This is a genomic window from Vibrio sp. J1-1 (genome assembly GCF_021728395.1).
GTDB lineage: Bacteria > Pseudomonadota > Gammaproteobacteria > Enterobacterales > Vibrionaceae > Vibrio.
Map to the genome: position 1 here is coordinate 171,501 of NZ_JAKKCM010000004.1, position 115,343 is coordinate 286,843.

The following is a 115,343-nucleotide window of genomic DNA, read 5'->3' on the forward strand; positions in this document are numbered from 1 at the left end:
AACGTCACGCGTTCAAGCCAAAAGTTGAACACATGGACTTCATCCGTATCTAATTCCCTACCAAGGAATTACTCGGATTAAATCCAAACCTTTTGCATAAAAGATAACCGGACTTACCAACCGAATTATCTAAAAAATTTCAAAACCCCGGAGACTTACCACCTTCGGGGTTTTACTATTTTAGGCCCTTTAACCCTCACGCCTCAGAAAGAACCTTTACGCCTCAGAAAGCTGTCCACTGCCCTAACACGCACAAAGATCATGTACTATCTGCTTCTAAATTGAGACAGCAATAGAGAAATCTAAAATTTCAGTCTTTGTCTGCTTGATGCCTCAAAATATGCACCTGATTCCACACAAATAAAGTGCACTTCTATTAACCTCCTCACAAAAACAGCCTAAATAAAACACACATTTAACGCTAAAAACCGTTTCTGTTTATTTGTAGACCACGTTTGCAAGCTGAATAACTCACTGATTTGACACAAGTATAAATAAGAGCTTGATCACTAAACTTTCACATTAATTCCGTATATTGCACGCCGTAACAATAACAAAATCACAAACAAAGGTTCTACTTATGCAATTCTCCAAATCTCTATTGGTACTTTCAGTAGGCGCGGTTTTAGCAGGATGTGGGTCAGATAGCGATAGTATTTCTATCACTTGCGAAACCGCTGATTCATGCACAAAATTCACCGTTCTTCATACTAACGATAACCATGGTCGTTTTTGGCATAACAATGATGGCGAATACGGCATGGCTGCACGCCACACTTTAATCCAATCTATTCGTGCAGAGGTGGAAGCAAACGGTGGTGAATCCATTCTCCTCTCTGGTGGTGATATCAACACTGGTGTACCAGAGTCAGACATGCAAAATGCGAAGCCCGATTTTATCGGCATGAACCTGATTGGCTACGACGCAATGGCAGTCGGTAACCACGAATTTGATAACGCACTAGATATCTTGGACATGCAGGCTGAGCTGGCAGACTTCCCTATGCTAGCAGCGAACATCTACAAGAAAGATACTGACGGTAATGTAACCGATGAGCGTTACTTTGCTCCGTACAAAGTGTTCACGATTAACGGTCTAAATGTGGCGGTTGTTGGTCTAACCACAAAAGATACAGCAAAACTGGTTAACCCAGACAACGTGGCGGACATCCACTTCGCAGATCCTCAAGACGAAATTAAGAAAGTTCTTCAAGAAATAGAAGACAACGAAAATGTTGATCTTGTTTTCGCAACGACCCACATGGGCCACTATCACGATGGCAACCATGGCAGTGAAGCACCTGGCGATGTACTACTGGCTCGCTCTCTTGAAGAAGGTCAGTTAGATGCGATCATCGGTGGCCACTCGCAAAACCCTGTTTGTATGGAACCAGGCACCAACGAGTACGCGGACTTCAACCCTGGCGATGACTGTACTCCAGACCAACAGAATGGCACTTACATCATGCAAGCCCATGAGTGGGGTAAGTATGTAGGTCGCGCTGATTTTGAATACTTCGACGGCAAACTGCACCTCGCCAACTACGCATTGATTCCAGTTAACCTACTCGATGAAAACGATCAAGTGATTGGTGACTATTTCCAACCAGACGCGATTGTCCAAGAAACGCTCCGTACCTACCAAGAGCAAGGGCAAGAGCTACTTGATGTTGTTGTCTCTAGCACCGACGGAAAACTGGAAGGCGACCGCAGCGTTGTACGCTCTCAGCAAACTAACTTAGGTCACCTTCTGGGCGAAGCGTACCGCACATACAACCTGGTGAATGCCGATTTTGGCGTAATGAATTCTGGTGGTGTGCGTGACTCGATTCAGGCGGGTGATATTACGTATCGTGACGTCCTCACAGTACAGCCATTTGGTAACTTCGTAACTAAAGCGACCATGACAGGCCAGGAAGTACAAGATTACTTAGATGTTGTTGCGACAAAATCTGCAGGCTCTGGAGCTTACGCGCAACTGGATAACATTACACTGGATGTCGATTGTGATGCTGGCTCTGTATCAATCACTGATATTAATGGCAAAGGTTTCAACTTGGACGCAACTTATACCTTCTCAGTAATCAGCTTCAGTGCCGCTGGTGGTGACGACTACCCAGTCATTGACGTTGAATCGACTCAAATGACCGATGCTTCTGTGCTCAGAGAGTTCTTCGTTAATCACCCTCAAATCTCAGCAGCAAACTACGAGAAGAATTTAGGTAATATTCAGTACTTCAGCAATAGTCAGGCAGTGACAGGTTGTCCAGCAACCAGTAGCTAATGACTGAATTCATCATTTTTGTATAGGAGCTAAACGCTCTTACTAGCCGAAGTTTGTTTTAAAAAACCGGAACGTTTTTGTTCCGGTTTTTTATTTCCGTAAATTGCTGAAAATTCTCTACCTTCACAAACTGTTCAAAAAATGTTCATTTGTATTGTTGACGCCCCTGTGTTGGGCTTCTATGTTAGATAAGGTCTTTCGAAAATATAGGCTCGTCAATTAACTTTCCGGACATTTTGAACGGTAGTGAGAGCGAGTGTAAGAAAGATGGAAATGGCGTTGCAAACACTGCTCTCAAACAATTTGTCTTTGGACTCCAAACTACGGTGACTCGCCTCAACGCGTGCGCCAATGAGCAGCGATTCTGAACGTCAATATGTGTCAAATGCTGCCATCGAGTTCTGGAGGTCAAAAATGAAACGAGCCAGCAATAGCTACCGACTTCAAATGATTAAAGACGTGGTTACCCGTAGAGAACGAGAATCCTGTACGGATCCTATGGCGAGATACATCCATAGACTGATGGATGAAAATCCAACGAGCAAATTAGATGTTGAACTTAACCATCGATTTGCTGGAAACCACTTCGACGAACAAGCAGGAGGTTGGGTTAGCGATACTTGGTCTATGAAAATGAAGTAACGCCAGATGCCTGTATTACAGAGCATAATATGGATAGGATCTTCCCGGCTCACAAGACGTTAATGCGGGCTGGGAATAAACACTTTAAAACAAATCTTGTTGCGGTGAAATATCTTCTGCTGACTGTTCAACCTTTCCTTTCCCTGCTAACAGTTTTCTTCTGTAACGCTGACGACAAAGCTTAATCACATAAAGCTGCTGGGCAGGTGTGTACTTCTGCCAGTTAAATCGTTCTTCTCGCTTGCGCATACACCCTTTGCAATACCCCTTTTCATCAGCACTACAAATGCCAACGCAAGGACTAGGGACGCTAAAAAACTCCAATTGCTCCATGCTAAAACCGTTCTTTAATTGTGAATGTCAAAAACGACTCAAATACAACGATACATTGCTGTTACCCAGAGGTAAACTGCGTTATGTCAGGGCCATACGAAACTATTACCGTATGTTGACAAAAAACAGTGTTTTATTAATTACACTTATTCTCGTTTTTTATAACGGAGTCTATTAAATGAAGCTTAGTCTAAAAACGTTAGTTGCGGCAATCTCCCTTCCTGTCCTGATGACGGCATGTGCAAGCAACGGTGATAATGTGAAAAAAATAACGGCTCAAGACTTACAGCACCACAATTGGGAGCTGGTTAAGATAGATGGTAAAAACATTGAACTTACCGAACGTCAAAAAGCACCTCGCCTAGAAATTGGTGAAAACCTCACAGCTAACGGTAATGCTGGATGTAACAACTTCTTTGGCCAGGCTGAACTAAAAGACAACCAACTGCGCATCGAAAAGATGGGCATGACCATGAAAATGTGTATTGGTGACATCATGAACGTCGAACAAGCGATGTCATCGACACTATCTGACTGGAGTGACATCACGCTAACTAAAGGTGGTTTAGTTCTTAAAAACTCAGAGCATGAATTGACATTTACACTGCGTGACTGGATGAACTAATCAATACACCGAGTAAAGTGATTGGTATCAGAAAGCAGCCTACGATGGCTGCTTTCTTGCTTTTCGCCGCTCAGAAGCCTCTTGTCCCATCTTTAATATCAATCGATGTGCCACATTAATATATTCATCTGAAAGAATTTATTGCTCCGCACGGTCACTCTTATTCTTGAAATAGCACTTAAGTGCTCACGTTATATTTTCTCTAATTGACCTTTCATTGATGGCAATTCTATTAGTCGATGCGTTAATCCTACGGGTATTCACGTTGATAATAATAATAGATAGCTTACTATCCATGTAAAGGATTGAATTTTATAAGCCTTATCGCACTCATCGAAGTAAGAATAAATTAACGAAAGCGGATAATGTATGAATAAGCTATTTAGCGCCATCGGCATTTTAGCCACGGCTTTTACTACCAACGCATTTGCTGAAGATTGGCAAGCCATCGAGAAACAAGCTGATGGTCAATCAGTCTACTTTCATGCTTGGGGCGGCAGCCAAGAAATCAACCGCTATATCCAGTGGGCTGGCAAGGAGCTCAAGTCTCGCTACAATGTGACTCTCAATCATGTCAAAGTCACCGACATTTCCGAAACCACGACTCGATTGATTGCAGAAAAAGCCGCTGGCAAAAACACTGGGGGCAGTGTCGATATGGTTTGGATCAACGGTGAAAACTTCAAATCGATGAAGGACAACCAGCTACTATATGGTCCGTTTGTTGATGCTTTGCCAAACTGGCAATACGTAGACAGAACACTACCTGTCGATGTGGATTTCTCTGAGCCAACCGACGGACTAGAAGCGCCGTGGGGAGTGGGTCAGTTAGTATTCATCCATGATACGGAAAACCTGAATAATCCACCTCACTCTTTTGCAGAAATGCTCAGTTATGCAAATGCGTTTCCCAATCGTCTGACGTACCCACGCCCGCCGGAATTCCACGGTACCAGTTTCATTAAAGCGTTATTGATCGAGCTGACCAATAACGAACCAGCATTGCAGAAACCAGTAAACGCAGAGACATTTGAACCAGTCACGCAGCCGCTATGGCAATACTTAGATAAGTTTCACAAAGTGGCCTGGAGAGGTGGCCAACAGTTCCCGGCAGGCACAGCAGAAACACTGCAATTACTTGACGATGGTCAGATTGATTTAGCCATTACATTCAACCCAAATGCCGTTTTTTCTGCCCAGTCGAGCGGTACTCTTGCTGAAACAACTAAAGCTTATGCCATGGATACTGGCGCGCTATCCAATATCCATTTTCTGGCTATCCCATGGAATGCAAACGCCAATGCAGGTGCGCAAGTTGCGATAAACTTCTTACTAAGCCCTGAGGCACAGTCTCGTAAAGGCGATATTAATGTTTGGGGTGATCCTTCCGTACTAAGTAGTGAGTATTTAACGGGTACGGCAAAGAATACACAACAATTTAAATCGATTGATGAACCACACCCGAGCTGGCAAAACGCCCTAGAGCAAGAGTGGTTAAAACGTTACGGGAATTAGTACAAACAAATGTTAAGAGCGCTGTATCTAGTTATTATCGCGGTTTGTATTTTGCCCACCATCCCCGGCTTGCTAGGGGTGGTGGTTTCTGCGCTTGGCTATGTACCACCTATCGGTCTGACCCAGTTCTCGTTAAACGGCTTTGTTGCCGTATTTGACTGGGAAGGGGTATGGACCTCTATCGGACTCACTCTCTACTCTGCTATTTTCAGCAGTTATTTAGCGTGCATACTCACCTTTGCTATTTTGCAATCGGCTTGGAACAGCAGGTTTTGGCGAAAAATAGAGGTTATCCTGTCGCCACTACTTGCGATGCCGCATGTCGCTTTCGCTATCGGCTTTGCTTTTTTGTTTGCTCCGACAGGCCTAGGGGTTCGAGTTGCGACTCAATTCTTGGGTTTCGACCCAAACGAACAAACCGTTGATGACTTAGCTTTGTTGATTAAAGACCCGCATGCACTTGGTTTGATCATCATGCTGGCGATCAAAGAGACCCCTTTCCTGCTACTGATGAGTATTCCAATTTTACAGCAGCTCAATGTTGATAAAATTGAAAAAGTCAGCCACTCAATGGGCTACAGTACCGCTCAGACATGGTGGAAATGCATTTTTCCACAATGGTTAGCAAAACTGAGATTCCCTATGCTGGCCGTGATTGCTTATAGTTTATCGGTTGTCGATATCGCGCTCATTATCGGCCCTACTAATCCGCCAACTTTTGCTGTGTTGGTTTGGCAATGGTTTAATGATCCTGATCTGGCACTTTGGCCAAGAGCGGCTTCAGGCGCAGTGATTTTATTTGCTATTGCCACTGGGTTGATTGGCTTTACTCGTTTTGTCGAATGGTTAATCACAAAAGGCTTTAAGCGTTGGCAATATTCTGGACGATCGGGGCTTAGACTACCCGGAAAAGTGCTGTTTTCCCTGATCACATTGCTTACTTTTGTCATCGTACCTTTAATGGTGCTGTGGAGTTTTGCTCAACGTTGGCAATTTCCGGATCTCTTACCCAGTCGTTACACCCTGCGCTTTTGGCAATATGAATGGCATAGTATTTTAGGCACCATAGGGCAAAGTATCACAATCGCCTTGATCAGCGCCTCCGTTGCTCTAATTCTGGCGTTAATTGCCCACGAATATAAGCTTCGCTATCGCTGGCAGGTTCCGGGCTACGTCATTGCCATCCCTATGCTTATCCCACAATTGTCCGTACTTTTTGGAATACAGGTCGCGACTTTGTACTTTAACAGCAATGCCTACTTTTTCTGGGTTTGTTGGGCACACGTTTTCTTCGCTTTCCCATTTGTCTACTTATCACTGGACGGCCCTTGGCGCAGCTTCAATAACGGCTTAACTCGTGTTGCCCTTAGCTTGGGAAAAACACCGCTACAAACCTGGCTTAAAGTAAAACTACCAATTCTGTTGCCTGCCATTGTTTTCGCTTGGGCTGTAGGTATCAGCGTTAGCTTAGCGCAATACCTGCCGACGCTGGTGCTGGGTGCGGGTCGAATCAGCACAATCACAACGGAAGCGGTAGCGCTTTCTAGTGGTTTCGACCGCCGTGTTACGGCAATCTACGCGATTTGTCAGGCACTTTTGCCATTAATGTTCTTCTCTTTTGCAATTTTACTAAGCCGTTTAAACGGCAAATACCGCCGACTTTCAATGAAAGGTTTACTTAACCATGAGTCTTTGTCTCAAAAACCTCGCCATCCATAAAAACAATGGCGACACACTTTTCTCTGGATTTAATATCATTGTAGAGAAAGGCGAAATTGTTACCCTGATGGGACCAAGCGGCTGTGGTAAATCTACTCTGTTAGATGCCATTGCCGGACATCTCTCTAACGAGTTCCATTATTCGGGGTCCGTTACACTCAACGATGAAACTCTTGATCCACTTCCCGCGCACAAGCGTAAAGTAGGAATCCTATTTCAGGATGATATGCTGTTCCCTCACTTGACGATATGGGAAAACCTAGCCTTCGCACTGCCAAATACCATCAAAGCTAACGCAAGAAAAGAACACGCGATGCTAGCCTTGAGGAACATTTCCTTACTCAAAATTGCAAACTCTTTCCCCGACCAAGTTTCGGGTGGCCAACGAGCACGTATTGCACTGACACGTATGTTGCTTGCACAGCCCAAGGCAGCGCTTTTAGATGAGCCTTTTAGCAAGCTAGATAAAGACCTTAGAATCCAATTTCGTACTTGGGTAGTCGAGCAACTTCAACAAGCCAATATCCCAACTATAATGGTCACTCACGATGAAGATGACATTCCCGAAGGTAGTCGCTGTATAACTTGGCCATGGGAGACAGAGAATGCTTGATCGTTTCAGTATCAAAGTCATCAGGTGGCCCCTGACTCAAAGTGCGAAATTCGTCGATAAGTTTGGTATCACCGCTAACCAAACCACCCTATTTGGTTTTGCTGTTGGCTGCTTGGCAGTGCCAGCCCTGATCACAGAGCATTACTTGACAGCTCTTTTGTTTATCCTAGTCAATCGGTTTTGTGATGGGCTTGATGGCGCCTTAGCGAGAATTCAGGGGATTACCGACGCTGGTGGTTTTCTCGATATCAGCTTGGACTTTGTGTTTTATTCACTGATCCCTTTTGGATTTGTGCTCGCCAACCCCGAACAAAATGCCATTGCTGGTGCCTTTTTAATTTTCTCGTTTGTCGGAACGGGTAGTAGCTTTTTGGCATTTGCGATAATGGCCAGTAAACAGGGTATCGAGAATCCAGTTTATAAACACAAATCACTTTACTATATGAGTGGCTTGACTGAAGGCACGGAAACCATTGCTGCGTTTATTGCGTTTTGTATTTTTCCTCAAAATTTCGCCCTGATTGCTTACCTATTTGGTGCGGCATGCTGGTTCACTACCTTCACACGTATCTATTCCGGTTTTCATACGCTCAAAGACAGTTAAGACAGCTTGAAAATGTAAGTTTTTTGAGAAAAATTTCCCTTAAGTGACTGATTTGTAGAATATCTAAACACATATTAAAGTGGGGGTATATACTCTTTGTGTATAGAAACCATTTGGAGGTTATATGAAAAAATACGTCAAGGTAGGCATGTTGCTTACATTCTCCGTAATCGTACTAGGAGGCTGTACTTCTCCTAATCCTTACGGTGATGCATATGGCTCGGCAGACACTCGAAAAGTTCAGCAGGTTTACTACGGAACGGTGGAAAAAGTTGAACCAGTGACCATTGATGCCTCCACGCAATCCAACGCCATCGGCACAATCGCTGGTGCAGCAGTAGGTGGTATATTAGGCTCAAAAGTCGGTGGCGGTTCAGGCTCTGATATCGCCGCCATTGGTGGTGGTCTGTTGGGTGGTTATGCGGGTAGTAAAACCGCAGAGGCAACCGCGAAACGAAACGGTGTGAACCTAACAATCCGCTTGGAGGATGGGAAAATCATCTCTATCGTTCAAGAAGCGAACCCAAACATGATGTTCCAGCCTGGCCAGGCGGTACAAATTAACATGTATGGTAGTGACGCGAGGGTTGTTCCTCGCTAACCTGAGTACGCTTAATCGGCGTAATTGCTCTGGTCTTTTGGTTAAAATTCATAATCCGCGCAAGCATACATAAATAACACGTATGCTTGCGCGTTTCTTTTGAGTTCAAATTTGATCGTCGTCAATGGAACATCAAACTTCTGACATTTTCGATGTCTAAATGACATCAAGTTGTTAGCATAAGCCCTTTCCAGATAACTTTGGGCTTGTAATGACTCCTACTGTTGACCACGTACTCCTCAATATCGCATTAAACCTCAGTTCCAATCGCTCTCATGAACAGCAATATCAGAGTCTTATCGATGGTGTTGCACAAGTCTTTCCGTGCGATGCCACTTGCCTGTTTATTTTTGATGAAGACGGATTCCTCACCCCCGTTGCAGCGAAGGGACTGTCAAGCTCGGTATTAGGTCGTCGTTATTTTCCCAAAGCTCACCCAAGGCTCGATGCCATTATTCAAAGCCGGGAGCCTGTTCGGTTCGATGCTCACTGTACGTTGCCTGACCCCTTTGACGGCACATTGTTAACCGAAGACCAATGTATTGATGTGCATGACTGTATGGGATTTAGCTTGTATGTGGAAGGACAACTGGTTGGTGCCTTGACGATGGATGCTCTGGCAGTAGGCGCGTTTGATGATATCGACCCCGTTACGATCGAAACCTTTGCGGCTTTAACTGCAGCGACACTGCGTAACATCGCTCAATTAAAAGCGCTCAAAATTCAAAACCAAAAGCAGAAAAGCGTCACTCAAACACTTATCCAGCAAGCTCGTTCACAAAAAGGAGAGATGATTGGATTAAGTCCGCAAATCACTCAACTGCGTAATAACATCGCCACGGTTGCTCAATCCGACTACGCGGTTTTGATTACAGGTGAAACAGGGACGGGTAAAGAGTTGGTCGCGCATTCGGTTCATGCGCAATCTCATCGCAGCGATAAGCCAATGATCTACGTGAACTGTGCTGCCCTACCTGAAGGACTGGCTGAAAGCGAACTGTTTGGGCATGTCAAAGGCGCATTTACAGGTGCCAATAGCCACCGCGCCGGTAAATTTGAACTGGCTGATGGTGGAACGATATTCCTAGATGAAGTTGGCGAACTGCCTTTGATTTTGCAGGCAAAACTGCTGCGCGTTATCCAACAAGGTGAGCTTCAGCGTGTGGGTAGTGACCAGCATTTGATGGTTAACGTTCGCATCATCGCTGCGACTAATCGACAACTGGAAAAAGAGGTCGAAGCCGGTACATTTCGAGCTGACCTTTTCCACCGTTTAAATGTGTTCCCAATTCAAGTCCCGCCATTGCGTGCTCGTGACGGTGACATTCCTGTTTTAGCGGGGTATCTTCTTGAAAAAGTGCGCCAGCAATTCAATGCACCTAATATGCACGTTCATCCGAAAGTATTGACTCAACTTGAATCTTTACCTTGGTACGGAAACGTCCGCGAGCTTGAACACACCTTAACTCGAGCGGCTTTACACGCCATACAACAAGGTGCCGGAACTATCATGCTGAGTCACTTTGACACCTCACTGGCAATTGATGATGTAAAAAACACATCACATTATCTGCCAAAAGAAAGTCAGCCAATGCGAGTGTTAATAGAATACTATCAGCGAGATCTAATTGAACATGCTTTGAACCAAACAGGAGGCGTTTGGGCAAAAGCGGCAGAGTTTTTACAAATGGATCGCGGTAACTTATATCGAATGGGTAAAAAGCTTGGGTTCAATAAATAAACAGCCGTAAGAATATGATGTAATTAAGACATCAATCACGTTGTCTTAATTACATCGCCCGCCTCCTCACAAATACACAAAAAACTTAAAAATCAATAAGATAAATATTGGCACGCATTCTGCTATTCAGTGGTCAACATTACGACTATTAAAACAATCACTGGAGAACCCAATATGTTCTGTATTCAATGTGAACAGACAATTCAAACCCCTGCTGTTAAAGGTTGTTCTTTTACACAAGGTATGTGCGGTAAAACGTCTGAAGTATCTGACCTGCAAGACGTGTTGGTTTACACGCTACAAGGGGTTTCTTTTTGGGCATCAAAAGCACTTGAATTCAACATCATTAACGATGAAATCAACCAATGGGCACCGCGAGCGTTCTTCTCTACACTGACTAACGTAAACTTCGACCCTGAACGTATCCTTGAGCTAACATCTCAAGCCGCCGTTTACAAAGCACTGCTAAAAGAGCAAGTGATGTCTGCAGCCACTTTGGCAGACACCGAAGTTGCTAACATTCCTGCCGTTGCAAACTTTGAGCTTCCAAACAGCGCTGAAGCGATCCTAACATTTGCTCCTCAAGTCGCAGTTAACCGCGGTAAAGACCAAGTGCATGAAGATGTAATTGGTTTGCGTCTACTTTGCCTATACGGCCTAAAAGGTGCAGCAGCGTACATGGAGCACGCGCGTGTGCTTGAGCAAACTAACAACGACATCTACGCCGAATACCATGAAATTATGGCGTGGCTAGGTACGGACCCAGAAGATCTCGGTGAACTGCTTGATTGCTCAATGCGCATCGGTCTGATGAACTACAAAGTTATGGAAATGCTAGACCAAGGCGAAACGACGACCTTCGGTCACCCAGAGCCAACCACCGTTAACGTCAAACCAGTAAAAGGCAAATGTATTCTGGTATCTGGTCACGATCTTCATGACCTGGAAAAAATCCTGCAACAGACCGAAGGCAAAGGCATCAACGTTTACACCAACGGTGAAATGCTACCTGCACACGGCTACCCTGAACTGAAGAAATACCCTCACCTAGTCGGTAACTACGGCAGCGCTTGGCAAAACCAACAGAAAGAGTTCTCGAACTTCCCTGGCGCCATCGTGATGACATCTAACTGCTTATTGAACCCAGATGTAGGTCAATATGCAGATCGCTTATTCACACGCAGCATCGTTGGCTGGCCTGGTGTAGCTCACATCGAAGGTGATGACTTCAGCCAAGTAGTTGAATGTGCACTGGCGCAAGACGGTTTCCAACACGATGAAATCGAACACCACATCACGGTTGGCTTTGGCCGTAATGCACTAATGAACGCAGCGCCTGCGGTAATCGACCAAGTGAAACAAGGCAACATCAAACACTTCTTCCTAGTGGGCGGTTGTGACGGTGATAAAGCAGAGCGTAGCTACTACACCGACTTCACGGCAGAAGCACCAGAAGATACACTAATCCTGACGTTGGCGTGTGGTAAGTTCCGCTTTAACAAGAATACCTTTGGCGATATCAATGGTATCCCTCGCCTATTGGATGTGGGCCAATGTAACGACGCTTACTCTGCAATCCAACTTGCACTGGCACTGGCGAAAGAGTTTGACTGTGACATTAACGAGCTGCCACTGACACTCGTGCTTTCTTGGTTTGAACAAAAAGCTATCGTTATCTTACTAACGTTATTCGCATTGGGTGTGAAAGGCATTTACACCGGCCCTACGGCACCAGCATTCCTAACACCAAACCTAATTGCGATCATCCAAGAAAAGTTCGATATGCGCAGCATTGGCAATGTTCAGGATGATCTAAAAGCTATCCTAGCAGCCTAAGAGTCCTGCTCGTTATGCGCCTCCTAATCTGGGGGCGCTTTTATGCTCTAAGACCTTGAAGTGACTTGAGTATATCTATTTAGATTTTGAACTGGATCCAACCAAAGAGATTGTTATGTTTTTTGAATGGCAAGGCAACCAACCCGTCACGCTCCGTTGTATCGACAAATACTTCGAAACACACGATACCGTCAGCATCAAGTTGGCCGAATTAACCGAGTCGCTTCTATTTCAATTTAAACCCGGTCAGTTTATTAACGTGGGTGTCGAAATTGATGGAAAAATGGAATTTCGTGCCTATTCAATCAGCTCTGCAAGTGAAGACGACCACCTTCAGCTCACCATTAAGCGAGTAGATGGCGGTAAAGTCTCTAACTACATCATCGACTCATTACTACTTGGCGATACCGTCCAAGCATTGCCACCAACAGGCGAATTTAACTGCATTGACCACCCACCAGTTTTACACGACGGAAAAACAAAAGCGCTGCTCATTAGTGCGGGTTGCGGTGTCACGCCTGTGTTTTCGATGGCGAAACACTGGTTGAGTAATCATAATGAAAACGACAACGACGTGGATATCGAGTTTCTTCATATTGCACGTAGCCCAGCAGAGACGATTTACTATGATCAGCTAGAAACGTTCGATGCTGTGTATCCCAATTTTCATTTAAAGCTGTTGCTGAAGAGTCGCGAAGGAGCCTCCCACCCTCAAGGTCGTTTGAATGCAGACTGGCTACAAGAGCTCATTCCTGATTTCAAACAGCGCACGGTGTACCTCTGTGGACCAAGCCAGTTCATGCAAGATGTTCACGCTTATTTGAGTGAACTTGGGTTTGATATGGCAAACTTCTACCAAGAGAGTTTTACACCAGCAGCCAGTGAACCATCGGCTGTGTCCGATGAATCAGCCAGTGTCTTCGTCCCTGACTTTGGTCAAACCCTTGATGCACAAAAAGGTCAGGTACTGGCGGATGTGCTTGAAGGGGCGGGTTTACCGCTAATCGTAGCTTGTCGCAGCGGCATTTGTGGGTCTTGTAAATGCAAGGTTGGTAAAGGTAGCGTCTCTTCCACCAGCCAAGAAACATTGACACCAGAAGAGATAGAGCAAGGCTATGTGCTCGCCTGTTCATCAACTATTGAAGACGATCTAGAAGTGCAGATTGGTTAATACATTAATTGAATCACCAAATACTAAAAAAGCGCCACTTACAACTACATAGATGTAAGTGGCGCTTTTTGTTTCGTTGTGTTTTATTTCGAAATAATGTCTTAGCTAAACAACAAAACTTTCAGTGCCGCTTCGCTGTCCACATCCATAAACTCAGGCGGGTTATCCAAACGCTGGCGAAACGTAAGTCCTGGTGCCTCTTCTTTCATGCTTTCAATTAAGAATTCACTGGTCACGGATGGTGAGTTCACACACGCCATGACTTGACCACCTTCAGCCAACAAATCAGGCAATCGACGCAGAATCTTTTTATAGTCTTTGGTAAGCGCGAAGCTGCCTTTCTGGAACGAAGGTGGATCGATGATAATCAAATCGTACTGACCAGATTTCTTAATTTTGCCCCAAGACTTAAAGATATCATGGCCCATAAAGCTGACTTGGTTTATGTTGTGTCCATTCAGCTTGTGGTTCTCGCGACCTTTCGACAGCGACGCTTTTGCCATATCTACGTTTACGACTTTATCCGCACCACCCGCAATGGCAGCGACAGAAAAACCACACGTGTATGCAAACAGGTTAAGTACGTTTTTATGCTTGGCATTTTCACGCACCCAATCACGGCCGTAGCGCATGTCTAAAAACAAACCAAAGTTCTGGTTGCGGCCAATATCCAACTGGTATTTCAGACCACTTTCTTCGACAACTGGACGGGCATCTAACTCACCAATGAGTACTTCAGAAGGTGCGCCGTCGGCATAGCGATGCTGAAGCACCATCGTGCGACCTTGCTTTTCCGCCCACAGTGACGATTCCGCCAAAGCTTTGAGGCCACTTTTAAGTTTGGCAAGAAACGCGTCATCAACTTCTTTAAACAAGTTGATGATCAACTGACCTTGTAACCAGTCACAAGTGATTTGCTCTAGGCCTTCAAAACGACGGCCACGACCATGAAACAGTCGACGAATTTCATTTGGAGCTTGCGCCAGCTCGGTTTCTAAATGCTGGAAAAACAGCGGAAGTTGTGATGCTTGCATCGAGTTCTCTTTTCTAATCTTTTTTAAACTTTATTTGATGGTTGGCCAGTTCAGTTTCCAAGGGGAAAGCCAAGTGTCCAATCCCTGGGAGACAATGTCACTGTGCCATTTTCCACCAAGCACTTCGTATTCTCGCGGATCGCAGACAAAGCGATATTGCTCATCTTGATATTGGAAACATAGTGAGAAGGCATGCAGGTAACCGCGGTCAGCCTCGTTCCCCGCATTATATATCGGATCGCCAACAATACCTGAGCCGACCGATTTTAATGCCACGCGGATTTGATGCGTTTTACCTGTGTGTGGCTTACATAAAAATAAGCGCTCTCCCGGCTCTGCGGCAAGGGAGAAAAACTGTGTTATCGCAGGGTTGTGTTTGCTGTTTACCAGCTTCCATGATGAACGGCGCGAACGTTCCATATCGCCAATGACCAACCCTTGCTTCTTTTTCGGCTTTTTCGAGCCAATCGCCAGATAAAACTTTTCCACTTGGCGATCGGCAAAAGCTTGAGATAACACGCTGGCCGCTTTGGCGTTGCGTCCGAGGAGCAAAATACCCGACGTCATTTTATCCAGTCGGTGGACGAGATAAAGCTGCTCATCACCACTCTGCTTGGCCACTTCTTGCAGCAGCATTGTGTCACCATCGTCTTTATGAACGGAGACGTTGGGATGTTTATTGATGATCAGAAAATCTGTATGGGTATGTAGAATATCGAACATAAAAATCTGGCTCCACGTTTGGAGCCAGAAGTATACCGATTCTGATTGATTAGGCGAGCTTAAACTGCCCCATTAGGCCTTTACGTTCCCCTACCGTATGCTTTAAGCCTTCGGCATTTTTTGAGTGAACGTGTGCGAGCGCCCACGAATTATCAAGTCAATATAGATAAGTAGCTAGCATAAAAAAGGGAGCCTACCAAGGCTCCCTTTTGAAAGATAGATGACTGGTTAGAGCTTCTTCGAAAAGATAGCTGCCAGGCCTATAGTCACGATACCTAGTACCATGATTTCACCTTTACCACTGTCAAATCCTGATTTGATACCCATGAAAGCAACAATTGCAATCGCCACTGGAATAACGAATTTCACTAGGTTGTACCAAAGCCCAAATAGTGGGAAAGATACTTTACCGTCATTCGTGATCTCTTTTTCAAGCTCATCACGATTCAGTCGCCAACCAGCGAAGATACACAGCAACATACCGCCAACAGCCATAAAGATTTTGTCAGTGAGTAGGTCGAAGATGTCAAATGCACCGGTACCAAATAGTGTTGGCCCCATTCCACCGAGAGACAAAGAAGCGAATACACACAATATCGCCATTACCGAGCTCGCTGAAAGCACGGCACTTGAACGCTTCATGCCCTTTTCATCAATGAGATAAGAAACCACAACTTCAAGTAGTGAAACTGACGAGGTTAAGGCAGCCGCAGTCAGACCAACAAAGAACATGATCGCAAACAGGAAGCCGATAAGCCCACCCATTTCAGCAAACAGTTGTGGCACAACAACGAACACTAGACCTGGGCCTGCTGCTGGCTCAATGCCGAAAGCAAACATCGCTGGGAACATAGCAATACCCGCAAGGATTGCTACGCCAGTATCCATCGCTGTGATCATACCTGTAGTTTGCACCACATTTTCTTTCTTCTTAAGGTAAGAGCCGTAAGTAATCATACAACCCATACCCAAACTTAGTGAGAAGAACGCCTGACCAAGCGCGGCAAGTACGACACTGCTGTCTACCTCAGAGAAGTCTGGCATGAACAAGAATTCAACCCCTGCCATTGCGCCTGGTAGCATCAGACCTTTTATTGATACGACAATCAAAATAAGGAATAGAAGTGGCATCAAAACCTTACCCGCCTTCTCGATACCGCCAGAAATGCCTTTCATAACAATGAAGATATTCATGAACAGGTAAAGCGCCATCCATATTAGAGGCTGGATAGGGTCAGATATAAAGCCACCGAAGCTATCACCGATGGCTTCAGGTGTACTCAACAAGCCCCCGCCTACTTTAAAGATGTACGCCAGAGCCCAACCGCCAACAACTGGGTAAAAACCCATGATCAACAGACCACTCAGCACGCCCATCACGCCAGTAAACGTCCAGCGGCTATCGGTTGATTTAAATGCACCAACTGCAGATCGACCAGTTTTACGACCAACCGCGAATTCGGTCAGCATCACACTGAAACCAATAAAAATGACAAAGATAAGGTAAATGGCAACAAATGCGCCACCGCCACCCTCTCCCGCCGTGTATGGGAATTTCCATATATTACCCAAGCCAACAGCGGAACCCGCTGCGGCCATAACGAAGCCTAATTTAGACCCCCACGTATCACGTGGTGCTGTATTAGTTGTAGCCACGTTTTATCTCCAAAATTAAATGTGTTGTGTTTGCATAAAAATAGGCGTCGAAAATGTGTGTTTATATTAAGTTACACACTTATAAAATTATTGTTAGACGCTCTATCCCATCAGTAAACCAGTTCCCCGTTAAAATTAAAAGTCTCAGCAAGTATATTTATCGCACAATTGCTGCATCACGCATGTTATATGCTGCTTTTTTATTCATCGGTTAAAGATTAACCTTGCAATTAAAACATCAATAACAGATTCCCCTGTTATGAACTCAATCCCTCATATAAAATCACTTTAATTCTTAGCAAGAAAGCTATTTCCCCAACACACTTTTATGCCTAATATCCTTAATGGGCGTAATATTTTGAGCGTATATGGATAAGTTTTATCATTTTCTTACACTTGCTGGCATCGGGCTGTATTGGTTACTCGTCGCTGGTGTCACCATCCGTGTGGTTTTAAAACGCCGCGCCGTGAGTGTTTCGTTAGCTTGGCTAATGATCATTTATATTCTTCCGGTTCTTGGTGTAGCCTGTTATTTCCTTTTCGGCGAACTTAATTTAGGCCGAAAGCGAGCTGAACGTGCAAAAGTGATGTTTGCCCCTTTTGCGGAGTGGTTCAGCCAACTGAATGATTGCAACGCACACATGCCAGAAACCATGGGGCGTCATATCTATCGCATTGATGAGCTGTGTAATAACCGCCTCGGACTACCCGCATTAAGCGGTAACACGCTCTCGTTACAACAGACGCCTGACGAAATTTTGCATTCGATTATCGAAGATATCGAAAATGCACAAACCAGTATTCGGATGGTGTTCTACATTTGGCACCCAGGAGGCTTGGCAGATTCCGTTGCCTCAGCGCTTATTCGAGCATCCAAACGTGGCGTAGATGTAAAACTCCTGCTTGACTCTGCTGGCAGTCCACGATTTTTCAGAAGCCCTTGGCACAGGATGATGAAGGACGCTGGCATAGAAGTGATACAAGCATTGGAAGTAAATATGTGGCGTATTTTCTTGCGTCGTTTAGATCTTCGCCAACACAGAAAGATCATCGTTATCGATGATGAAATCGCCTACACCGGCTCGATGAACCTCGTTGATCCGGCTTACTTTAAGCAAAGTAGTGGTGTCGGTCATTGGATTGACATTATGGTTCGAATAACTGGCCCAACGGTTAATGTGTTGAGTGCAATTCACTGCTGGGACTGGGAAGTCGAAACCGGCGAACGCCAATTTCCCAATCGGCCGGAATGTAATATCGATGGTTATCACTGCCAACACCCGATACAAGTGGTTCCATCAGGTCCGGGCATGCCCGAATACCTCATTTATCAGGTACTAACGTTAGCCATAAACCAAGCGAATCGTTCGGTGCGAATCACCACTCCGTATTTCGTTCCAAATACAGATTTACTGGAAACACTGAAAATGACCGCGCAACGAGGCATCGATGTCGAACTTATCATTCCTCATAAAAATGACTCGGTAATGGTTCAATGGGCTTCTCGTGCCTTTTACAGTGAACTTCTCACCGCGGGTGTGAAGATTTATGAATTTTATGGCGGATTGCTGCATACAAAATCCGTGGTTATTGATGAGCAATTTTGTTTGGTCGGTACAGTAAATATGGACATGCGCAGCTTGTGGCTGAACTTCGAGGTTACGCTGGCAGTCGATGATGAAGACTTCACCAAAGAGATGTCTTGTCTACAAGACAGCTACATCAAACAGTCCTATCCGGTTGAAAAGAAGGTTTGGGATAAACGGAGCCTGTTCTCTCGCTTCTTAGAACGCGTGTTCTATCTCTTTAACCCGCTTCTGTAATGCCCTCAGCCTGTGAAATAAACTTCAATCCCGCGCTAAATTTCTTGACGCGGGATTGTTTGGTCGGATTGCTGTGAACCAAAAATAATTGAGATAAAACTAATCACGCTCTTTGGGTATTCTCTTACGCTATTAGGTGTTCCAAGTGGTTATGGTTCGATAGTTGAGTTTTCCCTTGCAAACAACCCGTAGTCCATGTTTTAAATAATCAAAATCGTTTTATTAAACAGGGAATTTATATGTCAGAGGGTAAAAAGACCAAACTGATTACCGCAGGCCGAGATAAAAAGTGGACAAACGGTGTTGTTAACCCACCCGTTCAACGCGCTTCAACCATCGTATTTGATAGTGTTGCCGAGAAAAACCAAGCGACGATGAACCGCGCAAACAAAACGCTATTTTACGGGCGTCGCGGTACCAATACACACTTTGCTTTTCAGGACGCTATGGTTGAGATTGAAGGCGGTGCGGGATGTGCTCTCTACCCTTGTGGAACCGCAGCGATTTCGAACACAATCCTGTCTTTTGTAGAGACAGGCGACCACATCCTTATGGTTGACACTTGTTACGAGCCGACTCGTGATTTCTGTAACGTCATGATGAAAAAAATGGGTATAGAGACAACCTACTATGACCCAATGATCGGCGCAGATATCCGCGATCTGATTCAACCTAACACCAAAGTACTTTTCCTTGAATCACCTGGTTCTATTACCATGGAAGTACAAGATGTTCCGACGCTTGCCCGAATTGCCCATGAACACGATATCATTGTGATCCTCGACAACACGTGGGGAGCAGGTGTTAACTTCTCTCCGTTTGAGCATGGGGTTGATATTTCTGTGCAAGCAGCGACCAAATACATCGTCGGTCACTCAGACGTCATGCTGGGTACGGCGGTCGCTTCAGAGAAATACTGGGATCAGTTGCGTGAACAGAGCTATTTAATGGGTCAGTGTGTTTCGCCTGACGATGTGTACCTCGGCCTTCGCGGTCTACGTACTTTAGATGTTCGTCTTCGCCAGCATGCAGAAAGCAGCTTGAAAGTGGCTAAGTGGTTAGCTACACGACCTGAAGTAGAACGAGTACTTCATCCGGCACTAGAAACTTCCCCAGGGCATGAGTTTTTCAAACGCGATTTTACCGGCGGCAATGGTCTGTTCTCATTCGTACTGAAAACATCATACCCTAAAGCCACAACCGCTTTACTTGATGGCATGAAACACTTCAGCATGGGCTACTCTTGGGGTGGCTTTGAGAGCTTGATTCTTGCCAATGAACCAAGAAGCTTTAACAGCTTGCGTACTGTTGCGCATCCTCATTTTGAAGGTACGTTAATCCGTCTTCATATTGGTTTGGAAGATGTCGACGACTTGATCGCCGATCTGGAAGCTGGTTTAGCACGATACAATGCTCTGATTCTAGAGAAAGAAGTTTCAATGTAGAAAGATGTAGCCAATCAATGCCCTCATCTTGAGGGCATTTGCTAATAGTCTGGTTTAATTAGCCTATACCGTTTTACACGGACATCCGACGATATGATCATCTACCATTCCGACCGCTTGCATAAACGCATAACAAATGGTTTCTCCGACAAATTTAAAACCTCTTTTCTTGAGAAATTTACTCATCGCTTTTGATTGCTCAGTAGAAGCAGGTACTTCGCTCATATCCTGCCATTGATTAATCACAGGTTTATGATCGACAAACTGCCATAGAGCCTCTGACAAACTTCCATACTCATCAATCAACTGCTTAGCTGCTTTCGCATTGCTGAACACTGAATTGATCTTGCCGCGATGTTTCACGACATCAAAATTTTCTACGATATATTCAGCGCGTTCTTCACCATGCTGTACCAACGCATCTAAATCGTAATGTTCAAATGCTTCTCTGTAGCCTTCTCGCTTCTTCAGTATGGTTATCCAGCTTAGCCCCGCTTGTGCACCTTCTAGAGTGATAAATTCGAATAGCACTTTATCGTCATGCACGGGGATTCCCCACTCTGCATCATGATACTCACGCTCTAACGCGTGGTTCATCGCCCAAGCGCAGCTTTTGTGTTCTGTCATTCTAAGTCCTTATAAAACGCCCCTGGCTTAATAGGGTCTGTTGACCTAGCCAGAGGCGTTAACGATTTATGCTAATTCTATTTCGGTACGGCGACTCTGTGGAATAGACGATACAATACAGGAACAACAATCAAAGTTAATACCGTCGCAAAACCTAAACCAAACATGATCGTCACCGCCATTGGTTTGAAGAAAATATCGGGTAACAACGGAATCATACCTAGAATCGTTGTGATAGCCGCCATGCATACAGGTCTGACACGGCTCACCGCTGCGTCGACAACCGCATCATAAGCGTCTTTACCTGACCTCATTTCAATTTCGATTTGGTCGAGCAGGACGATTCCGTTTTTCAGTACCATCCCCGACAAACTTAAGAACCCTAGCAACGCCATAAAGCCAAATGGTGTATTCAGTGCCAACAAGCCGGTCGTAACACCTATCAGAGCCAGTGGCACGGTCAGCCACACTATCAATGGTTCTTTGACCGAGTTGAACAGGAATACGGTAATAAGGAACATGAACAGGTAACCCATTGGCATTGTGGTAAACAACGATGCTTGAGCATCACCTGAAGACTCGTACTCTCCCCCCCACTCGATAGAGTATCCCGCAGGCATCTCGATGGCTTCAATTTGCGGTTGCAGACGTTTTTGCAATGTTGAAGCAGTTTCTTGACCCAAGATATCCGGATCAGCCATCACTGTGAGCATACGTTTACGATTTTTGCGAACGATGATTGGGTCTTCCCAACGCATGTCATAGCCCATCGTCACTTGTTGAAGTGGAATGAACTCACTTTTCGCCGGGCTCCAAATTTTCATGCCTTCAATGTTACGAATATCAATCCGTTCATCTTCAGGTAGTCGAGCCACGATTGGCATCAATGTTGTTCCATCACGGTAAAGACCAATGGTCATACCCGAAAACGACATGGAGAGATAATCATCGACATCTGACTTAGTGATGCCGTAACGGCGAGCTTGGCTTTCGTTAAACTGAGGCTCGAGAACCTGAGTACGCTCTCGCCAATCATGTCTAATATTCGTCGCGGCAGGGTCCGCGTACATAATATCCATCACTTGAGCTGCGAGAGTGCGAAGCACCGTTGGATCAGAGCCGATGAGTCGCGCTTCAATTTTCGCACCACCACCAGGGCCTAACTCAATTTGTTTGAGTTTATAGTTAATTTCTGGGTAATTGGCTTTTAAATACTCTCGGAAACGCACCATTAATGGCTCAAGCGCTTCATAGTGAGTCATTCGAGTGGTGATTTCACCGTAAGCGGCGTAACTTTTCTCTGGTGCATACGTCAACATGAAACGCTGTAAGCCTTTACCCGCAGTCGTTGTAATATGCTCAACATTTTCTTGTTGCGCTAACCAATGTTCAAGTTCGTTCAACTTATCATTGGTTGCTCTAATATCCGTGCCTTCTGGTAACCAAACATCGATCTGGAAAATCGGTGTTGTTGAAGACGGGAAGAAAGATTGTTTTACAAACGTAAATCCATACACACTGACCGCAAGGCCGGCAATCAACACCACAACCGTGAACCAGGCGCGACGCATACAGAACTCGAGAAAGCTCTTGTAGGCAACAAAAACAATACCATTATACGGGTCGTTATCTTCCCCTTCTACTTGCTTGATCTTCTGGCCTTTGAAGAAAATGTCTGCAAAAAATGGCGTCAAAGAAATCGCAGTAAACCAGCTCAGCATCAAAGAGATAAGCAGCACGGTAAATAAAGTACCACAGTACTCACCCGTGGAGTCCTGAGACAATCCAATCGGCGCAAAGGCGGTTACTGCAATGATAGTCGCCCCAAGCAAAGGCCACTTAGTCTGAGTGACAACATCAGTCGCAGCTTGTAAACGTGTTCTTCCTTTTTGAGTGCCGATCAATATCCCTTCAACAACAACGATGGCATTATCCACCAGCATCCCCAAAGCAATAACCAAAGCCCCTAAAGAAATACGCTGCAGGTCAATCGCTAGGTACTTCATAAATATGAAGGTACCAAGCACGGTTAACAGCAGGATCAAACCTATTAACAAGCCAGAGCGAAGCCCCATGAAGAACAGCAATACGATGATCACTATCCCAACCGCTTGGGCGAGACTAATTACAAATCCGCTAACCGATTTATCCACCTCTTTCGGCTGACTGTAAATTTCTGAAATCTCGATTCCGACGGGCTGTTGATATTTTAACTCTGCAAGTCGGCGATCAAACACTTTCCCCACTTCAACAACGTTGACGCCTTGTGCAAACGAGACGCCGACATTAAGTGCTAAGCTGCCATTGAAGTTAATTATGTTCTTTGGAACTTCAACGTAGCCACGTTTAATTTCGGCCACATCTTTAAGGAAAATCAACCCCTGAGCACCAACCTCGGTAATTAATAAATCACCCAACTCATCGACATTTTGGAACTGCCCGGTAGGCTGGATTCGGATATACTCATCGCCGATTCTGATCGCACCTGCATCTGAGATAACGTTTTGAGTAGAGAGAAGACCAAATACCGTATCAGGAGACAGGCCCAGACTGCTCAATTTTTTCATCGAGATTTCGATAAAGACCTGCTCTTGCTGCTGGCCAGAGACTGAAACTTTGCTCACTCCCTCCACAAGCTCAAGCTCTCGCCGTAGATAATCAACATAATCCAGGAGTTCTTTGTAGCTGTAACCATCCCCGGTTACCGCAAGTAAAATACCGTATACATCACCAAAGTCATCAATAACCTGAGGCTCGTTCACACCCGGCGGTAGTGTGCCTTTCAAGTCATTCACTTTACGGCGTAATTCGTCCCAAATTTGTGGTAAGTCATCCGGACCGTAGTTGTTTTTCATCGTTACGGTAATTTGGGATAGCCCTCGGCTTGAAATAGAGTTCACCTCATCCACATACGTCAACTGCTGAATCGCTTTTTCAAGCGGGTAAGTCACCTCTTCTTCCACTTGCTGAGGTGTCGCTCCGGGATACGAAGTCACCACCATGGCGTCTTTGATGGTAAAAGCAGGGTCTTCCAGACGTCCTAACCCAAAAAATGCCGCGATCCCGCCGATCAAAAAGATCAGGGAAACCATCCAGCTGATCACGCGATTTTTAATAAAATACGCTGCGATACCTGTTACGTCTTCATCCGTTTGAGGCACTTTGCTTTGCTCGCTCATAAACCAGCCTCCTGCTCAACCACTTCTACTTTCATGCCTTCCCTGAGCCTCGAAACACCAGCGACGACAACTTGGTCGTCAAGTTCAAGTCCATCCAATACTTGTATGGACGCCTTGGAGGCTTTGCCTGTGCGGATCTGTCTTCGAGAAACGGTATTATCGCCCTTAAGTACCCAAACGAATTTATTTTCGCGACTAAGATCGTCTCCATCTGCGTTAAAAATCGCTTCAATGGGAACATTGAGTCCTACATCCAAATCCAAACCGACCTTTTCGTCCTTTGATGTGACTTCAACTGCCATTCCATCGAGGATATATTCATCTTTTGGCATCGGTAGTGAGAGAGTTACCGTAAAGGTGCCAGTGGCTGGATCTGGCTCAGTAGTAAATTCTTTTACGGTTCCCGTGTACTCATTACCGCTCGGAACTCGCACCACCGCCTGAATAGAGGTGAGCCTTTCTTCTGTCGGCGGCTGGTTTACATACAAACGATCCGGCAATTGAATCAAAACTTCGAAACGGTCAAGACTGTGGATATTGACAATGTGTTGACCAACCTGAACGTTTTCAAATTGGTCGATATTAACCCTGGAAATGATGCCATCTACCGGCGCTTTTAAAGTTGTGAATGACAAACGCAACTGAGCAAGCTTCAACTCTGCCAGAGCAATTTGGCGTTGGGCGGCAATTTCGTCAAACTGGGATTTCGCCAGTAAGCCTTTATCGACAAGAGGTCTTGAACGGCGGTATTGGCTGTCCACCACAGAAAAACGAGCCGTGGCATTGTCCACATCCAATTGATAATCGGTAGGATCTAACGTAGCGATAACGTCATCTTTTTTCACCATATCGCCCTCTTTCACCCTAACACTGCTGACTTCTCCAGCAACTCTGAAACTGAGGTGTGAACGATCTGCCGCATTGGCTACGGCAGGAAAGTACAGGTTATCGTCTACCTTGCTTCCTTCTAGTGAAACCACTTTTACGCGGGGTGTTTCAACCTCTTTTTCAGGACCTTTATCACCACAACCAGATAGGAAGAGAGGCGAGCATAGAATAGCTAAGGCTATCATTTTTCTCATATTACAACCCTCTTTCCTTAACCCAGGCTCTCACTTTGATACCGGGTTCTATCACGTTGACGCCAGAAATTACGATCACATCACCATCATCTAGACCTTGTAGAACCTGATTTTTTTCATTCAATGTAATCGCGGCTTTGGCAACGTTACCTTGCTCATCGACGCGCCAGACGTAGCTTTGCCCTGATTCTTCAAACAGTGCCGAATCTGGTATCGTCGCCGTACCTGAGTTCAGTGAAGTAACAAGCACGTTGCCGGACATCCCCGGTAATATCCCAACCCCTTCCGGTCTTTCCATCACCATGGTTACTTTATAACTGCCCGTTTTAGGATCGGCTTCGGTATCGATTTCCTGAAAAGTTAAATCAAACGACCGCTCAGGGAAGGCATCAAACTCCATTTTTGCCGAGACATTCACCCCCGGAGCGTAACGATTAAGCAGGTGACTGGGAAGCTGGAATATCACCTTCATCAATTGATTGGTCTGGATATTCATCACGCCTTCTTTTGCGGCAACGTATTCATGGTTTTCCGCAGGAAGGTATGAAATCGTACCATCATAAGGTGCAACGAGCTTGGTGTAGCTCAAGTTCGCTTTCGCCTGATCCCACTGAGCTTTGGCGGAGTTATGATTGGCTTTGGCTTCATCAAAATCCTGTTCTGACACGACTTGATCGACTCGAAGCTTTTTATACCGCTGGTATTGGACATCCGCGAGCGCAAAATTTGCCCTCGCTTGTTGCTCTAGAAGCGAGTATTCATCAGGGTTCAATGTTGCCAACACATCACCTTTACTCACGAGCTGGCCTTCATGAACGTCAATCGATTGAAGTAGCCCGGGCACGCGAAAAGCTAATACGGCTTTATCGCCAGAGTCAGTCGTAGCAGGGAAATAACGCTCAAACTGTGAATTACCTACAGAGACGGTAAAAAGCTTAGCGGGGCGAGATTCTGGTTCTGGAACCGGCGGAGGCTCTTTACCACAACCCGACAAAGCGGCCGCAATGGCCATCGGAATGAGCAACTTTTTCATGACATTCATCCAATGAATACAGAGACTACATTTAAAATAGATGAACAATGCTCAAGCTGCCACATAAGACAGGGATAATATTTCTTTAAAATTAGTGATTTGTAAAAGGAAAGCAGGCTGAGTGCCTGCTTTTTGATATTGCTAAGAAATTGCTGCTTTGTGAGGAAGCCTCAGAGCTTACTGAATTCTCTGTTTACTCTGAATGTATCGGAAGTCACATACGCTTCCATGTTGCGAATTTTGCCATCAATACGGTCGAAGTCGCGCTCAAGCACACTCAAGAACTCCTCGGGGCTTTGACCTTTCTGCCATGGTTTACTTTTTAAAGTATGATCTTGCTGTGCCTTGATGTTTTCGGAATACGTCACTGGTTGTTTCTCTAACATAAATGCCAACGCGACATACGCGAGAAGCACCAAAAACGTACCACCTAGCAAGCCAGCAGAAATAACCAAGATACGAATAAGCCAGACTTCCACACCAAAGTAGTTGGCAAACCCGGCACACACACCAGCAAGTTTTCCATTTGCAGGATCGCGATAAAGCTCTCGATTACTCATACTTGCGTCTCCACGTTGGTGACTCAGCGTCTAGAATGCGTTCCAATGTATCTACCCGAGCCTGCATCGATTCTGCTTTTTCGGATAGTACCTGAAGGCGCTCCAGATCTTGGCTCGACAGTGCACTATCCGTTTTTCGTTTACTGCGATAGTGTAAAAAAAGCCATAGTGGAGCGACAAAGATTAAAAAGACAATCAGTGGTCCAGTCATAAAAAATGTCGACATAAATGGCTCCTTTCTTATTTATCTTTTGATGACATTTGTTCTTTCAGTTTTGCCAGCTCTTTTTCGATTTCATCTTGCGCCTGAAGCTCTGCAAATTCCTGCTCTAACGATTTTGACTGGCCGGTACTCGAATATAGGTCGGCTTCAGCTTCCAACTCGTCGACTTTACGCGAGTATTGCTCAAACTTAGCCATGGCTTCATTGGTACGGCTAGTGTGAAGGTGTTTTTGAACATCACGACGATTAGATGCCGTTTGGTTGCGGATCGCTAATGCCTGCTGTTTCGCTCTTGTTTCGGCAATTTTGTTTTCCAGCTTGCCAATTTCACCAGTTAACTTATCAATGGTCTCTTCAACCAAAGTTTGTTCAGTATGAAGGCCTTTAATAACCTGTTCTAGTTTTTGCTTCTCGATCAGCGCTGCACGCGCTAAATCTTCACGCTCTTTCACTAAAGCAAGGCTAGCTTTTTGACCCCATTCATTAATTTGGTCTTCCATCGCCTCAACTTTACGAGCCAACTCTTTTTTGTCTGCAATCGCTTTCGCTGAGTTAGTACGAACTTCTACAAGCGTGTCTTCCATTTCTTGAATGATGAGACGGATCATTTTTTCAGGATCTTCCGCCTTGTCCAACAATGCACTGATGTTTGAGTTAACGATATCTGCAAAACGAGAAAAAATACCCATGACGGAACTCCTCTTTTTTCCTATTAAAACCCGACAAGGTGATGATTCTCCTTGTGCCTACCTAAACACATAACAAGTTACGTGCCAACTTGTACTTTACTTTAAAATCAATGATTTATGTACTTTGTTGTTGTTATGCGCCATTGTGCTATGATGTTTTTTACCAACTGTTGGTGAATTTCACCAATTCCATATTGAATTCACACCTAGGCAGCTAAGTAAGAAGGAATCTATGAAGCAAAACCTGATTGGTGAATCACCCGCTTTTCTCGCTGTATTAGATAAAGTATCACAACTCGCGCCAATTGAACGCCCGGTTCTGATTATCGGTGAGCGCGGAACAGGTAAAGAGCTTATTGCACAGCGTTTACATTATTTATCAAGACGTTGGGACAAGCCACTTCTGTCATTAAATTGTGCTACATTGAGCGAAGGTTTGATTGATTCTGAATTGTTTGGCCATGAATCCGGCTCGTTCACAGGTTCAAAAGGCAAACATAAAGGTCGCTTTGAGCGAGCAGAGGGCGGCACTCTCTTCCTCGATGAACTGGCGACTGCACCGCTGTTAGTACAAGAAAAATTGTTGCGCGTAATCGAATATGGCGAGTATGAACGTGTGGGTGGGCACACCGCTCTGAATGCAGACGTTCGGCTAGTCTGCGCGACCAATGCAAACTTACCTCAACTTGCTGAACAAGGTGATTTCCGAGCCGATCTGCTCGATAGGCTCGCTTTTGATGTCATCATGCTACCTCCACTTCGTGAACGGAAAGAAGATATTCTCTCTTTAGCGGAATACTACGCCATCAAGATGTGCCGCGAGCTTCAGCTTGAGTATTTCGTTGGCTTTACCGCTGATGCTGAACGCTCACTACTTGAGTACCCTTGGCCAGGTAACGTTCGAGAACTGAAAAACGTCATTGAACGCGCTATATACCAACATGGTACAAGCGATGCGCCAATTGACCAGTTGATATTCAACCCTTTTACGACGGTTTGGGATAACGCGTTAGGTTACACAAGTGAACAGGACGAGCCTGAGCAAGAAGTCACAGAACAAAGCGTGCACGTTCAGTTCCCGCTCGACTATAAACAGTGGCAAGAAGAGCAAGATATAAGCTTGCTCAACCGTGCGCTGGAAGAAGCTAAGTTCAATCAGCGTCAGGCTGCAGAATTGCTCGGACTAAGTTACCATCAATTGCGTGGAATGGTTCGCAAATATGGATTAGTCGGACAAAGTTGATTCCGGGCTTAGCTCAATGTTTGCTATCACAAACAGAAACGAGACCTAAACATGCGTAACAATTTAGGTCTACAGTGATAATTAGACTGCGTCTTTTTATCTAACACACTGCGAGCAAAAGATTTTGTATTTGGAGCGAGTTCACAAAGGTGTTAAATTAGCGGGATCATTTTCGCTTGTTAACTCTGGATAATTAACTTCAAATGAAACAAGCAAGATCCAATGAACATTTCATATTATGAATGCTTTTATAAGATTATCGCTGAGCCTTATCGGGATTAGCTTACTCACCGCCTGTGGCGATGAGATCGACCACAATGATATTCGCCAAACAGGATTTGTGTTTTGTGGGCAAGGTAAGCCAACAACATTTAACCCACAATTGGTTGATAGTGGTATTACTGCTGAAGCATTGAGCCCTCAGTTGTATGATACATTGCTTACGCTCGACCCGACATCCCATAAGCCGGTTGCTAATATTGCAGAGAGCTGGTCAGTGAATGCGGATGGAACTGAATACACGTTTAAGCTCAAACGTGGTGTTCAGTTTCATACAACATCTTGGTTTACTCCCAGTCGTGCGCTAAATTCGAAAGACGTAGAGTTTAGCTTCAAACGAATCATTGATGATAATCACCCTTTTCATTTAGTCGGGGGCGGTTTGTATCCATGGTTTGCCGGTTTGGACTTCAAGAACTTACTGCAAGATGTTATTGCCATCGACAATGACACTGTAATGTTTAAGCTTTCAAAACCAAACTTTTCTTTTCTGGCCAACATTGCCACCAGCCACGCAGTATTGCTATCGGCTGAGTATGGACAACAACTCGCCGCTAAAGATCATAAAGAGCAGATTGATCAATTTCCCATTGGTACAGGTCCATTCCAGCTAAAAGAGTTCCAGGTGAATGATTTAATTCGCTTAGAACGTCATACTAAATACTGGAACTCTCCTGCGAAAATGGAACAGGTGGTCTTTGATATTTCTCATCGTGGAACCGGTACGCTGGCAAAATTACTAAGGAATGAATGCGATGTATTGTCGTCGCCAATTTCGAGCCAAATTCCAGTCATACAGGAAAATGAAAATCTAGCGTTGAAAGCAACACCAGCAAACAACGTTTCTTTCATCGCCATTAATACTGGTAATCCAGCCCTGACTGATCCTCGAGTTCGTCAAGCGCTTAACCTTGCGATTAATCGACAAAATATATTGGACTCCGTCTATTACGGAACAGGTACTCAAGCCTACACCTTACTCCCACCAAACTCATGGGCATATCAAAAGGACAGTGTCAAAATACGCTACGATAGAAATTACGCTCTCGCTCTTCTACGTGAGGCTGGCTATCAAGATAGTTTAGAACTTACCATGTGGGTTCCTTTAGAACCTCGCGCTTTCAACCCAAGCCCTCGAAAGACCGCGGAGCTAATCCAAGCTAACTTTGCTGATGTCGGTGTTAATCTGACGTTGTTGACTGATGATAGGTTTGAACGCGTCGATTTGGATAGCCTAGACAATCTTGATCTACTGCTCACGGGGTGGATTGGTGATACAGGTGATCCTGATAATTTCTTCCGTCCTTTATTGTCATGTGAGTCTGATCGGGTTGGCCTTAACGTTTCAATGTGGTGTAACGATGATTTCGACTTCTTACTGGATTTGGCTATAGAGACACAAGAGCCAAGATATCGTTTGAATCTATATCGTCAGGCGCAAAACATATTGAATGAGCAATTCCCCGTTATTCCACTAGCGCATGGTGTGCAGTTCCGTGTTCACGACAAATCGCTGACAGGCTTCAAATCAAGCCCTTTCAATGCACAACCATTTGATAGAGTTGAGAGAGTTCACTGATGTTTTTGTATACCATCCGACGCTTTAACCTATTTTTCATCACATTGATGATTCTTACTTTAGTGGGCTTCTCTCTGCTGCGTCTCGACCCGCTGTCGCACTGGGCACAAGTTGAATTTTGGTCGGGTTGGCAAAATTATCTTGTTAACCTGTCACAACTTGATTTCGGCTACACTAAAAGTGGCAATGCCATTTATGATGAGTTAGCCATCGTGTTTCCGGCAACGTTAGAGCTGTGCTTTTTTGCCTTTCTTGTTGCGCTTTTAATTGGGATCCCATTAGGAACCCTGGCGGGTATGAAACAGGGAAAATGGTTGGATACCAGTATTTCGTTTTTAGCCATGTCTGGGTATTCTGCGCCAATCTTTTGGGTGGCACTGCTACTTATCATGGTATTTTCACTTGAATATCAATTTTTCCCAGTAGCTGGCCGCTATGATCTGCTGTATGAAATCAACCACATCACTGGCTTTGCCACTGTAGATGCCTTTATGGCAAAAGGCGAGTACCGTGCTCATGCGTTACAAAGTGTCATTGAGCACATGATACTGCCTTGTTTGGTGCTAGCCCTCGCACCAACTACCCAAGTCATCGGTTTAATGCGCTCGTCGGTTGCCGATGTGATGAGCCAAAATTACATTCGAGCCGCTAGAATTAAAGGTCTTTCCAACAGAGAGATCATCACTCAACACGTACTGCGCAACGCGATTCCACCTATCGTCCCGAAAGTCGGCGTTCAGCTATCAAGTATGATCACCCTTGCGATCATTACCGAGTCAGTTTTCAACTGGCCAGGTATTGGCCGTTGGCTATTAGATGCGCTAGCCAACCAAGACTATGCCTCTATCCAAGCTGGCGTTATGGTGCTTGCAACACTGGTTCTGACCGCCAATATCCTCTCGGATTTGATTGGGGCCATGATTAACCCTCTGGTGAGAAAGGAATGGTATGCTAACAAATAACGTTTATCAGGAAGAACACATTCCCACTCAGTTCGAACGATTCTGGCGCAGTTACCGCGCTAACGGGTTGGCAATGTTTGGCTTATGGTGCCTAGCCTTCATTGTATTAATCACCCTATTTGCTCAATTAATCGTACCTTTTGATCCTCAGGCTCAATCCGGTGAGCTACTCGTGCCACCTTCTTGGTCACCGTCAGGGACCGTTGAATACTTCTTGGGGACGGATGATTTGGGACGCGATATTCTTTCACGTCTTATCATGGGGTCTCAACTGACGTTTGGAGCAGCGGTTGGTATTACCGTTACGGCAGCTATCATCGGTTGTCTGATTGGCGTATTGGCTGGTATGACGAAAGGTCTGCTTTCCAGTACCTTGAACCACCTGCTCGACACGGTGATGTCCATTCCTTCGCTGCTCTTAGCGATCATTTTTGTGGCATTCCTGGGGTTCGGGGAATTCAATATCTTGCTGGCCATTTGTTTGGCGCTCATTCCGCGTTTTATTCGCTCGGTGTACATCGCAGTGCATACTGAGGTAGAAAAAGACTACATCATGGCGGCACGTCTGGATGGCGCAAATGATTTCTACCTCCTTTGGAGCTCGATACTGCCGAACGTTCTTACCGTTATCGCCGCAGAGTTTACTCTGGCGCTTTCTACTGCGATTTTAGATATTACTGCATTGGGCTTCCTGGGATTGGGAGCACAAGCACCAAGTACTGAGTGGGGGGCCATTTTGGGCGATTCAGTTGAACTTATTTACATCGCACCGTGGACAGTAACCTTACCAGGCCTCACTATCATGTTTACTGTTATTACCCTAAACTTAGTAGGTGAAGGGGTACGCCGATCGCTTAATGCGGGGATCGAATAATGCCGTTATTAGACATTCGTCATTTGACCATTGAAATTGAAACACCTCAAGGAATGGTACGAGCTGTAGACAGAATGAGCCTAACGTTAAATGAAGGTGAAATTCGCGGCTTAGTGGGTGAATCTGGCTCAGGAAAAAGTCTTGTTGCAAAAGCCATTGTCGGCGTCAACAAAGATACTTGGCGAATCACCGCAGACCGAATGCGCTTAGGAAATATCGATCTCTTGCAACTAACCCCAAAAGAGCGGCGTAAAGTTATCGCTCGGGATATTGCGATGATTTTTCAGGAGCCTTCGACCTGTTTGGATCCTTCAGAGGAAGTAGGCCGACAACTCATTGAATCGATTCCATCTCGTTCATTTGATGGTAAATGGTGGGAGCGATTCAAATGGCGCAAAAAACAAGCCATTGCCCTACTGCATAAAGTTGGGATCAAAGATCACAAACGGATAATGAGCAGCTACCCTTACGAGCTGACGGACGGTGAATGTCAAAAAGTCATGATTGCCATGGCGATTGCAACTAAGCCTAAGCTGTTGATTGCAGACGAACCGACTAATGACCTTGACCCAATCACTCAGTCGCAGATCTTACGTCTGTTGAGCCGGATGAATCAGCTCAATAACACAACGATTTTGCTTATTGGTCACGATCTAACCACTATCACACAATGGGCAAACCGCATTACCGTGATGTACTGTGGTCAGTCTGTTGAGTCTGCTGATACACGTAAGATAATCGCAGCACCGAAGCACCCTTATACAGATGCTCTGCTAAAGGCGATGCCAGACTTCAATGATTGGGTTCCACACAAGCAGAAACTGCAGTCTCTGCCTGGTTCAATTCCACCTTTACAGCATTTGCCAATTGGTTGCCGATTAGGTCCTCGTTGCCCTTATGCGCAAAAGCAATGTGTTGAAATTCCGCATACCCGACGAATCAAAAATCATAAGTTTAACTGTCACTTTCCATTGAACACGGAGAAAAAGTCATGAGTGCGTTACTTGAAGTCGATAATTTATCGAAGCAGTTTGTCACGCGCTCAAGTTTTTTTAAACGTCAGACGAATGTCGCGGTAAAACCTGTCAGCTTCACCCTTGAGCCAGGGCAAACTATCGGCTTTATTGGGCAGAATGGTTCAGGGAAGTCGACACTGGCTCGCATGCTTGCCGGTGTCGTTGCGCCAAGTTCTGGCGAAATCCGTGTAAATGGTGAACGTTTGGAACATAAAGATTATGCGACGCGCTGCAAGCTGATTCGTATGATTTTTCAGGATCCGAATACATCGCTAAACCCACGAATTCAAATTGGTCGCATACTGGAAGGCCCATTAAAACGAAATACCAACATGCCACCGGATGCGCGAATGAAACGCGTTAAAGAGACGCTTCGTCGAGTTGGCTTGCTACCTGAACATGCCTACTTTTATCCGCAGATGCTGGCCGCTGGACAAAAACAGCGTGTCTGTCTGGCTCGGGCCTTGATACTTCAGCCGTCAATTATCGTAGCAGATGAAGCGTTAAACGGTCTCGATATGGCCATGCGCTCGCAGATTCTTAACTTGTTCTTGGAGCTGCAAGAAGAGATGGGGCTTTCTTTCGTTTATGTATCTCAGCATATCGGTATCGTCAAGCACATCACAGATAAAGTTATGGTCATGCATGAAGGTGAAGTAGTTGAATGTGGTGATACCCAACAGGTTCTTACCCACCCTGAGCATGCGATTACGCAGCGATTGGTTGAAAGTCACTTCTACAAAGCGCCCAACCACTCAATGTAATGAATAAGCCTGCATTATTTGCAGGCTTTATTAATTCTGGTGCTGGAAAATCATCTTTGGATTTAACTATCGTCGACCAGCGAGTTTGCGAAGTTCGAAATCAAACTCATCCGGAAACAGAACAACACCCTCTTCGTTCTGATTTGGAAACACCACTACCGAAAGCTCGTCATCTTCTAGTCCCACTGTCCAGCGACTGTGCCACTTGTTAAGTGAGATGGCTTCTGGCTCGCAGTTTTCCCATTCACCTGTCGCCCATTGCTGAGCAAATTCTTCGTTCGGCCATACAGGTACGCAATCGTCATCTTCTGTATTAAGCATTACGCAACCATGTTCATCTTTTAGAATCCACACCTTACGATTCGCGACGATCTCTTTGACGCAGTACTTCAATCGTTGCTCTTCATTGTAACGATTGATCGTATCCATTTGCTCTTGGGTCAATGCCTCGGACATGTTGCTCTCCTGTTTCCCATAGAAAAATGCCCACCTATTGGCGGGCATTTCAATTATAAACTGGTAATGTGAAAATTACGCTAACTCAGTTTGAAGCCAAGGCCAGCCTTGCTTCTTACGGCTTAGGGTATTTTCCATCATTAGCATGCCGTTGTCCTCATGCTTAACTAGCTTCTCTGCCCACTCACCTTTGTATAGAAGACGAGTTTGAGCGGTAGTGATGTCTGTTAGCATCACAGCCGCAAATGCTAGATTATCGTTTGCACAACGAGCTTCTAGATCCGCTTCAAGCGCTTCGATCATACCGTCAACTTGCTCTAGAGTAGCAAGCTCAACCTGACCAACAACAACATCACGACCATTGAATGGGTAACCTTTCAGGTCTTTTTCAACTAGCTCAGCCGCAGAAAGACCTTCGATGTTTGTTTTCGCGATCAGAAGATCTTTGATGAATGCGTCAACGTCTTGTACGTCTGCGATTTCAGCTAGCTCAGCAACGGCATCTTTATCTTTTTGAGTGCACGTTGGAGAAGCGAAACCTACTGTATCAGACAGAATAGCTGACATCATTAGCTTAGCGATTTGTGGAGTGATCGCGTGACCTTCAATCTTGAACATGTTGAATAGAACTGTGTTAGTACAACCAACAGGCCAGATCCACGCTTCCATCGGGTTCACTGTCATCACATCACCTAAACGGTGGTGGTCAACGATACCCGCGATTTCAGCTTCAGCGATGTCGTCTGGTGCTTGAGCGAGATCGGAGTAATCTACTAGCCAAACTGTCTCACCCGCAACTGAAGTGCGTAGTTCTGGAACTTCTGCACCAGCTACTTCAAGGATGTGCTGAGTTTCACGGTTGATTTCGCCCTGACGAATTGGCATTGCTTCAACACCACGCGCCTTAAGAAGTTCAGTTGCAACGAGTGCACTACAAATACTATCACTGTCTGGGTTCTTATGACCTACAACTAGAATCATGTTTCTTCCTATTCAAGTCAATTTGATACGCTTCCGGATAATGGCATCTTATGCCTTGGAAGCTGTTTGCTCACAAAGGCCCGTACTTTACCTGATTTGACGGGCTTTGACACGAAGAAAAGTGCATAACTCTATTGCGAATAAATCTCATTATCATATAATGATAATCATTCCTATTTTCATTTGAATTCAAAATGAACGCGACGAGATTTTTGCATTCCGCCCAGCACTTGCTTCGGCCAACTCAATTCCGCTTAGCGTATAAACGCCTGCTCATTCCTGTCTCTATGCTCGCGTTGTTGATTAATAAACACACTCGTGATGTCGCGGTGACGACACTGTCCGACTCCTTTTGGGCGGTATCGTGTTATGTCTGTGCAACTCTGGTGATTTATCATTATCTATCCCACTTTCTATCGAAGCCTAATCGCATTACTGAGCTCTACTGTCACTCTAAAACTCATCAGGTATTCTTCGCGGCCCTTCTTGGAGCCCTACCCGGATGTGGCGGTGCAATTGTTGTTACCACGCAGTTTATTAGCGGCCGAGTGGGTTTTGGTGCCATCGTCGCGGTACTGACTTCAACAATGGGGGACGCGGCTTTTTTACTACTTGCGGCTAAACCCACGGTTGGGCTGAGCGTGGTGGTTACAGGTATCGTAGTCGGAACGATTTCTGGGTTGGTTGTAAATTCTTTTCATAAAGAAGACTTTTTGCGCCCCGTCCGTAAAATCAATCCAAATGAACTATCTGATCCGCAAAGCCAAAGCGAGCGCTATAGCGAACAGGAACAGAAGGCGATCAATTTACAAGGCACATTCTGGAAATGGCTGATATTACCGACCAGTATTATCGCACTAATGATGTCTTTCCAGATGGATATCAATCAGTTGATGAACGTATCATCAAATACCATTGAATGGGTTGGAGCGATTTTCGCGGTGATGACGATGTCGCTTTGGGCAATGACAAAAGAGCTAGGCTGTTATCAATCAACAGTATCCGAAGATGAAAAAATCATCGACTCCCACCCAATTCAAAAAGCAGCGCAAGACACTAACTTCATCAGTGCATGGGTAATTATTGCCTTCATCGCTTTTGAGTTTACGACTTACTTTTCTGGGCTGGATGTAGCCGCCTCTCTCTCAAATTGGGGGATCTGGATGCCATTGGCTGGACTGGCAATGGGGATGCTCCCAGGGTGTGGACCTCAGATTTTAGTGACAAGCTTGTACCTGTCTGGTGCTGCACCTTTTTCAGCACAAATAGCTAACGCAATTTCAAACGACGGTGATGCACTTTTCCCTGCGATTGCAATGGCACCTAAAGCAGCATTTGTCGCCACTATTTACTCATCTATTCCTGCATTTTTTGTTGGTTACGGTTATTACTTTTTATTTGAGCTTTAAACCATTCAGAATGGAAAAAGCCTCATTTGAGGCTCTTTTCTACGCTCAATTCATCACACTATACTGTGACGATCGCTTTTGCATTCAAGCCCTGATCTAAGTTGACTAAAAACATCTGACAAGCGTCTTGGTTAAGCTTTTCTCCGGTCCAGAAGTTATACCAATCTACGGGCTTATCCGAAGTTAGCGTAAACTCTGTTGCATCCTGATTGGAGTAGTTAAACAAGCAATGCAGATCATTCTTATTGGTGAGCTTCAAAAATGCGTGATTTAAACTCAAAGACGAAAAGATTGCAGATTCTTGGCTGCGACGTTGGCGCAACATAAGTTTCGACAACGTTTTGCTCGCGAATGGGGTAATCTCTGGCAGAGGATCACCCGAAAGTAACAAACCGCCACAAGCCAGAAGTGCAGTACGATGAAATTCGTAGTCCTCTCGCGAAGCTGTTTGATTTGGTAATGAGGTAAACGTGGCGCAGTCTGGGTCAATTTGCCACAGTTTTCGGTGCTGCCAACTGCGGTAAAATGTTTCTTTCGCGATCTGTTCGAAGCGATGACTATGGCGTTCAACATCATCGGAAACACGCATCGCATCCACCAGCCCAAGTGAAGGCCACATTGGTGCGTTACAACCCAACAACCAAGCGTCACCCGCCCCTCTCGCTATCGCCTCCATGCCCATTCGGTACGCTTCTACTCCTGTCACTCCAGACTGACTGCGTTTTCCTTTGAGGGTTCCCCAATAGTTTGCATCCAACTTAAACAGTTCGACGCCCCACTCTTCGCGCATTACAGAAACCACATGGGTAAGGTGATCTTGTACTTCTGGAAGAGAAGTATCGAGAATATACCAAGGTGTACAGCGCCAGCCTCCGTAGGTGACATCCTCTGCTTTCATCAAACTACCATCATGATGGCGAACAAACCAATCAGGATGTTGTTTGAAAACTTCCGACTCTGGTTGAGCAATAAAGGGCGCCATCCAAATGGCTGGTTTTTTGCCCTTGTAACGAATGTTCTGAATCAACTCTTTTACACCTCCAGAAAACTTATCTGAAGGCGTCAGCCAGTCACCCATAAACGCCTGATATCCATCATCAACTAGCACCCACTCCAGATCCACCAGCTTATCGCGCATACAGTCGACGTTTTGCAAAATGTTCTTTTCCGTCACTTCAGCATAATAAGCGTACCAAGAGCACCAGCCTATAGGCGCGCGCTGTGTGACACCGTCACGCACCGGATGATTATCTTTAATCATATTGCTGTACTCTTGGTAGAGTGCTGACAACGACGTTTCTCTCAGTACGGTAACAGACTCCAAAGCGTTACTTTCCCAGTCTGTCACTTTTGTGTGTTCACCATCGATAGCCGCCACCAGAACCCACTGCTCTTCATGCAATCGCACATCAAAATAACCGGCGAATCGACGGCAACTGGTAAATCCAAATAACGTATATCCATCAGAGTCTTCAACCACTAAGTAGTTGTAGTAACGCTTAGGTGCATCTTGAGGATAGATCCGATAACTCGGACTGTTATCAGGACAACGACCAACATCGATTGGCTGGCTGATAGTCCCTGATGTTTGTGCCAACATCTGAAAACCGTCTCCGATCACACGAGCACCATGTTCATATAAAAATGGGACTTCAAAAAGGACTTCGCGATCAGTAAAGGTTTTCTGGTGAATACCAGCAAAAGAAAAGTGTACTTGATTGCCGATGACATCGGCTTGCAGGTCGTTATCAACGACGGTGATTTCTATGCGGTTAGCGAACTGAAAGGTTTGAGTCATATTATATCTACTTAGTTATTATTATCTTTATACCCAAGAGACTTGGTTCAATATGAACCGTTTAGGTACTGTCACCATTATCCTACGGTTTAGAAGCGTAAATCGTTAGTTCCCTCACGAATACATCTTAGCTATTAGTGAAACATAATTATTGAGATAACGCTCCCCAAAATTCAGCTAAAAAATACCAGCCCGGAGGCTGGTATCATGTTTCGTTCTTATGCTCTTGTTAAGCAACTTCGATTGGCCCACCGAATGATGTGACCGGCGGCACTGTACCTGTGAATTTCTCAAAATCGACGATACACGTGTTCGCAGAAGTAGCCTGCGCAAGTTCAGACGAACCGATGTCTTGCGTTAGCGTGTTAGGGTCACCGTAAGTACAGATAGCGCCTTCTTTCTCGTTCAGAGGGCCATACCAAGCGCCCTCTTCGATACGAACAACGCCACGCGGGTAACTATCCATCAGAACTGCGCCCGCTAAAAGCTGACCACGGCCGTTAAATACACGTACCAAGTCACCATCTTTAATGCCTTTTGCTTTTGCATCAAACGGGTTGATGTAAACAGGCTCACGACCTTGTACTGCGTAAGTGGCGCGGAACTCTTCAGATTCACACATTTGAGAGTGCAGACGCTTGTCTGGGTGACAAGACTGCAACCAGAATGGATATTTATCTGAACCCGGGCCACCGTGTGAACGTTCTGATTTTTCGAACCACATTGGGTGCTCTTGGCAATGTTCGTACCCGTAGCGACCAATCTTACGCGAAGTAATCTCGATGAAGCCAGATGGCGTACCTAGCGGGTTCAGCTCCGGGTCTTTACGGAAATCAGCATGACGAACCCAAGGCTTACCCTCACCGAAGTCCAGTACACTCTTCTCCCAGAATTCATTGAATTCTGGCATTTCAAATTTACCTTCGTTGGCTTTCTTACAATCGTTATACAGGCTTTCGATCCATTCCATCTCACTCATACCACGAGTGTATTCTTCACGACGACCAAAGCGTTGTGTCAGTTCACTCATGATCTGGAAGTCTGGCTTAGATTGAAACAGCGGATCCACCAAGCGGTGCATGGCGACCAAACCACGGCTAGAGTATGAACCGTAAACGTCGATATCGTTACGCTCCCACTGCGTACAAGCAGGTAATACGATATCAGAGAAGCGACAAGTTGCCGTCCAGGCAAATTCAATAGTCACAACCGTTTGTAGCTTCTTGAACGCTTTCTTCATGCGGTTGCGGTCTTGGTGATGGTGCCATGGGTTACAACCTGAAATCACCATCATTTTGAAATCTGGCAGCTTCACTTTACCGCCGTTGTAATTGATCTCTTTACCTGGTTCCAGAATAGCATCAATCCAACGCGCAACCGGGATAGTGCGACTGTAGCCGTTGAAATCATTGTTATCCCACTTCGGCTTCATACCTTGGTCAAGGTTACGCGGGAAGCCACCAGGACCAGCAAAACCTGTCGACGGAACACCGATACTTGAATAATGGTGACCATAAGAGATACCGCCGCCAGGCAGACCAATCTGACCTACCATCGCAGCAACAACCGCAGCCGCCCAATATGGTTGCTCGCCGTGTTCCTGACGCTGGATACACCAGCCCATCAAGATTTGTGTACGACCATTAACCAACATGCGGGCGAATTCACGAATCTTATCCGCCTTCACGCCACAGATTGATGCCGCCCACTCTGGTGTCTTTTCAGTCTTATCTTTGGTTTGCCCCTGAACGTATTGAATGAACTCTTCAAAGCCCAGACAGTAAGTCTCAATGAACTTCTTATCGTATAACTCTTCGTTGTACAGAACATGCGCAACAGCCAGCATGAACGCTACGTCTGTCATCGGGTTGATGTACAGGTGGTCATTCTCTAGGTAGCGCTGAGTCTTGTTCTTAACGGGGTCAACAGACAGAACGTTGATCTCACCTTTCGCGACTTTCTCTTTTAACTGTTCAAGGTACTTGAAAGATTCGTGCGTTTCACAGTTCCAGCCTACCTGAAGGTTTTTCACTGGATCGTTCGCCCAAAGAACGATGTTGTCTGAATTCTCTAGGATTTCAGACCAAGACGTACCTTGTGCATAGACCTCTGTCGAACCAAGTACGTAAGGCATGATCGTTTGACCAGCGCCCGTCGAGTAGTCGCCGACCTTTGTGATGAAGTTACCGTGCATACCTACCGCACGTTGCATGTGTGCTGTACAGTTGTTGAACGCACCTGTTTGGTTCCAGCCAGTTTGACCCGCGTGTAATGCCCAAGGACCGTATTCTTTTTGTACACGCTCTAACTCACGGTAGAACAGATCCAGCGCTTCGTCCCACGTTACACGGATAAAACGGTTGTTACCGCGAGTATCTGCGCTGTACTTGTGCTTCTTCAGCCAATCCAGACGAACCATTGGGTAACGAACACGAGAAGGGCTGTAAATGATACCCTTAATGCCGTTAAGCATCTCTGTCGGGTTCTTATCAAGCTCTAATGGTTTGATCTCCTGAACCTTACCCGCGTATATGTGAGCGCGGAATGCCCCCCAGTGTGAGCCCGTCACTTTCCAGGTACCTGTCGATTCTGCGGCTTTTGCTGAAGCTGACGCTAATAAGCTTGGACCGATAACTGACGCGGCACTTGTGGTTGCTACGCCTTTAAGAAAACTTCTTCGTGTAATAGCCATTTAAAATTCTCCAATTCGACGCTTATTAGTGGTGGCCTTCAGCATAATCTGAAGAGTGCTTCTGTAGATATTTCAAGATAAGCGCTTCGCTGTCCGTATCTAGGTTGACGAACGCTAACATACCGTCGAACATACCTGGCCAGGTGTTCGCGTCGAAGTGCGCTTCAGCAGGTTGCGTGTGACAGACAGAACAGTTGGTTTTGTACGCTTCACGAGATTTTTCCCATATAGGGTTGATATCGTTCAACGCCGACTCTTTCTTCAACCAAGCTTTGGCTGTCACTTTTTCCCATGGAAGACCCGTGAGTTCATCAACGCGCTTCTCACCTGTCGTCACCATGTTGCTGTCAGTAGACGCTTCTTTTAGTAGAGATGCTGTCGCAATGTTCTTACCGAAATCTTCTTGAATTACACGACCAAAGCCTTTCGCTTTACGCCAGCCATCGATTTCAATTTCAACAAAGTCGCCTTTTTCTTCGATAACTTTTACTGTCGATGCCGGGTTTAGAAGACCGGCTTCTTTAGTGCCTTGCTCGTCAAAGTAAAGCGGAAGATGACGAATGCTGACTAGCTGCTGACCTACAGCGTAATCCGTGTTTGATGTCATTTGTTCCAGATCGCCCACAATACCGCCAATGCTATCCATACCAGCAGGTAAGTTGTGCGCAATGCCTTTGTGGCAGTCTACACAGCTTTGATCTTTCTCTGCGGCTTGTTTCATTTGAATACGCGCTGTCGGAGACATCTGCTCGAAGTCCATCGAGTCGTAGTTATGGCAATTTTTACATTCGAGAGATTTGTTCGCAGAAAAACGATCCCATTCATGTTTGGCTAACTCAATACGGCGCTCTTCAAATACCCCTTCTTCATCGTAGTTACCAAATACTTGTGCAAACACTTCTTTAGAAGCCTGCATCTTACGAGCGATTTTATCCGTCCAGTTATGTGGAACGTGACAGTCAGGACAAGTCGCACGCACACCAGAGTGGTTTTTCCAGTGAACCGTGTCTTGCAGTTCGACATAAACATTGTCGCGCATGGTGTGACAACTGATACAGAACTCTTCCGTGTTGGTTGCTTCTAATGCTGTATTGAAGCCGCCCCAGAAAATAACGCCTGCGATAAAGCCACCCATAGTTAGCACACCAAGGCTGATATGCACGGCTGGGCGCGTCATCGTACGCCACAGTTTAATGATTAGTGATTTCATTATTTGCTCTCTTAAAATCTTTTCAAAAGTGTGGTTATGAGCTCAACGGCTTACATACCGTGCGCACCAGGAGGTCCAAAGAAGAAAACCTGCAACATCCATACGATGAACCCGTAGCCACCTACGAAACCGACGCTTAGAATTGGAAAGAGAACAACCGCAATGAAGAAAAATGACTTCCATTCAAGGGAGCGTTTTTCATCGCACTCAATATTATTAACATCTTTCATACATTTGCCTACTTTGTATTTAGTGTTATTGAAAAGCTCAGGAAACTTAGCTTAAGTTTTTTACAATTTATAACCGAAAATGTTAATCCATATTATTAGTAAGGTTCAATCAAATAACGCCCTTCAAACCTTGTAATTCAACACTTTTTTGAGTTCGAACGGAGATGTGTGGGATTGATATTATTTATTAAAAAACATGAACAGATATGAAAAAATAAATCTTTTAAATAAACGTTAAATGAGAAACAATATAAAAACATAAATAACATTTCTACGTTAAACATCACGGGGAAAATGCATTTTTATATCGAAGGAAAACAAAATAATGTAAACAAATTGATAAGAAATGAATTATAAAAGAGGCTTTCACTCGTATTTAAAGTCATTCGAAAAATATGAGTTAACATAGAAAGGGTAAAGAAGAGAATTGAGGAGAATGAATGGACAACGTAGTCGATATTAGCTGGATAAAACTGGCGATATTTAGTTTGATTTTAGTCATCCCTCTAGCAATTAACTATCATTACAAGTTGGGGATTGCAAAAGACACTGTGATCAGTGTCCTTCGTATGACTGTACAGCTGATCCTGATAGGCGTTTACTTAGAGTACCTCTTCCACCTAAACAGTTTATTGATCAACGTATTATGGCTTGCAGTCATGCTTGTGGTTGGGGCAAGCACAATTGCAGGCAAAGCTCGCTTACCCAAAAAGCCATTGATGTTCCCTTTGATCACAGGGCTCATTTGTGGCCTTTTCCCGCTTCTTGTTGCCATGACGGTGGGTCTCGTTCGGCCGACTCCTCTTTATAATGCCCAATACATGATCCCGCTAGCAGGTATGCTGTTAGGTAATAGCTTAAGCAGTAACATCATCGCACTGCAAAACCTCTTTACCGCGTTTGAAGAACGTAAGACAGAGTATGAAGCCGCCATTTCACTTGGCGCTTCCCCCAAATACGCGTCATTTCCGTTTGTGCAGGAAGCACTAAGAAAATCCATGGCACCAACCTTAGCGTCCATGACCGCAACTGGCCTTGTCACACTTCCAGGGATGATGACGGGACAGATCTTAGGGGGAGCAAGCCCTATGGTCGCGATAAAGTATCAATTGGTGATCATGTTAGCGATTTTTGTCATGTTAAGTGTATCGGTGGCTATCACGTTAGAAATGACGTTGAGCAGTGTACAAACCAAAGAAGGCAGAGTCAGAGTAAAAATTGCGCAAAAAAGTCCAACAAAATAGCCTCGACGTACTCGCATATAAACGTTTAATTTTATAATATTTTCTGCAGTCAGATAGATACACACGATGTTTAAGACAGGTTATCCACAGAAAATGTGGATAAGCAATGAAAAAACATACGCAATCAGAAACATAACAGGTTGTCTGGAAAAGGTTTTTCCGACACGCAACGGTCATAAATTGATCACTTAGCTGAAATACTCTAGTTTTAGAGTGCAGGGAGTCGCAAAAAGGAGCAACTATCATGGATGTATTAATGGTCTCTGAAAAGTATGATGAATTGTTGTCTGACACGCCGCTAGAGTGGCTTGTTCAGGTACCAAATGAAATGACGTCACACTGGGTGCCGATCGAGTTTGGGATTAACGAAGAGTTGGTATAACGAACAAAAGAAAGGCGAGCTATTTAAGCTCGCCTTTTGCTATCCTGCACTTGTCTCGTCCTAAAACAGAAGATAAGTCTCGACTACTTTAGATGCTTATCTTCATCACGCAGGTAAATCATCCAATACCACATACCCACAAACACGCCACCACCGATAATGTTGCCTAACGTAACAGGGATAAGGTTGTTGACAATGAAGCCTGTCATGTTCAAATCCGCGTAATTCGCGATATCTGCTCCTGTCATTTGCCAAAAAGCTTCTGGAGCAAAGTATTTAATACCAATAGCCATTGGCACTTGGAACATGTTCGCAATACAGTGCTCAAAGCCTGCAGACACAAACATGGCAACGGGTAGTATCATTACGGCAATCTTATCGGTTAACGTGCGTCCACTGAATGTCATCCAGACGGCAATACAAACTAAAACGTTACACATAATGCCTAAGGCAACAGCCGAGAAGAAGTCGTGGTGTAACTTGTGCTGGGAAATTGCCATCGCATTGAGGCCAACCTGACCGCCATCAAACATATACTGCTTGCTGACCAGCATACAAGCCACCAGCATAGCGGCACCAGCCATATTACCAAAGTAAACCACAAACCAGTTTTTAACCAAGGCCTTCCAGGAAATTTTACCACTGGCGCGCGCTACCAGAGTCAACACCGAGCTGGTGAAAAGCTCTCCGCCCGTGACCACCACAAGAATCAATCCAAGACTAAACGCAAGACCACCAATTAAACGAGTCATACCCCAAGGTAAGTCGCCTGCGCCTGTTGTCACAGTGGTATAGAAAATGAAGGCAATACCAATGTGAAGCCCTGCGGAGATGGCAAGTAAGAAAGATTTAACAGGTGCTTTAGTCGCTTTACCTACACCAACTTCGGCAGCGCGTTCAGCAGCTTGCGGCGGTAATAATGAGTCAAAGTGATTGAAATTCATGGTGGCGTAACATTTAGAAACAATTAAGGAGGCGGCGATAATCGCGCTATTTTCACACTTTTTCAAGGGGTATTTGTATTGTTAACTAAAAATATTGTTTACGGGATGTTCATTGCAAATATGAGCCACCAAAATGCCAGAATTTCGCTGTCATTGATATGTGACAAGAATATTTTCTTTCGAGCAAAAATCCCACGTTATATCAGCCTGATAGCAATACAGTTAACACTTCTCGCGGTTTTGTGTTGCTCTACTTGGTTTTTGAGACTAGCTTGGATAAAAAAGCGCAAAGGAATTATTTATGAAATATTCAGCGGAACACATGGCCGAATTGAATCTACTTCTTCAGTTCGATTTAAGCAGTGCGGCAACCGGTATTAAAGTTCACAAAGATGCGTCCGAAGAGACCCAAATCGCCATTGCTAGTCTATATGAGAAAAAACTCTGCACACAGCCTGATGGAGGTTACTTAACTAACGAAGGTATAGAGGTCGCAGAACACGCAGAAAAAATTTTACGAGTACTGGCGGCAAGTTAATCTAGGTATCAGTGACTGAAATGTCAGAGTTCACGCAGCTAAAAGCGGCGTCATACAGCAACATTGTTAGATTAATCGCTTGAGTCGTCGTCAACTCCTCCCCCTGAAAATGCCATCATCATCGATGGCATTCACATATCCTCCCAATAGGTTTACACTTATTTCTAATTCACTGAAGTTTGACTATTGCAATCAATAACGTACATCGATACCAGGTAAGACGCCTGATATGATATTCCCTCCCTTTCTTCAGTGAACAATACAACGCGCATAATTTTATTTAACAACTTTGATTAAGTCGGGATGAGACATATGGCAAACACATTGATTGTAGGTGCGGGCTGGCTAGGCACACCACTCGCCCAAGCTTTAGTAGACGAAGGACAGACGGTTGTTGTGACTCGGCGCAGTCAGGAAAGATTGGATGAGTTACCTTCCGCGCTCACGAACGCTGAACTACTCGATCTCAGTCAGGCAAACGCAGAAATAAAACTGCCAGAGCTTATCCAGCGCTATCAAATCAAGCACATTGTCGGTGCGTTTCCTCCAGGGTTTAGAAAAGGCGGTGGTCAAGAGTATGCTCAGCAATGGGCAACGTTAGTTGAAACTGCAAAGCAACAAGATATTGATAAGTTAGTGATGATCAGTTCCACTACGGTCTACCCTAACCTACCCTCTGACATGAGTGAAGATTCCGCTTCTCTTTCATTAGCACAAAACCATCCTCATTTTTCTGACAACGCACACATCATGCTTCAAGCGGAACAGTCTGTGATCGACTCTGGTATCAACTACGCCATTTTACGATGTAGTGGATTGATTGGCCCCGATAGGAACCCGGCTCGCTTTGCTGCGCGACTAAAACAAGTCAGCCGCAAAGCCCCTGCGAACATGGTTCATCAGAACGATGCTATTGCTGCAGCAAAATTTGCGCTGGAAAATATTGATAACGAAATTGTCAACGTGACAACACCAAATACTGTCAGTAAAGCCGAGTTCTATCAGGCGGCGATCACCAAGAGTGGCGCTGAACTTTCTCTGCCTCCAGTGACTGAAGACGCCGACAAGCGCATTGTCGCGGATAAACTCGTTTCGCTCGGTTATAAATTTCAATTTAACTCAACGCTGGATGCACTATGAAGCTTTATCAACATATCGAAACGCTCTGGGATTACATGCAACTAAAGCATCAGCTAAAACCCGCGGATTGCTTATTAGTCATGTGCAGTAATGACCTTCGTGTCGCAGAGCATGCCGCAAAGCTTTATCTGCAGAAACTTGCACCACGCATCGTGTTCTCTGGCGGTAAAGGGCGATTTACCGATGGTTTATTTGACAAGAGTGAAGCAGAGACTTTCGCAGAAATAGCGCAATCGGCAGGTGTCCCTAGCGATGCAATATTGTTAGAAACCCAATCAACAAATAGCGGTGAAAACGTACGCTTTACTCACCAGTTACTCGCAGACAACGGTATTTTGTGTGACTCGGTGATTTTAGTGCAAAAACCATTTATGGAGCGTCGTGCTATCGCTACGTTCGAGAAGCAGTGGCAATCCCCCTATTCTCAACTGCAAGTGAGCTCCACTGCACACCCATTCTTCGAGTACATTAATGAAGACATGCCGTTGATGATGGTATTAGAAGCACTGATGGAAGACTATTCTCGCGTCAAAACCTACCCTGAGAAAGGTTATCAGACAGAGCAAGTTATCCCCGAAAATGTAGAGTCGTCTTATCAAGCATTGCTACAACGTTTCGGTTTTAATTTCGCATAGTTGATTAACGACAAACCAAAAAAAGCCACCCATTCCGGTGGCTTCTCTATATGCGTTTAGCGAACTAGGACTATTTACCTAACGCTTCTTTGTAATGCTGACGACAAACGGAAACATAACGCTCATTACCGCCAATTGCGACTTGGTCACCCTCTTTGATGGCAACACCATGCTCATCAGTACGAATAACCATATTCGCTTTACGCCCACAGTGACAAATCGTCTTAAGTTCTACCAATTTGTCTGCCCATGATAATAGGTACTTACTGCCTTCAAAAAGTTCACCAAGAAAATCGGTTCGAAGACCATAACAAAGGACTGGGATGTGCAGTTTATCCACCACTTCTGTCAGTTGATATACCTGCTCTTTCGTTAAGAACTGGCATTCATCAACCAGAATACAATGTCGCTTTTCAACCTCATTTAGAGCGGTAATCTCCTGATATAAATTGGTATCCTGACCAAAAAGGTGGGCATCTGACTGTAAACCAATTCGTGAGCTTACTTTGCCTACACCGTAGCGATCATCAAGTGCTGCAGTGAATATCACTGGGGTCATACCGCGTTCTTGGTAATTAAAAGAAGATTGAAGAAGAGTCGTTGATTTACCCGCATTCATCGCAGAGTAGTAGAAATACATCTGAGCCACAGAGCATTACCTGAAGTTAAAATTATGGAAGTAGAAAATAAAAGGGCTGAATTATCAGCCCTTTAAAAAAGAAAATTCAATCACTTACGACGCCAAACTGTGCCTTCTGGACCATCTTCCAGCACGATGCCCATTTCAGTTAGCTTATCGCGAGCCATGTCTGCGTTTGCCCAATCTTTAGATGCACGAGAGTCGTTACGCAGTTTGATCAATGCTTCAATTTCTGCCACTTCATCGTCATTACCTGCGTCACCTTTCAGGAAGGCTTCAGGATCTTGATAAAGAATACCGATAACATCGGCAAGCTCACGCATTAATGCGCCAAGTTCGCTTGCTTTCTCAAGGCTTTCTGTCTTCAGACGGTTTACTTCACGCGCCATATCAAACAGTACTGAGTAAGCCTCAGGCGTGTTGAAATCGTCATTCATCGCGTTAGTAAAGCGAGAAACGTACTCTTCGCCACCAGCTGGTGCAGCTTTGAGATCAAGACCACGAAGCGAGGTGTACAGGCGCTCAAGCGAAGCACGCGCTTGGTTTAGGTTATCTTCGCTGTAGTTTAACTGGCTACGGTAGTGACCAGACATCAGGAAGTAGCGTACTGTTTCCGCATCGTAGTGACCTAAAACATCACGGATGGTGAAGAAATTGCCCAGAGACTTAGACATTTTCTCGCGGTCTACCATCACCATGCCGCTGTGCATCCAAGTGTTCACGTACTTAGTGTCGTGTGCGCAGCAAGACTGAGCGATCTCATTCTCGTGGTGAGGGAACTGAAGGTCGGAGCCGCCGCCGTGAATATCGAAGTGGTTACCAAGAATTGACGAGTTCATTGCAGAACATTCAATGTGCCAACCGGGACGGCCTGGTCCCCAAGGTGATTCCCATGTTGGTTCGTCTGGTTTTGACATTTTCCAAAGAACAAAGTCCAACGGGCTACGTTTTGCTGTTTCGATATCAACACGAGCACCAGCCTGAAGCTGATCTAAATCTTGCTTTGAAAGCTTGCCGTATTCGTCAAACTTACCCACTTCAAACATGACGTCGCCGTTATCTGCAACGTAAGCGAAACCACGCTCGATCAGCTTTTGAACCAGTTCAATGATTTCAGGGATAAACTGTGTAGCACGAGGTTCAATATCTGGGCGCTTCATATTTAACGCATCGAAGTCAGCGTGCATTTCACCAATAAGACGCTCGGTCAGTGAATCACAAGATTCACCGTTTTCTGCTGCACGTTTGATGATCTTATCGTCGATATCGGTGATATTACGAACGAACGTTAGATCGTAACCTAGGTAACGTAGGTAGCGAGATACAACGTCAAAAGACACAAAAGTACGACCGTGGCCGATGTGACAGAGATCGTAGATGGTAACTCCACAGACATACATGCCGATTTTGCCAGCTGTAATTGGTTTGAATTCCTCTTTCTGTCTTGTGAGTGTGTTATATATCTTTAACATGATCTCTATCTATAATTGTGAATGAATACAAGAAGGCTGAGTATAACAACTCCGACCTTATTAGGTAATAGGAATTAACCGATAAAACGATAATCGGCTAAACTTCAAGCACAAAACGATTAATTTCTTCTTCCTGAGTTTTTAAAGCGTTGTAACTTAGGCTAGAATCTCGGGCTCAATACAACACAGTAAAGGACAGCAGCATGATCACCCTTCACACTAATTTTGGTGACATCAAGATTCAACTAAACGAAGAGAAAGCGCCAGAAACAAGCGCAAACTTCCTACAGTACTGCCGCGACGGTTTTTACGACAACACTCTATTCCACCGTGTTATTGATGGTTTCATGGTTCAAGGTGGCGGCATGGAATCAGGTCTGCGTGAAAAACCAACACGTGCACCTATCAAAAACGAAGCAAACAACGGCCTTAGCAACAAAGTAGGCACACTTGCTATGGCACGTACTATGGAACCGCACTCAGCGAGCTCTCAGTTCTTCATCAACGTGAACAACAACACATTCCTAGACTTCCGTAGCGAAAGCCTAGATGGTTGGGGTTACTGTGTGTTCGGTGAAGTTGTAGAAGGTATGGACGTAGTAAACCAAATCAAAGGCGTTAGCACTGGTTCTTACGGCATGCACCAAGACGTACCACTGGAAGACGTGGTAATCACTGGTACAACAATCGAAGAGTAATTCGTACGAACTTAATTGAATGGGGAGGCGTCGCCTCCCCTTATTTCTATGACAACATTATTTATATCAGACCTGCACCTTACGCCGTCTCGCCCTGACATTACAGAGTGCTTTGTGACATTTATGCGCACAGAAGCCCCAAAAGCCGACGCTCTTTACGTATTAGGCGATCTTTTCGAATTTTGGGTCGGTGACGACGATAACACGCCTTTTTCTAACCAAATTCGCACCGAATTTAAAGCGCTGACCGACCGCGGTGTTCCTGTCTTCTTTATCCAAGGCAATCGTGATTTCCTGTTAGGAGAACGTTTTTGCAAACAAACGGGGATAACGCTTCTTGATGATGTTTGTACCATTGACCTCTATGGCACGAAGGCAGTGATCCTGCATGGTGATACTCTATGTACAGACGATGTGAACTATCAGAAATTTCGCAAGACCGTTCACCAACCTTGGCTACAATGGGTCTTCAACCATATCCCTTGGTTTATAAAGAAAAAAATTGTCGCGAAAGTTCAGTCTGATATTCGCGATGACAAAAGTAGCAAATCGTTGGACATTATGGATGTAAACCAGGATGAAGTAGAGAAAGTGATGTCTCAACATTGCGTCGACCTGATGATTCATGGCCATACCCATCGTCCAGATACGCATAATTTTGAGGTCAACGGTGTTAAAAAAACGCGCATCGTTTTAGGTGATTGGTATACGCAAGGCTCAGTTTTACAAGCAAATTCTGATCATTTAGTTCTACAAACAAGGCCTTTCAACAGATAATTTACTCAGATCGTGTTAGACCTTACAATATTCGGACTTAAAGCATAGATATTTTACGAAAAATCGTTATCATCGTATAACTCAGTTAAACAGAATGAAGTCCCTAATTGAAGTATTCTTACGTAGCTCGCCAACCGATTCTAGACAGAGAAAAGCGAACCATTGGTTATGAGCTTCTCTTTCGAGACGGCCCAAAAAATACCTTCCCTGAAGTAGAGCCCGAGCAGGCTACCAGTCGATTGCTGTCTGATCATTTTCTTTCGACGCATTACAATACATTGGGTAACAAACTGGGTTTTGTTAACTTCCCCCAGCAGAGTCTGATTAATTTGGTTCCGACTTTATTCCCCAAGGACTCATTAGTTATTGAGGTTTTAGAAGATTGCGAGCCAACTGAAGAACTACTTAAAGCGATTAAATATTTGCATGAATGTGGGTACAAAATTGCGCTGGATGATTTCGTACCAACCAAAGCTTGGAAACGGTTTCTTCCCTACGTCTCGATCATCAAGTTTGACATTCGCCTGGTGCCGATAGAAAAAGCAGCCATTTTTATTCAAACTCTTCGTCACTACAACATCGAATTTCTTGCAGAGAAAGTGGAAACCTATGAAGAGTTTAAACAGACTCTAGAAGCAGGATTCACTTACTTTCAGGGCTACTTCTTCAGTAAACCTGAAATGATCAAGAAAAAACAACTGAAACCTTCATTTCTGGCAGTTATTCAATTGTGTAAAGAGATTGCGGATAAGCCCATCAACTTTGATGAAGTTGAACGCCTCTTTTCAATCGATATTACACTTTCATACAAGTTACTGACTTACGTTAATTCCGGGTATACACTCGCCACCAAAATTAAGTCTTTCAGACAAGCGCTCATTTACTTGGGTGAAGATCGCTTACGACGTTTTATTTCACTCGTTGCCATCGCTTCTGTTCAAGATGATAAACCAGATTCCCTCTATACTCTTGCAATCCAACGCGCTCGAATGTGTGAGTTATTACTGAGCTTAATGAAGACTAAGTACGATCCTGGACAAGCTTTTCTGACCGGGATGTTTTCACTTCTAGACTCGCTGCTCGACCAACCTTTGAGTGATGTGATTAACGACATTCCTGTGGACGACGATATCAAATTAGCTCTCACAAGCCACAAAGGTGTATTGGGTTACTTGCTGTCGATGACTATCGCTTATGAACAAGCCAACTGGGAGCGGGTTGAGAAATATTGTGCGGCTCTCAAGCTCACAGAAGAGCAACTTGTAGAAACATTTAACCAGTCCACCGTCTGGGCTCAGGAACTGCTTTCCCAAAGTTCTTAAATGTTTCCTCTTCTGATAACGTAGTTCGTATGTATAATCCTTCCTATCTCACCAATGTGAGTCTGTTTAATTAAATAGAGATTTCTTTTTATGTCTTCTACCTGCCCTTGTGGCTCCAATCTCACTTATCAACAGTGTTGTGAAATTGCCCATAACAATCACAAAAATGTAGAAACACCAGAGCAGTTAATGCGCTCACGCTACAGTGCTCATGTTTTGGGTTTAGTGGATTATGTTGTCGCAACTTATCACTCAAGTTGTCATGCTGAAGATCAGCGCGAAGGCATTGCACAATCTATCGATAGTGATTGGTGTCAACTTGAAGTAATTAAAGCTGATACTGGCAGTAACGAGAATGAAGGTTTTGTTGAGTTCAACGCCTATTTCAATGAAGATGGCAAACGCTACTGTCTGAGTGAGCGTTCACGCTTTGTCAAAGAGAATGGCCTTTGGTACTACATTGACGGCACGTTCCCTCAAGACGAGGAAGAGCCAGATCCTCGCCTGAGCCAGCCGATAAGCAATCTGAAAGTCGGCCGTAATGATCCATGTATCTGTGGTAGCGGTAAGAAATTTAAGAAGTGTTGTGGTTAATCGACAAACTTATTTGATAAACAAAAGGCTTCCCGTTGGAAGCCTTTTTAGTATATCGCGATTATAAGAAAAGTTACTTATGACGCTCTTTGAGCTTATTCACTACGTCGTTCATCGACAGACCTTGGTCTTGCAGCAGAACCATTAAGTGATAAATCAAATCCGCCGATTCGCACACTAGCTCCGCCTTGTCACCCGACGTTGCCGCAAGCGCGACTTCAACGCCCTCTTCGCCCACTTTCTGCGAAATACGCTTGGTGCCACGGGCATAAAGACTGGCGGTATAAGAGGACTCTGGGTCGGCGTCCTTGCGGGCAGCCAGTAGCTGCTCAAGTTGATGAAGCCACACCATTTGAGACTCTTCTTGTGGATCTCCATCCCAGCACGTTGTGGTGCCAGTGTGGCAAGTTGGACCAATCGGGTTCACTTTGACCAATAAAGTGTCATTGTCACAATCCAGTGAAATATTCACCAACTGAAGAACGTTACCCGAGGTTTCGCCTTTGGTCCACAATCGCTCTTTGGTGCGAGAGAAAAATGTCACCTGACCAGTTTCACCCGTTTTTACTAGTGCGTCCTGGTTCATGTAACCCATCATCAGAACTTGGCTGGACTGAAAATCCTGAACGATAGCAGGTACCAGACCATCCACCTTCTCCCAGTTGATTCTCTCTTGTAGAGAACTTACTTCGGTGGCTGCAAAACTCATACTCGTACCTCTATACCTTGCTGTTTTAAATACTGTTTCAACTCGCCAATATTGATGACTTGTTTATGGAATACCGACGCAGCCAATGCGCCGTCGACATTCGCTTTTTGGTAAGCTTCTGCAAAGTGTTCCATTGCACCCGCACCACCTGAAGCAATCAAAGGCACCTTACATACTTCACGTACCATATTGAGCTGTTCAATGTCGTAACCGTTACGGACGCCATCTTGGTTCATCATGTTCAGTACGATTTCGCCAGCGCCGCGCTTTTGTACTTCCTGAACCCAGTCACGCGTTTCCCATTGTGTCGCTTTTGTACGCTCTTCATCACCAGTAAACTGGTAAACCTGATATTTTCCCGTGTCCTTGTCATAGTAAGAGTCGATACCGACCACAATACATTGAACACCAAACTTATCAGCCAGATCAGTAATCAGCTGTGGATTCGCGAGAGCCGGAGAGTTGATCGAAACTTTATCAGCACCAAACTCCAAAATACGTGCTGCATCTTCCGCAGATTTAATGCCACCAGCCACACAGAAAGGAATGTCGATAACTTCTGCTACGCGCTTCACCCAACTTTTATCGACGACACGTCCGTCGCTAGACGCGGTAATATCGTAAAACACCAGCTCGTCAGCGCCCTCTTCTGCGTAGCGCTGCGCAAGAGGAACGATATCGCCGATGATTTCGTGGTTACGAAACTGAACCCCTTTCACCACCTGACCATCACGGACATCAAGACATGGGATTATTCGCTTTGCCAACATGTGAATGCCTCCTCTGCGGTGAATTTGCCATCAAGTAACGCGCGGCCAACAATGACACCAGCGACACCACTACCTTTTAGAGCTTCAATGTCGGCCAGTGAGCCGATGCCACCTGACGATTGAAACTGAACTTGTGGGTATTGCTTACAAAGATCCACGTATAGCTCAACGTTGGAACCTGCTAGCGTGCCGTCACGAGAAATGTCCGTGCACAGTACGTGCTTTAGACCAACGGTAAGATAGTCATCAATCAATGCTTCAATGGTTACGCCCGAGTCTTCCTGCCAGCCAGAGATAGCCACTTTACGTGTGCCATCCTGGTCGATGTTGATATCTAAAGCCAGAACGATCTTCTCTGCGCCGTATTTTTCCATCCAGCCTTTTACTAACTCAGGCTGTTTAACAGCTGTAGAGCCTACTACGACACGTTGCGCGCCCGCTTCTAACAGATCCACAACGTCCTGCTCAACGCGAACGCCACCACCAATCTGAATATTGGCTGGTGTGCTTGCCAATAGCTTTGCAATCAGATCAAGCTGTCGTGCAGAGGTATCTTTTGCGCCAGTTAAGTCCACCAAGTGCAACCAATTTGCACCCGCTTGATGATACAAGTTGAATTGCTCCGCTGGATCCACTTTGTATTCAGTTACTTGTCCGTAATCACCTTGGTAAAGGCGAACCACCTGTCCTTCAATTAAATCAAGAGCTGGAATAATCACACTAAATTCCTTTTTATAATTCTAAGAAGTTTTGAATAAGCTTCGCGCCCGCTTTTGAAGAACGCTCAGGGTGGAATTGCACTCCGTAGTAGTTGCCGCTTTGTACTGCTGCGGTAAACGGGTTGCCGTAATTACACTCAGCAATGGTGTAATCACCGACTGGCATAGCAAAACTGTGGACAAAGTAGAAGTACTCACCCTCTTCGATGCCTTTAAACAACGGGTTACCCGGTTTAGCAGACACCGTGTTCCACCCCATGTGAGGCAACGGTAAATCGCCCGTTTGAAGTAATTTCACTTCACCGTCACAAAGACCTAGACACTCAACCAGCTCATCGGCTTTTTGGCCTTTCTCTTGGGAAACCTTGCCAAGCAGTTGCATGCCCAGGCATATACCAAGAAGCGGTTTCTCGACCTTTTTAACCAGTTCGATTAGATCACGCTCCTCAAGATTTTTCATCGCTTCACTTGCTGTGCCTACACCTGGCAAGAAAAGTTTATCCGCCGATAAGACAACTTGAGGGTCTTTTGAAATTGTTACTGTGTAGCCAAGGCGCTCAATGGCAAATCTCACCGAAGAAACGTTGGCACAGCCAGTATCAATAATCACAACGTTCTGTTCTGTCACTGTACTCATCTCCTATCAATACTCTAAGGAATGACCTTAAAGAACGCCTTTACTACTTGGCATCTCGTTACCTTCTACTTTGATCGCCTGACGCAGAGTTCGGCCGAAGGCTTTAAACAAGCTTTCAATGATGTGGTGATCATTGTCGCCAGCAGAAGACAGGTGCAGAGTACACGCTAACGTATCGGTCAAAGAGCGGAAGAAGTGCACAACCATCTCGGTAGAGAGGTCACCGACTTGCTCGCGGCCAAACTCCGCATCGAATTTCAAGTATGGGCGACCAGATAAATCTAACGCACATTGTGCCAGACACTCATCCATCGGTAGGCTAAAGCCAAAGCGGCCAATACCACGTTTATCACCTAGTGCTTCTTTCAGTGCTTGCCCAAGAGCCAGCGCAGTGTCTTCTACGGTGTGGTGATCATCAATGTGAAGATCGCCTTTAACCTTACAGACAAGCTGGAAACCCCCGTGGGTTGCGATTTGATCAAGCATGTGATCAAAGAATCCCATCCCTGTTGAGATCTCATTACCACCTTGTTCATCAAGGTTAACGGCTACTTTGATATCCGTTTCTTTGGTGGTACGAATAACTTCAGCAACACGGGCTTTCACAGTCAGATCTTTTAGGATTTGCTTCCAACCCATGGTCTCTGGGTTATATTGAATGCCGCGAATCGCCATATTTTCAGCAAGTTGAAGGTCCGTCGCGCGGTCGCCAATCACAACCGAATTCTGGAAGTCAACTTTGCCGCCCTGAAGGTATTCTTTCACCATACCTAACTTAGGCTTACGGCAAGAGCAATTATCTTCATCAAAGTGAGGACAGATCAGAACGTCATCAAACTTCACGCCCTGAGATTCGAAAATTTCCATCATCATGTTATGAGGGGCATCAAAGTCTTCTTGCGGGTAGCTATCCGTACCCAAACCATCCTGGTTGGTCACCATGACTAAACGGTAACCTGCATCCTGCAACGCAAGAAGGCTTGGGATCACGTATGGTTCTAACTTCAACTTATCGAGGCGGTCTACTTGGAAATCAATCGGCGGCTCAACGATCAGTGTGCCATCACGGTCAATAAAAAGGATTTTTTGTTGTTTGCTCACTAGAACATCCTTATTGCTAATCTTGGTTGGCTCTCACTCGAGTGTGAGAGCAAGGTAACTTTATGACTTTACAGTTTTACGAATAGTAGTTTCTGATAAACCCAAGTGTCTTTTCGCACTCTTCACGATTGCCGATACTGATGCGCACACAGTTTTCAATCGGTGAATTACGTAAAATGATGCCTGTATCCCATGCGGCTTTAAACAGGGCATCACCATCAGGGAATTTCACCAACAGATAGTTCCCCCAGCCCTCGTACACCTGAAGACCCGGAATCATGGACAAGCCAACTTGTAGATAAGCTCGGTTGGCGTTGAGATCTAGTACCTGAAACTTAGCACGAGCCAACCCTGCTTCTGATAACGCTTGCATCGCAATATCAGCGACCGGAACAGGTACCGGATAAGGTGCGATAACTTTAAGAAGTACATTAATCAGCTCTTCATTTGCAAGCGTAAATCCACAGCGCAGACCAGCAAGCGCAAAGGCTTTCGATAACGTCCGAAGAATCGCTAAGTTCGGGTATTGCTCCAGCAAGTCGACAGTTGAGGCTTCTGGACAAAAATCGATGTACGCTTCATCCATGACCACGATCGCGCGATCTTTGGTCATCTCAAGTAGGGATACTATGTCTTCGCGCTTAACCAAATTACCAGTTGGGTTATTCGGAGAACAAACAAATACCAGCTTCACGTTATCGAGGTTCGCTTCAATACTTGCCAGATCCAGTTGCCAATCAGAAGTTAATGGAACGGTCTTACGCTCGACACCAATAGTTTCAGCACTGATCGAATACATACCATAAGTTGGCGGGCAGTAAAGGATGGCGTCTTCTCCCGGCTCACAGAAAGCACGTACGAGTAGCTCAATACCTTCATCAGCACCACGCGACGTCAGTGTCTGCTCTGGTTTCACGCCAGCATAAGCCGCATATGCCGCAATGAGTTCTTTTGGCTGACACTCACTGTAACGATTAAGACGAGCAAAATCGGTTTTGTATTCATTATCAAATGGGGACTCATTAGCATTTAGCCATACATCACCAGTACCGCCAATACGGCGAGCAGATAAGTAAGGCGTTAATTCCTGGACTTGTTTACGCGCTAGCTTTTCCATCTCAATATTTCCTTCTTACTTTGCTGCCAGTTTTTCTACACGAATCGTTACCGCACGCTTGTGTGCATCCAGACCTTCCGCTTCCGCCATGGTGACAACCGTAGGAGCCAGGTTTTTCAGGCCTTCAGCTGAGAGCTCTTGAACGGTCATACGTTTTGAGAAATCCGCTAAACCAAGGCTAGAATATGTGCGCGTGTAGCCGTAAGTTGGAAGCACGTGGTTAGTACCAGAAGCATAGTCACCAGCAGACTCAGGCGACCAGTCACCCAAGAAAATAGAGCCTGCGTTATCAAGCAATGGCAACAACTCACGTGGATTTTTGGTTTGCACGATTAAGTGCTCAGGGCCGTAGAAGTTGGAAATCGAAACAGCTTGAGTCAGGGACTCAGAAATAATAATCAAACTTGATGCTAACGCTTTTTGAGCAATGTCAGCACGCGAAAGTTGCTTCAGTTGACGTTGTACTGCATCGGTTACTTGATCAGCGATGACCTCTGACGGAGTGACAAGTACTACTTGAGAGTCAGGGCCGTGCTCTGCTTGGCTAAGCAGATCAGCAGCAATAAAGTCAGCGTCAGCCGTTTCATCCGCAAGAACCAAAACTTCAGATGGCCCCGCTGGCATATCGATAGCCGCGCCACGGAAATCATTACTGACTTGGCGTTTTGCCTCTGTTACGTAAGCGTTACCTGGACCAAAGATTTTATCGACCTTCGAAACGCTCTCGGTTCCGTAAGCCATCGCTGCAACCGCTTGGCCACCACCCACATTGTATACTTCGTCGATACCGCAAAGTTTTGCAACGTACAGGATTTCATCTGCAATTGGCGGCGGAGAACAAAGCACCACTTTACGACATCCGGCAATTTTTGCCGGTACACCAAGCATCAAAACGGTTGATGGCAACGGCGCGCTGCCGCCCGGGATGTACAAACCGACCTTTTGGATTGGGCGGGTCACTTGCTCACACATTACGCCCGGTTGAGTCTCAACTTTAATTGGCTGAGGCTTTTGCGCTTTATGGAACTTAGCAATATTCTCGTAAGCTTGATTGAGCGCGCTTTTCATCTTCTCAGAAAGACGTGCAGCAGCTGCATCTATTTCATTCGCAGAAACACGAATTGAATCTGGCTTTACCCGGTCAAACTTTTCGGTAAGCTCTACAAGTGCAGCATCCCCTTCGCTACGAACTTTTGCAATAACTTCAGCAACCGCAGCGGTGATGTTCGCGCCTTCTGCGATAGCCGGACGCTCTAAAATCGAATCTTGTTGATTTTCACTCAGTGATTGCCAAACAACTGTTCTCATGACCCTTACTCCATCATTTTTTCAATTGGTAGCACGAGAATTGAGCTCGCACCTAGCTCTTTTAGCTGTTCCATAGTTTCCCAGAACAGATTCTCAGAGCTCACCAAGTGAACCGCCATTTTCTGTTTGTCTGCAGATAATGGTAATACAGTTGGGTCTTCCGCACCCGGTAGTAGCGCTTTAATTTGTTCCAGCTTTTCTGCTGGCGCGTGCAGCATGATGTATTTTGACTCTTTTGCTTGCTGAACACCCTGCATACGCGTAAGTAGTTTATTGATCAATGCGGTCTTATCCGCGTCAAACTCACCTAAGCGTTGAATAAGCGTGGCTTTTGATTTAAAGATAACTTCGGCTTCTTTAAGGCCATTTGCTTCTAGTGTCGCACCTGTTGAAACCAAGTCAGCAATCGCATCTGCCAGACCAGCACGTGGTGCCACTTCTACAGAACCTGTCAGCATACAAGTTGAGAACGGTACACCTGCTTTATCCATGTATGCCTTTAGCAGGTGCGGATATGTCGTAGCAATGCGTTTACCCGCTAAATCTTGAGGGCCGTTATATTCTTCGTCCTTATCGATAGCAATAGACAGACGACAGCCACCAAAGTCAAGGCGACGAAGTTGAACAAATTCACATGGCTCACCTTGTACTTTACGGTCTAAACGCACTTCTTCCAGTTCGTTTTCACCGATGAAACCGAGGTCAACAACGCCGTCCATAACCAGCCCTGGAATATCGTCATCACGTACGAGTAACAAATCAATTGGCATATTTTCTGAGTGAACCACAAGACGCTCACCCATGAGGTTAAACTTCACGCCGCACTGTTTAAGTAGAGCTTGGCTCTCTTTGCTAAGACGACCTTTTTTCTGAATTGCGATTCTTAAGCGTTGTGATTGCATTGCTATGTCCCTGTACAAGATATTGAAAAATAAATATTTTTTAAACCAAAAACGAAAAAACCCTCGGAAGAATGTTTTCTCCCGAGGGTTTTAAATCTGAATTTCTTTGATTTTAACCTCCGGGAGTATCCTGCCTCCCGGGTATGCGCACATCTCCCGAAAGACTAGACTGGGTGATGATGGTGATGAATGTTCATTACAAAATTGCGCATACTTATTTACTGCTCTGTTTCGTTGCTCTGTTGGTAAACACACTAACCAAGGATTCTGTTTTTTTCAACACTAAATTTTACCTTTTCTAACATTTTTTACTAATTCATTGTTTTTATTTAATTTTTATTTATCTGACCTGTACTAAAAACCAATGAAAAAAGTATCTATTCAACCGGTATCCTAAAAAATAACTTCGATTTTATAAATTTTGCTATAAACAGCTAGTTAGCATTTTCCTCTTCAGTAATTAACATTTTTCTCAATAAAAAGACAGTAACTCGCCTTGAGGCAACTAATTAAAAACTATTATTTTATTGGGGCAAAAATAGTGATTAATGATGAAACTGCATAACAGTACTGCTAACAAAGTTGTGGATTTCAGCGATGCCGACTTGTATCCACTAATCGGTAATAGTGCATGTATCCAAGAACTTCGTAATGCAATTAAAAAATACGCTCGATGCGACGCAGAAGTGCTCATTCAAGGGGAAACTGGAGTGGGCAAAGGTCTGTGCGCCCGCCTGATTCATCAGTTGTCAAAAAGACGAGAGTGGCCTTTTATCGAAGTAAACTGCGGGGCGATTCCTAGTGGCCTTATTGCCTCAGAACTCTTCGGTCATGAAAAGGGCGCGTTTACGGGTGCTATTGCAGATCGTATCGGTTTTATTCAGAAAGCCCACAAAGGGACTTTATTCCTAGATGAGATTGGAGACATGCCTCCCGATCTTCAAATTCACTTGTTACACTTTTTAGAAAGCAAACAAATACATAAAGTCGGCGCTGATAAGTTTATCGATGTGGATTGTCGTGTGATTGCAGCCAGCCACGTGGATTTGAAAAGTGAAGTGGTCCAGGGAGAATTCCGAGAGGATCTATTCTACAGACTCAATATATTGCCTTTGACGATCCCTCCTTTGAGAAAAAGAGGTCGGGATATTCTTATGCTTTCAGAGCATTTTCTAAACAGATTATCCAGTGGTCAAGTCAACAAAATGTCTGCTGAAGTCGAAGATATGCTACTCAAACATCGCTGGCCGGGTAACGTGCGCGAACTGCGCAATATCATCCAAAGAGCGATAATAATGTGTGACGACAATACATTGTTGGTTGAAGATTTAGGGCTTGATTGCAACGAACGACAACTCCTCCCATCAGTCGATCAAATCGACCTTGATTATTTGCTGCAAGCTATCGAAGAAAACAAACACAACATGAGTGCTGCCGCACGCCACCTCGGTATTTCCAGAACAACCTTGTACCGACTCATTAAAAAATACAACCTCAACGTCTAATACTGTTTCACTGTAACGTAACACTGTGTAACAGCAAACTCTTCTATTATCATTCACTTAATATTTTTACGTCAAAAGCTTAATTTCTGGTCTTTATAAATCAACAAGTTAAAACAGGCATGTTCTTTGCTCTCTACTCCTTAGTCATTAACCACGATGACACAGGAGCAGAAAATGAACACCAACAGGCAATTTTCCAGAATAAGGACAGCGACTCTTGCGGTATCTTCACTGGCTCTCATGTTTTCAATGTCAGCTTTTGCTAGATTAGATGGCGCTATTTTCACAACCACGCCAGCGGGTGACATCGTCAATGAGAACGTCCGCTACGAATCTAAACAAGAAGTCTTTTTAGATGGCGGTCCTGGGCCAAATGCCCCAGGACATGCAGCAGCATTGCCTGAGGGAGACTACTATTTCCAAGTAACGGATCCATCGGGTAAATGTTTGCTTTCTAGTACGTTAGGCAGCGCAGGTAGTGATGGCGGTACATGTGAAGGCAATGTAAAAACAAAAGGCATAGGAGCGAACAAAGCAGGTGATTTTGAAATAGAGCCCTTGGCTTGCCGTCTTTTCCATTTCGATGGTAACGGTGGAGTAACTCGCGTCAACGAGTATGTGACCATCACTCAAATGGTTAAATCTCGCGGTCAATTGGTAGAGGAAACAACTGTTGTAGAGTGTGCTAAACACTACCTCGGAAGTGAATATTTAGACTATATCGATGCAGGTTCTACAGATACACCTGACGGTGAAACTATACAGCTATTCCCATTTGCGAATACTCCCAACCCGGGTGGCGTTTATAAAGCATGGGTATCCACTGAAGAAAGTGTAAAAGAAGCTTGTGGTGGTGTCGTTACAGATGATGAAACGGGGAAAGATTGCGCTGGCTTCTTCGGCTTTATTCCACGTAACTCTAAAACCGATAACTTCAAAGCTAATTTGGGCCAGCCTACCGTGGATTATCAAATCGGCTTACGAGCTTTCCATGATAAAAACTTGAACTGTACCTATGACCCTAGCAACGGAGATGAACTCGTTTCTAACTGGGACTTCGGTGTTACCGAGCCAAATCCATTAGAAGATCTACGAGGCATTTATCGTACCATTTCTGAGCCAGACACAGGTGATCAGATTCCCGTTACCTTCAGTGTGACTGATAGAGCCAACTTATTTTGGCTAGTTGACCAGTTAATGTGGTTTGCAGGTGAAGGAACTACTCCTCTGAACTTACCATTTTCTCACTTCACTACATTTGCCGACTTACGGGATTACAACAAGCTACACGAACTTGCATACCCACCACATAAAGAGTTTGTATCACCTCTTGCTTGCTATCTTGACCCTAACAACCTTTCGGACGAGCTAGTAAAACGTGACGCGCTTGAACTAGCCGATGATGGTATTGACGAAGATAATGATGGTACTTATGACGATGATAAAGGGTTTGTTCCAACAAACTTTGTTAATGTACCTGGTATAGAGGTAGACGAACCAATTCTGGTTGTAGGCTTTGGTAGTACAGGCTTTGCCACTATAGAAGTATGTAAGTCAAAAGACTTAAATATGAATGGAGCACATGATGAGGGCGAACCTTATGTCGAAAACTGGCCTATGATTTTACATATTCCAGAGAGTGTGCCTCTACCTGACAATATTACAGGGGAACTACTTGACTCTCTTCGCGAAGTTATCGAGCCTAAATTAAAAGCTGCAGGGATCATGGAAGAAGACGATTCCTTGCATGAAGTCGAAGAGCGAACGGTCACTAAGAAAACAAAAGCCGATGGCTGTGTGTCCTTCTTCGCTATGCTACCGAATGTCAAACCTGACAGCTATGGAACACTTGCACCGTATGTGGTGATGGAAAAAACAGAGGGAATGCATTCTGACTGGAAAGCGACTTCTGAAACAACTTCCGTTGAGTTCTTAGTAGAATCAGTACTAAGTTACGATAGTAATGGGTTACCTCTCATTGAAGGTGTCGTTACCCAACGCTCTGACAACTTAAGCTCAGATTCGCCTTTTGTATTCCACAATATGTGTACACCTCCTCCAGTTGACTTTGATACGAAAGGGTACTGGCATAACAATAATGGTATGTCAGAAATCACCCAAAGTGACCTCGACTACGTCAATGGTGTACAACCAGGTGGTTTAGCACCTAGCCCTTACAGCTCTCCAACAGATTATTATGGTTTCGAACCGTTTGATAATGTTGGGGAAGTTTCTGAGTTCTTAGTCGACAGCAATAGTGATGCTGAAGCTTATTTCCACCGTGAGCAACTAGCTCAACAACTATTAGCGTTCATACTAAATGTTCGACATCGCCTTGATGGTGACTATGCCGCACAGTTAATGTTTGAAGGGAACTGGCAATCAGTTCAGTACATTATTGATACCGCTGTATATGCATGGACAAATGCTCCTATTGATCCGCAAAGAGCAGTAGACATGCAAGAAATCCTAAACGACTACAACAATAATGATGAGCTAGAAGTTATTCCGTATGACTATGGCTGTCCAGAGCCATTCCCTGAACAATAATTAACCCCAAAAAACGCGATTGCCCCCCTCACCTAAATCGCGTTTCAAAAAAAGCTCCGCTATATCTAGCGGAGCTTCCTCTTTTACAAATCAATTTAGGTTGATTAAACGTTCTGATAAGACGACATCTTAGCTTTAGATAACCAAGAAAGAACGCTACACACAATCACAAAAGTAACGGCTGCTGCAGTGAATGAAATTGCGATAGACGCCGACATTCCCAGAGTAATGAAGCCAACGCAAGACACTAACGCGACAGAAAGCGCGTAAGGTAGCTGTGTAGACACGTGGTCAATATGATTACAACGTGCGCCAGTAGATGACAGAATAGTCGTGTCAGAAATCGGAGAACAGTGGTCACCAAATACCGCACCCGCTAAAACTGCACTCAACATAGGCAGCATAAGCGCAATATCCGTTGCTCCAGCCATGTCACCCGCAATTGGCAACATGATACCGAACGTACCCCAAGAGGTACCTGTCGAGAATGCCATCAAACCAGACAACAAGAACAGAATCACTGGCAACCAGTGCGGGTCAATATTACCTTGTGCCAACGATGATAGGTAAGAACCTGTTTTCATGTCACCGATAACAGAGCCGATCGTCCAGGCAAATACTAGGATCAAAATTGCGCCAAACATTGATTTCGCACCAATCCAAAGCGTACGGATGATTTCAACCATTGGAATACCCTGCTTAAGCACAGTAAATAGACCAACCGCCAGACCAAGCAAACTACCGTAAATAAGAGACATGCCCACATTGGTATTCTCGAATGCGCCCAATAGTGCGAACTCTTTGCCATCTGCAGCCAAAGCCTGACCACCGGTGTACATCATCGCCGCAATAGTCGCCACAATCAGTGTCACGATAGGCAGAACCAAGTCAGATACCTTGCCTTTCTCGCTCTCGCGAATATCAAGCTCTTCGTTGATTTCATGAGCTTCAGGCGCGTCGTTCTCTTTATCCTTGTCAAAGCCACGACCTTGAGATGCAGAGATCTCATGCTCACGCATCTTACCGATGTCCAGACCAAACCACGCAACAGCAAACACCATCAATAAAGCGAATACCGCGTAGAAGTTCATAGGAATCAAACGAATGTATGCACCCAGAGCTGAGTATTCAGTGATACCATGCGAAACTAAGATGCCGCCAATAATAGTGATAATGTAAGCACCCCAACTAGATGCCGGCATAATCACACACATTGGAGCCGCGGTTGAGTCCAGAATATAGGCCAACTTAGCGCGAGAAACATAGAAACGATCAGTGACCGGACGAGAAATCGCACCAACAGCGAGGCTATTAAAGTAATCGTCGACAAAAATGAATACACCTAAGAAGGCTGCAAGAAGTTTAGAGCCACGCTTACTTTTAACACGAGACTGTGCCCACTCAGCAAATGCTCGAGTACCACCAGATAGCGTCAATAATGCTGTTGTCATCCCCAACAAGATAAGGAAGCCAACAATACTCATATTCCAGGTGTTAAGGCCACCATCTTCTACAAAAACAGAAGAGACTTGAGAACCTACATAACTAGCGGTATCGCCAACCGACCAACTATTTAGCAGGATTGCACCAAGTGCGATACCCACACCAAGAGAAATTAATACACGTCGAGTCAATATCGCCAGTGTCAAAGCGACAAGCGGTGGCAATAATGAAACAGGAGAACTAGAAAAATCTATTAAATTCATGATCTTCAAAAACCAAAGTTTGGCTAGAGATCTACTGCAGACAAGTTACGTTTCCAATCAAACGTACTCATGTTGAACTTAGCGACAGGGAAGCGAACACTCCACCCAACCCTACAGTAGCGCTCCATAGTTTAATATAAATATACTATGGCAGTGTTGTTCCTTTCGGATACAACCCCAGCAAATAATGTTGATGAATTACTTGCTTCGGCAATCTTCGCCTTCCACTATTATTCATTGGCATCACCCCAATAATAGCTACTCTTCGAGACTGCGCCTCTACGGCAACAGCAAACAACTGACCGCTAATCATACAAATTAGCAACAATTTATCTGCAATATTGCATCAGGAGGCGCTATTGTACTTATGATAAAAGCCAATGCAACACATCAAACTAAATTAAACAGATAAAAATCAGTTAAACCAACTGGAAGAGTTAACTCACTCTAACATTATACAAATCTTTATTGTGCAACTGACATCACTTCAATTACGCTTTCTATGAAACCTTATTACTACACAAAATTACCATGCTTAATGTAATATTGATAAATAAGGCAAATGTAATACGAATACATTGAGGCTTTATCTTTGTGAGTGAGTAAAAACATCTATGCATCTAATAAAAATATTTACACAATTTCTGTCATTAAAATTATGCGGACTAACTAGAATTCCCATCTTATAAGTTTTAATTCTCAATAATAATATTACTTTCTTTAAAAAAGTGGCCAAAATTAAACGAAATCATGATTTAGCATTTGCACATAAGTAAAAGATAAAGTTAAATATAAGGACTTACTATTTTTTGTAGCATGGCATTATTTCATCGTAACGATAAAAGGTGCCCAACACATTAACCTATTAATAGGAATCGTTATGTCTGAGCTGACTAAAACACTTCTAAATATCCGTAGCCTTCGTGCTTTTTCTCGTGAGCTGACTCTTGAACAATTGGAAGAAGCTCTAGATAAACTGTCTACTGTTGTAGCAGAGCGTAAAGAAACGGAAGAAGCAGAACGCGCAGCACAAGCTGAGCAAGAGGCTAAATTAGCTGAAATCGCAGAAAAAATTGCTCAAGACGGTATTGACGTTGAAGCTCTTATTAATGCGCTATCAGGCGAAACTAAGACTAAAACAAAATCTAAGCGTGCGCCTCGCCCTGCAAAATACAAGTACACTGATACTAACGGTCAAGAAAAAACGTGGACGGGTCAAGGCCGTACACCTTCTGCAATCCAAGAGCAGCTTGATGCAGGTAAATCACTAGATGATTTCCTAATCTAATTGCTGGATATATAAAAGGCTCCGTAAGGAGCCTTTTTTGTATCTGCTAGACAAATAAAAATGGCGCATTTCATTATACGCCATTTTTACATTTGTAAATGAGCTGTTAACTTTGACTAAATTAACGTTCCCAATATGCTTCTTCTAAACTATCTTCTCGTTCTGGCAAGCCCCGTGAAAGACGCGGAGAATGCTGAACAAGAACTTCATAACTTGCACGGTTTGCGTATTTACAAACTTGTGAAAAAGAAGAGTAAGTTAAATACTCATTAGTGTGCTTACTTGAATTAGGCACATTTTCTTTATGGTATTTATTTGCAGCCATGTCATGTAAAACCGCAGACAAAGCAGCATCACCTGCTCCATTGGTATTCTTAATTTTTTCTGGACCACCCATATATGGTGAAATATGAGAATACACTTTAATCGGTGTTTCACACGCTTCTTTTTGTGCTGGTCGGCTAAATTCGTAACGGTTAAACTCTGCAATTGACCCTGGCAACAATGGCAAAGTGGTCTCACGCTTCGCGTTATCTTCTGTATAGCCAGCCATAAACAAGCCTACAGGCCCAGCAGTGCACAGCACTAAATCTGCCCAATCCAACGTCTTGTCTGATGCCGCTAAAGGATCAGATTCACCAGTCAGAGCTTCAGCTTCATCTTCATTCATGGCTACAACAGAAACATTGTCACGAATAAACTCTTGCCAATATTGAGGATCGTCCTGAATAACAAATTTGGTACCCAGCGTCAGTACAACTGGCACGTCATACTTTTTCGCGTATTCAATCGCCTTCATTGTTGCTTCCGGCATTGGATCACCCGCTTTACAACGAACCAAGTAAGAGGTTAGCAACAGCGCAGAAGCATTCTTAAATATTTTTTCTGGGATGCTGTCCGGATGAAGCTGGTTCATCTGACCTTCACTGATGGCAAAAGTACGTTCACCCTCTTCCGTAATCAGAGCAAAGCAGCGCCCTATCGAGCCATCAACACCTTGAAGGTAGTTAAGGTCCATACGGCTTGATGTGTTACACAAGTAACGGTAGCCGTAGCTGCCAATTTTAATGTCCTGACTCATTACTCCCAACAAGGTAGAACGATCATCAGCAAGAACCGAGTAGTTATGAAGCGTATTGCCAATCGTACCACCAGCGTATTCGTTGGTGATTAGGTTCTCTTCTTTTAGATGCTGATAAAGCGCTTCTGCTGTTGCATCATCAATCACTAATGAGTGACCTTTACTCAAACCGTATTTTTCAATCACATCAGTGGTAACTTTTGCTTCAATATCGACCAGAGTTTGATCAATACCGATGATGTGAGTACGCGTCATCTTCTTGCTTTCTTGTGCTTGACTGACTAGTGGGTCACGAGCATGAACAGGAAAATAATGCTTGGATTTGCGTTGTCCAGGAAATTTCATATTGTTAGTCTGAGTAAGGGATGAAAAAGGAAAACGGATTCTATACCGCGAATAATATGGCGGCAATAAAAGCAATTATAGCAAACGTTTGCCTCTCTCTTTTTTATTTACTGCGACTTATTCACCTTCCATAAAGCTTAAATCTGGCAGTTGTTCCAGGTGTTCGCTATAGCGTTTTAGATTAAATTCACCTTCGTTTTTCATCACATCAAATACTTCAATTGACATCGCACACGCCATCATTGCTACCGCATCTTCACGAGGCGTCCCCATCATCATTAAACGCATCAGTGTTTCTTTTGCTTTAATTGGATTGCCATCTTCTAGCTGGTTTTCAACAATCTCAATTAACTCAGCTTCTTGCATAAATTGGTTTTCTTCAGTCATCTTCGTATTACCTCTTGGATTTTCGGCAACTATGCCATATATATCCTTTCTATACTTATGAAATTACTATTTGGTGGTGCTGTTGCGGAAAAAGACAGCAAAATCGAAGTGTGATTTCGCTCTCGGATCTGTCACCGGTTTGTGGATTCTGGTAGAATCTTCCTCCCGTTTATTTAAGTGGTGTTTAGTAATGTCTGATAACAGCCAAAAGAAAGTCATCGTCGGTATGTCCGGCGGCGTTGATTCATCTGTTTCTGCGTATCTTCTAAAGCAACAAGGCTACCAAGTAGAAGGCCTGTTCATGAAGAACTGGGAAGAAGATGACAACGAAGAATATTGCACAGCAGCAGAAGATTTAGCCGATGCTCAGGCAGTATGTGACAAGCTTGGCATCCACCTACACACCATTAACTTTGCTGCCGAATACTGGGATAACGTATTTGAGTATTTCCTTGCTGAGTACAAAGCAGGCCGTACGCCTAACCCAGACATTCTTTGTAACAAAGAAATTAAGTTTAAAGCGTTCCTTGAATTTGCTGACGAAGTACTGGATGCAGATTACATTGCAATGGGCCACTACGTACGCCGTTCTTTCCCAGAAAATGGCGAGAAGCCACAAATGCTACGTGGCCTGGATAGCAACAAAGACCAAAGCTACTTCCTATACACATTAAGCCACGAACAAGTTGCGCGCAGCCTGTTCCCGGTTGGTGATATGGAAAAACCTGAAGTACGCCGTATCGCGGAAGAACAAGGTCTAATTACAGCGAAAAAGAAAGACTCGACTGGTATCTGCTTTATCGGAGAGCGTAAGTTTACTGACTTCTTAGGTCGTTACTTGCCAGCTCAACCAGGCAACATCGAAACGCCAGATGGTGAAGTCATTGGCCAGCACCAAGGTTTGATGTACCACACACTAGGTCAGCGCAAAGGTCTGCATATTGGCGGCCGTAAAGGCGGCGGTGGTAATGAAGATCCATGGTTTGTTGGTGAGAAAGATCTTAAGCGTAACGTGCTAATTGCCGTTCAGGGTAAAGATCACCCAATGCTAAAATCAGAAGGTCTACTTGCATCACAACTGCATTGGGTAGATCGTGAGCCAATTCGCGATGTTATGAAGTGCACGGTAAAAACTCGTTACCGTCAGCAAGACATTCCTTGTACAATCATCCCTATCGATGATGAGAACATTAAAGTTATCTTTGACGAGCCACAAATTGCAGTGACTCCAGGTCAATCCGCTGTGTTCTATAAAGATGACGTTTGTCTGGGTGGCGGTATCATCGAACAACGCATTAAATATTCTCAAGCTTAGGAGTTGTTACGTGGCGAATACACTTTATGACCGTACTATCGCGTTTGCTGGCATTTGCCAAGCTGTTGCTTTGGTTCAACAAGTTGCGAAAAACGGACATTGTGATCAAGATGCCTTTGAAACATCCATTAACGCCATTTTGAACACCAGTCCAGCCAACACGATTGGCGTATTCGGTCGCGAAGCCGACCTTAAGCTCGGTCTGGAGTGTTTGGTTAAAGGAATCGATAGTACGCCGTCTGGCAGCGAACTCACTCGCTACATCATCAGCCTAATGGCGTTGGAACGTAAATTGACTGCTCGCAACGACGCTATGTCGCAGCTCGGTGATCGAATCCAGATGGCACAGCGTCAATCCGACCACTTCGAGTTGATGGACGACCAAATGATCAGCAATCTGGCAAGCATTTATCTGGATGTAGTCAGCCCTATCGGTCCACGTATTCAAGTAACGGGTACTCCCGCAGTACTGCAACAAACCTCAATTCAGCATAAAGTTCGTGCACTGCTACTATCCGGTATTCGCAGTGCCGTGCTTTGGCGTCAGGTTGGTGGTAAACGTCGTCACTTGATTTTTGGTCGCAAGAAAATGGTAGAACAGGCACAGATCCTGTTGGCCCGTATGTAAGAATAACAACTACAAGCTCGCGTTTCTCGCGAGCTCGTTTTTTTAGCTTAAAACCACTCTCGCGCAAACGTTTGCGCAATGTTCGTGACAATTGCCACAGTTATTGGTATAACGCTCACGAAATTTAGAAACCCAATTCAGGAGAACATCATGGAACTGTCAGCATTGACTGCTGTTTCACCAGTAGACGGCCGTTACGGAAGTAAGACGATTGCGTTACGCGAAATTTTCAGTGAATACGGTCTACTTAAATACCGTACTATCGTTGAAGTCCGCTGGTTACAAAAGCTAGCTGCTACTGCTGAAATAGCAGAAGTGCCAGCATTCAGCGCAGAAGCTAACCAATTCCTAGACGACCTTGCTGCAAACTTCTCTGAAGAAGATGCGCGCCGAATCAAAGAGATCGAGCGCACAACCAACCACGACGTAAAAGCGGTTGAGTACTTCCTAAAAGAAAAAGTGGCAGATGTTCCTGAACTGCATGCCGTTAATGAGTTCTTCCACTTTGCATGTACTTCTGAAGACATTAATAACACGTCACACGCTCTAATGCTTAAAGAAGCGCGTGAGACGGTAATTCTTCCAGAAATCCGCAACCTAATCGACGCAATCAAAGCGCTTGCTGTTGAATACCGTGACATTCCACTGCTGTCTCGCACACACGGCCAACCAGCTTCTCCATCAACAATGGGTAAAGAGATGGCTAACGTGGCGTACCGTATGGAGCGTCAATACAAGCAGATCGAAAACGTTGAGATCCTAGCGAAAATAAACGGCGCAGTAGGTAACTACAACGCACACCTGTCAGCTTACCCTGAGCTAGACTGGCACAAATTCAGCGAAGAGTTCATCACTGAATCTCTAGGTGTAACTTGGAACCCATACACAACTCAGATCGAACCACACGATTACATCGCTGAATTGTTCGACGCGGTTGCACGTTTCAACACAATCCTTATTGACTTCGATCGTGACGTTTGGGGCTATATTGCGCTAGGCCACTTCAAGCAAAAAACCATTGCTGGTGAGATCGGCTCCTCGACAATGCCACACAAAGTTAACCCAATCGACTTTGAAAACTCTGAAGGTAACCTAGGTCTTGCGAACGCAGTATTCGGTCACCTAGCGCAAAAACTGCCAATCTCTCGCTGGCAACGTGATCTGACTGACTCAACAGTTTTACGTAACCTAGGTGTGGGTGTGGGCTATGCAGTAATCGCATACACTTCAACGCTAAAAGGCATCAGCAAGTTAGAAGTTAACCGTGAAGCGCTTCTAGCTGAACTTGATAAGAACTGGGAAGTTCTGGCAGAGCCAGTGCAAACTGTAATGCGTCGTTACGGCATCGAGAAGCCATACGAGAAGCTAAAAGAGCTAACTCGTGGTAAGCGTGTTGATGGTGAAGCAATGCGTGTATTTATCGATGGCCTAGAGCTTCCTGAGCACGAGAAAGCGCGCCTGAAAGAAATGACACCTGCAAACTACATCGGTCAGGCAATTGAACTAACTGATAAGCTGTAAACGCTAATTTAATTAGCCAGACATTGAAAAGGTTGACGTGAAAGCGTCAACCTTTTTTGCTTAACAAGTGGCTGAATAATGACAAATGTACTCAATGCTATTGTTTTTGAAAGAATAAGGTAATGGTTCCTACTTCTACACCAAACTTCTTAATTTTAGTTAGGTTAAACACGTGTCTGTCATCTTGACGATAAAGCCAGTCGTCAAAAGCGACAGTAATGGTGTCGTCATCCATTTTTAACTCAAAATCATACTGCCACTGTAATGCGTTACCTTGCTCTTGACCTGTTGCCACGCCAATAATGTCATCCGCTTTTCCCTGATAACGGTTATTTTCTCGTTTGGTAATCACCCAAACTCGTTGGTCAACTTCACCATCATCGAATACGAAGTCCTCCACCAGCGTCAACTCATTCCCTTTTACTGTGCCAACAATATCCACTTCGAATCGCCTGGTTTGCTTATCTGTGTAGTCTTGTATCATTCCCCATGCTTTCACGTTTCCATCGAAATAACCAAACAAGTCAAAGCTGGGCTTAGTCGTCTGGTAATTGTCTAACTCTGCCGAACAAGAGCTAACAAGAATGGTAACGGCGCTCATCGCCAGAATGATTAACAGTCTGAAAATCTTCACTGTGTAACCTGCCCTATTAATTGTTTACGAAGTTTCGGAAATTCGGTTTTTGGTGACAACCAAATGGAGAGAAATGCATCGTTCAACCCTTCGTCTTCAACATATCCAACAGTTTGAAGGAAAGCGTCTCCGGCTCGACGATAAATAAGATGCCCCGCTTTCCCGTCTGTTACGTAAGCGAGTTCATCGCCTTTATTTATATTAGGATACATCTTACTAAGTTCGGAGAGCCATTCTTGACGACGTTGTTTATTTACACCGAGCTTTTGCCATTGCTCATCCGTAACCTCAAGCAACTGCTGCTTTGTAACGTCACGCTGATAATAAATTTCGATTGCAATTGGGTGAGGAGACACATCAGAACCAACCTGATACCTGCCGTCAGGCGCTCTTAAACGTGACTCATAGATATCGAAGATGAACCAAGTAAGTTTTGCCTCACCGACCGTTTTCCATTGACGCCATTCCGCGGTATTCACAGAGGTCGTATCTGCACCCACACTCTGTGCGAATAGCGGAATCGGTCCAACCAACCCAGAAAGGAGTAACACACTAGTTAGATTCTTGGTTAACTTTCCCTGTAAGCTTTTCATTTCCATACACCTTGAGTATCAACTGGGTTACAACGCACCATTCCACAAATAAAATAATCAGAGTAAAAACAACGTCGTAACCAAAATTTACGGCCTGGAGTTTGTAACCAGCTAAATAACTGGCCCCACCTCCGATACCGCCTACTATTGATACGTAGGTTTTAGGGAAACGATACAAAACTGTCTTAAGCTGGTAGGCATACCAGGCAAACATTACCCATAAGCACAGTAGCCATATTGGCAACCATATCGTTATAAAGCTCAACAGTGAAACCTGTTGGTTAAGACTATCAAGGGCGAGTCCGACAATTACGATGACAGCGATGGGTTTCAATGACGGCGCATCGTGAACCGCACAAAAGGCAATGGTGGCCAAAGTAAAACAAAGGGTAAACCATTGCCACTGATAGGTACCGAGCACTGCAGCAAACCAGCAAAGTTGAAACCAAGTTGATGCAATCAACACTCTCATGGCTAATTAAGGTCTCTGAAACGTCATGTGTACCGCGCTAATGGTTCGCGCCAAAAAACCACCTTCGCAATAACTCAGGTAGTAACGCCACATACGGAAAAATCGATCATCGTAACCAAGCGCACGAACTTCTTTCTCTGCTTTATTAAATCGGCTATGCCATTCATAGAGTGTTTTCGCATAATCGAGGCCGATATCAAACAGGTCTCGAACAACAAGGTCACTATACTTGGTTGTCGCTTGGGTAAGCGAGGTAACAGAAGGCAAAAAACCACCTGGGAAAATGTACTTCTGAATAAAATCGACGTTATTGCTGTAATATTCATAACGCTGATCGGCAATAGTAATCGCCTGAATGGCCATTAATCCACCCGGTTTAAGCAGTGATTCGCACTTCTTGATGTAGGAGGGTAAAAACGCTTTCCCCACCGCTTCAATCATCTCAATCGAAACCAACTTGTCATACGTACCAGTCAGATTTCGGTAATCTTCTTTAAGCAACGTGATTTTATCCGACAAGCCTTTCTTTTCAATCTGTTGCTTGGTGTAAGCGTGCTGTTCTTCTGAAATGGTGGTGGTGGTTACCTGACAGCCATACTGCTCAGCCATGTAGATCGCCATCGCTCCCCAACCAGTACCAATCTCTATAACGTGATCGGATGCCTTTAGGTCGATCTGCTGACAAAGACGATCCATTTTATTGATCTGCGCTTGCTCTAGTGACTCATTATCTTGGCGATAAAGCGCAGATGAATAGAGCATATTACTATCAAGAAATGACTCATACAGCGCATTGCCCAGATCATAGTGAGCATGAATATTTTTGCGAGAATTCTCTTGTGAGTTGCGGTTAGCCCAATGGCTGATTCTGTAAAATAGCTTGGTTATCCGACTCCCCTGCTCTTCTATTTGATCTAATGCTCGCATATTTATCGCCATCAGCTTCATGAGTGCGGTCAGGTCTGGGCTATCCCACCAGCCATCCATGTATGCCTCACCCGCTGCGATACTCCCACCTCGTAAAATTCGTGAGTATAAACCGGGATGTTTCACCTCGATGGTTGCAACAACAGGCTGACCGTTATACGAACCATCAGGCGCAGAAAAACGTTCGCTTTTTTCTGTCGCGCCTGAATTAAAGCTCTCAATTAAGGTTAAACAACCAAATTCCATTTTTTTCAAACATTGAACCATCACTCTGCGAGCCGCTTTTTGAGTCGTACTCAGTTCGCACGGCAATGTGATTGCACTACTATTCAACATGCAGAATTCTCCTTGTTATAGCTTTTTGTTATTTTTATTCTCTGGCGGTGTTTTATTTTCGTTGGAGTATTTAGGGTGGGAATAAAAAGGCGCACCTTTTCTCCATAACTTTAATGCGTGCCAGTAAATTCCAAACACCACTTTTACTGTTTGTATCGGTGTGACAACCAAACACCTCATCAAGCTTTTACTAGATAGTACTGTCGCTTTCATTGCCATTGTTGCATCAAAATGCTTACCACCTTTATGACACTCTAAATGAATATTGAGCCTGTCCGTCAGTGAATTAATCTTCCACCGATATTGTTGGTCAATTGGATTAAACGGGGAGACATGAAACGCTTTTTCTTGCTTCCACCCGAACTGTTCATCATCCTGCTGAGCGGAAACAGCATAGTAATGACGTTCATTCCAAGGTGTATTGCTTACTTCAGCTAACAAGTATTTCCATTCACCAAGCTTGTTATAAACATAGTAAAAATTAACCGGACTAAAATAGAGGCCCAAATAGCGCAAGTGGCAAACCGCAATGACGCGGCCATCACATCTAACGCCTGTCAGGCTTTCCAATTTATCTTGTACTGCCTTTTTAAGGTTTCCTTCACCGACATAATCACTGCGTTTAAACCTAGCCCAATGCCACCAGCGTGTACCAAATCCCCACACTTTTTTTTCCAGCTCATCAATTTCGTCAACATCAATGGCTGGCATAAATAGCGAATAGTTCAGCTCGTGCGACACGGGTGTGAAGCGACGATGTCTTACATTGCCAATAAACAATCGGCTGTTCATACAGCTAGCCATGTTATGCCGCGCCTCTTTGCAACGAAGTAACATCTTGTGTTTTCGTTTTCTCTTTCAGCGTTTTGACCACATCCAAAGCGCTACGTACGCCATCTTCATGAAACCCGTTATGCCAATAAGCCCCACAGAACCAGGTATGTGCAACACCCTGAATCTCACTCCTCCTCTGCTGAGCGGCTATAGATTCGGTCGTAAACACGGGATGATCGTAAGTGAACTTGCGAAGAATTTTGCTTGCGTCAATTTGATCGGTGCTGTTCAACGTTACGCAAAAAGTATGTGTAGAGTCTAAATGCTGAAGTATATTCATATCGTAGGTAAGTGACGGCAATCGTTGTTTTTCGCTATCACAACCCTCTAACAGATAGTTCCAGGAAGCCCACGCGGCTTTACGTTTCGGAAGCAAACTTGTATCAGTGTGCAGAACCACCTCGTTGGATTGATAAGCCATATCACCAAGAATACTTTGCTCCTCGTCAGACAGCTCACTGAGCATTCTCATTGCCTGATCACTGTGGCAAGCAAATATCACTTCATCGAACCACTCCGTAGTCCCGTTTACGTGTAATAGCACACGATCTTTACTTCGCGTAACGCTTTCAACCGGGCTGTTGAGACGGATATTTTGTGCAAATCCTTGAGTCAATGGAGGAATATAAGCGCGAGAGCCGCCTTTGATCACATACCACTGTGGACGATTCGTCACATCAAGCAATCCGTGGTTCAAGAAGAAGCGTAAGAAAAACATCAACGGAAATGCACGCATGTCCGCGAGTGTAGAAGACCAAATTGCCGCGCCCATAGGGAGAATATAATTATCAGTGAAGAACTGACTAAACTTATGTTCATCGAGGAACTCTCCAAGCGTTTGCAGGTTTGTATTCTCATCGTTGGCGAAGCTTTTCGCTAACTTGTTAAAACGAAGAATCTCGTAGATAAAACGATAGAACTTTGGATTAAACCAATTACGCTTTTGCGCGAAAAGTGTAGAAATCGTGTGCCCGTTGTACTCTAAGCCGTTCGCCTTGTTACGGACGCTAAAGCTCATTTGAGTCGGTATACCTTCTACACCAATTTCATTCATCATCTTGATAAAATTAGGATAGGTACGGTCGTTATAAACGATAAAGCCTGTGTCAATTGCATAGTCTTTTCCATCCACAGTGACATCAACGGTTGCTGTGTGCCCACCGATGTAATCATTCGCTTCAAATAAAGTAATGTCATGTTCTTTATGCAAGTAGTAACCGCACGTCAGTCCGGATATCCCAGTGCCTATAATTGCAATTTTCATATTTTCTTCCTTTTTAAGACACGAGTTTACGCATTAAGTAGGCTTGCCAGCGGTATGGAAACAACGAAATGAAGCGAAGAATGCTGGTAAACCTCGCCGGGAAATAGATGAGGCTTTTGTTTGCCGCAAGTTGCTTCCTGATCGATTCAGATGCTTGCTTGACGGAGATGATCATCGGCATTTCAAAGGTGTTTTTGTCGGTCAGCGGCGTTTCGACAAAGCCGGGAAAGACCGTCACGACCTGTATACCTTTATTTGCGAGATCTAAGGCAAGTGTTCTAGCAAAGTAGCTCACAGCCGCTTTCGATGCGCCGTACGCTTCCGCTCTCGGTAAAGCCACTTCAGAAGCAATAGACCCGACAATCACCACACGATGTCCCGGTTCAAAATAGCTCTGGCAGGCTTCGACGCAATTTGCCACCCCAATAACGTTGACATTCAGTACTCTCGCCATGAGTCTCGCGTCAACGTGGCCATTGTCCATATACTCGCAATCACCAGCGTTGAAAAACCAGGTACCTGGAACAAAGTTAAGTGATGACAGAGCATGTATAGTCTCTTCGTAGTTAGTCACATCAAACCGAAGTGTTTCAATCTGCGGAGAATGCTCGCTTAACTCATTGAGTACGGCTTCGTTACGCCCGCACGCAATCACGCGCCAACCAGAATTGGCGTAATCCAATACAAGCTGCTTTCCAATGCCAGATGTCGCGCCTGTGATCAAAATCGAACCACTCATTGCGATAACCTCTGCTTCACGATTTTTACCACCGAGCCAAGTAGAGGTAAGTTTTCATATAACATCTCTCCGAGGTCAAAGTAGTCACGGTGATAAATGACCTGTCCTTCCGCAAACTTCAGATGAGAGGCACCATTTACCAAAATTGGCGACCCGCCCTGTAACTTTGGATGAAGTAATTCCATCGTCCAGGTAATAAAACCCGTTTCGTCCACCTGTTGGTGTTCATGTATGACAAAGTCACAGCGGATAACGTTGGTATAAAGAGATTGAAAGTATTGGTAGAGTGCGGTTCTCCCCTCTAATCGATGCGCTGCGTCTTCAAACACCACATCAGGATGATAAATTTCATCCAGCAGATGTAAGTTATCTTTGCTGAGCTGCTGGTAAATATCGACGACAGACCGTAATTCCATTTCGTTGCTCCTACGCACCTTCAACCGTTTGTGTTGTACAAAAATATTATACGTACAACATAGACTAATCACATAAAGTTGTACAAAAAATATTTTGTATAACTTTGTTTCTTTTAGGTGTGATACGTGAACAAGGAAGGTAGCGATCAGACAAGCGAAAAAAAGGCTTGGTAAAAACCAAGCCTTTTCAGAAAATTATTCGATTAGTATTGTTGATTACGTAAAGCGTTAATACGCTTATCTAGCGGTGGGTGGCTCATTAGTAGCTCCGTCAGAGACTGCTTACCGTTGATACCAAACGCCATCATAGTGCCATCTAACTTCGACTCTTGGCTCATTTTTAAACGTTCAAGAGCAGCAATCATTTTTTCTTTGCCAACTAGATGAGCCGCACCGGCGTCTGCATGGAACTCACGATGACGGCTATACCACATGGTGATGAAGCTTGCTAAGAAACCAAACACCAGTTCCAGTACCATAGAGACACCAAAATACACCATCATGTTTGAACCCTGGCCTTCTTCCTCATCATTAGACGCCACCATGTTGGCGATAAAACGAGACAAGAAGATTACAAACGTGTTCACAACACCCTGCATCAGTGTCATTGTGACCATGTCACCATTCGCAATATGGCTCACCTCGTGTGCCAACACAGCTTCGGCTTCATCACGAGTCATGTTATGTAACAGACCCGTAGAAACCGCAACCAATGAGTCATCACGCTTTGCACCTGTCGCGAAGGCATTAATATCTGGTGAATCATAAATGGCCACCGTTGGCATGCCGATCCCCGCTTGCTGAGCCTGACGGCCTACTGTCTCCAGTAGCCAATGCTCTGTTTCGTTACGTGGGCTTTCAATAACCATACCGCCAACCGAACGCAGCGCCATGCCTTTTGACATCATTAACGAAATCAGTGCACCACCAAAACCAAAGACCGCAGCCATAATCAGCAAACCAGACAAACTGCCCGGCTGCATTCCCGTTGTAGCGTAAACAATATTCAGAACAACACTAAGAACTAGCACGACGGCTAGGTTAGTTGCCAGGAATAACATAACTCGCTTCATTACTTTTCTCCGAGGAAGCTTATTGTTGTAAAAGCCGATCCCATTTGGTTTCGTACTCCGTTGCGTTATAGATATAGTCTATCGCTGTTAAAAACAAGGTTAAGCAATAAATTGCAACATTTGTTTTCTCAACTGAAATAAATCGTAAATTTTTATAGCCTAAAAACAGTATTTTAGACTAGGTTTAGACTTTGGTCTTATTGTCCGATTGTTTGAGCGTGCTAAATTCAAGTCAGATGAACAAAAACAGAGCAAACTCTAAACACGTTCCAACGTCGAGTAGCTCTAAATCCATGTCTTGAGGGAAAAATCATGGTAGAAACTAACGACTATCAAATGGCTATAGATTTACTACGTTGTCACCTAGGTATCTCAGAGGACGAGGCAAAGCAACAACTTGGTATTTCTACTGATGACCATATGGCTAATCGTATTGCAGAAACGCAACACGCATTGATGGGTCTAGGAAACGAAAAATAAACCTGAGTTAGGTTTACGAATAATGCAAAGGGCTGCGTAATGCAGCCCTTTCGTTTTTTATACTAGCGTTGAAGTAGAGGATCGATGTTAATGTATTTCCCGAGTTCTTTGCGCTTAGCACTAGGGACATACGGAATCTCACCTAATTTTGGGGTACCTAATCGAGATTCGAGCATTTCAATTATGTCCGCATAGTGCTCTGTACCAGGGTTTACGCGATTTGCTACCCATCCAACAAGGTTCAGGCCATCGGCTCGAATCGCCTCTGCCGTTAAAAAAGCATGACTCAAACAGCCCAGTTTAATACCAACGACCAAAACGACTGGAAGCTGCTCTTGTTTCACCCAGGTAGAGAGATTGTCTGTATCCGAAACCGGGACACGCCAGCCCCCAGCACCTTCAACTAATACCATGTCAGCCTGAGCTTTATGCTGGGTCAGTTTTTCGCTTAAAACGTCGTATCTAATCTCAACATCTTCATGTTTAGCAGCGATATGCGGCGAAGTCGGAAGCTCCAGTGCATACGGATTTATATCATCGTAAGCCACTTCTAGTGTCGCTGCTTTTTGTAAATGCAACGCATCTGAGTTACGCCAACCTTGCTCTGTCTTTTCGCTTCCTGCTGCCACTGGCTTATAACCAATGGTGTTTAACCCTTTTGCCGCCAACGCTTGCAGAATGGCTTTAGACGCTACCGTTTTTCCTACATCAGTATCCGTACCAGCAATAAAAAAAGCATCAATCATAGATGTATTACTCCAAAACAAACCTGATAACTTGCAGGTAAAAGACCTTTATCGTTTTTGAATTCTTGGTACGCACGTTCTACGTGTAAAAGTTTGCGGCGGCTTGTCAGCGCAGGAGAGCGACCACTAACATGGGTTGCTCCGATACCTTTAAGATCCCGCATAACAGAAAACGCCGAGTCGTACCAAACTGTGATGGAGGTCAAGTCTAGATGATGGTCATTGCAGTGAGCTTGCGCCAACGCAATTTTTACCTGATTGATAGTTATAAAGTCATTGACGTGTTGATATGCATCAATTTTTTTCCATGATTCACGTAGCTCATAAAGTGATCCATCAACAAGAGTAGAGAAAAAGCCAGCTCCCCCCTCTTTCAGGATTCGGCGCACTTCACGTAGCGGGTAGCTCAAATCGCAGCACCACTGCAAAGCCAAACTAGAGAAGACATAATCAAAACTATGATCCTCAAAAGGCAAATTTTCTGCGTCAGCTAACACATAGCGTGCTCTTTCGTCACCACATCGTTGTTGGGCTTTATTGAGCATCTCTTGAGAGATGTCAGCGCAAACCACTTCGGCACCTCGTTGTTGGAGTAACTCAGAGAAGTATCCTGTTCCACAGCCGAGATCTAAAATGCGCTTTCCTGATAAGTCTTCTGGAAGCCTCGCTAATAATCGATGCCCGACATCGCGCTGAAAGGCTGCATGTGCATCATAAGTATGGGCGGCTTTTCCGAATGAAGTAGCGATAGCACTCTTATCTTGACCATCAGGAGCCAGATCTCTCTGTTCTGCTTGATTCATTACCGCGCTCCTAGTGCTTGTTCAAGTACGTGAGACAATGTTTTGATTTGATCTTTGGTATGATTAGCCGTCAAGGTGATACGTAACCGGGACGTCCCCGCTGGAACCGTAGGCGGCCGAATTGCCGTAACCCAGAAGCCGTTTTTGCGACAAGAGTCTGCCACACTCAATGCTTGTTCAGCGTCACCGATAACAAAAGGTTTAATCGGTGTCAGCGTTTCAATAAAGCCGCTCATGTCTTGTAAGCACTCCTGATAGTAAGCACCTAACTCAGCCAACTTCTCGCGCCGCCAACCTTGCTCTTGAACGATGGAAACGGCATGGGTTAACGCATACGCTTGCGCCGGAGGCATTGCTGTGGAGTAAACATGATGTCGCGCGAACTGTGTTAGGAAGTCGCCAGTAACTTGATCACACAAAATGGCGGCACCGGAGACGCCAAATGCTTTGCCAAAAGTGACCACGAGAATATCTGGCTTGATACTGGCCTCTTCACACGAACCACCACCAGTATCGCCTAACACACCAATACCATGGGCATCATCCACTGCTAGCCAGGCATCATTTTCTTGAGTAATTTGGGCAAGCGCCGCGAGGGGAGCGCAATCGCCATCCATGCTAAAGACACCTTCCGTAACTACTAGATGATTATGATTACACTCGAGAAGCGATTTAAGGTGCGTCATGTCGTTATGCTTAAAGCGCTTCATTTTAGCTGGCGACAATGCACCCGCTTCCATTAAAGACGCGTGATTGAGTCGGTCTTGCAGTAAGACATCCGACTTTTCCAGCAAAGTAAACAATAATGCCTGATTAGCACTGAAGCCCGAACCAAACAATATTGCTCGTTCATACCCCAACCACTCAGTCAGCGCAGATTCTAGATTACTGTGCGCGGCGCTAAATCCGGTCACCATAGGTGAAGCCCCACTACCACTGCCGTAAACACTTAGCCCTTGCTGCCAAGCCCGAACCAACGCTTGATCATTGGCCAAGCCAAGATAATCGTTACTCGAGAAATTGATATAACGTTTACCAGCATGTTCCAGAACGGACTGATTACCGGCAAACACTAAGTTCATAGAGCGATCCAGCCCCTGCTCTTTACGCTGAGCGAGTGCTGATTCGATACGAGATTTAAACGCTGGCATCGTAGAAAAGGTCGTCTTTAGTCGGGCGAGCGGCGACACGCTCCACCACGCGATCAAGCAATTCGTTCTCTTCAATTTCATCCGGCTTTTGCGAGACTTCCTGACTATTTATGCCCAACTTGTTAAACAGCATCATATCTTTGTCTTCAGAAGGGTTTGGTGTAGTCAGTAGCTTACAACCGTAGAAAACAGAATTCGCACCAGCCATAAAGCACAGCGTTTGCATCTGCTCATTCATGTTTTCGCGTCCAGCAGACAAGCGAACAGCAGATTGAGGCATCATGATACGTGCGATAGCAATGAGACGAATGAAATCAAATGGTTCAACATCTTCGACTTTTTCAAGCGGCGTGCCTTTTACTTTTACCAGCATATTGATTGGCACGCTCTCTGGGTGCGTTGGCAAGTTCGCGAGCTCGACTAAGAGTCCAGCACGGTCGTTTGCACTCTCACCCATACCAATAATGCCACCCGAGCAGATTTTCATCCCTGCATCACGAACGTGAGATAGCGTATCCAGACGATCCTGATAAGTACGGGTAGTGATGATATTGCCGTAAAACTCAGGCGACGTATCTAAGTTGTGGTTGTAATAATCTAGCCCTGCATCCGCGAGTTGATTCGCTTGCTCAGGTGTCAGCATGCCTAGCGTCATACAGGTTTCTAGACCCATCTCTTTCACGCCTTTGATCATATCCGTCAGATGTGGCATGTCGCGTTCTTTCGGGTTTTTCCACGCTGCACCCATACAAAAACGTGTAGAACCTGCACTTTTCGCTTTTTGCGCCGCATCGAGTACACGTTCAACTTCCATCAGACGCTCTTTTTCAATGTCTGTGGTGTATCTCGCGCTTTGAGGACAATACTTACAGTCTTCTGGGCACGCACCCGTCTTGATTGACAGCAGTGTACTGACTTGAACATGATTGGTTTGTTGGTATTGGCGGTGTACAAGTTGTGCTTCGAACAGAAGATCCATGAATGGTTTTTCCATTAGCTCTCGCACTTCTGCATGCGTCCAGTTATGACGTACTTCCACGTGTAATCCTTTGGTCACTTTTTTTGTTGTGTTGACAGTCTACCGAGTCCCGTTAAACTGTCAACAAAAGCACAAAATCAAAAGTTTACTTCTGGTTAATTTTTAATCTATTTGAATTTTGGAATTACTCATGGATCTTGCCTTCGACCGCCAACATATCTGGCATCCCTACACTTCTACTCTGACTCCTCTGACCTGTTATCCCGTTGCTTCCGCACACGGCGTCTATATTAGCTTAGAAGACGGTACTCATTTAGTTGATGGCATGTCTTCCTGGTGGTCAACGATTCATGGCTATAATCATCCGCATTTGAACCAAGCGGCGCATCAGCAAATTGACCAAGTTTCTCATGTCATGTTTGGTGGCATTACGCACCAACCCGCGATCAATTTATGTAAGAAGCTCCTTTCTCTAGCACCTAGCAATCTCGAACATGTTTTCCTTGCCGACTCAGGTTCGGTCGCTGTAGAGGTAAGCCTGAAAATGGCGTTGCAATATTGGCACGCAAAAGGCGAACGCAGGCCCAAATTCCTCACCCTAAAACACGGTTACCATGGTGATACTTTTGCCGCGATGTCTGTTACTGACCCCGATAACTCGATGCACTCGCTATACAAAGGCTTTCTGCCAGAGCACATCTTCGCAGACTCTCCGACATGCGGTTATTGGGATGAATGGAACCCTAACGACTTAGCTGATTTCGCACACAAGATCGAACAGCATCACCAAGAGCTTGCCGCAGTGATCCTTGAGCCGATCGTGCAAGGTGCTGGTGGGATGCGTATTTATCATCCTGAGTTCCTAAAAGGTGTCAGGGCACTTTGTGATAAATATGAGCTTTTGTTGATTGCTGATGAGATTGCGACAGGATTTGGGCGGACAGGCAAGCTTTTCGCTTGTGAGCACGCCGGTATTCAGCCTGACATCCTTTGTGTTGGTAAAGCATTAACTGGTGGCTACATGACGTTATCCGCCACCCTTGCAACTAAGCATGTCGCCGACACTGTTTGTGGTGGCGATGCTGGTTGCTTTATGCATGGCCCGACTTTTATGGGCAACCCACTCGCTTGCGCGGTAGCAACTGCAAGTTTAGAGCTTATCGAGCAAGGGGATTGGCAACAGCAGACCAAGCAAATTGAAGCTCTGTTTTCGGAATTGTTACCCAAGCTAGAACAATATGATGTGGTGAAAAACACGCGTTGGCTTGGTGCGATAGGTGTTGTAGAAACGCATCGTCCCGTTAACATGGAGACAATTCAGTCCCTGTTTGTTGAGCACGGCGTTTGGATTCGTCCTTTTGGCAAACTCATTTACATGATGCCTCCATTTATCAGCGAGCCAGCGCACATTGAAAAGTTGGTGAACGCGATTGAAGCAGCGCTTCAACGCGAAGACTGTTTTTTATAACAACAACGCCCACTGATTTTGGTTTTTAGATATTAAAAAACCCAGCTAAAAAGCTGGGTTTTTGTTTTCTAATGGCTAATACCAATCACAGTAAGTAAGTGATCAAAGGTAGCTTAGGAAAAATGCTTGAGAACAAGGCAAAATTTTTCGATAAGTGGTTATTCTACTTTCAAAAATTTTAACGCCGTTATCGAGTATTTTAACAAGCTAGAATGACCAGTTATTTACTACGATTGGTATATATATTAACCGATGTGCGTTGCGCCGCCCATGTACTTCTGAAGTGCTGTTGGGATTGCAATACGACCGTCTGCTTCTTGGTTGTTTTCAAGAATAGCCACCATTGTACGGCCTACTGCCAGACCAGAACCGTTTAGCGTGTGTACAAGTTCAGGTTTCTTCTCACCTTTACGACGGAAACGCGCTTGCATACGACGAGCCTGGAAGTCCCACATGTTAGAACATGAAGAGATTTCACGGTAAGTTTCTTGCGCAGGAACCCACACTTCTAAGTCGTAAGTCTTACGTGCGCCGAAGCCCATGTCACCGGTACATAGAACCACTTTACGGTAAGGAAGTTCCAGAAGTTGCAGAACTTTCTCAGCATGACCTGTCAGCTCTTCAAGTGCATCCATTGAGTCTTCTGGCTTGGTGATTTGTACTAGCTCAACTTTGTCGAACTGGTGCATACGAATCAGACCACGAGTATCACGACCGTAAGAACCTGCTTCTGAGCGGAAGCATGGCGTATGAGCTGTCATCTTAAGCGGCAGATCCGCTTCATCAGAGATTGTGTCACGCACCATGTTAGTAACTGGTACTTCAGCCGTTGGAATAAGCGATAGTCTACGCGGCTCTTCGTCGTTCACTTTCTCTTCAAGCGGCTCTGTATGGAAAAGGTCTTTACCAAATTTAGGTAGCTGACCAGTACCAAATAGGCTGTCAGAGTTCACCAGGTACGGCACGTACATTTCTGTGTAGCCGTGCTCTTCTGTGTGAAGATCGAGCATGAACTGAGCAATTGCACGGTGTAGGCGCGCGAATTGACCTTTCATTACGATAAAGCGTGCACCGGTAATTTTAGTCGCACTTGCGAAATCAAGACCGTCGCCCATTTCACCTAGGTCAACGTGATCTTTCAGTTCGAAATCGTAAGTTTTTGGCTCGCCCCAACGAGAAATCTCTACGTTATCGTCTTCATCTTTACCGTCTGGCACTTCATCTGCTGGGATATTAGGAACAGAAAGCGTGATTTCCTCTAGTTGAGCCATGACTTGCTCAAGTTCCACCTTTTTCGAGTCTAAATCGCTACCAAGAGTACCGATTTGCTTCTTGATCTCTTCTGCGCCTTCTTTATCACCAGCCGCCATTTTTTGGCCGATTTGCTTGGAGATGGAGTTACGCGTGGATTGTAAATTTTCAACTTCTACTTGAATGGACTTACGTTGTTCTTCAAGGTTACGGATTGTCTCGACGTCTAGCTTAAAGCCACGACGCGCCAGTTTAGCAGCTGTTTCATCCAGCTCAGTTCGAAGTAATTTAGAATCCAGCATTGTTAATCCTATGCTTTTGTAGTTGTGAAATCGCTCACCAGCATCTTGCTAGTGCGCTATAAAAATTTACCGAATAAATGTATCCAAAAATGCCTACTTTTCATAGCGCTTTTGTGGGCTATTTGCGTCTAAAGTAGCCAAGTAATCTAACTTTTCGCCGATTTTGGTCTCCAGACCTCGATTTGTCGGTTGATAGTACTTACGATCGTCCATTTCTGGTGGCAAATATTGCTCGCCCGCCGCATAAGCGCCCGGCTCATCATGAGCATAACGATATTCAGCGCCGTACCCCATGTCTTTCATCAAACTTGTAGGTGCATTACGCAAATGATGGGGTACTTCGTATTCCGGTAAGTTGTGCGCGTCAGCGAGTGCTTGTTTCCATGCTACATAGACCGCATTGCTCTTAGGCGCACATGCAAGGTAAACAATCGCCTGAGCAATCGCACGTTCCCCTTCTGCCGGACCAACGCGAGTAAAACAATCCCAAGCAGAAAGCGCTACTTGCATTGCACGAGGATCCGCGTTGCCAACATCCTCGGAAGCAATCGCGAGTAATCGGCGTGCAATGTATAAAGGATCACAACCTGCTGCGATCATTCTCGCTGCCCAGTACAGTGCTGCATCTGGATTAGATCCACGAATTGATTTGTGTACCGCAGAAATTAAGTCGTACCAAATGTCACCTTTGTTATCAAAACGAGAGACTTTTTCCCCTGCGACTTCGGCCAGTAGCTTAAGAGTAATCTCTTTCTCACCTTGAGCATTGTCTTCAGCCATATCGTAAAGCAACTCAAGGTAGTTAAGCGACATGCGAGCGTCACCGTTAACCAGTTCTGACAAACGTTCTAATACGTTATCGACGAAATGTGCAGGTGTATTACCCAAGCCACGCTCTTTATCGCTAATTGCTTGATTGAGCGCCTGTGCAATCTCGTCTTTATTCAGGGAAGTCAGTTTGTATACCCGCGCCCGAGACAACAATGCGTTGTTGAGTTCAAAAGACGGGTTTTCTGTGGTTGCACCAATAAACGTAACCGTCCCGTCTTCAATATGCGGTAGGAAAGCGTCTTGCTGAGACTTGTTAAACCGATGCACCTCATCCACAAACAACATCGTGCGGCGACCCGTCATTTTATTTTCTCGTGCTTTCTCAATCGCAGCACGTATTTCTTTCACTCCAGACGTTACTGCAGAAACACGCTCCACCTCTGCATTGGCGTAATTCGCGGCAACTTCTGCCAACGTCGTTTTGCCGGTACCCGGAGGCCCCCACAAAATCATTGAGTGGATATTTCCGGCTTCCAATGCTCGACGTAAAGGTTTCCCCGGACCTAAAATATGCTGCTGTCCGATATACTGTTCGACCGTTTGCGGCCTCATACGCGCAGCAAGGGGACGAAAATCTTCGTCCCCCGAGAAATCTAGTGTGTAATTCGTCACTACCCGTTAATTCCTTTGGTCATCCACTTCCACTCCTTTTGGAATCGTGAATGTGAATCGGTTGGCTTTTGGTTTTCCTAGCTTCACGTTACTGAATTTGAACAGGCCTCTTTGACCATCTTGTTCAATCACATTGAAGCCTTTTACGATACCTTTTGCATCGATATGAATCTGGAAACGACCTTGCGTTGAATCGACTGCTGTCGGGATCAGTGTGAACTCGTTACCTTTTTGAGATACTTTGTAATTATCCCAATCACTCGCGCGATTTCGAGTCAAAAGCACAAATGGTGTTTGTTCTGCCGCTTGCTCTTGCCAGTAAATGCTCACTTGTTCGATAAATGGGCTGTAGTACCAAAGGGTTTTACCATCAGACACCAACAAGTTTTCGTCTGGGAATGTCGTACTCCAACGGAACAAACTCGGACGGGCGATTTCAACTGTCCCTTCCCCTTCCATCACCGTTTCCCCTTCCGGGCTGATGACTTGCTGAGAAAAGTCGGCACTGAAGCCATCGTTAATTGATAAACGCTTGCTTAACTCTGCTTTTGGGGATGCGGCATACGCGGTGGAGAATAAAGAGAAGCTTAAAACAAGCGCGGAGATGAGTTTCGCTGAAAATCGTTTTTTCATTCAAATACCTATCACTGTGGTCGAAAGACCGAATTTTACTCACCTCTTTGGACTAAGGTGAGTAAAACAAGTTCATTAATCTTTTGGCGGCGCAGGCGCGAGAACTTCGCGGTTGCCATTGTGGCCAGGCGCACTGACGATACCTTGTGCTTCAAGTTGCTCAACGATTCGAGCGGCTCGGTTGTAACCTATCTTGAAGCGGCGCTGCACACCTGAAACTGAGCCACGGCGTGACTGAACGACGTGCTCGACCACTTGATCGAACAACGGGTCTACATCTTCATCGGCTTCCATCTGTTCGCCAGGGAGTAAGCTTTCCGGACTCTGGTCGCCGCTAATAATCTCGTCGATATAGTTTGGTTTGCCGCGAGCTTTCCAGTTATTCACAACGGCATGAACATCATCATCTGACGCAAATGCACCGTGTACACGTATCGTGTGGCTCGAACCTGGCGGCAGGTAAAGCATATCACCCATACCCAGTAGTGATTCTGCACCACCTTGGTCTAGGATCGTACGAGAGTCCGTCTTGGTTGATACGGTAAACGCCACACGCGTTGGAATGTTGGCTTTAATCAGACCAGTAATGACGTCAACAGATGGTCGCTGAGTCGCAAGGATCAGGTGAATACCCGCCGCACGTGCTTTCTGTGCTAAGCGTGCAATCAGTTCTTCAACTTTTTTACCGACGACCATCATCAGGTCAGCAAATTCATCCACGACGACGACAATGTATGGCAGTTTCTCTAATAGCGGCGGCTCAGTGTCCATGCTATCGCCGTCTTGCCAGAATGGATCATGAATCGGGTGACCTGCTTCAGCAGCCATCTTCAACTTTTCGTTGAAGCCTTTCACGTTACGAACGCCTAGCGTTGACATCAGTTTGTAACGACGTTCCATTTCTCCGACACACCAACGAAGTGCGTTAGACGCGTCTTTCATGTCCGTTACAACTTCAGAGAGAAGATGAGGAATCCCCTCATAAATAGAAAGCTCCAACATTTTCGGGTCGATCATGATGAAACGCAGATCTTCCGGAGACGCTTTGTAGAGCATACTTAAGATCATGACGTTCACACCGACCGACTTACCCGAACCGGTTGTACCAGCCACCAACACGTGAGGCATTTTAGAAATATCGGCAATGACCGCTTCACCCGCAATGTCCTGACCGAGCACGACCGTTGTCGGTGATTTAGCTTGCTCAAATTGAGGGCTGTTGATGACATCAGAGAGGTATACGGTCTGACGGCTCATGTTCGGCAGCTCCAAACCTACGTAAGGTTTACCTGGAATCACTTCAACAACGCGCACCGCCATGGCTGAAAGTGCACGTGCCAAGTCCATTGAAAGACCGGAAATACGGCTAACTTTTACACCCGGAGCCAAATCCAGTTCAAATCGAGTGATAACAGGACCAGGGTAAATACCTACTACGTCCGCTTTAATTTTGTAGTCCGCCAGCTTACTTTCAACCAGTCGAGCGACCTGCTCTAATGCGTCACGATCAATAAAGTTCTCGCGTTTTTCTGGGTGATAAAGAAGCTCAAGAGTTGGTAACGGCTCTTCTGGCACGGGCAGGTTTTCTTCTTGCTTCATCAAGAATGGATTCTGTGTTGCTGCCACTTTAGCTTGAGCACCAGTAACCATGTTCTGGAATGCGGCCACATCTTGATCACCTTCGGAGACCTCTTCTACTTCGGTAGCAGGAGCTGGCTCGATTGTCGCACGTGGTGACGGTTCAGACCTTACAAACGGCTCGCTTGATTGCGCTATTGAAGCCTCTGATTGAGGAACAACTGTCGGCTCTGGTTGAGCAGCAACGTACTCGTTTTCATCTTCGTCATCAACAACATCAAAGTTCGAAATCGTTGGTTCAATATGCTCGCCGGGCTCTGTCTGCTCAGAAATGTAATCCAGAGAGGCGGGATCGATAACTGGCTCTTCAAATGTTACTGATTCAACTTGAGCTTGTTGTTCTTGCTCCGCCGCAAACTGAGCATATTCAGAGTAGTCTGGTTCACTTTGGAATGATTGTGTATCAATCACTTCATTTTGAACTGGGCGCACTGGATCTGAATAATTTTGTTGTGTCGATGTTAGCGTTTGTTCAGGTTGCTCTTCCAACGCCCAATCGTCAGCTTGGTGAGCCGCAGCTTCCAACTCTTCAATAGTGACATTTAGCTGTTTAGTCCTTTCCACTGATGGATCAACATGATTGACGCTTAAAGCCTGCGTTTGAGGTTCTGATTTGACGTAGTGTGCCGGTTCAGCCTGTTCCGCAGCAGGAGCAACCGATTTGGCTGAATCTGCCACAGGTTTTGACACGCGCGGTTCCGGCTGAGTTTGCGGCATATAAATAGGATATTCGTGCGGCGCTTCTTTAGGCTCTTCGACATCATATGCCGTCAAGTGAGGAAGTGATTCTTCTTCCTGTTCGTCCTCAACACGTCTTTTGGTGACTTTATCTTCAATAAACTCATCAAGCTGAGGTTCCAGTGTTTCTTGCTCTGAGCCTCTCAGCTTATTAGCAATACCACTGACTAACCCTAGCGAGCGATCGCCTAACCACTCGACAATGTTTAACCAAGATATCCCCGTAAATAGAGTAAAACCCGCGCCCCACAAGAACAGCAGAACTAATGTGGTACCCAGTATATTGAGCGTAGGTAATGCCAGGCTGGAAAGTACGTCACCTACAACGCCACCAGATGAGAAATACCAGATATCATCGAAGTTAATATCAGCCAAGCCACAGCTGGTCATAATGAGGACAACAAGACCAAGTAATCGTGTGCCCCAAAGCATAAGATCGATTGGCTCGTCTTCGCCGCGTTTTCGACAAAGCACCCATGCCGCCGCCGCCAATAAGAAAGGCAGAGGGTAAGCCAGTGAGCCAAACGTGAAAAATAGAGTATCGGCTAGCCAAGCGCCAAACAGGCCACCAGCATTATCGATTTCCCCACCCCAAGCGGTTTGGGACCAGGAAGGATCGGCTGGGCTAAAGGTAAATAACGCTACAGCAAGTAATACCGAGCTAAGAACGCCTACTATAAAGCAGCACTCTTTCAAGCGTTGGAAGCCATTTAAGCGTGAAGACTGAGGCTCTTCACTTGTTTTAATGATGGTTTCGACTTTCTTTGCGTTCTCTTTGAACATAAATCAACTTGAATATGGAAATGAAATAGGAATTTACAAAACATTCCGAGCGGCATAAAGCCGCTCGGTAAATTGATTTAACCATATCAAAGAGAAAAACCCAATTACTCTATGCCGAAAGCGGAAGCATATACCGCTTTCTTTGCAAGAATTTAACGAGTTTTAATCACAAGCTGGTTAGATTGTTTCACTTCTTCCATCACAACGTATGTACGAGTGTCGTTTACACCAGGTAAACGCAGAAGCGTATCGCCAAGTAGTCGACGGTAAGCCCCCATATCTGATACACGAGTTTTAAGAAGATAGTCAAAGTCACCTGATACTAGATGACATTCTTGGATATCATCCAGTTTTTGAACCGCAGAGTTAAACTGCTCGAACACATCTGGTGCACCGCGGTTTAACGTAATTTCAACGAACACTAAAAGTGAAGCGTCCAAAAACTGCGGATTCAACAACGCAGTATACCCTGTAATGTACCCCTGACGTTCTAATCGACGTACACGTTCTAAACACGGCGTTGGCGAAAGACCCACACGCTTTGAAAGTTCTACGTTCGAAATACGACCGTCTTTCTGCAATTCATTAAGAATGTTGCGGTCGATACGGTCTAGTTCCTTGGACGGCTTTTTATAGTTGTCTGCCATTTTTTATTCCACCTTATTACTTCCTTGCAAAAAAATATACTACAACTTCTTAATATTTGGTGCCAAATTTTACAAATCTATAACTATACTAGCTATTAATTCGATAATAACACCCTACAATCAGTTAATATAACCATTATAGAAAGAGGATACAGGATGATCATTGGCGTACCTAAGGAAATCAAAAACCACGAATATCGTGTTGGTATGATCCCAGCAAGTGTGAGAGAGTTAATCTCACATGGTCACCAAGTTTTAGTTGAGACCAACGCAGGTGCCGGCATTGGTTTTTCAGACGATGATTACATCGCTGTCGGCGCATCCATTCTCCCTCATGCTGCAGACGTTTTCGCGCAAGCAGACATGATAGTAAAAGTTAAAGAACCCCAAGCAGTCGAGAGAGCAATGCTCCGCGAAGGGCAAATTTTATTTACTTATTTACACCTAGCACCAGATTTTCCACAAACTGATGAGCTAATCAAGAGCAAAGCTGTCTGTATAGCCTATGAGACTGTAACAGATAATATGGGTCGTTTGCCACTGTTAGCACCAATGTCTGAAGTGGCAGGTCGGATGTCTATTCAAGCAGGCGCACAAACGCTAGAAAAATCGCATGGTGGTCGTGGTTTACTACTTGGCGGCGTACCAGGTGTTGAACCTGCGAAAGTGGTCATTGTGGGCGGTGGTGTCGTTGGTGCAAACGCAGCTCGTATGGCTGTGGGTCTTCGTGCAGACGTCACTATTCTTGACCGTAATGTTGATACTCTACGTAAACTTGACGAAGAATTCCAAGGCCGTGCCAAAGTCGTTTATTCTACTGAAGACGCGATTGAGAAGCATGTTCTAGAAGCCGACCTTGTCATCGGTGCAGTTCTTATCCCAGGTGCAGCAGCACCTAAACTGGTGACAAAAGAGCATATTGCGAAGATGAAGCCAGGCGCAGCGGTTGTTGACGTTGCTATCGACCAAGGCGGCTGTTTTGAGACTTCTCATGCTACCACTCATGCAGAACCGACTTACATCGTGGATGAAGTTGTTCACTACTGTGTTGCAAACATGCCAGGTGCAGTTGCCCGTACTTCTACTTTTGCGTTGAACAACGCAACATTGCCATACATTCTGAAACTAGCAAATAAAGGCTACCAAAAAGCACTTCTCGACGAGAAAGGCTTCCTTGAAGGTCTAAACGTTATTCACGGCAAAGTAACTTGTAAAGAAGTCGCAGAGAGTTTTGATCTGGAATATGTGGAAGCAGAGCAAGCAATTGCAATGTTCAACTAATGACAAAATAATTCATTTTTGTCACGTTTAGTTTACAAAAGCCCACTAACAGGTGGGCTTTTTCGCATAGAGCATTTAGATATAAATAATAACCATCACTTATATGCACAAATTAAAATATTTCGAGGTGTGACAGATTTAGCGCAAAATTCCGATAGACTGGCATGATAACCATGTTGCTCAAGATAAAGTGCTTTATCTAATGCGAGCCAGACTTCCAATGGGCGTTGAAAAACCAACTGAACTAAGCTCATTCTTTCCATATGCCAAAAGCGCTGTTCCGCTAAGGTTTCGAACTTATTAAAGTCAATCGTCTGACTAATACCTATCTCCTTTTGCTCTGCCGCCCAAAGACAAAATGCCTCAAAGCCTTCACTTAATTGTGATTTGCGGATACTAGGAACCGGTTGATACTCCTCGACCCCTAACACCTGCCGAGTTATCAAATCAAAGCCAAGCCTGAAAATCATTTCTTGCTGACGATGACGACGTACGCGCTCCCCGCCGGTCACCGTTTGTTGCAATGGAATACGGAGTTCTTGTTTCGATAGCGCTAACGTAGAGTTTTGAGCAAGCTCTGACAATGGTTGATACGTTTCACCTTGAATAAGGTGATAACAGCAAGGAGAAATCGTTATTGCCGAGATCCCCGCCTCACAGCCGTACTGAAGCAAACGCACATGTAAATCGCCACAAGCATGTAGCGCAACGGCATGCTGCGTGGGTTTAAATATGGCTTTCGCTTTTGCATCAAATGCGTCGCCTTGAATAAACGTCATCTTCCATTGATGTTCATGAGCCGCCGACTGTCCCGAATCACATAACGATTGTTGATACTCAAAGCTGGTAACGGGCTGATCCGTTTGTGTGCTAAGAATACGCCCGAGGTAGCCCTTACCCGAGCACCACTCTAACCATTCTTCACCGCAATGGCTCTGGATTGCGGCTTCTCCCATAGAAACAATTTGCTCAAGTTTACGACCAGGAATACCGCTATCTAAACTGCGTTCCAGATCCAGACCTTTTAGAGATAGCGCGTCTAATTTGATATGTTCAGAAAGTGATTTAAGTACAGGTATATAAGCGCTAATCTCAGTTAACGCTTCTTCTGGCTTTGTTTTCAAGCGTTCAATTTGAAGGGGAGAAAGAGACGCTAACCACTGACAAAGATTTGGATACTTTTCTTGCCAAGGTAATACTGGATGAATGCTGCTTTGGAATGGATCAAATCGCCACAGCGATTGGTTTTCAATCAGACAGTCATTAATAAATTGGAATCGAGTGTTCATTAAGCCCCCACCACACTAGCGGGGACGCATTATATACCTAAGCAAACCTTACAGGAACACTCGACTTGGGTGTGGGCCTGTAATTGATCGTTAACGCACTGGAAGATCGATATCTTTAAACATCTCTTCGATTTCCACGTTAGACTTCAGAGAAATAGCTTGCTCTACCACAGGTCGAGTCAAGTGCGGAGCAAATCTCTCCATAAAATCAAACATATAAGAACGAAGGAAAGTGCCACGACGGAAACCAATACTTGTGGTGCTTGCGCCGAACAAGTGGCTCGCATCAATCGAAACCAGATCACTGTCTTGCTTCTCATCGACGGCCATACTTGCAATCACGCCGACACCGATACCCATACGCACATAGGTTTTGATCACGTCAGCGTCGGTTGCAGTAAATACCACGCGAGGTGTCAGCCCTTCACGGTTAAATGCTGTGTCGAGCTCCGAGCGACCTGTAAAGCCAAATACGTAAGTAACAAGTGGATATGCGGCTAAATCATGGATGCTAATGTTGGCCTTCTTCGCCAGAGGGTGATCTTTCGGTACAACAATAGAACGATTCCAGTGATAACACGGCAACATAATTGCGTCTTGATAAAGATGCAGTGCTTCAGTCGCTATCGCAAAATTCGCCGTGCCTTTCGCAATCGCTTCTGACATTTGGGAAGGCGTACCCTGATGCATGTGCAAAGAAACTTTAGGGTAACGAGTCGTAAAACCTTTAATGACATCCGGTAAGGCATAACGCGCTTGTGTATGCGTCGTCGTGATGTTCAGTGTTCCCATTTCAGGATGCGTATGTTCAGCCGCTACCGCTTTAATACTTTCGACACGTCCAAGGATTTCTTGAGAGATTCGCACGATCTCTTCGCCTGCATTGGTCACTTGAGTTAAGTGCTTACCACTTCGCTCGAAAATTTGAATTCCCAGTTCGTCTTCCAGTAACCTCACCTGCTTACTGATACCAGGCTGTGAGGTGTACAAACTCTCAGCGGTGGCAGACACGTTCAAATTATGGTTTACAACCTCAACAATATACTTCAGTTGTTGCAGTTTCATCGTAATCCCTTACTCGTTCCCGAGACACTAAAATCGAAAGCTAAAATGATCACTCTTTTTTGAGCGATATAATAATTAGTTATAACGCGACATCCGCCAAATGAACAGTAATTTCTAACATATACCTCAAACTCATACTAAAAAATTAGAAGCAAATTAATATGCGCATGATTGAATCGTTTAAATGCTGCTTTATAGATGCGAGCAAATTCATATAAATTAAAACGTGTGGTGGGCTAAATAATCCTATAAATAGGGTGCCTTGCTGGTTGAGATTCATGTATTCTTTAGCGCTAGCCGTAGAAACTAAAAGCAGACGCAAAGATATGAATATTGGTTTAATAATCGCTTTGGTAGCCATCTTACTGGTCTTAATCCTAGGCTATAACATTATGTTGCAATACAAGGTCAAAGTAGAAACGGCAAGAAGACAGGAATCCGCTCGCTACGTTGCTTTAATTGACGGTACTGAAGAACTTATTGGTCACGCTCACCATATTCCTTTCAGCCATGATCTTCTGCTATGTCTAAACAATCGAATTCTTGATGCCTTAGAAGCGATGCAACAACTCGATCCAAAGAATAAACAGCTATCCCAACGGGTTGAAAATCTCAAGCAGCAAATTGTCCAGTTAAAATTAAACGATCAAGCTAGTGACAGCACGACGTTTAAGATGCCAAGCAGCGATAAACAAGCCATTGCGATGCTGAAACTGGTGAAACGCCTGAGAGATACCGTTCGTAATGAACACAACAAAGGTCGATTAGATACGCAAACTTATGTCAGTGAGAATGCACGCTTGGAAACGATCCAAATCCGCATCAATATCGAGAACGTGATAAAAAGAGCCAACGATTCCATTTCTCGTGGCCAACCAGGGACAGCGCTTCAGCTGCTGCGTAAAGGCATTGATGCATTGAGCACCAAAAATGATGCCTATTCCATTCAGGCTAAACAAAAGCTAGAAGAGATGCTCGGTGATTTAGATAAAAGACGTCAGGATAAAAACAACGCAGAAATTCAGCAACTGGCCGATAAAGAGCGTGACAATGATATGGAAGTGCTCTTCGGTGAGAAGAAAAAGTGGTAATATCTGCTTAGCTTTCCACTCATGGAAAAGGCTGCTCTGGCAGCCTTTTTTATATCCAGGCTCCAGTGGATAAAAATCAGAACGTAAAGTATTAAGTTAACATGATAAATTTAGATGCCTATCAAGATCTTCTTGCTCCTATCAACCAGTTTCTACAGTGCAGCACACCTGACGAGTGGGTTGAAGAAGCAAAAAAACCACAAAACCTTCAAACCATTTTGTTAGACCACCTACTTTGCGAACTCAAAGCAGGCCAATCAGCAATGTTTTTGATCCGAAAGTATGCCGTTGATCAAAACAGTTCACGCGCATTGCTAGACTGGTTTAAACCCTATGAAGATTTCGCTTATCGTAATGTAGGCTCTTTAGAAACATTGAAAGGTAAGAGTAATATTTCCAAATCAATCATAGCCAAATCAGACTCCCCTTATAGTCAGGACCTGATTGATAAAATGGTTCTTTTGATCAAAGAAGAGTTACACCACTTTTATCAAGTGCTTGAGATTATGGATAGTCGTGGAATTGAATACCAAAACATCGCGGCGAGTCGCTATGCTAAAGGGCTTATATCTCATATGAAAACCCACGAGCCTGAAACATTGATCGACAAGCTTATCATTGGCGCTTATATAGAAGCTCGCTCCTGTGAACGCTTTGCGAAACTCGCGCCACATATGGAAGAAGATATCGCTAAGTTCTACATTTCTTTGTTACGTTCCGAGGCCCGCCACTACCAAGACTACTTAGTACTGGCTGAGCAAATCGCAGGGAGAGACATTAGTGAACGCATCGAATACTTTGGACGTGTCGAAGCGGATCTTATCTTAACGCCAGATGAAGATTTCAAATTTCATAGTGGTGTACCGGCTTAATAGCCGAAACAGAAAACAGAATAAAGCCGGGGCAAGCTTCAAGGTCCCGGCTTTTTACTAAGTGAGAAAACTGAATAGAATTTCATCATTCTACTATTCCTATCCGCCTAATTTGTGGCTTAATAGCTTAAACAACAATAACTTTTCTCTATGGATTCCCGAATGGACTCGGTTTTAAATCAGTTGCAATTCTCTCTATCGATTACAGGCCCTATCTGTTTGATGCTAGTGCTCGGCGTGGTCTTTAAACGAATTGGCTTAATTGATAATAACTTTATCGATGTGGGATCAAAACTGGTCTTCAAGGTGACGCTTCCAGCCATGCTATTCATTAGCATTGTGTCTTCAGAACATGACTTCGCTTCAGCCAGTAATTTCGTCAACTATGGCATCATCGCCAGTATTTCGTTTTTTATTTTTACCTATTTTTCCGTCAAGTTCTTATTTCCAACCTCCCCTGATCAGGGCGTGCTCGTTCAAGGCGGGTTTCGTGCGAATACTGGCATCATAGGTCTTGCCTATGTGTCTAGTGCGTATGGTCCACAAGGCGTCGCGTTAGCTGCTCTCTATGTTGCGGTAACCACCTTTATTTATAACGTACAAGCGGTGATCTGCTTATCACCTAAAGGGGCGACACCCGTCTCTCAGGGCGCGAAATTGATGTTTCGTACACTCACTAAAAATCCGTTGATTATTTCCATTGTTCTCGGGATCTTTTTTTACATACTAGCTATCCCTGTGCCTAAAATCGCAATTGATGTGGGTAATTATTTGTCGAAGATGACACTACCTCTTGCATTGTTATGCACGGGCGGATCGTTGAATTTGCGTTTAATGAGACAAGAGAAAGGTCCATCATGGTTTGCCAGTAGTTACAAACTTCTGGTAGCGCCAGCGGTAATCACATTAGGTGCGTATTTGGTCGGATTTAGGGGTGTTGAGCTAGGCATTTTGTTCTTTATGAACGCCTCGCCGGTTGCAGCTGCTAGTTACGTAATGGCCCGAGCTATGGGAGGAAACTCCGTGCTGGCGGCAAACATTATCGCGATGACAACGGTTATTTCCACATTGACCTGTACCCTCGGGATCATTATGTTGAATTCTCTGGATCTGATTTAAGAATAAAGCCAGTAGTCGGGAGCTAATATAGTCTTGTTGGTATCTCTCCTTTCTTCATTGTCAGTCATTATTGGCTAGCGTCACCTTCCTGATCAGACGAACGAATTCCGACGTTTCCGAGTCAGACAAGCAAGAGAAGAAATCCCGCTGTAAGTTTGTCATGATCTCATGTACTTTTTGCAACGTTTGCTGGCCTTCAATTGTCAGACTTAGCATCTTGATTCTTCGGTTGGATTCACATTTAGAGACCTGCACCAAACCGCGCTTGTGCAAATTATCCACCATACGCTTCGCAACACTACGTTCACAAATTACAGCATTCGCTAATGCTTGCTGACTCATTGGCTGAAATTCTTCGATCGCCGCTAGCGCACTCGCCATCTCTAAGGTGATCAAACTTTGACGAGATAGTTCTACCTGTGCGCGATTTCGATACATACGTTGCATCACACCACATACAAACATCGGGCTTTTGTCTAAAACGGTAATAGGAGAAATCTTTTTATCTTTCATGGATGGCTATTTTAAAGTAGAGCAGATAAACAAAGAGCGCCGAAGCGCTCTTATATTACAAAACTATCAGTAGTATACCTTAGTTCAAACCATTAGGGTCTACTTTGGAGATTCTGATTCGTGAGCCAGCACCTGTTGTTCTTCCTCTTCCTGCTCCTTTCTCGCTTTGCGGTCAAACAAACGCTCTACCACAACAAAGAAAATTGGAACAAAAAAGATGCCCAACAATGTGGCACTCACCATACCACCAAGTACACCCGTACCTACTGCATTCTGGCCCGCAGAGCCTACACCTGAACTGATCGCAAGAGGCACAACGCCAAGGCCAAACGCCAGTGAGGTCATGATGATTGGGCGAAGACGCACTCGAATCGCATGCAATGTCGCTTCAATAAGTCCCGCCCCCTTCTCGTAGTAATCTTTGGCAAATTCAACGATCAGAATGGCGTTCTTTGTCGCCAGACCAACAGTGGTCAACAGACTTACCTGGAAGAACACATCGTTATCCAAGCCTCGTCCCATCACCGCAAGCACTGCACCAAGCACACCCAGAGGTACCACTAATACAACTGCAAACGGTACAGACCAACTTTCATAAAGCGCGGCAAGTACTAGGAAAACAACCATAATCGACAACGCATATAGCATTGGAGCCTGATTTCCGGATAGGCGCTCTTCATAAGAGATGCCAGTCCACTTCACCTGAAAGCCTTCAGGTAACTGTTTTACCAACGCTTCAATCTCGGCCATCGCGTCACCTGTACTAACGCCAGGAGCTGCACCACCTTGAATGTTCATCGCAGGTAAGCCATCAAAACGTTGCAACTGAGGTGAGCCATACGTCCACTCACCGTACGAAAATGCAGAGAATGGCACCATGTCACCATTGGCGTTACGTACGTACCAAGAATCAAAGTCTTTAGGCTGCATACGGAACTCAGCATCACTCTGCAGCATCACCTTTTTAACACGACCGCGGTCAATGTAATCGTTGATGTAAGCCCCACCCCATGCAGAAGACAAGATTTGGTTTACATCATCAATGCTCACATTCAACGCGCGTAGCTTAGCGTGGTCAACGTGTACTTGGTACATCGGCGCATCAGCCTGGCCATTAGGACGCACACCAACAAGATTGGGATTTTGTGCCGCCATGCCAAGTAACTGACCTTGCGCTGCAACTAATGCATCATGCCCTTGGTTCAACGCGTCTTGAAGGTAGAAATCAAAGCCAGTGGCGTTACCTAACTCTTGGATTGCTGGAGGCGCAAAAGCATAGACCATCGCCTCTTTGATCGTAGAGAAGTAACCCATCGCTCGGCCCGTTAATGACGCAGCATCCATTCCTGGCTCTTTACGCTCTGACCAGTCCTTCAAGTTAACAAACGCCATACCCATATTTTGACCCTGACCCGCGAAGCTAAAGCCAGCCACGGTAAATATCGAGTTCACGGCATCTTTTTCTTCTTCAAGGAAGTACTCTCGCATCTTGTCGAGCGTTTTCTCGGTTTGTTCCTGCGTTGAGTTCGGTGGCAAAATCGACATAGAGAAGACAGTGCCTTGGTCTTCATCAGGTAAGAAAGACGTCGACAGATTAGTAAAGAACCAACCTGCACCTGCGGATAATGCAAAAAACAACAGCATCATACGACCCGTGCGCTTTAGTAATCTTGCTACACCCGATTCGTATCTTGAGGTTAAGGAGTCAAACGTACGGTTGAACCAGCCAAAGAATCCTTTCTTCTCAGCCAGCTCCGCATCCCCTTTTTTCAGCAAGGTTGCACACAGCGCTGGCGTCAAGATGATCGCTACTAGTACAGAAAGCGTCATGGCAGCAACAATCGTTATCGAAAACTGACGATAAATAACCCCGGTAGATCCCGTCATAAATGCCATCGGTACAAATACCGCAGACAAGGTCAAACCAACACCCACCAATGCACCAGTGATCTGCCCCATCGATTTTTTGGTCGCTTCTTTAGGTTCGAGCCCATCTTCGTGCATCACACGTTCAACGTTCTCTACCACTACGATGGCATCATCCACCAGCAAGCCGATGGCCAGGACCATAGCAAACATGGTTAAGGTGTTGACACTAAAGCCTGTCGTATACAGAACCGCAAACGTACCCAGCAAAACAACCGGAACCGCAATGGTCGGAATAAGCGTCGCACGGAAGTTCTGTAAGAACAGGTACATGATCAAGAACACCAAAACAATCGCTTCCAGTAGCGTCTTCACCACTTCATGAATCGATGCTTCAACGAAAGGCGTGGTTTCAAATGGGTAGGCGATCTTTAAACCAGCCGGAAAGTTCTCTTGCAACTGCGCCAACCGCTCTTTTACCGCTGCTGCCGTTTCCAGCGCGTTCGCTCCAGTACCCAGAGAAAGACCCAAACCCGATGCAGGGTAGCCATTGTATTGACCCTTGATGTCGTAACTTTCCGCACCACGTTCAACCCGAGCAACGTCTTTCAAATACACATTCGCGCCACTGCTATCGGACTTAAGAATGATATTTTCAAACTCTTTAACACTACTCAAACGGCTTGCAGAAGAGATCGTCGCGTTCAGCAGTTGCCCTTTTTGTGCTGGCGCAGCGCCAAGTTGACCAGACGAAACCTGAGCGTTTTGCTCTCTGATCGCACCAGCGACATCGATCGCAGTTAAGTTAAACTGGGTTAATTTGAATGGATCTAACCAGACACGCATCGCATATTGTGCACCAAACGCCTGCACCTTACCGACACCGGTTACACGGCTGATTGGATCTTCAATGTTCGATACCACATAGTCCGCGATGTCATTCTGTGTGTAGTCAGGATCTTCAGAATACAGTGCCACAACCAACAAGAAAGAGGTGTTCGATTTTTCAACAACGATACCTTGGCTTTGTACTTCACTCGGCAACGAGGTCAGCGCCAACTGTAGCTTGTTTTGTACCTGAACTTGAGCAATATCCGGATCGGCTTCACTGTCAAATGTGAGCGTGACCGTCGCATTACCAAACGCATCACTGCTTGATGAAAGATAACGCAAGTAGTCAAGGCCGGTCATATTTTGCTCGATGACCTGCGTAACGGAATCTTCAACCGTTTGTGCAGACGCCCCTGGGTAACGAGCAGAGATCGTGACCGTCGGCGGTGAAATAGTTGGATACTGCGACACTGGTAAATTCATCAGGGACATGATCCCCGCCAGCATGGTCAGAATAGCCAGAACCCAAGCAAAGACCGGACGATCGATAAAGAATCGTGCCATGATTACTCCTGCTCTCCGGTTTGAATGATTACAGAACTACCTGGACCTACCTTTTGTAGACCAGCTGTAATGACTTTGTCGCCCGCTTTTAGGCCGTCGATGATACGCCATTGATTATCAACCACTTCCGCTGTTGATACCGGAGTCGAGACGACTTCGTTTTCTGCATTAACAACCATGACGATCGCTTGCCCCCTTGCATCACGAGTCACCGTGTTTTGAGGAACAAGAATCGCCTCAGGATCCACACCTGTGATTACCGTGGCACGAACAAACATGCCCGGTAGCAGCAAGCCATCTGGGTTAGGGAATTCCGCACGCAGTGTAACACTCCCAGTGCTCTCATCGACATTCACTTCGACAAACTTCATTGTGCCTGTATGGGCATAAGTCGAACCGTCTTCTAATTCTAAAGTCACTTCGGCAGACTCATCCTGCTGGATATGCCCTTTCGCCAGAGCAGATTTCAGACGTAGCAACTGAGCAGATGATTGCACGATGTCGATATTGATTGGGTTAAGCTGTTGAATCGTCGCTAACGTGTCAGACTGGTTTGCGGTAACCAAAGCACCAGCGGTGACACTTGATTTACCAATAACACCGCTGATAGGTGCCTTGACCTGAGTGTAAGACAAATTGATTTTCGCAGTATTGATCGCCGCTTTAGCTACTAATGCTTGAGCTTTTGCTTCTTTGTACGCTGCCTCTGCTTCATCGAGATCTTGTTGACTGATTGATTTTTTTGAAATTAGGGCACGGTAGCGCTTAACCGTTGCAAAGGTTGATTCTTCAGTCGCATTAGCGCGGATCAATTCTGCTTCAGCACTTAATAGAGCCGCTTGATAGGTTGAATCGTCGATTTGGTACAGTGACTGTCCTTGTTCGACAACACCACCTTCAACAAAGTTACGATCAGAGACAATACCGCTAACCTGCGGGCGAACCTCTGCTTCTTTGAATGCACGGCTACGACCCGGCAATTCTACCGTTAACATTTGACGAACAGGCTCAACCGTCATCACTTCGACTTCTGTTGCCTGTCCGGCACCACCGCCCTGATTTGTACCTTCTTGACTTGGTTGGCATCCAGCCATAAACAGGCTCGACGCAATCAACAGCGATAGCGTAGTTTTACGTCTCATTAAACATCTCTCTTTGTTACTTTCTCTAAAAACCATTTAGGCAACTAAAATCACTTAAAAAATGTGGTTATAATTGATGAAGTTACATTCAAAAATTATGTAGGATGATAGTTATCCGGTGTTGTATATACAACAACATTTACGTTTCTATACGCTTGCAAAATACGTTTGTCTGAAAGGTGTGCTTAACATCTCAAAACTGATCATTTTGCGTTGGAAATCACATTTTTCTGTGTGCAATAACATCGCTTAAAAAGAAGACAGAATGATGAAATTACCACCACTCGCTTGTACAAAAATTTGATCCCAAGTCCACTTTTATTTCTTAAACGCCTAAGAAACAATTCGTAGATAACCAAAAGTAATGTTAGCTAATGCACTAAAAATGACCTGAATTTATGCATGCATTCTTATTTTTAGTACCCGAACCCGGGTCAGGATCAATCAACACTACACTTGCGTCGCTGGCAGCGTTTATGCGCGACTTGCTTTATGAGTTAAACGTAGATGCATCATCCCCACCAACAAGCCCCATAATGTCGCGCTCACACCAAGAAAACTGATCCCGGACAGAGTGATAAGAAAGGTAAACAATGCCGACTCTCTGTATCCTTCGTCATGGAAAGCCGATTGCAGACACATCATTAACGTGCCTAACAAGGCAAATCCAGCCAGAATTTTTGTCACTTCGTCAGGTAGTGATAGAAAGATCGCCACAACCGTTGTCGCAAACACACCAGCAATCAGATAGAAGGCTCCGGCCCATAACACCGCGCGATAACGTTGTGTTTTGTCGGAGTCCACTTCAGGTGTCATACAAATTGCAGCTGAAATTGCAGCAAGGTTGACGCTAAAACCACCGAATGGGGCTGAGAAAATATTGGTGATGCCGGTACCTATCAAAATGGGCTTCACTGGCGTGCCATATTGGTAGCTTTTCATCATCGCAATACCGGGCAAATTCTGAGAAAGCATCGTAATGATATAGAGCGGAATGGATAAGTTCAGCATAGCACCAAGATCGAAATTCGGAGTCACCCATATTGGCTGAGCAATAGAAAGTTCCTTGATGTTAATTACCGCGCCTTCCACTCCAATAGCGCAAACCACACCTAAGAGCAGAAGTACCAGCATTGCGTACCTTGGAATCGTATTCTTAGCCAATAAAAAGCCAGCAAACATAATTAGAAAGGTGATTGGTGCACCGCTGGCGGCCTGAAAGCTCCCCAAACAGAACGGCAGTAAAATAGCGCCAAGCATCGAAGTACCCAATTGTGGTGGAATGCGTTCAAGTGCTCGGCTCAACGGCGTAATCAGTCCGGTTAATAAGATGAGAACACCGGAGATGACAAAAGAGCCGATGACGACTGGCAATTCATACTGCTGTGAAGCAACGACCAACATTGCCGCACCGGGTGTTGACCACGCGGTTAATATCGGCGTTTTATACAACCAGGAGTATGCGATGGAGGTTATTCCCATTGTGATGCCCAAGGCCAATAACCAACTTTCTATTTGATTAGGTGTCGCCCCGGCAGAGGTTGCCGCCTGAATGATGATCACCACCGAGCTTGTGTAGCCTACTAACACGGCAGTAAACCCTGCTGACAAGTGGCTTAAATTGAACAGCTTTTTCATCCTTCGTTCTTCCCTGCTTTATGGTAAAATTTATGTGCGCTATAACATACAAACAAAAAGATAACACCGTGCGCAATAACGCACAACAAGGTATTTAGTTATGAATGAATCCGCATTTAAAACAGAGATCGCTCATCACCTGAAGTCTGAAAGAAAAAAAAGAGGATTGAGTCTAGATGCCACCTCTAAACTGACTGGGGTTTCAAAAGCGATGCTAGGGCAAATCGAGCGACAAGAATCAAGCCCGACGATTTCGACACTTTGGAAAATTGCCAGTGGACTGGAGACGTCATTCTCTGCGTTTTTTGCCAATGACCCAGAGCTACGCTCTGCCGACCGAGCCTTCCCCGACGACTCAAAGATGAAAGTGAATACACTGTTTCCTTATAAAGCAGACTCTGGCTTGGAAATGTTTGAGATCACCTTGACTGGACATCATCGCCAAATGTCTTCTCCACATGGTGTGGGTGTGATTGAACATATTCACGTGCTTAGTGGTGAAATGAATGTTTACTTCAATGATGAATGGCATCACCTAAGTACGGGAGAGAGCATTCGCTTTTTTAGCGACCAACCACATGGTTACGAAGCGGCGACAGAAACAACGACCTTTCAGAACATCGTTTGCTATCCGAGATGAGCATCTCTCGCGAGTGTTGATTGGAACTAACCTCCCATTCAGGCACTAAAAGAGTCGTGGAAAGTGTATAACCCTCAGATTAAAGACTACATTTTAAGAGCCGATGTCCCAACCAGTGCCCCAAGTCATGGTGTCCCTGGCAACGAATAGTTAGGCTTAATTTCTTCCTGTGTTTAGCCAGAGTGGTAATGCTCTGGTTTCTTTTTGCGCTTCATTTATCAGCAGTAAAAAATCTCAATCTAACATAACTAGGCTTGGGATAGTCCAAGGCTAGGAGTCTAATATCAGCACAGAGTGCCGCATATCTGCGCTCAAACATAAATCGTAGGCTCGAAAAGCTAAAATCAGAAAACCCCAAACATCGAGTTTGGGGTTTTCAAAGCGCCTAACGGCAAGGTTAGAGAACTCTTTTACTTATCAAAAAGAAACGACTACTTCACCGGAACAATTAACAGTTCCCGTTTCACATACATAATAGCTATAAGTCGCATTGCCTCTGCCTATTTTTTCATCCGGATACGTTCCTCCGGATACACTAGGGGCAATAAGGTTGCCATCTCGGTAAACATCGACACTGGTTGATGCGTTCCAGCTCAGAACCACATCATGCCATCCCGATTTAGCGGTGTTAGGAGTTGCTTCTAACCCAAACGAATCTACAGGGTCAGTAGTATTCCCCTCTCCAACCAAAGTTTCGATCACAAGTTTATCAACGAATATTTCATCCAACTGAGTGTTTCCAGCGGTACGGTCAGTGTCGATTACCCGAATATAAACGGTACCGTCAATTCCCGCAGGCAAATTGGCACTATAGCTTTTCGTAACTCCATTAACAAAGAACCCGTCTATATTCAGATAGCTCGAACCATCAATAGAATAACTAAAAATAAAGGATTCCCCATCAGAAGAAACGCTTGAGCCAGCCTCAACAATTAGTGTGGAGCTACCTACTGGAACACCGGTAAATACCCAAGTGTGTTGCAGATAACTATAGCGATTGGCTGGTTTTCCTCCGGATAAACGCTCGGTAATGGTTTGAACGCTCACACCCGCTTCAGCAATATCTGCATAAGTACCCGTTACCGTACCTGCACCAAATATTTCACTGCTGGCAGTGGTAGTTTGAACCGTATCTGGAGGTGTACTAAACGTGGTAGCTGTAGCCACATAAGTATAGGCGGAACCCGATTCGTTATACGCACCAACTCGATAGTCATAAGTTGTATCAGGGTCTAAACCCGTATCGCTGTAGGAAGTGACATTTGCCCCAACGGTAGTAAGGTAAACGCTGTCACGCTCAATATGGAACCCTTGTTCATTATTCGAATTATCTGCCCACGTAAGCGTGATTTCTGTATCGGCATCTGCCGTCGCTGAGAGTGCGCTTGGCGCAGTGGGTAAAGTCGCAGGCTCTTGAACCGCATTCAATGCGTTGAGAACACCTCCAGAGACTGTTTTGCCTACTAAAGATGTCAGTGGACGAGTCGTGCTCAAAATACGGCTTTTAATTTCTGCATAGCCCCATTCGGGATGCATGCTCGCCACCAAAACAGCGACACCAGCGACATGAGGAGCAGCCATTGAGGTGCCTGACGCTATTTCATAGCCTCCAGTTATCGTATATGTACTCACGATGTCTTCGCCCGGCGCCCCGAGATCGACACTACCACTACCATAGTTTGAAAATGCAGACAGATCATCGTTTGCGTTTGTTGACGCGACCGAAATGATATTACCTAGGTTAAAAGAAGAAGGGTAATCCGGTGTCGAATCGTTATTATCCCCTACGCCATCGCTACCGCCATTGCCCGCAGCAGCGATAAATAGGTGGCCACCACTAATCGCCGCACTTTGAATCGCGTTATACAAAGCCGAGGAATATTCAGGCTCTCCTCCCCAGCTATTGTTTGATATTTTCGCGCCATTCGCCACGGCGTACTCAATTGCACTAATAGCATCACTTGTGTAGCCAGATCCATCGGCACCAAGGAAACGCAGTGCCATAATTTGGCATTGCCACGCAACGCCTGCTACGCCTACTTTATTATCACCTTGGGCACATATCGTTCCAGATACGTGCGTTCCGTGTCCATGTTCATCCATTGGGTCATTATCATCATTATAAAAGTCATAACCATGTACTCCCTCGGAACTTCCTGGGTTGGTGTTCACCCACATATTGCCCACTAAGTCTTCATGGTTATAATCCACCCCAGTGTCAATCACCGCAACAATGACATCCGAACTACCTGTAGTTATGTCCCAAGCCAAATTAGCATCAATATCCGCGCCAGCCGTTATTGGGAACAAAGTACCTAAGAAAGGCCCCCACAAATTAATATAAAAGCTGCCGTCATTATTCGGAGCCCATTGCAAACCCTCGGTATAGTAATAATCATCGGGTTCGACGTAAGCTCGAATAACATAGTCAGGCTCTACGAAATCGACAAAAGGCAACCGCTGTAAAGTTTCAATCGCCTTTTCTACACTACGACCGGGGCCTAACTGCAGATGTTCGAGTGCATTGACGATGGCATATTGGCGCATCGTTTTACCGTTCACCAATTGCCTTGCTTGTTGTTTATTCGCCGCGCTGGCTTCTGGTTTAAAACGTATCAGAACCGACTCTGACGAGTACGCTAAAGATGGAGTATTTTCAAGTTCAGCACGAGCCGTAAGAGAGGCCGCATGAACAGGGATAGAGATAAGAGCGAGGAACAAAACACACCACAGTTTTTTAGTCAGAGCTCTTATAGCTTTAAGAATGGGGCTAGTAAACATAGTAGTTCTCTTCTTATTGAGTGTTTACACAGTTCACTAATCAGTCTAGGACAGTTTTTGTCTAAAGCATGTTTTTAGAAATGTTTTAATATACGTTCGTAACGTTTTATTTTTACTTCTGTAGATATTTATCTTAGAAGACCTTAAATAACTCTGCACGATGATAACCGAGATAAGCCTTATGCTCTGGACGAACATTAAAATACATGCCCTCTCTCAGCCCGATTACTGTAGAATCTTCTAAGTGGCTAGAGATCATAACTTCTCCGTTATCATCAAAAGAAATAAAACCAATATCAAATGCTTTATCCAAATTAGCCAGCAGTAAGAGCCCATTAAATTTATCCAGACGCTCTTCATTATTTGAATCACGCCAAGGTTTTATATGAGAGGCCAACAACATTTGCGTGTTTCTATATCCCGTAACCGCGCACCCACGCCACATTTGAATAAGATTCGACCGAAACTGCCCTTGTCCCATCCTAATATTTACTAGAATCGTTTTTCTGTTTCCGATAATGTCTTATCCGACATAACTTGCTTAGTATCTGCATTTACATCGACTTGAGATAGATCTGCTAGAAATTTTTGATAATGAGAAAGTGCCGAACTGTGCATCCTCTTCCCTTTAAAGCTGCGAATTTGAAACTCCTCTAACCTCTTTACCTTTTTTTTATAATCAAGAAATTTTCGTCATGTCTGCATCGGTGAGTGAGAGACTGTTGTAATTAGGAATGCTACCCATCAACGCATTAGTCGAGATATGGCAAATTGACATTAACAGGGTGTAAATGAGCTATCACTCTCGATGAGAATGGGGCGAAAGTTTTTAAGCAAGAACGGTTCGAAAATAAGCTGGATAAATATCCCTTCTCGTACTAATGATGTAATACCCCTGTCCAAAACACGACGATTTACGTCAACTTCTATTCAGATATCATTCACAAAGTCTTCTAGCATGAACTTTTCTCATCAAAGAAAGGACAAATTAACAATGTTAGAAATACCATCAGAAAAATACCGAGCAGCTCCTGTTATCAGCTTTCCACAGAGAACCTGGCCATCGAAGATATTAGACAAAGCCCCTCGCTGGTGTTCAACCGATTTACGAGATGGTAATCAGTCTTTATCTAACCCAATGAATATTGATAAAAAACTGAAGCTCTTTAACCACTTAGTTGAATCTGGATTCAAGGAGATTGAGGTTGCATTTCCATCAGCATCGCAAACGGATTTTGACTTTGTTCGATGTCTGATCGAGAACGAGTTAATTCCAGATGATGTTACTATTCAGGTGATTACGCAATCCAGATCGGACTTGATTGAGCGAACTATTGATTCTCTGACAGGGGCGCCTAAGGCCATAGTCCATTTGTACAATGCTACAGCTCCGTCTTTTAGAGATATTGTTTTTTCTCAGGATAAAAAGTCTACTCTAGAACTTGCTGTAAATGGGGCTAAGCAGATTAAAGCCTTGTGTGATAAACGCCCTGAAACTGTATGGACTCTTGAGTATTCGCCAGAGACATTCAATTTTACTGAACCCGCGTTTGCGCTTGAAATCTGTGAAGCAGTAGCGTCCGTGTGGCAACCAAGTAAGACATGCCAGCTTATCATTAACCTGCCAACAACGGTTGAACGTAACACTCCTAACGTTTTTGCAGACCAGATTGAACACTTCATAAATACATTTAGTTCATTAGAGCACGTCACTATCAGTGTTCACCCTCATAATGATCGAGGCACTGGTGTTGCTAGTGCCGAACTCGCCATATTAGCAGGAGCTGCTCGGGTAGAGGGTTGTTTATTTGGTAACGGTGAACGTACAGGTAATGTTGACTTGGTCACACTCGCGCTAAACCTTTATTCACAAGGCATTGATCCTAAATTGCGCTTTCCTGACATTCGGCATACGGTTGAACTCGTCGAGCAGTGTAACGAAATCCCTGTTCATCCTCGTCACCCATATGCTGGAAGGCTAGTGTTCACCGCCTTTTCGGGATCGCATCAAGATGCCATTAAAAAAGGATTCTCTTCGCCTAGCTCTAAGTTGAAGACCTTCTGGGATATCCCTTATTTGCCGATAGACCCTATGGATTTGGGGTGTAACTATGAAGAAGTGATTCGTGTAAATAGTCAGTCAGGTAAGAGTGGTGCTGCGTGGTTACTCCAAGAAAACCACGGATTGTTACTGCCTAAAATGCTCCAAGCCGATTTGAGTAAGAAAGTGAAAAGTCATACCGATAGATCGGGATGTGAAATTAACCTTTCGGAACTATGGCAACTATTCAGGCAGTCTTATGGTCTAGTGAGTAACCCGACCATAAGCTTGCAGAGCTATCACAGCCAAACAACAGAGCTTGGCCAAAAAATTGAAGCCAGAATTCATCACAACAACAAAATGATAGGATGTGTTGGTTATGGGAATGGTCTAATGTCTGCGTTGCTAAAAGGGTTAATGGAACAATATGGTTTGCAGGTGAATATCGTTGACTATCACGAGCATACTCTCGGTTCACGAACCCAGAGTAAAGCGGCTAGTTATGTGCAGCTGCAGTCTGCGATTTCTAACGTAAGCTTTTTTGGTGTCGCAATTGAAGAAGATGCAACAAAAGCTTCTCTACAAGCATTGTTGAATGCCTATTCTAATCTACTACAGACTAACTTAGCCCTTTAATCGTGTTCTAATGGAATAACCATTGGACAATATTCCCTCGGAGACAGCCCTGTTCGACTTTTAAACATCGCGCTAAATGCGCTAGGGCTGTCATATCCAATCGCTAATGCAGTATCTAACACACTACACCCGCTGGCTAAAAGTTCAGACGCATATAGTAATCGTTTCTGACGCAGCCATTCTGTGAACGTTAGACCTAGCTCTTGCTGAAACCGACGAGAAACAGTTCTTTCACTTTGGCCCAAATACTTGGCAGCATCTGAAGCTGTCCATGGGTGTGAAAGACGCTCAGATACGTTTTTACAGAGCATGACCAATGCCTCTGTTCTTGGATTGGGGAGATAAAAATCAATGGGGTTTAGCAAACGTAATTCATCAAGTATCAGTTCAAATATTCGTTCTTCTCGCGTTCCCGCTACCCGAATATCAGGTAGAGATACGGCCTCAACAATTAAACTGGTCAGCAACGACGAAACTTTCGATAGCACACAGGTATTGGGAAGGTCTGCCCTTGCCATAGGATCAACAAAAAGCGTACGAACTCGAACGTCCCCCGTAATTCTAAGGCTGTGTGAGATACCAGCAGGTACCCATAGCCCTTGATTCGTTGTCACAACCCACGACTCTGATTGTGTATCCACTCGAATAACACCGTTTAAAGCATGTAAAAACTGAGCGCACTGATGAGTATGAGGGGGTTCTACATCCCCATGAAAATAATTGTGTGCATATGCCAGTATTGGAGGGGCCAACGTTTCGTCACAAAACTTCATAAATACTCGAGTAAATCCTTATACCGAATGAAGAAATAATGTAACGAACTTATCCAGAATTCTCCAGAAGAAAGATAAGCTCTGTTTCCCTACTGAATAGCCACTTGGACAGTAGGCATAAACCTACTCACCTTAAAGCCCAGAAAATAATGAAGCCGCTATGCAAGCGCGAATAGAATATTGGTTTGAATATGCCAAACATATACGTTCGACTCGTGATAAATCCTTATTGTGAATACGCGCTTAACCAAAACGCTAATCTAGCCATTGCCTCTAAAATACGACATACGCCAACACTTCCAGAGCCGGTATATGTCGACTACTGTCGTATAGAAAAGGAATGAAGATCTGAGAGCCTCATTCATTTTCTATTGGCTACGCAATGTACTAAACCTCTCTATCCCAAAGTAGGCATAGAGAAAGAGCTGGAGTGCTGCTCAAGACGAACACTAGCAGGCCAACGGCTAGTAACGGTTTTCATTTTTGTATAAAAACGTACGCCATCATTACCATGAACATTCAACGGTCCAAACACTGAGCGTTTCCATCCACCAAAACTGTGAAACGCCATCGGCACTGGGATTGGTACATTAACTCCCACCATGCCAGCTTGAACGTCTTCGCTAAACTGCCTTGCTGTTTCACCATCCCGAGTAAAAATAGCGGTACCATTGCCATACTCATGTTGGTTTATCAGTTTCAACGCGGTTTGGTAATCACTGACTCGGACCACGGAAAGTACCGGACCAAAGATTTCTTCTTTGTATATGGTCATATCTGAAGTGACTTTATCAATCAGTGTCGGCCCTACGAAATACCCTGTTTCATGGCCTGGAACCGAAAAGTCTCGGCCATCAACCTCAATCGCTGCACCTTGTTCTTCGCCCGATGAGATATAGTCACAAATCTTCTGTTTGTGTTGAGCTGATATAACAGGCCCCATGTCGTTTTCTCCCTCTTCGACAATGCCAGGTCCCACTTGCATCTCTGCTATTTTCTTTTTCAGCTCTGCAACTAAAACATCCGCTGTTTCATCACCGACAGCAACCACCACCGACAGTGCCATACAGCGCTCACCCGCTGCACCATATGCTGCGCCCATAATCGCGTTTACCGCCATATCCATATCCGAATCCGGCATTAAGATGCAGTGGTTTTTTGCTCCGCCCAAAGCTTGGCAGCGTTTGCCATGAGCCGAAGCAGTAGTATAGATGTACTCCGCAATGGGTGTAGAGCCAACAAAGCTCACCGCTTCAACGTCTGGTGCAGTAAGCAGCGCATCAACGACTTCTTTGTCACCATTAACAACGTTAAAAACTCCGTCCGGAAGGCCTGCCTCTTGGAGAAGCTCTGCTAAAATAAGCGCAGTTGAAGGATCTTTTTCAGACGGTTTTAGAATGAAAGTATTACCTGTAGCCAAAGCGATTGGGAACATCCACATTGGAACCATTGCTGGGAAGTTAAAAGGTGTAATACCCACGCACACGCCCAGTGGCTGCATTAATGAATGGCTATCAACACCTGTACCAACATTCGCTGAGTGCTCACCTTTTTGAAGATGCGGAATACCACAAGCAAACTCTACAACCTCTAGCCCTCGTGTTACTTCACCCACAGCATCTGAA

Annotated in this window: 101 protein-coding genes, 2 pseudogenes, 1 riboswitch and 1 other annotated feature (2 of these 105 cut by a window edge); of the genes and pseudogenes, 44 read left to right on the forward strand and 59 right to left on the reverse strand. The window is 44.8% G+C overall.

The window, feature by feature from the left end; all coding sequences use genetic code 11:
* The 3 genes from rplY to L3V31_RS07965 all read left to right on the forward strand — a co-directional run.
* Positions 1–53 carry the 3' portion of a 50S ribosomal protein L25 gene (rplY, locus tag L3V31_RS07955; protein ID WP_237315550.1) on the forward strand. The gene continues 226 nt to the left of window position 1, outside the view, so the window shows 53 of its 279 coding nt (coding positions 227–279); its start codon lies off the left edge, out of view; it ends in the stop codon at positions 51–53.
* 527 nt (positions 54–580) lie between these two features.
* Complete coding sequence (gene ushA, locus L3V31_RS07960) at positions 581–2,284, forward strand: bifunctional UDP-sugar hydrolase/5'-nucleotidase UshA (protein WP_237315551.1); 1,704 nt, start codon at positions 581–583, stop codon at positions 2,282–2,284.
* 414 nt (positions 2,285–2,698) lie between these two features.
* The gene (locus L3V31_RS07965) at positions 2,699–2,926 is read left to right on the forward strand and encodes a hypothetical protein (protein ID WP_237315552.1); all 228 of its coding nucleotides are present in this window, start codon (positions 2,699–2,701) and stop codon (positions 2,924–2,926) included.
* Positions 2,927–3,010: 84 nt separating this feature from the next.
* On the opposite strand, the gene L3V31_RS07970 is transcribed toward L3V31_RS07965, so the two are convergent.
* The gene (locus L3V31_RS07970; protein WP_237315553.1) at positions 3,011–3,259 is read right to left on the reverse strand and encodes a DUF1289 domain-containing protein; all 249 of its coding nucleotides are present in this window, start codon (positions 3,257–3,259) and stop codon (positions 3,011–3,013) included.
* Positions 3,260–3,437: 178 nt separating this feature from the next.
* On the opposite strand from L3V31_RS07970, the gene L3V31_RS07975 reads away from it, so the two are divergent.
* The 9 genes from L3V31_RS07975 to L3V31_RS08015 all read left to right on the forward strand — a co-directional run bounded on the left by L3V31_RS07975 (position 3,438) and on the right by L3V31_RS08015 (position 13,684).
* Complete coding sequence (locus L3V31_RS07975) at positions 3,438–3,884, forward strand: META domain-containing protein (RefSeq protein WP_237315554.1); 447 nt, start codon at positions 3,438–3,440, stop codon at positions 3,882–3,884.
* Positions 3,885–4,253: 369 nt separating this feature from the next.
* Positions 4,254–5,399, forward strand: coding sequence for an ABC transporter substrate-binding protein (locus L3V31_RS07980; protein WP_237315555.1), 1,146 nt, complete (start codon positions 4,254–4,256; stop codon positions 5,397–5,399).
* A 9-nt stretch (positions 5,400–5,408) separates the two neighbouring features.
* Positions 5,409–7,118 (forward strand): thiamine ABC transporter permease, encoded by a 1,710-nt coding sequence (locus L3V31_RS07985; protein ID WP_237315556.1) that lies wholly within the window; start codon positions 5,409–5,411, stop codon positions 7,116–7,118.
* A complete protein-coding gene (locus L3V31_RS07990) occupies positions 7,084–7,731 on the forward strand; it encodes an ATP-binding cassette domain-containing protein (RefSeq protein WP_237315557.1) in 648 nt (215 codons plus the stop codon). The genes L3V31_RS07985 and L3V31_RS07990 overlap by 35 nt, the downstream gene beginning before the upstream one ends.
* On the forward strand, positions 7,724–8,335 hold the full coding sequence (locus L3V31_RS07995) for a CDP-alcohol phosphatidyltransferase family protein (RefSeq protein WP_237315558.1): 612 nt from the start codon (positions 7,724–7,726) through the stop codon (positions 8,333–8,335). The genes L3V31_RS07990 and L3V31_RS07995 overlap by 8 nt, the downstream gene beginning before the upstream one ends.
* A 124-nt stretch (positions 8,336–8,459) precedes the next feature.
* Entirely contained in the window at positions 8,460–8,936 is a 477-nt protein-coding gene (locus L3V31_RS08000) for a glycine zipper 2TM domain-containing protein (RefSeq protein ID WP_237315559.1), read from the forward strand.
* A 211-nt stretch (positions 8,937–9,147) separates the two neighbouring features.
* Positions 9,148–10,677 (forward strand): nitric oxide reductase transcriptional regulator NorR, encoded by a 1,530-nt coding sequence (norR, locus tag L3V31_RS08005; RefSeq protein WP_237315560.1) that lies wholly within the window; start codon positions 9,148–9,150, stop codon positions 10,675–10,677.
* A 174-nt stretch (positions 10,678–10,851) separates the two neighbouring features.
* The gene (gene hcp / locus L3V31_RS08010; protein WP_237315561.1) at positions 10,852–12,513 is read left to right on the forward strand and encodes a hydroxylamine reductase; all 1,662 of its coding nucleotides are present in this window, start codon (positions 10,852–10,854) and stop codon (positions 12,511–12,513) included.
* A gap of 115 nt (positions 12,514–12,628) precedes the next feature.
* On the forward strand, positions 12,629–13,684 hold the full coding sequence (locus L3V31_RS08015; protein WP_237315562.1) for a hybrid-cluster NAD(P)-dependent oxidoreductase: 1,056 nt from the start codon (positions 12,629–12,631) through the stop codon (positions 13,682–13,684).
* A gap of 101 nt (positions 13,685–13,785) precedes the next feature.
* Here the strand turns inward: L3V31_RS08015 and L3V31_RS08020 are convergent, their stop codons facing one another.
* The 3 genes from L3V31_RS08020 to L3V31_RS08030 form a co-directional block, all read right to left on the reverse strand.
* Positions 13,786–14,718: a class I SAM-dependent methyltransferase gene (locus L3V31_RS08020; RefSeq protein WP_237315563.1), complete on the reverse strand. Its 933-nt coding sequence runs from the start codon at positions 14,716–14,718 to the stop codon at positions 13,786–13,788.
* 30 nt (positions 14,719–14,748) lie between these two features.
* Positions 14,749–15,441, reverse strand: coding sequence for a TIGR01621 family pseudouridine synthase (locus tag L3V31_RS08025; RefSeq protein WP_237315564.1), 693 nt, complete (start codon positions 15,439–15,441; stop codon positions 14,749–14,751).
* A 228-nt stretch (positions 15,442–15,669) separates the two neighbouring features.
* A complete protein-coding gene (locus L3V31_RS08030) occupies positions 15,670–17,040 on the reverse strand; it encodes a sodium-dependent transporter (RefSeq protein ID WP_267135927.1) in 1,371 nt (456 codons plus the stop codon).
* 425 nt (positions 17,041–17,465) lie between these two features.
* Between L3V31_RS08030 and cls the strand changes: the two genes are divergently transcribed.
* Positions 17,466–18,920, forward strand: coding sequence for a cardiolipin synthase (gene cls, locus L3V31_RS08035; protein ID WP_237315566.1), 1,455 nt, complete (start codon positions 17,466–17,468; stop codon positions 18,918–18,920).
* Between the two features lie 239 nt (positions 18,921–19,159).
* Positions 19,160–20,365: a cystathionine beta-lyase gene (locus L3V31_RS08040; RefSeq protein WP_237315567.1), complete on the forward strand. Its 1,206-nt coding sequence runs from the start codon at positions 19,160–19,162 to the stop codon at positions 20,363–20,365.
* Positions 20,366–20,428: 63 nt separating this feature from the next.
* Here L3V31_RS08040 and L3V31_RS08045 read toward each other — a convergent pair whose 3' ends face one another.
* The 7 genes from L3V31_RS08045 to pspA form a co-directional block, all read right to left on the reverse strand.
* Complete coding sequence (locus L3V31_RS08045; RefSeq protein ID WP_237315568.1) at positions 20,429–20,992, reverse strand: DNA-3-methyladenine glycosylase I; 564 nt, start codon at positions 20,990–20,992, stop codon at positions 20,429–20,431.
* 77 nt (positions 20,993–21,069) lie between these two features.
* Positions 21,070–24,171 carry an efflux RND transporter permease subunit VmeI gene (gene vmeI / locus L3V31_RS08050; protein ID WP_237315569.1) on the reverse strand — a complete coding sequence of 1,034 codons (3,102 nt, stop codon included), beginning with the start codon at positions 24,169–24,171 and terminating at the stop codon, positions 21,070–21,072.
* Positions 24,168–25,253: an efflux RND transporter periplasmic adaptor subunit gene (locus L3V31_RS08055; protein WP_237315570.1), complete on the reverse strand. Its 1,086-nt coding sequence runs from the start codon at positions 25,251–25,253 to the stop codon at positions 24,168–24,170. Before L3V31_RS08055 ends, vmeI begins: the two co-directional genes overlap by 4 nt.
* 1 nt (position 25,254) lies before the next feature.
* A complete protein-coding gene (locus L3V31_RS08060; RefSeq protein WP_237315571.1) occupies positions 25,255–26,286 on the reverse strand; it encodes an efflux RND transporter periplasmic adaptor subunit in 1,032 nt (343 codons plus the stop codon).
* 170 nt (positions 26,287–26,456) lie between these two features.
* Positions 26,457–26,846 (reverse strand): envelope stress response membrane protein PspC, encoded by a 390-nt coding sequence (gene pspC / locus L3V31_RS08065; protein WP_237315572.1) that lies wholly within the window; start codon positions 26,844–26,846, stop codon positions 26,457–26,459.
* Positions 26,839–27,072 carry an envelope stress response membrane protein PspB gene (gene pspB / locus L3V31_RS08070; protein ID WP_237315573.1) on the reverse strand — a complete coding sequence of 78 codons (234 nt, stop codon included), beginning with the start codon at positions 27,070–27,072 and terminating at the stop codon, positions 26,839–26,841. Before pspB ends, pspC begins: the two co-directional genes overlap by 8 nt.
* 14 nt (positions 27,073–27,086) lie before the next feature.
* Positions 27,087–27,758: a phage shock protein PspA gene (pspA, locus tag L3V31_RS08075; protein ID WP_237315574.1), complete on the reverse strand. Its 672-nt coding sequence runs from the start codon at positions 27,756–27,758 to the stop codon at positions 27,087–27,089.
* Positions 27,759–27,990: 232 nt separating this feature from the next.
* Between pspA and pspF the strand changes: the two genes are divergently transcribed.
* The 6 genes from pspF to L3V31_RS08105 all read left to right on the forward strand — a co-directional run bounded on the left by pspF (position 27,991) and on the right by L3V31_RS08105 (position 34,475).
* Entirely contained in the window at positions 27,991–29,001 is a 1,011-nt protein-coding gene (gene pspF, locus L3V31_RS08080) for a phage shock protein operon transcriptional activator (RefSeq protein WP_237315575.1), read from the forward strand.
* Between the two features lie 238 nt (positions 29,002–29,239).
* Positions 29,240–30,859 carry an ABC transporter substrate-binding protein gene (locus L3V31_RS08085; protein ID WP_237315576.1) on the forward strand — a complete coding sequence of 540 codons (1,620 nt, stop codon included), beginning with the start codon at positions 29,240–29,242 and terminating at the stop codon, positions 30,857–30,859.
* Positions 30,859–31,821 (forward strand): ABC transporter permease subunit, encoded by a 963-nt coding sequence (locus L3V31_RS08090; protein ID WP_237315577.1) that lies wholly within the window; start codon positions 30,859–30,861, stop codon positions 31,819–31,821. Before L3V31_RS08085 ends, L3V31_RS08090 begins: the two co-directional genes overlap by 1 nt.
* The gene (locus L3V31_RS08095) at positions 31,808–32,695 is read left to right on the forward strand and encodes an ABC transporter permease subunit (protein WP_237315578.1); all 888 of its coding nucleotides are present in this window, start codon (positions 31,808–31,810) and stop codon (positions 32,693–32,695) included. Before L3V31_RS08090 ends, L3V31_RS08095 begins: the two co-directional genes overlap by 14 nt.
* Positions 32,695–33,690: an oligopeptide/dipeptide ABC transporter ATP-binding protein gene (locus tag L3V31_RS08100; RefSeq protein WP_237315579.1), complete on the forward strand. Its 996-nt coding sequence runs from the start codon at positions 32,695–32,697 to the stop codon at positions 33,688–33,690. Before L3V31_RS08095 ends, L3V31_RS08100 begins: the two co-directional genes overlap by 1 nt.
* On the forward strand, positions 33,687–34,475 hold the full coding sequence (locus tag L3V31_RS08105) for an ATP-binding cassette domain-containing protein (RefSeq protein ID WP_237315580.1): 789 nt from the start codon (positions 33,687–33,689) through the stop codon (positions 34,473–34,475). Before L3V31_RS08100 ends, L3V31_RS08105 begins: the two co-directional genes overlap by 4 nt.
* A gap of 66 nt (positions 34,476–34,541) precedes the next feature.
* Here the strand turns inward: L3V31_RS08105 and L3V31_RS08110 are convergent, their stop codons facing one another.
* Both L3V31_RS08110 and L3V31_RS08115 read right to left on the reverse strand, forming a co-directional pair.
* Positions 34,542–34,931: a DUF2750 domain-containing protein gene (locus tag L3V31_RS08110; RefSeq protein WP_014231512.1), complete on the reverse strand. Its 390-nt coding sequence runs from the start codon at positions 34,929–34,931 to the stop codon at positions 34,542–34,544.
* Positions 34,932–35,006: 75 nt separating this feature from the next.
* Positions 35,007–35,912: a manganese-dependent inorganic pyrophosphatase gene (locus tag L3V31_RS08115; RefSeq protein WP_237315581.1), complete on the reverse strand. Its 906-nt coding sequence runs from the start codon at positions 35,910–35,912 to the stop codon at positions 35,007–35,009.
* Between the two features lie 194 nt (positions 35,913–36,106).
* Here L3V31_RS08115 and L3V31_RS08120 point away from each other — a divergent pair, with 194 nt between their 5' ends.
* The gene (locus L3V31_RS08120; protein WP_237315582.1) at positions 36,107–37,321 is read left to right on the forward strand and encodes a putative manganese transporter; all 1,215 of its coding nucleotides are present in this window, start codon (positions 36,107–36,109) and stop codon (positions 37,319–37,321) included.
* Between the two features lie 58 nt (positions 37,322–37,379).
* Here the strand turns inward: L3V31_RS08120 and L3V31_RS08125 are convergent, their stop codons facing one another.
* The 4 genes from L3V31_RS08125 to torE form a co-directional block, all read right to left on the reverse strand.
* Positions 37,380–39,119: an alpha-galactosidase gene (locus L3V31_RS08125; RefSeq protein WP_237315583.1), complete on the reverse strand. Its 1,740-nt coding sequence runs from the start codon at positions 39,117–39,119 to the stop codon at positions 37,380–37,382.
* Positions 39,120–39,348: 229 nt separating this feature from the next.
* The gene (gene torA, locus L3V31_RS08130; protein ID WP_237315584.1) at positions 39,349–41,811 is read right to left on the reverse strand and encodes a trimethylamine-N-oxide reductase TorA; all 2,463 of its coding nucleotides are present in this window, start codon (positions 41,809–41,811) and stop codon (positions 39,349–39,351) included.
* A 25-nt stretch (positions 41,812–41,836) separates the two neighbouring features.
* Positions 41,837–43,021: a pentaheme c-type cytochrome TorC gene (torC, locus tag L3V31_RS08135; RefSeq protein WP_237315585.1), complete on the reverse strand. Its 1,185-nt coding sequence runs from the start codon at positions 43,019–43,021 to the stop codon at positions 41,837–41,839.
* A gap of 50 nt (positions 43,022–43,071) precedes the next feature.
* Entirely contained in the window at positions 43,072–43,251 is a 180-nt protein-coding gene (gene torE / locus L3V31_RS08140; RefSeq protein ID WP_237315586.1) for a trimethylamine N-oxide reductase system protein TorE, read from the reverse strand.
* 440 nt (positions 43,252–43,691) lie between these two features.
* Here torE and L3V31_RS08145 point away from each other — a divergent pair, with 440 nt between their 5' ends.
* Complete coding sequence (locus tag L3V31_RS08145) at positions 43,692–44,495, forward strand: ABC transporter permease (protein ID WP_237315587.1); 804 nt, start codon at positions 43,692–43,694, stop codon at positions 44,493–44,495.
* A 244-nt stretch (positions 44,496–44,739) separates the two neighbouring features.
* Positions 44,740–44,877 (forward strand): hypothetical protein, encoded by a 138-nt coding sequence (locus L3V31_RS08150; protein WP_014231504.1) that lies wholly within the window; start codon positions 44,740–44,742, stop codon positions 44,875–44,877.
* Positions 44,878–44,960: 83 nt separating this feature from the next.
* Here L3V31_RS08150 and focA read toward each other — a convergent pair whose 3' ends face one another.
* On the reverse strand, positions 44,961–45,821 hold the full coding sequence (gene focA, locus L3V31_RS08155; RefSeq protein ID WP_237315588.1) for a formate transporter FocA: 861 nt from the start codon (positions 45,819–45,821) through the stop codon (positions 44,961–44,963).
* 301 nt (positions 45,822–46,122) lie between these two features.
* Between focA and L3V31_RS08160 the strand changes: the two genes are divergently transcribed.
* From L3V31_RS08160 to L3V31_RS08170, 3 genes are all read left to right on the forward strand, one after another.
* A complete protein-coding gene (locus L3V31_RS08160) occupies positions 46,123–46,359 on the forward strand; it encodes a TIGR02647 family protein (RefSeq protein WP_237315589.1) in 237 nt (78 codons plus the stop codon).
* Positions 46,360–46,671: 312 nt separating this feature from the next.
* The gene (locus L3V31_RS08165; RefSeq protein WP_237315590.1) at positions 46,672–47,499 is read left to right on the forward strand and encodes an NAD-dependent epimerase/dehydratase family protein; all 828 of its coding nucleotides are present in this window, start codon (positions 46,672–46,674) and stop codon (positions 47,497–47,499) included.
* The gene (locus L3V31_RS08170; RefSeq protein WP_237315591.1) at positions 47,496–48,134 is read left to right on the forward strand and encodes a YdcF family protein; all 639 of its coding nucleotides are present in this window, start codon (positions 47,496–47,498) and stop codon (positions 48,132–48,134) included. The genes L3V31_RS08165 and L3V31_RS08170 overlap by 4 nt, the downstream gene beginning before the upstream one ends.
* Before the next feature lie 70 nt (positions 48,135–48,204).
* Here the strand turns inward: L3V31_RS08170 and L3V31_RS08175 are convergent, their stop codons facing one another.
* Together L3V31_RS08175 and cysS are read right to left on the reverse strand one after the other, a co-directional pair.
* Entirely contained in the window at positions 48,205–48,783 is a 579-nt protein-coding gene (locus L3V31_RS08175) for a thymidine kinase (RefSeq protein ID WP_237315592.1), read from the reverse strand.
* Positions 48,784–48,863: 80 nt separating this feature from the next.
* A complete protein-coding gene (gene cysS / locus L3V31_RS08180; RefSeq protein ID WP_237315593.1) occupies positions 48,864–50,246 on the reverse strand; it encodes a cysteine--tRNA ligase in 1,383 nt (460 codons plus the stop codon).
* Positions 50,247–50,449: 203 nt separating this feature from the next.
* Between cysS and L3V31_RS08185 the strand changes: the two genes are divergently transcribed.
* The 4 genes from L3V31_RS08185 to L3V31_RS08200 all read left to right on the forward strand — a co-directional run bounded on the left by L3V31_RS08185 (position 50,450) and on the right by L3V31_RS08200 (position 53,637).
* Entirely contained in the window at positions 50,450–50,944 is a 495-nt protein-coding gene (locus L3V31_RS08185; protein ID WP_237315594.1) for a peptidylprolyl isomerase, read from the forward strand.
* 48 nt (positions 50,945–50,992) lie between these two features.
* Positions 50,993–51,721: a UDP-2,3-diacylglucosamine diphosphatase gene (gene lpxH, locus L3V31_RS08190; protein ID WP_237315595.1), complete on the forward strand. Its 729-nt coding sequence runs from the start codon at positions 50,993–50,995 to the stop codon at positions 51,719–51,721.
* 107 nt (positions 51,722–51,828) lie between these two features.
* Positions 51,829–53,043 carry an EAL domain-containing protein gene (locus L3V31_RS08195; protein ID WP_237315596.1) on the forward strand — a complete coding sequence of 405 codons (1,215 nt, stop codon included), beginning with the start codon at positions 51,829–51,831 and terminating at the stop codon, positions 53,041–53,043.
* Positions 53,044–53,133: 90 nt separating this feature from the next.
* Positions 53,134–53,637, forward strand: coding sequence for a YchJ family protein (locus tag L3V31_RS08200; protein WP_237315597.1), 504 nt, complete (start codon positions 53,134–53,136; stop codon positions 53,635–53,637).
* Between the two features lie 73 nt (positions 53,638–53,710).
* Here L3V31_RS08200 and hisIE read toward each other — a convergent pair whose 3' ends face one another.
* The 8 genes from hisIE to hisG all read right to left on the reverse strand — a co-directional run bounded on the left by hisIE (position 53,711) and on the right by hisG (position 60,900).
* The gene (gene hisIE, locus L3V31_RS08205; protein WP_237315598.1) at positions 53,711–54,346 is read right to left on the reverse strand and encodes a bifunctional phosphoribosyl-AMP cyclohydrolase/phosphoribosyl-ATP diphosphatase HisIE; all 636 of its coding nucleotides are present in this window, start codon (positions 54,344–54,346) and stop codon (positions 53,711–53,713) included.
* Positions 54,343–55,116: an imidazole glycerol phosphate synthase subunit HisF gene (gene hisF, locus L3V31_RS08210; protein WP_237315599.1), complete on the reverse strand. Its 774-nt coding sequence runs from the start codon at positions 55,114–55,116 to the stop codon at positions 54,343–54,345. The genes hisIE and hisF overlap by 4 nt, the downstream gene beginning before the upstream one ends.
* Positions 55,098–55,835: a 1-(5-phosphoribosyl)-5-[(5-phosphoribosylamino)methylideneamino]imidazole-4-carboxamide isomerase gene (gene hisA / locus L3V31_RS08215; protein WP_237315600.1), complete on the reverse strand. Its 738-nt coding sequence runs from the start codon at positions 55,833–55,835 to the stop codon at positions 55,098–55,100. The genes hisF and hisA overlap by 19 nt, the downstream gene beginning before the upstream one ends.
* Positions 55,836–55,848: 13 nt before the next feature.
* A complete protein-coding gene (hisH, locus tag L3V31_RS08220) occupies positions 55,849–56,463 on the reverse strand; it encodes an imidazole glycerol phosphate synthase subunit HisH (RefSeq protein ID WP_237315601.1) in 615 nt (204 codons plus the stop codon).
* A gap of 36 nt (positions 56,464–56,499) precedes the next feature.
* On the reverse strand, positions 56,500–57,573 hold the full coding sequence (gene hisB, locus L3V31_RS08225; protein ID WP_237315602.1) for a bifunctional histidinol-phosphatase/imidazoleglycerol-phosphate dehydratase HisB: 1,074 nt from the start codon (positions 57,571–57,573) through the stop codon (positions 56,500–56,502).
* A gap of 76 nt (positions 57,574–57,649) precedes the next feature.
* Positions 57,650–58,690 carry a histidinol-phosphate transaminase gene (gene hisC / locus L3V31_RS08230; RefSeq protein WP_237315603.1) on the reverse strand — a complete coding sequence of 347 codons (1,041 nt, stop codon included), beginning with the start codon at positions 58,688–58,690 and terminating at the stop codon, positions 57,650–57,652.
* A gap of 15 nt (positions 58,691–58,705) precedes the next feature.
* A complete protein-coding gene (hisD, locus tag L3V31_RS08235) occupies positions 58,706–59,998 on the reverse strand; it encodes a histidinol dehydrogenase (RefSeq protein ID WP_237315604.1) in 1,293 nt (430 codons plus the stop codon).
* Between the two features lie 5 nt (positions 59,999–60,003).
* The gene (gene hisG, locus L3V31_RS08240) at positions 60,004–60,900 is read right to left on the reverse strand and encodes an ATP phosphoribosyltransferase (RefSeq protein WP_014231486.1); all 897 of its coding nucleotides are present in this window, start codon (positions 60,898–60,900) and stop codon (positions 60,004–60,006) included.
* Between the two features lie 51 nt (positions 60,901–60,951).
* Positions 60,952–61,089 (reverse strand) — a sequence feature (His leader region).
* A 362-nt stretch (positions 61,090–61,451) separates the two neighbouring features.
* Between hisG and L3V31_RS08245 the strand changes: the two genes are divergently transcribed.
* Positions 61,452–62,405 carry a sigma-54 dependent transcriptional regulator gene (locus L3V31_RS08245; RefSeq protein ID WP_237315793.1) on the forward strand — a complete coding sequence of 318 codons (954 nt, stop codon included), beginning with the start codon at positions 61,452–61,454 and terminating at the stop codon, positions 62,403–62,405.
* A 174-nt stretch (positions 62,406–62,579) separates the two neighbouring features.
* The gene (locus tag L3V31_RS08250) at positions 62,580–64,955 is read left to right on the forward strand and encodes a hypothetical protein (RefSeq protein WP_237315605.1); all 2,376 of its coding nucleotides are present in this window, start codon (positions 62,580–62,582) and stop codon (positions 64,953–64,955) included.
* A 104-nt stretch (positions 64,956–65,059) separates the two neighbouring features.
* On the opposite strand, the gene tet(35) is transcribed toward L3V31_RS08250, so the two are convergent.
* Positions 65,060–66,661, reverse strand: a complete 1,602-nt coding sequence (gene tet(35), locus L3V31_RS08255; RefSeq protein ID WP_237315606.1) for a tetracycline efflux Na+/H+ antiporter family transporter Tet(35) — start codon at positions 66,659–66,661, stop codon at positions 65,060–65,062.
* A gap of 109 nt (positions 66,662–66,770) precedes the next feature.
* A riboswitch (Lysine riboswitch) is annotated at positions 66,771–66,951 on the reverse strand.
* A gap of 590 nt (positions 66,952–67,541) precedes the next feature.
* Between tet(35) and L3V31_RS08260 the strand changes: the two genes are divergently transcribed.
* Positions 67,542–67,949: an H-NS family nucleoid-associated regulatory protein gene (locus tag L3V31_RS08260; protein ID WP_237315607.1), complete on the forward strand. Its 408-nt coding sequence runs from the start codon at positions 67,542–67,544 to the stop codon at positions 67,947–67,949.
* A gap of 121 nt (positions 67,950–68,070) precedes the next feature.
* On the opposite strand, the gene L3V31_RS08265 is transcribed toward L3V31_RS08260, so the two are convergent.
* On the reverse strand, positions 68,071–69,375 hold the full coding sequence (locus L3V31_RS08265) for an inosine/guanosine kinase (RefSeq protein WP_237315608.1): 1,305 nt from the start codon (positions 69,373–69,375) through the stop codon (positions 68,071–68,073).
* A gap of 117 nt (positions 69,376–69,492) precedes the next feature.
* Positions 69,493–69,762 carry a hypothetical protein gene (locus L3V31_RS08270; RefSeq protein WP_237315609.1) on the reverse strand — a complete coding sequence of 90 codons (270 nt, stop codon included), beginning with the start codon at positions 69,760–69,762 and terminating at the stop codon, positions 69,493–69,495.
* Positions 69,763–69,952: 190 nt separating this feature from the next.
* On the opposite strand from L3V31_RS08270, the gene mnmA reads away from it, so the two are divergent.
* The 3 genes from mnmA (at position 69,953) to purB (ending at position 73,226) form a co-directional block, all read left to right on the forward strand.
* Positions 69,953–71,077 (forward strand): tRNA 2-thiouridine(34) synthase MnmA, encoded by a 1,125-nt coding sequence (mnmA, locus tag L3V31_RS08275; RefSeq protein ID WP_237315610.1) that lies wholly within the window; start codon positions 69,953–69,955, stop codon positions 71,075–71,077.
* Between the two features lie 10 nt (positions 71,078–71,087).
* Positions 71,088–71,705 carry a high frequency lysogenization protein HflD gene (gene hflD / locus L3V31_RS08280; protein WP_237315611.1) on the forward strand — a complete coding sequence of 206 codons (618 nt, stop codon included), beginning with the start codon at positions 71,088–71,090 and terminating at the stop codon, positions 71,703–71,705.
* 150 nt (positions 71,706–71,855) lie between these two features.
* A complete protein-coding gene (gene purB / locus L3V31_RS08285; RefSeq protein WP_014231477.1) occupies positions 71,856–73,226 on the forward strand; it encodes an adenylosuccinate lyase in 1,371 nt (456 codons plus the stop codon).
* Positions 73,227–73,323: 97 nt separating this feature from the next.
* On the opposite strand, the gene L3V31_RS08290 is transcribed toward purB, so the two are convergent.
* The 9 genes and pseudogenes from L3V31_RS08290 to htpX all read right to left on the reverse strand — a co-directional run bounded on the left by L3V31_RS08290 (position 73,324) and on the right by htpX (position 80,514).
* Positions 73,324–73,827 (reverse strand): DUF3833 domain-containing protein, encoded by a 504-nt coding sequence (locus tag L3V31_RS08290; RefSeq protein ID WP_237315794.1) that lies wholly within the window; start codon positions 73,825–73,827, stop codon positions 73,324–73,326.
* Between the two features lie 29 nt (positions 73,828–73,856).
* Entirely contained in the window at positions 73,857–74,453 is a 597-nt protein-coding gene (locus tag L3V31_RS08295) for a chalcone isomerase family protein (protein WP_237315612.1), read from the reverse strand.
* Positions 74,413–74,925, reverse strand: coding sequence for a DUF2878 domain-containing protein (locus L3V31_RS08300; RefSeq protein WP_237315613.1), 513 nt, complete (start codon positions 74,923–74,925; stop codon positions 74,413–74,415). Before L3V31_RS08300 ends, L3V31_RS08295 begins: the two co-directional genes overlap by 41 nt.
* 6 nt (positions 74,926–74,931) lie before the next feature.
* Positions 74,932–76,188, reverse strand: a complete 1,257-nt coding sequence (locus L3V31_RS08305; RefSeq protein WP_237315614.1) for a cyclopropane-fatty-acyl-phospholipid synthase family protein — start codon at positions 76,186–76,188, stop codon at positions 74,932–74,934.
* Positions 76,182–76,992 (reverse strand): annotated as a pseudogene (locus tag L3V31_RS08310) (DUF1365 family protein). Before L3V31_RS08310 ends, L3V31_RS08305 begins: the two are co-directional and overlap by 7 nt.
* Position 76,993: 1 nt before the next feature.
* Positions 76,994–78,286 carry an NAD(P)/FAD-dependent oxidoreductase gene (locus tag L3V31_RS08315; RefSeq protein ID WP_237315615.1) on the reverse strand — a complete coding sequence of 431 codons (1,293 nt, stop codon included), beginning with the start codon at positions 78,284–78,286 and terminating at the stop codon, positions 76,994–76,996.
* Positions 78,287–78,299: 13 nt separating this feature from the next.
* Entirely contained in the window at positions 78,300–79,025 is a 726-nt protein-coding gene (locus tag L3V31_RS08320) for an SDR family oxidoreductase (protein WP_237315616.1), read from the reverse strand.
* A complete protein-coding gene (locus tag L3V31_RS08325) occupies positions 79,022–79,441 on the reverse strand; it encodes a nuclear transport factor 2 family protein (protein WP_237315617.1) in 420 nt (139 codons plus the stop codon). Before L3V31_RS08325 ends, L3V31_RS08320 begins: the two co-directional genes overlap by 4 nt.
* A gap of 203 nt (positions 79,442–79,644) precedes the next feature.
* The gene (gene htpX / locus L3V31_RS08330) at positions 79,645–80,514 is read right to left on the reverse strand and encodes a protease HtpX (RefSeq protein WP_237315618.1); all 870 of its coding nucleotides are present in this window, start codon (positions 80,512–80,514) and stop codon (positions 79,645–79,647) included.
* A 312-nt stretch (positions 80,515–80,826) separates the two neighbouring features.
* On the opposite strand from htpX, the gene L3V31_RS08335 reads away from it, so the two are divergent.
* Positions 80,827–80,994, forward strand: a complete 168-nt coding sequence (locus L3V31_RS08335; protein WP_014231467.1) for a hypothetical protein — start codon at positions 80,827–80,829, stop codon at positions 80,992–80,994.
* 62 nt (positions 80,995–81,056) lie between these two features.
* On the opposite strand, the gene bioD is transcribed toward L3V31_RS08335, so the two are convergent.
* The 4 genes from bioD to bioB are packed head-to-tail and all read right to left on the reverse strand — an operon-like array spanning position 81,057 to position 84,733.
* Positions 81,057–81,740, reverse strand: coding sequence for a dethiobiotin synthase (gene bioD, locus L3V31_RS08340; RefSeq protein ID WP_237315619.1), 684 nt, complete (start codon positions 81,738–81,740; stop codon positions 81,057–81,059).
* A complete protein-coding gene (gene bioC / locus L3V31_RS08345) occupies positions 81,737–82,543 on the reverse strand; it encodes a malonyl-ACP O-methyltransferase BioC (RefSeq protein ID WP_237315620.1) in 807 nt (268 codons plus the stop codon). Before bioC ends, bioD begins: the two co-directional genes overlap by 4 nt.
* Positions 82,543–83,694 carry an 8-amino-7-oxononanoate synthase gene (gene bioF, locus L3V31_RS08350; protein ID WP_237315621.1) on the reverse strand — a complete coding sequence of 384 codons (1,152 nt, stop codon included), beginning with the start codon at positions 83,692–83,694 and terminating at the stop codon, positions 82,543–82,545. The genes bioC and bioF overlap by 1 nt, the downstream gene beginning before the upstream one ends.
* Positions 83,681–84,733 carry a biotin synthase BioB gene (gene bioB, locus L3V31_RS08355; RefSeq protein ID WP_237315622.1) on the reverse strand — a complete coding sequence of 351 codons (1,053 nt, stop codon included), beginning with the start codon at positions 84,731–84,733 and terminating at the stop codon, positions 83,681–83,683. Before bioB ends, bioF begins: the two co-directional genes overlap by 14 nt.
* Positions 84,734–84,863: 130 nt before the next feature.
* Between bioB and bioA the strand changes: the two genes are divergently transcribed.
* Positions 84,864–86,141 (forward strand): adenosylmethionine--8-amino-7-oxononanoate transaminase, encoded by a 1,278-nt coding sequence (bioA, locus tag L3V31_RS08360; protein WP_237315623.1) that lies wholly within the window; start codon positions 84,864–84,866, stop codon positions 86,139–86,141.
* A 245-nt stretch (positions 86,142–86,386) separates the two neighbouring features.
* Here the strand turns inward: bioA and serS are convergent, their stop codons facing one another.
* The 5 genes from serS to lrp all read right to left on the reverse strand — a co-directional run bounded on the left by serS (position 86,387) and on the right by lrp (position 93,576).
* The gene (serS, locus tag L3V31_RS08365) at positions 86,387–87,694 is read right to left on the reverse strand and encodes a serine--tRNA ligase (protein ID WP_237315624.1); all 1,308 of its coding nucleotides are present in this window, start codon (positions 87,692–87,694) and stop codon (positions 86,387–86,389) included.
* Positions 87,695–87,787: 93 nt separating this feature from the next.
* Positions 87,788–89,137, reverse strand: a complete 1,350-nt coding sequence (locus L3V31_RS08370; RefSeq protein ID WP_237315625.1) for a replication-associated recombination protein A — start codon at positions 89,135–89,137, stop codon at positions 87,788–87,790.
* A gap of 6 nt (positions 89,138–89,143) precedes the next feature.
* Positions 89,144–89,770 (reverse strand): outer membrane lipoprotein chaperone LolA, encoded by a 627-nt coding sequence (gene lolA, locus L3V31_RS08375; protein ID WP_237315626.1) that lies wholly within the window; start codon positions 89,768–89,770, stop codon positions 89,144–89,146.
* Positions 89,771–89,845: 75 nt separating this feature from the next.
* A complete protein-coding gene (locus L3V31_RS08380; RefSeq protein ID WP_237315627.1) occupies positions 89,846–92,929 on the reverse strand; it encodes a DNA translocase FtsK 4TM domain-containing protein in 3,084 nt (1,027 codons plus the stop codon).
* Positions 92,930–93,081: 152 nt separating this feature from the next.
* A complete protein-coding gene (gene lrp / locus L3V31_RS08385; RefSeq protein WP_005378234.1) occupies positions 93,082–93,576 on the reverse strand; it encodes a leucine-responsive transcriptional regulator Lrp in 495 nt (164 codons plus the stop codon).
* Positions 93,577–93,732: 156 nt separating this feature from the next.
* Here lrp and ald point away from each other — a divergent pair, with 156 nt between their 5' ends.
* Positions 93,733–94,857: an alanine dehydrogenase gene (ald, locus tag L3V31_RS08390; RefSeq protein WP_237315628.1), complete on the forward strand. Its 1,125-nt coding sequence runs from the start codon at positions 93,733–93,735 to the stop codon at positions 94,855–94,857.
* 95 nt (positions 94,858–94,952) lie between these two features.
* Here the strand turns inward: ald and L3V31_RS08395 are convergent, their stop codons facing one another.
* Entirely contained in the window at positions 94,953–96,146 is a 1,194-nt protein-coding gene (locus tag L3V31_RS08395) for a methyltransferase (protein WP_237315629.1), read from the reverse strand.
* 90 nt (positions 96,147–96,236) lie between these two features.
* On the reverse strand, positions 96,237–97,211 hold the full coding sequence (cysB, locus tag L3V31_RS08400; RefSeq protein ID WP_237315630.1) for an HTH-type transcriptional regulator CysB: 975 nt from the start codon (positions 97,209–97,211) through the stop codon (positions 96,237–96,239).
* Between the two features lie 326 nt (positions 97,212–97,537).
* Between cysB and L3V31_RS08405 the strand changes: the two genes are divergently transcribed.
* The 3 genes from L3V31_RS08405 to L3V31_RS08415 all read left to right on the forward strand — a co-directional run bounded on the left by L3V31_RS08405 (position 97,538) and on the right by L3V31_RS08415 (position 100,293).
* Positions 97,538–98,302: a DNA repair protein gene (locus L3V31_RS08405; protein ID WP_237315795.1), complete on the forward strand. Its 765-nt coding sequence runs from the start codon at positions 97,538–97,540 to the stop codon at positions 98,300–98,302.
* 101 nt (positions 98,303–98,403) lie between these two features.
* The gene (locus L3V31_RS08410) at positions 98,404–99,174 is read left to right on the forward strand and encodes a tRNA isopentenyl-2-thiomethyl-A-37 hydroxylase MiaE (RefSeq protein ID WP_237315631.1); all 771 of its coding nucleotides are present in this window, start codon (positions 98,404–98,406) and stop codon (positions 99,172–99,174) included.
* Between the two features lie 162 nt (positions 99,175–99,336).
* The gene (locus L3V31_RS08415) at positions 99,337–100,293 is read left to right on the forward strand and encodes an AEC family transporter (RefSeq protein WP_237315632.1); all 957 of its coding nucleotides are present in this window, start codon (positions 99,337–99,339) and stop codon (positions 100,291–100,293) included.
* 60 nt (positions 100,294–100,353) lie between these two features.
* Here the strand turns inward: L3V31_RS08415 and L3V31_RS08420 are convergent, their stop codons facing one another.
* From L3V31_RS08420 to L3V31_RS08435, 4 genes are all read right to left on the reverse strand, one after another.
* Entirely contained in the window at positions 100,354–100,806 is a 453-nt protein-coding gene (locus tag L3V31_RS08420) for a MarR family transcriptional regulator (RefSeq protein ID WP_237315633.1), read from the reverse strand.
* 99 nt (positions 100,807–100,905) lie between these two features.
* Complete coding sequence (locus L3V31_RS08425; RefSeq protein ID WP_237315634.1) at positions 100,906–104,067, reverse strand: efflux RND transporter permease subunit; 3,162 nt, start codon at positions 104,065–104,067, stop codon at positions 100,906–100,908.
* 2 nt (positions 104,068–104,069) lie between these two features.
* The gene (locus tag L3V31_RS08430) at positions 104,070–105,209 is read right to left on the reverse strand and encodes an efflux RND transporter periplasmic adaptor subunit (protein WP_237315635.1); all 1,140 of its coding nucleotides are present in this window, start codon (positions 105,207–105,209) and stop codon (positions 104,070–104,072) included.
* A 474-nt stretch (positions 105,210–105,683) separates the two neighbouring features.
* On the reverse strand, positions 105,684–106,847 hold the full coding sequence (locus L3V31_RS08435) for a benzoate/H(+) symporter BenE family transporter (protein ID WP_237315636.1): 1,164 nt from the start codon (positions 106,845–106,847) through the stop codon (positions 105,684–105,686).
* 100 nt (positions 106,848–106,947) lie between these two features.
* Between L3V31_RS08435 and L3V31_RS08440 the strand changes: the two genes are divergently transcribed.
* Positions 106,948–107,487 carry an XRE family transcriptional regulator gene (locus tag L3V31_RS08440; protein WP_237315637.1) on the forward strand — a complete coding sequence of 180 codons (540 nt, stop codon included), beginning with the start codon at positions 106,948–106,950 and terminating at the stop codon, positions 107,485–107,487.
* Positions 107,488–107,904: 417 nt separating this feature from the next.
* Here L3V31_RS08440 and L3V31_RS08445 read toward each other — a convergent pair whose 3' ends face one another.
* Both L3V31_RS08445 and L3V31_RS08450 read right to left on the reverse strand, forming a co-directional pair.
* Entirely contained in the window at positions 107,905–110,268 is a 2,364-nt protein-coding gene (locus L3V31_RS08445; protein ID WP_237315638.1) for a S8 family serine peptidase, read from the reverse strand.
* A gap of 133 nt (positions 110,269–110,401) precedes the next feature.
* Positions 110,402–110,979, reverse strand: a pseudogene (locus L3V31_RS08450) (HNH endonuclease signature motif containing protein); the annotation flags it as partial.
* Between the two features lie 283 nt (positions 110,980–111,262).
* Between L3V31_RS08450 and leuA the strand changes: the two are divergent.
* The gene (gene leuA, locus L3V31_RS08455) at positions 111,263–112,945 is read left to right on the forward strand and encodes a 2-isopropylmalate synthase (protein ID WP_237315639.1); all 1,683 of its coding nucleotides are present in this window, start codon (positions 111,263–111,265) and stop codon (positions 112,943–112,945) included.
* Here the strand turns inward: leuA and L3V31_RS08460 are convergent.
* Together L3V31_RS08460 and L3V31_RS08465 are read right to left on the reverse strand one after the other, a co-directional pair.
* Positions 112,942–113,718 (reverse strand): helix-turn-helix transcriptional regulator, encoded by a 777-nt coding sequence (locus L3V31_RS08460; protein WP_237315640.1) that lies wholly within the window; start codon positions 113,716–113,718, stop codon positions 112,942–112,944. The genes leuA and L3V31_RS08460 overlap by 4 nt on opposite strands.
* 397 nt (positions 113,719–114,115) lie before the next feature.
* Positions 114,116–115,343 carry the 3' portion of a CoA-acylating methylmalonate-semialdehyde dehydrogenase gene (locus tag L3V31_RS08465; RefSeq protein WP_237315641.1) on the reverse strand. Its footprint extends 284 nt past the window's final position, so 1,228 of the gene's 1,512 nt are visible here — the last part of the coding sequence; the start codon falls outside the window, past its right edge; the stop codon is at positions 114,116–114,118.

Excerpts from the sequence above, each read along its gene's own strand:
- ushA (WP_237315551.1), top strand. The coding sequence starts at position 581 with ATGCAATTCTCCAAATCTCTATTGGTACTTTCAGTAGGCGCGGTTTTA.
- L3V31_RS07965 (WP_237315552.1), top strand. The coding sequence starts at position 2,699 with ATGAAACGAGCCAGCAATAGCTACCGACTTCAAATGATTAAAGACGTG.
- L3V31_RS07970 (WP_237315553.1), bottom strand. The coding sequence starts at position 3,259 with ATGGAGCAATTGGAGTTTTTTAGCGTCCCTAGTCCTTGCGTTGGCATT.
- L3V31_RS07975 (WP_237315554.1), top strand. The coding sequence starts at position 3,438 with ATGAAGCTTAGTCTAAAAACGTTAGTTGCGGCAATCTCCCTTCCTGTC.
- L3V31_RS07980 (WP_237315555.1), top strand. The coding sequence starts at position 4,254 with ATGAATAAGCTATTTAGCGCCATCGGCATTTTAGCCACGGCTTTTACT.
- L3V31_RS07985 (WP_237315556.1), top strand. The coding sequence starts at position 5,409 with ATGTTAAGAGCGCTGTATCTAGTTATTATCGCGGTTTGTATTTTGCCC.
- L3V31_RS07990 (WP_237315557.1), top strand. The coding sequence starts at position 7,084 with ATGAGTCTTTGTCTCAAAAACCTCGCCATCCATAAAAACAATGGCGAC.
- L3V31_RS07995 (WP_237315558.1), top strand. The coding sequence starts at position 7,724 with ATGCTTGATCGTTTCAGTATCAAAGTCATCAGGTGGCCCCTGACTCAA.
- L3V31_RS08000 (WP_237315559.1), top strand. The coding sequence starts at position 8,460 with ATGAAAAAATACGTCAAGGTAGGCATGTTGCTTACATTCTCCGTAATC.
- norR (WP_237315560.1), top strand. The coding sequence starts at position 9,148 with ATGACTCCTACTGTTGACCACGTACTCCTCAATATCGCATTAAACCTC.
- hcp (WP_237315561.1), top strand. The coding sequence starts at position 10,852 with ATGTTCTGTATTCAATGTGAACAGACAATTCAAACCCCTGCTGTTAAA.
- L3V31_RS08015 (WP_237315562.1), top strand. The coding sequence starts at position 12,629 with ATGTTTTTTGAATGGCAAGGCAACCAACCCGTCACGCTCCGTTGTATC.
- L3V31_RS08020 (WP_237315563.1), bottom strand. The coding sequence starts at position 14,718 with ATGCAAGCATCACAACTTCCGCTGTTTTTCCAGCATTTAGAAACCGAG.
- L3V31_RS08025 (WP_237315564.1), bottom strand. The coding sequence starts at position 15,441 with ATGTTCGATATTCTACATACCCATACAGATTTTCTGATCATCAATAAA.
- L3V31_RS08030 (WP_267135927.1), bottom strand. The coding sequence starts at position 17,040 with ATGGCCGCAGCGGGTTCCGCTGTTGGCTTGGGTAATATATGGAAATTC.
- cls (WP_237315566.1), top strand. The coding sequence starts at position 17,466 with ATGGATAAGTTTTATCATTTTCTTACACTTGCTGGCATCGGGCTGTAT.
- L3V31_RS08040 (WP_237315567.1), top strand. The coding sequence starts at position 19,160 with ATGTCAGAGGGTAAAAAGACCAAACTGATTACCGCAGGCCGAGATAAA.
- L3V31_RS08045 (WP_237315568.1), bottom strand. The coding sequence starts at position 20,992 with ATGACAGAACACAAAAGCTGCGCTTGGGCGATGAACCACGCGTTAGAG.
- vmeI (WP_237315569.1), bottom strand. The coding sequence starts at position 24,171 with ATGAGCGAGCAAAGCAAAGTGCCTCAAACGGATGAAGACGTAACAGGT.
- L3V31_RS08055 (WP_237315570.1), bottom strand. The coding sequence starts at position 25,253 with ATGAGAAAAATGATAGCCTTAGCTATTCTATGCTCGCCTCTCTTCCTA.
- L3V31_RS08060 (WP_237315571.1), bottom strand. The coding sequence starts at position 26,286 with ATGAAAAAGTTGCTCATTCCGATGGCCATTGCGGCCGCTTTGTCGGGT.
- pspC (WP_237315572.1), bottom strand. The coding sequence starts at position 26,846 with ATGAGTAATCGAGAGCTTTATCGCGATCCTGCAAATGGAAAACTTGCT.
- pspB (WP_237315573.1), bottom strand. The coding sequence starts at position 27,072 with ATGTCGACATTTTTTATGACTGGACCACTGATTGTCTTTTTAATCTTT.
- pspA (WP_237315574.1), bottom strand. The coding sequence starts at position 27,758 with ATGGGTATTTTTTCTCGTTTTGCAGATATCGTTAACTCAAACATCAGT.
- pspF (WP_237315575.1), top strand. The coding sequence starts at position 27,991 with ATGAAGCAAAACCTGATTGGTGAATCACCCGCTTTTCTCGCTGTATTA.
- L3V31_RS08085 (WP_237315576.1), top strand. The coding sequence starts at position 29,240 with ATGAATGCTTTTATAAGATTATCGCTGAGCCTTATCGGGATTAGCTTA.
- L3V31_RS08090 (WP_237315577.1), top strand. The coding sequence starts at position 30,859 with ATGTTTTTGTATACCATCCGACGCTTTAACCTATTTTTCATCACATTG.
- L3V31_RS08095 (WP_237315578.1), top strand. The coding sequence starts at position 31,808 with ATGCTAACAAATAACGTTTATCAGGAAGAACACATTCCCACTCAGTTC.
- L3V31_RS08100 (WP_237315579.1), top strand. The coding sequence starts at position 32,695 with ATGCCGTTATTAGACATTCGTCATTTGACCATTGAAATTGAAACACCT.
- L3V31_RS08105 (WP_237315580.1), top strand. The coding sequence starts at position 33,687 with ATGAGTGCGTTACTTGAAGTCGATAATTTATCGAAGCAGTTTGTCACG.
- L3V31_RS08110 (WP_014231512.1), bottom strand. The coding sequence starts at position 34,931 with ATGTCCGAGGCATTGACCCAAGAGCAAATGGATACGATCAATCGTTAC.
- L3V31_RS08115 (WP_237315581.1), bottom strand. The coding sequence starts at position 35,912 with ATGATTCTAGTTGTAGGTCATAAGAACCCAGACAGTGATAGTATTTGT.
- L3V31_RS08120 (WP_237315582.1), top strand. The coding sequence starts at position 36,107 with ATGAACGCGACGAGATTTTTGCATTCCGCCCAGCACTTGCTTCGGCCA.
- L3V31_RS08125 (WP_237315583.1), bottom strand. The coding sequence starts at position 39,119 with ATGACTCAAACCTTTCAGTTCGCTAACCGCATAGAAATCACCGTCGTT.
- torA (WP_237315584.1), bottom strand. The coding sequence starts at position 41,811 with ATGGCTATTACACGAAGAAGTTTTCTTAAAGGCGTAGCAACCACAAGT.
- torC (WP_237315585.1), bottom strand. The coding sequence starts at position 43,021 with ATGAAATCACTAATCATTAAACTGTGGCGTACGATGACGCGCCCAGCC.
- torE (WP_237315586.1), bottom strand. The coding sequence starts at position 43,251 with ATGAAAGATGTTAATAATATTGAGTGCGATGAAAAACGCTCCCTTGAA.
- L3V31_RS08145 (WP_237315587.1), top strand. The coding sequence starts at position 43,692 with ATGGACAACGTAGTCGATATTAGCTGGATAAAACTGGCGATATTTAGT.
- L3V31_RS08150 (WP_014231504.1), top strand. The coding sequence starts at position 44,740 with ATGGATGTATTAATGGTCTCTGAAAAGTATGATGAATTGTTGTCTGAC.
- focA (WP_237315588.1), bottom strand. The coding sequence starts at position 45,821 with ATGAATTTCAATCACTTTGACTCATTATTACCGCCGCAAGCTGCTGAA.
- L3V31_RS08160 (WP_237315589.1), top strand. The coding sequence starts at position 46,123 with ATGAAATATTCAGCGGAACACATGGCCGAATTGAATCTACTTCTTCAG.
- L3V31_RS08165 (WP_237315590.1), top strand. The coding sequence starts at position 46,672 with ATGGCAAACACATTGATTGTAGGTGCGGGCTGGCTAGGCACACCACTC.
- L3V31_RS08170 (WP_237315591.1), top strand. The coding sequence starts at position 47,496 with ATGAAGCTTTATCAACATATCGAAACGCTCTGGGATTACATGCAACTA.
- cysS (WP_237315593.1), bottom strand. The coding sequence starts at position 50,246 with ATGTTAAAGATATATAACACACTCACAAGACAGAAAGAGGAATTCAAA.
- L3V31_RS08185 (WP_237315594.1), top strand. The coding sequence starts at position 50,450 with ATGATCACCCTTCACACTAATTTTGGTGACATCAAGATTCAACTAAAC.
- lpxH (WP_237315595.1), top strand. The coding sequence starts at position 50,993 with ATGACAACATTATTTATATCAGACCTGCACCTTACGCCGTCTCGCCCT.
- L3V31_RS08200 (WP_237315597.1), top strand. The coding sequence starts at position 53,134 with ATGTCTTCTACCTGCCCTTGTGGCTCCAATCTCACTTATCAACAGTGT.
- hisIE (WP_237315598.1), bottom strand. The coding sequence starts at position 54,346 with ATGAGTTTTGCAGCCACCGAAGTAAGTTCTCTACAAGAGAGAATCAAC.
- hisF (WP_237315599.1), bottom strand. The coding sequence starts at position 55,116 with ATGTTGGCAAAGCGAATAATCCCATGTCTTGATGTCCGTGATGGTCAG.
- hisC (WP_237315603.1), bottom strand. The coding sequence starts at position 58,690 with ATGGAAAAGCTAGCGCGTAAACAAGTCCAGGAATTAACGCCTTACTTA.
- hisD (WP_237315604.1), bottom strand. The coding sequence starts at position 59,998 with ATGAGAACAGTTGTTTGGCAATCACTGAGTGAAAATCAACAAGATTCG.
- hisG (WP_014231486.1), bottom strand. The coding sequence starts at position 60,900 with ATGCAATCACAACGCTTAAGAATCGCAATTCAGAAAAAAGGTCGTCTT.
- L3V31_RS08245 (WP_237315793.1), top strand. The coding sequence starts at position 61,452 with ATGAAACTGCATAACAGTACTGCTAACAAAGTTGTGGATTTCAGCGAT.
- L3V31_RS08250 (WP_237315605.1), top strand. The coding sequence starts at position 62,580 with ATGAACACCAACAGGCAATTTTCCAGAATAAGGACAGCGACTCTTGCG.
- L3V31_RS08260 (WP_237315607.1), top strand. The coding sequence starts at position 67,542 with ATGTCTGAGCTGACTAAAACACTTCTAAATATCCGTAGCCTTCGTGCT.
- L3V31_RS08265 (WP_237315608.1), bottom strand. The coding sequence starts at position 69,375 with ATGAAATTTCCTGGACAACGCAAATCCAAGCATTATTTTCCTGTTCAT.
- L3V31_RS08270 (WP_237315609.1), bottom strand. The coding sequence starts at position 69,762 with ATGACTGAAGAAAACCAATTTATGCAAGAAGCTGAGTTAATTGAGATT.
- mnmA (WP_237315610.1), top strand. The coding sequence starts at position 69,953 with ATGTCTGATAACAGCCAAAAGAAAGTCATCGTCGGTATGTCCGGCGGC.
- purB (WP_014231477.1), top strand. The coding sequence starts at position 71,856 with ATGGAACTGTCAGCATTGACTGCTGTTTCACCAGTAGACGGCCGTTAC.
- L3V31_RS08290 (WP_237315794.1), bottom strand. The coding sequence starts at position 73,827 with ATGAGCGCCGTTACCATTCTTGTTAGCTCTTGTTCGGCAGAGTTAGAC.
- L3V31_RS08295 (WP_237315612.1), bottom strand. The coding sequence starts at position 74,453 with ATGAAAAGCTTACAGGGAAAGTTAACCAAGAATCTAACTAGTGTGTTA.
- L3V31_RS08300 (WP_237315613.1), bottom strand. The coding sequence starts at position 74,925 with ATGAGAGTGTTGATTGCATCAACTTGGTTTCAACTTTGCTGGTTTGCT.
- L3V31_RS08305 (WP_237315614.1), bottom strand. The coding sequence starts at position 76,188 with ATGTTGAATAGTAGTGCAATCACATTGCCGTGCGAACTGAGTACGACT.
- L3V31_RS08315 (WP_237315615.1), bottom strand. The coding sequence starts at position 78,286 with ATGAAAATTGCAATTATAGGCACTGGGATATCCGGACTGACGTGCGGT.
- L3V31_RS08320 (WP_237315616.1), bottom strand. The coding sequence starts at position 79,025 with ATGAGTGGTTCGATTTTGATCACAGGCGCGACATCTGGCATTGGAAAG.
- L3V31_RS08325 (WP_237315617.1), bottom strand. The coding sequence starts at position 79,441 with ATGGAATTACGGTCTGTCGTCGATATTTACCAGCAGCTCAGCAAAGAT.
- htpX (WP_237315618.1), bottom strand. The coding sequence starts at position 80,514 with ATGAAGCGAGTTATGTTATTCCTGGCAACTAACCTAGCCGTCGTGCTA.
- L3V31_RS08335 (WP_014231467.1), top strand. The coding sequence starts at position 80,827 with ATGGTAGAAACTAACGACTATCAAATGGCTATAGATTTACTACGTTGT.
- bioD (WP_237315619.1), bottom strand. The coding sequence starts at position 81,740 with ATGATTGATGCTTTTTTTATTGCTGGTACGGATACTGATGTAGGAAAA.
- bioC (WP_237315620.1), bottom strand. The coding sequence starts at position 82,543 with ATGAATCAAGCAGAACAGAGAGATCTGGCTCCTGATGGTCAAGATAAG.
- bioF (WP_237315621.1), bottom strand. The coding sequence starts at position 83,694 with ATGCCAGCGTTTAAATCTCGTATCGAATCAGCACTCGCTCAGCGTAAA.
- bioA (WP_237315623.1), top strand. The coding sequence starts at position 84,864 with ATGGATCTTGCCTTCGACCGCCAACATATCTGGCATCCCTACACTTCT.
- serS (WP_237315624.1), bottom strand. The coding sequence starts at position 87,694 with ATGCTGGATTCTAAATTACTTCGAACTGAGCTGGATGAAACAGCTGCT.
- lolA (WP_237315626.1), bottom strand. The coding sequence starts at position 89,770 with ATGAAAAAACGATTTTCAGCGAAACTCATCTCCGCGCTTGTTTTAAGC.
- L3V31_RS08380 (WP_237315627.1), bottom strand. The coding sequence starts at position 92,929 with ATGTTCAAAGAGAACGCAAAGAAAGTCGAAACCATCATTAAAACAAGT.
- lrp (WP_005378234.1), bottom strand. The coding sequence starts at position 93,576 with ATGGCAGACAACTATAAAAAGCCGTCCAAGGAACTAGACCGTATCGAC.
- ald (WP_237315628.1), top strand. The coding sequence starts at position 93,733 with ATGATCATTGGCGTACCTAAGGAAATCAAAAACCACGAATATCGTGTT.
- L3V31_RS08395 (WP_237315629.1), bottom strand. The coding sequence starts at position 96,146 with ATGAACACTCGATTCCAATTTATTAATGACTGTCTGATTGAAAACCAA.
- cysB (WP_237315630.1), bottom strand. The coding sequence starts at position 97,211 with ATGAAACTGCAACAACTGAAGTATATTGTTGAGGTTGTAAACCATAAT.
- L3V31_RS08405 (WP_237315795.1), top strand. The coding sequence starts at position 97,538 with ATGAATATTGGTTTAATAATCGCTTTGGTAGCCATCTTACTGGTCTTA.
- L3V31_RS08410 (WP_237315631.1), top strand. The coding sequence starts at position 98,404 with ATGATAAATTTAGATGCCTATCAAGATCTTCTTGCTCCTATCAACCAG.
- L3V31_RS08415 (WP_237315632.1), top strand. The coding sequence starts at position 99,337 with ATGGACTCGGTTTTAAATCAGTTGCAATTCTCTCTATCGATTACAGGC.
- L3V31_RS08420 (WP_237315633.1), bottom strand. The coding sequence starts at position 100,806 with ATGAAAGATAAAAAGATTTCTCCTATTACCGTTTTAGACAAAAGCCCG.
- L3V31_RS08425 (WP_237315634.1), bottom strand. The coding sequence starts at position 104,067 with ATGGCACGATTCTTTATCGATCGTCCGGTCTTTGCTTGGGTTCTGGCT.
- L3V31_RS08430 (WP_237315635.1), bottom strand. The coding sequence starts at position 105,209 with ATGAGACGTAAAACTACGCTATCGCTGTTGATTGCGTCGAGCCTGTTT.
- L3V31_RS08435 (WP_237315636.1), bottom strand. The coding sequence starts at position 106,847 with ATGAAAAAGCTGTTCAATTTAAGCCACTTGTCAGCAGGGTTTACTGCC.
- L3V31_RS08440 (WP_237315637.1), top strand. The coding sequence starts at position 106,948 with ATGAATGAATCCGCATTTAAAACAGAGATCGCTCATCACCTGAAGTCT.
- L3V31_RS08445 (WP_237315638.1), bottom strand. The coding sequence starts at position 110,268 with ATGTTTACTAGCCCCATTCTTAAAGCTATAAGAGCTCTGACTAAAAAA.
- leuA (WP_237315639.1), top strand. The coding sequence starts at position 111,263 with ATGTTAGAAATACCATCAGAAAAATACCGAGCAGCTCCTGTTATCAGC.
- L3V31_RS08460 (WP_237315640.1), bottom strand. The coding sequence starts at position 113,718 with ATGAAGTTTTGTGACGAAACGTTGGCCCCTCCAATACTGGCATATGCA.